General features: G+C 70.3%; 85 protein-coding genes, 1 tRNA gene and 1 pseudogene (1 of these 87 running past the window's edge). 40 read left to right on the top strand and 47 right to left on the bottom strand.

The features are described from left to right. Window positions 1-157 precede the first annotated feature (157 nt). From AC5L35_RS30205 to gcl, 3 genes are all read left to right on the top strand, one after another. Window positions 158-1,024: a hydroxypyruvate isomerase family protein gene (locus tag AC5L35_RS30205; RefSeq protein ID WP_495063110.1), complete on the top strand. Its 867-nt coding sequence runs from the start codon at window positions 158-160 to the stop codon at window positions 1,022-1,024. After that, window positions 1,021-1,917: a 2-hydroxy-3-oxopropionate reductase gene (locus tag AC5L35_RS30200; protein ID WP_495063109.1), complete on the top strand. Its 897-nt coding sequence runs from the start codon at window positions 1,021-1,023 to the stop codon at window positions 1,915-1,917. The genes AC5L35_RS30205 and AC5L35_RS30200 overlap by 4 nt, the downstream gene beginning before the upstream one ends. A 101-nt stretch (window positions 1,918-2,018) precedes the next feature. Beyond that, entirely contained in the window at window positions 2,019-3,716 is a 1,698-nt protein-coding gene (gene gcl, locus AC5L35_RS30195) for a glyoxylate carboligase (RefSeq protein WP_495063108.1), read from the top strand. 239 nt (window positions 3,717-3,955) lie between these two features. On the opposite strand, the gene AC5L35_RS30190 is transcribed toward gcl, so the two are convergent. Then, window positions 3,956-4,963, bottom strand: a complete 1,008-nt coding sequence (locus AC5L35_RS30190) for a 2-dehydropantoate 2-reductase (protein WP_495063107.1) — start codon at window positions 4,961-4,963, stop codon at window positions 3,956-3,958. A 182-nt stretch (window positions 4,964-5,145) separates the two neighbouring features. Here AC5L35_RS30190 and AC5L35_RS30185 point away from each other — a divergent pair, with 182 nt between their 5' ends. The 6 genes from AC5L35_RS30185 (at window position 5,146) to AC5L35_RS30160 (ending at window position 13,796) form a co-directional block, all read left to right on the top strand. Continuing rightward, window positions 5,146-6,873, top strand: coding sequence for a thiamine pyrophosphate-binding protein (locus AC5L35_RS30185; RefSeq protein WP_495063106.1), 1,728 nt, complete (start codon window positions 5,146-5,148; stop codon window positions 6,871-6,873). A 102-nt stretch (window positions 6,874-6,975) separates the two neighbouring features. Next, window positions 6,976-8,202: a formyl-CoA transferase gene (frc, locus tag AC5L35_RS30180; protein ID WP_495063105.1), complete on the top strand. Its 1,227-nt coding sequence runs from the start codon at window positions 6,976-6,978 to the stop codon at window positions 8,200-8,202. A 2-nt stretch (window positions 8,203-8,204) separates the two neighbouring features. Next, on the top strand, window positions 8,205-10,349 hold the full coding sequence (locus tag AC5L35_RS30175; protein WP_495063104.1) for an acetate--CoA ligase family protein: 2,145 nt from the start codon (window positions 8,205-8,207) through the stop codon (window positions 10,347-10,349). Window positions 10,350-10,669: 320 nt separating this feature from the next. Continuing rightward, window positions 10,670-12,076, top strand: coding sequence for an Nramp family divalent metal transporter (locus AC5L35_RS30170; protein WP_169393967.1), 1,407 nt, complete (start codon window positions 10,670-10,672; stop codon window positions 12,074-12,076). A gap of 1 nt (window position 12,077) precedes the next feature. Then, complete coding sequence (locus AC5L35_RS30165; RefSeq protein ID WP_495063103.1) at window positions 12,078-12,668, top strand: hypothetical protein; 591 nt, start codon at window positions 12,078-12,080, stop codon at window positions 12,666-12,668. Window positions 12,669-12,755: 87 nt separating this feature from the next. Then, the gene (locus AC5L35_RS30160; protein ID WP_495063102.1) at window positions 12,756-13,796 is read left to right on the top strand and encodes a TerC family protein; all 1,041 of its coding nucleotides are present in this window, start codon (window positions 12,756-12,758) and stop codon (window positions 13,794-13,796) included. Between the two features lie 82 nt (window positions 13,797-13,878). Here the strand turns inward: AC5L35_RS30160 and AC5L35_RS30155 are convergent, their stop codons facing one another. The 3 genes from AC5L35_RS30155 to acs all read right to left on the bottom strand — a co-directional run bounded on the left by AC5L35_RS30155 (window position 13,879) and on the right by acs (window position 18,964). Continuing rightward, window positions 13,879-14,424, bottom strand: a complete 546-nt coding sequence (locus AC5L35_RS30155; protein ID WP_495063101.1) for a beta-class carbonic anhydrase — start codon at window positions 14,422-14,424, stop codon at window positions 13,879-13,881. 174 nt (window positions 14,425-14,598) lie between these two features. Beyond that, window positions 14,599-15,864: an OFA family MFS transporter gene (locus AC5L35_RS30150; RefSeq protein WP_495063100.1), complete on the bottom strand. Its 1,266-nt coding sequence runs from the start codon at window positions 15,862-15,864 to the stop codon at window positions 14,599-14,601. Window positions 15,865-16,978: 1,114 nt separating this feature from the next. Continuing rightward, on the bottom strand, window positions 16,979-18,964 hold the full coding sequence (gene acs / locus AC5L35_RS30145; protein WP_495063099.1) for an acetate--CoA ligase: 1,986 nt from the start codon (window positions 18,962-18,964) through the stop codon (window positions 16,979-16,981). Window positions 18,965-19,175: 211 nt separating this feature from the next. On the opposite strand from acs, the gene AC5L35_RS30140 reads away from it, so the two are divergent. After that, a complete protein-coding gene (locus tag AC5L35_RS30140) occupies window positions 19,176-19,919 on the top strand; it encodes an oxidoreductase (RefSeq protein ID WP_495063098.1) in 744 nt (247 codons plus the stop codon). A gap of 331 nt (window positions 19,920-20,250) precedes the next feature. On the opposite strand, the gene AC5L35_RS30135 is transcribed toward AC5L35_RS30140, so the two are convergent. After that, on the bottom strand, window positions 20,251-21,069 hold the full coding sequence (locus tag AC5L35_RS30135) for an HAD family hydrolase (RefSeq protein ID WP_495063122.1): 819 nt from the start codon (window positions 21,067-21,069) through the stop codon (window positions 20,251-20,253). A gap of 427 nt (window positions 21,070-21,496) precedes the next feature. On the opposite strand from AC5L35_RS30135, the gene ssd reads away from it, so the two are divergent. The 6 genes and pseudogenes from ssd (at window position 21,497) to AC5L35_RS30105 (ending at window position 26,979) form a co-directional block, all read left to right on the top strand. Next, window positions 21,497-22,606 carry a septum site-determining protein Ssd gene (ssd, locus tag AC5L35_RS30130; RefSeq protein ID WP_495063097.1) on the top strand — a complete coding sequence of 370 codons (1,110 nt, stop codon included), beginning with the start codon at window positions 21,497-21,499 and terminating at the stop codon, window positions 22,604-22,606. Window positions 22,607-22,659: 53 nt separating this feature from the next. After that, window positions 22,660-23,777: pseudogene (locus tag AC5L35_RS30125) on the top strand (TadA family conjugal transfer-associated ATPase). Beyond that, a complete protein-coding gene (locus tag AC5L35_RS30120; RefSeq protein ID WP_495063096.1) occupies window positions 23,771-24,571 on the top strand; it encodes a type II secretion system F family protein in 801 nt (266 codons plus the stop codon). The pseudogene AC5L35_RS30125 and the gene AC5L35_RS30120 overlap by 7 nt, the downstream one beginning before the upstream one ends. After that, window positions 24,571-25,347, top strand: coding sequence for a type II secretion system F family protein (locus AC5L35_RS30115; RefSeq protein WP_495063095.1), 777 nt, complete (start codon window positions 24,571-24,573; stop codon window positions 25,345-25,347). The genes AC5L35_RS30120 and AC5L35_RS30115 overlap by 1 nt, the downstream gene beginning before the upstream one ends. 28 nt (window positions 25,348-25,375) lie before the next feature. Continuing rightward, window positions 25,376-25,681 carry a DUF4244 domain-containing protein gene (locus AC5L35_RS30110; RefSeq protein ID WP_495063094.1) on the top strand — a complete coding sequence of 102 codons (306 nt, stop codon included), beginning with the start codon at window positions 25,376-25,378 and terminating at the stop codon, window positions 25,679-25,681. Then, window positions 25,579-26,979, top strand: coding sequence for a recombinase family protein (locus AC5L35_RS30105; RefSeq protein ID WP_495063093.1), 1,401 nt, complete (start codon window positions 25,579-25,581; stop codon window positions 26,977-26,979). The genes AC5L35_RS30110 and AC5L35_RS30105 overlap by 103 nt, the downstream gene beginning before the upstream one ends. A gap of 290 nt (window positions 26,980-27,269) precedes the next feature. On the opposite strand, the gene AC5L35_RS30100 is transcribed toward AC5L35_RS30105, so the two are convergent. Then, a complete protein-coding gene (locus AC5L35_RS30100) occupies window positions 27,270-27,689 on the bottom strand; it encodes a hypothetical protein (RefSeq protein ID WP_495063092.1) in 420 nt (139 codons plus the stop codon). Window positions 27,690-27,833: 144 nt separating this feature from the next. Between AC5L35_RS30100 and AC5L35_RS30095 the strand changes: the two genes are divergently transcribed. Next, window positions 27,834-28,043, top strand: a complete 210-nt coding sequence (locus tag AC5L35_RS30095; RefSeq protein WP_495063091.1) for a hypothetical protein — start codon at window positions 27,834-27,836, stop codon at window positions 28,041-28,043. Between the two features lie 16 nt (window positions 28,044-28,059). Here the strand turns inward: AC5L35_RS30095 and AC5L35_RS30090 are convergent, their stop codons facing one another. Both AC5L35_RS30090 and AC5L35_RS30085 read right to left on the bottom strand, forming a co-directional pair. After that, window positions 28,060-28,314 carry a hypothetical protein gene (locus AC5L35_RS30090; RefSeq protein ID WP_495063090.1) on the bottom strand — a complete coding sequence of 85 codons (255 nt, stop codon included), beginning with the start codon at window positions 28,312-28,314 and terminating at the stop codon, window positions 28,060-28,062. A 95-nt stretch (window positions 28,315-28,409) separates the two neighbouring features. Then, complete coding sequence (locus AC5L35_RS30085) at window positions 28,410-28,589, bottom strand: hypothetical protein (protein ID WP_495063089.1); 180 nt, start codon at window positions 28,587-28,589, stop codon at window positions 28,410-28,412. Between the two features lie 601 nt (window positions 28,590-29,190). Between AC5L35_RS30085 and AC5L35_RS30080 the strand changes: the two genes are divergently transcribed. Continuing rightward, complete coding sequence (locus tag AC5L35_RS30080; protein ID WP_495063088.1) at window positions 29,191-29,355, top strand: helix-turn-helix domain-containing protein; 165 nt, start codon at window positions 29,191-29,193, stop codon at window positions 29,353-29,355. Window positions 29,356-29,513: 158 nt separating this feature from the next. Here AC5L35_RS30080 and AC5L35_RS30075 read toward each other — a convergent pair whose 3' ends face one another. From AC5L35_RS30075 to AC5L35_RS30050, 6 genes are all read right to left on the bottom strand, one after another. Beyond that, window positions 29,514-30,176, bottom strand: a complete 663-nt coding sequence (locus AC5L35_RS30075) for a hypothetical protein (protein WP_495063087.1) — start codon at window positions 30,174-30,176, stop codon at window positions 29,514-29,516. A gap of 225 nt (window positions 30,177-30,401) precedes the next feature. Beyond that, the gene (locus AC5L35_RS30070; RefSeq protein ID WP_495063086.1) at window positions 30,402-31,040 is read right to left on the bottom strand and encodes a hypothetical protein; all 639 of its coding nucleotides are present in this window, start codon (window positions 31,038-31,040) and stop codon (window positions 30,402-30,404) included. Continuing rightward, entirely contained in the window at window positions 31,040-34,702 is a 3,663-nt protein-coding gene (locus tag AC5L35_RS30065; protein WP_495063085.1) for a phage tail protein, read from the bottom strand. The genes AC5L35_RS30070 and AC5L35_RS30065 overlap by 1 nt, the downstream gene beginning before the upstream one ends. A gap of 81 nt (window positions 34,703-34,783) precedes the next feature. Then, window positions 34,784-35,188, bottom strand: coding sequence for a hypothetical protein (locus tag AC5L35_RS30060; RefSeq protein ID WP_495063084.1), 405 nt, complete (start codon window positions 35,186-35,188; stop codon window positions 34,784-34,786). Next, on the bottom strand, window positions 35,185-35,541 hold the full coding sequence (locus AC5L35_RS30055) for a hypothetical protein (RefSeq protein ID WP_495063083.1): 357 nt from the start codon (window positions 35,539-35,541) through the stop codon (window positions 35,185-35,187). Before AC5L35_RS30055 ends, AC5L35_RS30060 begins: the two co-directional genes overlap by 4 nt. After that, window positions 35,538-35,729, bottom strand: a complete 192-nt coding sequence (locus tag AC5L35_RS30050; protein WP_495063082.1) for a helix-turn-helix domain-containing protein — start codon at window positions 35,727-35,729, stop codon at window positions 35,538-35,540. Before AC5L35_RS30050 ends, AC5L35_RS30055 begins: the two co-directional genes overlap by 4 nt. Before the next feature lie 172 nt (window positions 35,730-35,901). Here AC5L35_RS30050 and AC5L35_RS30045 point away from each other — a divergent pair, with 172 nt between their 5' ends. Continuing rightward, complete coding sequence (locus AC5L35_RS30045; protein WP_495063081.1) at window positions 35,902-36,855, top strand: ATP-dependent DNA ligase; 954 nt, start codon at window positions 35,902-35,904, stop codon at window positions 36,853-36,855. Window positions 36,856-36,913: 58 nt separating this feature from the next. Here the strand turns inward: AC5L35_RS30045 and AC5L35_RS30040 are convergent, their stop codons facing one another. Further along, on the bottom strand, window positions 36,914-37,456 hold the full coding sequence (locus tag AC5L35_RS30040; RefSeq protein WP_495063080.1) for a uridine kinase family protein: 543 nt from the start codon (window positions 37,454-37,456) through the stop codon (window positions 36,914-36,916). Window positions 37,457-37,719: 263 nt separating this feature from the next. Here AC5L35_RS30040 and AC5L35_RS30035 point away from each other — a divergent pair, with 263 nt between their 5' ends. Beyond that, window positions 37,720-37,941, top strand: a complete 222-nt coding sequence (locus AC5L35_RS30035; protein ID WP_495063079.1) for a hypothetical protein — start codon at window positions 37,720-37,722, stop codon at window positions 37,939-37,941. Between the two features lie 276 nt (window positions 37,942-38,217). Here AC5L35_RS30035 and AC5L35_RS30030 read toward each other — a convergent pair whose 3' ends face one another. Together AC5L35_RS30030 and AC5L35_RS30025 are read right to left on the bottom strand one after the other, a co-directional pair. Further along, on the bottom strand, window positions 38,218-38,838 hold the full coding sequence (locus tag AC5L35_RS30030; protein WP_495063078.1) for a hypothetical protein: 621 nt from the start codon (window positions 38,836-38,838) through the stop codon (window positions 38,218-38,220). After that, a complete protein-coding gene (locus AC5L35_RS30025; protein ID WP_495063077.1) occupies window positions 38,835-39,035 on the bottom strand; it encodes a type II toxin-antitoxin system HicA family toxin in 201 nt (66 codons plus the stop codon). Before AC5L35_RS30025 ends, AC5L35_RS30030 begins: the two co-directional genes overlap by 4 nt. Before the next feature lie 176 nt (window positions 39,036-39,211). On the opposite strand from AC5L35_RS30025, the gene AC5L35_RS30020 reads away from it, so the two are divergent. After that, on the top strand, window positions 39,212-39,655 hold the full coding sequence (locus AC5L35_RS30020) for a hypothetical protein (protein WP_495063076.1): 444 nt from the start codon (window positions 39,212-39,214) through the stop codon (window positions 39,653-39,655). 14 nt (window positions 39,656-39,669) lie between these two features. Here the strand turns inward: AC5L35_RS30020 and AC5L35_RS30015 are convergent, their stop codons facing one another. Next, a complete protein-coding gene (locus AC5L35_RS30015) occupies window positions 39,670-40,221 on the bottom strand; it encodes a recombinase family protein (RefSeq protein ID WP_495063075.1) in 552 nt (183 codons plus the stop codon). 417 nt (window positions 40,222-40,638) lie between these two features. Here AC5L35_RS30015 and AC5L35_RS30010 point away from each other — a divergent pair, with 417 nt between their 5' ends. Then, window positions 40,639-41,568, top strand: coding sequence for a helix-turn-helix domain-containing protein (locus tag AC5L35_RS30010; protein ID WP_495063074.1), 930 nt, complete (start codon window positions 40,639-40,641; stop codon window positions 41,566-41,568). A gap of 197 nt (window positions 41,569-41,765) precedes the next feature. Here the strand turns inward: AC5L35_RS30010 and AC5L35_RS30005 are convergent, their stop codons facing one another. The 3 genes from AC5L35_RS30005 to AC5L35_RS29995 are packed head-to-tail and all read right to left on the bottom strand — an operon-like array spanning window position 41,766 to window position 42,963. After that, the gene (locus AC5L35_RS30005; protein WP_495063073.1) at window positions 41,766-42,002 is read right to left on the bottom strand and encodes a hypothetical protein; all 237 of its coding nucleotides are present in this window, start codon (window positions 42,000-42,002) and stop codon (window positions 41,766-41,768) included. A 14-nt stretch (window positions 42,003-42,016) separates the two neighbouring features. Further along, on the bottom strand, window positions 42,017-42,520 hold the full coding sequence (locus tag AC5L35_RS30000; protein ID WP_495063072.1) for a UBA domain-containing protein: 504 nt from the start codon (window positions 42,518-42,520) through the stop codon (window positions 42,017-42,019). Further along, window positions 42,517-42,963 carry a Panacea domain-containing protein gene (locus tag AC5L35_RS29995; protein WP_495063121.1) on the bottom strand — a complete coding sequence of 149 codons (447 nt, stop codon included), beginning with the start codon at window positions 42,961-42,963 and terminating at the stop codon, window positions 42,517-42,519. The genes AC5L35_RS30000 and AC5L35_RS29995 overlap by 4 nt, the downstream gene beginning before the upstream one ends. A 644-nt stretch (window positions 42,964-43,607) precedes the next feature. On the opposite strand from AC5L35_RS29995, the gene AC5L35_RS29990 reads away from it, so the two are divergent. After that, window positions 43,608-44,009 (top strand): hypothetical protein, encoded by a 402-nt coding sequence (locus tag AC5L35_RS29990; protein ID WP_495063071.1) that lies wholly within the window; start codon window positions 43,608-43,610, stop codon window positions 44,007-44,009. Between the two features lie 69 nt (window positions 44,010-44,078). Here AC5L35_RS29990 and AC5L35_RS29985 read toward each other — a convergent pair whose 3' ends face one another. Then, on the bottom strand, window positions 44,079-44,456 hold the full coding sequence (locus AC5L35_RS29985; RefSeq protein WP_495063070.1) for a hypothetical protein: 378 nt from the start codon (window positions 44,454-44,456) through the stop codon (window positions 44,079-44,081). A gap of 432 nt (window positions 44,457-44,888) precedes the next feature. Between AC5L35_RS29985 and AC5L35_RS29980 the strand changes: the two genes are divergently transcribed. After that, window positions 44,889-45,431 (top strand): hypothetical protein, encoded by a 543-nt coding sequence (locus tag AC5L35_RS29980; protein ID WP_495063069.1) that lies wholly within the window; start codon window positions 44,889-44,891, stop codon window positions 45,429-45,431. A 158-nt stretch (window positions 45,432-45,589) separates the two neighbouring features. On the opposite strand, the gene AC5L35_RS29975 is transcribed toward AC5L35_RS29980, so the two are convergent. The 11 genes from AC5L35_RS29975 to AC5L35_RS29925 all read right to left on the bottom strand — a co-directional run bounded on the left by AC5L35_RS29975 (window position 45,590) and on the right by AC5L35_RS29925 (window position 51,650). Further along, entirely contained in the window at window positions 45,590-46,141 is a 552-nt protein-coding gene (locus AC5L35_RS29975) for a hypothetical protein (protein ID WP_495063068.1), read from the bottom strand. Then, a complete protein-coding gene (locus tag AC5L35_RS29970) occupies window positions 46,138-46,530 on the bottom strand; it encodes a hypothetical protein (protein WP_495063067.1) in 393 nt (130 codons plus the stop codon). The genes AC5L35_RS29975 and AC5L35_RS29970 overlap by 4 nt, the downstream gene beginning before the upstream one ends. Then, window positions 46,527-47,009, bottom strand: a complete 483-nt coding sequence (locus AC5L35_RS29965) for a hypothetical protein (protein WP_495063066.1) — start codon at window positions 47,007-47,009, stop codon at window positions 46,527-46,529. The genes AC5L35_RS29970 and AC5L35_RS29965 overlap by 4 nt, the downstream gene beginning before the upstream one ends. Beyond that, complete coding sequence (locus tag AC5L35_RS29960) at window positions 47,006-47,677, bottom strand: hypothetical protein (protein ID WP_495063065.1); 672 nt, start codon at window positions 47,675-47,677, stop codon at window positions 47,006-47,008. The genes AC5L35_RS29965 and AC5L35_RS29960 overlap by 4 nt, the downstream gene beginning before the upstream one ends. Beyond that, the gene (locus tag AC5L35_RS29955; protein WP_495063064.1) at window positions 47,674-47,880 is read right to left on the bottom strand and encodes a hypothetical protein; all 207 of its coding nucleotides are present in this window, start codon (window positions 47,878-47,880) and stop codon (window positions 47,674-47,676) included. The genes AC5L35_RS29960 and AC5L35_RS29955 overlap by 4 nt, the downstream gene beginning before the upstream one ends. A gap of 34 nt (window positions 47,881-47,914) precedes the next feature. Continuing rightward, window positions 47,915-48,361 carry a hypothetical protein gene (locus AC5L35_RS29950; RefSeq protein ID WP_495063063.1) on the bottom strand — a complete coding sequence of 149 codons (447 nt, stop codon included), beginning with the start codon at window positions 48,359-48,361 and terminating at the stop codon, window positions 47,915-47,917. 248 nt (window positions 48,362-48,609) lie between these two features. Further along, window positions 48,610-49,986: an AAA family ATPase gene (locus AC5L35_RS29945; protein WP_495063062.1), complete on the bottom strand. Its 1,377-nt coding sequence runs from the start codon at window positions 49,984-49,986 to the stop codon at window positions 48,610-48,612. After that, window positions 49,983-50,399: a hypothetical protein gene (locus AC5L35_RS29940; RefSeq protein ID WP_495063061.1), complete on the bottom strand. Its 417-nt coding sequence runs from the start codon at window positions 50,397-50,399 to the stop codon at window positions 49,983-49,985. Before AC5L35_RS29940 ends, AC5L35_RS29945 begins: the two co-directional genes overlap by 4 nt. Then, complete coding sequence (locus AC5L35_RS29935) at window positions 50,396-50,638, bottom strand: hypothetical protein (RefSeq protein WP_495063060.1); 243 nt, start codon at window positions 50,636-50,638, stop codon at window positions 50,396-50,398. The genes AC5L35_RS29940 and AC5L35_RS29935 overlap by 4 nt, the downstream gene beginning before the upstream one ends. Window positions 50,639-51,279: 641 nt before the next feature. Further along, window positions 51,280-51,432: a hypothetical protein gene (locus tag AC5L35_RS29930; RefSeq protein ID WP_495063059.1), complete on the bottom strand. Its 153-nt coding sequence runs from the start codon at window positions 51,430-51,432 to the stop codon at window positions 51,280-51,282. After that, a complete protein-coding gene (locus AC5L35_RS29925; RefSeq protein ID WP_495063058.1) occupies window positions 51,429-51,650 on the bottom strand; it encodes a helix-turn-helix transcriptional regulator in 222 nt (73 codons plus the stop codon). Before AC5L35_RS29925 ends, AC5L35_RS29930 begins: the two co-directional genes overlap by 4 nt. A gap of 180 nt (window positions 51,651-51,830) precedes the next feature. Here AC5L35_RS29925 and AC5L35_RS29920 point away from each other — a divergent pair, with 180 nt between their 5' ends. Then, on the top strand, window positions 51,831-52,391 hold the full coding sequence (locus tag AC5L35_RS29920; protein WP_495063057.1) for a helix-turn-helix transcriptional regulator: 561 nt from the start codon (window positions 51,831-51,833) through the stop codon (window positions 52,389-52,391). Between the two features lie 387 nt (window positions 52,392-52,778). Here AC5L35_RS29920 and AC5L35_RS29915 read toward each other — a convergent pair whose 3' ends face one another. The 4 genes from AC5L35_RS29915 to AC5L35_RS29900 form a co-directional block, all read right to left on the bottom strand. Next, window positions 52,779-53,558, bottom strand: coding sequence for a hypothetical protein (locus AC5L35_RS29915; protein WP_495063056.1), 780 nt, complete (start codon window positions 53,556-53,558; stop codon window positions 52,779-52,781). A gap of 133 nt (window positions 53,559-53,691) precedes the next feature. Beyond that, complete coding sequence (locus AC5L35_RS29910) at window positions 53,692-54,849, bottom strand: DUF2637 domain-containing protein (RefSeq protein ID WP_495063055.1); 1,158 nt, start codon at window positions 54,847-54,849, stop codon at window positions 53,692-53,694. Window positions 54,850-54,873: 24 nt separating this feature from the next. Continuing rightward, on the bottom strand, window positions 54,874-55,254 hold the full coding sequence (locus tag AC5L35_RS29905) for a DUF6907 domain-containing protein (protein WP_495063054.1): 381 nt from the start codon (window positions 55,252-55,254) through the stop codon (window positions 54,874-54,876). 250 nt (window positions 55,255-55,504) lie between these two features. Then, window positions 55,505-55,969 carry a hypothetical protein gene (locus AC5L35_RS29900; RefSeq protein ID WP_495063123.1) on the bottom strand — a complete coding sequence of 155 codons (465 nt, stop codon included), beginning with the start codon at window positions 55,967-55,969 and terminating at the stop codon, window positions 55,505-55,507. Between AC5L35_RS29900 and AC5L35_RS29895 the strand changes: the two genes are divergently transcribed. Both AC5L35_RS29895 and AC5L35_RS29890 read left to right on the top strand, forming a co-directional pair. Then, on the top strand, window positions 55,959-56,666 hold the full coding sequence (locus tag AC5L35_RS29895; protein ID WP_495063120.1) for a TadE family type IV pilus minor pilin: 708 nt from the start codon (window positions 55,959-55,961) through the stop codon (window positions 56,664-56,666). The genes AC5L35_RS29900 and AC5L35_RS29895 overlap by 11 nt on opposite strands. Further along, the gene (locus AC5L35_RS29890; RefSeq protein WP_495063053.1) at window positions 56,663-57,136 is read left to right on the top strand and encodes an Rv3654c family TadE-like protein; all 474 of its coding nucleotides are present in this window, start codon (window positions 56,663-56,665) and stop codon (window positions 57,134-57,136) included. Before AC5L35_RS29895 ends, AC5L35_RS29890 begins: the two co-directional genes overlap by 4 nt. 435 nt (window positions 57,137-57,571) lie before the next feature. Here AC5L35_RS29890 and AC5L35_RS29885 read toward each other — a convergent pair whose 3' ends face one another. Together AC5L35_RS29885 and AC5L35_RS29880 are read right to left on the bottom strand one after the other, a co-directional pair. Next, window positions 57,572-59,923 carry a DEAD/DEAH box helicase gene (locus AC5L35_RS29885; RefSeq protein WP_495063119.1) on the bottom strand — a complete coding sequence of 784 codons (2,352 nt, stop codon included), beginning with the start codon at window positions 59,921-59,923 and terminating at the stop codon, window positions 57,572-57,574. Between the two features lie 211 nt (window positions 59,924-60,134). Next, the gene (locus AC5L35_RS29880) at window positions 60,135-61,070 is read right to left on the bottom strand and encodes a serine hydrolase (RefSeq protein WP_495063052.1); all 936 of its coding nucleotides are present in this window, start codon (window positions 61,068-61,070) and stop codon (window positions 60,135-60,137) included. A 258-nt stretch (window positions 61,071-61,328) separates the two neighbouring features. Between AC5L35_RS29880 and AC5L35_RS29875 the strand changes: the two genes are divergently transcribed. The 6 genes from AC5L35_RS29875 (at window position 61,329) to topA (ending at window position 69,446) form a co-directional block, all read left to right on the top strand. Continuing rightward, window positions 61,329-63,641, top strand: coding sequence for a sodium-translocating pyrophosphatase (locus tag AC5L35_RS29875; RefSeq protein WP_495063051.1), 2,313 nt, complete (start codon window positions 61,329-61,331; stop codon window positions 63,639-63,641). Window positions 63,642-63,774: 133 nt separating this feature from the next. Then, complete coding sequence (locus tag AC5L35_RS29870) at window positions 63,775-64,329, top strand: hypothetical protein (protein ID WP_495063050.1); 555 nt, start codon at window positions 63,775-63,777, stop codon at window positions 64,327-64,329. Between the two features lie 74 nt (window positions 64,330-64,403). After that, on the top strand, window positions 64,404-64,997 hold the full coding sequence (locus AC5L35_RS29865; protein WP_495063049.1) for a hypothetical protein: 594 nt from the start codon (window positions 64,404-64,406) through the stop codon (window positions 64,995-64,997). A 92-nt stretch (window positions 64,998-65,089) separates the two neighbouring features. After that, window positions 65,090-65,707 (top strand): hypothetical protein, encoded by a 618-nt coding sequence (locus AC5L35_RS29860; protein WP_169393951.1) that lies wholly within the window; start codon window positions 65,090-65,092, stop codon window positions 65,705-65,707. 68 nt (window positions 65,708-65,775) lie between these two features. Next, window positions 65,776-66,369, top strand: coding sequence for a hypothetical protein (locus AC5L35_RS29855; protein WP_495063048.1), 594 nt, complete (start codon window positions 65,776-65,778; stop codon window positions 66,367-66,369). Window positions 66,370-66,740: 371 nt separating this feature from the next. Further along, window positions 66,741-69,446: a type I DNA topoisomerase gene (topA, locus tag AC5L35_RS29850; RefSeq protein WP_495063118.1), complete on the top strand. Its 2,706-nt coding sequence runs from the start codon at window positions 66,741-66,743 to the stop codon at window positions 69,444-69,446. Window positions 69,447-69,492: 46 nt separating this feature from the next. Here topA and AC5L35_RS29845 read toward each other — a convergent pair whose 3' ends face one another. Continuing rightward, window positions 69,493-69,963, bottom strand: coding sequence for a GatB/YqeY domain-containing protein (locus AC5L35_RS29845; RefSeq protein WP_495063047.1), 471 nt, complete (start codon window positions 69,961-69,963; stop codon window positions 69,493-69,495). Between the two features lie 109 nt (window positions 69,964-70,072). Between AC5L35_RS29845 and AC5L35_RS29840 the strand changes: the two genes are divergently transcribed. The 3 genes from AC5L35_RS29840 (at window position 70,073) to AC5L35_RS29830 (ending at window position 72,190) form a co-directional block, all read left to right on the top strand. Continuing rightward, complete coding sequence (locus AC5L35_RS29840) at window positions 70,073-71,014, top strand: metallophosphoesterase (RefSeq protein WP_495063046.1); 942 nt, start codon at window positions 70,073-70,075, stop codon at window positions 71,012-71,014. 24 nt (window positions 71,015-71,038) lie between these two features. Further along, a tRNA-Pro gene (locus tag AC5L35_RS29835) sits at window positions 71,039-71,112 on the top strand. A gap of 442 nt (window positions 71,113-71,554) precedes the next feature. Continuing rightward, on the top strand, window positions 71,555-72,190 hold the full coding sequence (locus AC5L35_RS29830) for a pyridoxamine 5'-phosphate oxidase family protein (RefSeq protein ID WP_495063045.1): 636 nt from the start codon (window positions 71,555-71,557) through the stop codon (window positions 72,188-72,190). A gap of 29 nt (window positions 72,191-72,219) precedes the next feature. On the opposite strand, the gene map is transcribed toward AC5L35_RS29830, so the two are convergent. Next, on the bottom strand, window positions 72,220-72,999 hold the full coding sequence (gene map, locus AC5L35_RS29825) for a type I methionyl aminopeptidase (RefSeq protein WP_495063044.1): 780 nt from the start codon (window positions 72,997-72,999) through the stop codon (window positions 72,220-72,222). Window positions 73,000-73,256: 257 nt separating this feature from the next. Between map and AC5L35_RS29820 the strand changes: the two genes are divergently transcribed. Both AC5L35_RS29820 and AC5L35_RS29815 read left to right on the top strand, forming a co-directional pair. Continuing rightward, a complete protein-coding gene (locus AC5L35_RS29820) occupies window positions 73,257-73,742 on the top strand; it encodes a YkgB family protein (protein ID WP_495063043.1) in 486 nt (161 codons plus the stop codon). A 156-nt stretch (window positions 73,743-73,898) separates the two neighbouring features. Further along, complete coding sequence (locus AC5L35_RS29815; protein WP_495063042.1) at window positions 73,899-74,873, top strand: COX15/CtaA family protein; 975 nt, start codon at window positions 73,899-73,901, stop codon at window positions 74,871-74,873. Window positions 74,874-74,921: 48 nt separating this feature from the next. Here the strand turns inward: AC5L35_RS29815 and AC5L35_RS29810 are convergent, their stop codons facing one another. Beyond that, window positions 74,922-75,251, bottom strand: coding sequence for an amidase family protein (locus AC5L35_RS29810; protein WP_495063041.1), 330 nt, complete (start codon window positions 75,249-75,251; stop codon window positions 74,922-74,924). 287 nt (window positions 75,252-75,538) lie between these two features. Then, window positions 75,539-75,958 (bottom strand): DUF1707 SHOCT-like domain-containing protein, encoded by a 420-nt coding sequence (locus tag AC5L35_RS29805; protein ID WP_495063040.1) that lies wholly within the window; start codon window positions 75,956-75,958, stop codon window positions 75,539-75,541. Window positions 75,959-76,053: 95 nt separating this feature from the next. Here AC5L35_RS29805 and AC5L35_RS29800 point away from each other — a divergent pair, with 95 nt between their 5' ends. Beyond that, a complete protein-coding gene (locus AC5L35_RS29800; protein ID WP_495063039.1) occupies window positions 76,054-76,977 on the top strand; it encodes a cation diffusion facilitator family transporter in 924 nt (307 codons plus the stop codon). A 9-nt stretch (window positions 76,978-76,986) separates the two neighbouring features. Here the strand turns inward: AC5L35_RS29800 and AC5L35_RS29795 are convergent, their stop codons facing one another. The 4 genes from AC5L35_RS29795 to AC5L35_RS29780 form a co-directional block, all read right to left on the bottom strand. Next, on the bottom strand, window positions 76,987-77,316 hold the full coding sequence (locus tag AC5L35_RS29795; RefSeq protein WP_169393942.1) for a YnfA family protein: 330 nt from the start codon (window positions 77,314-77,316) through the stop codon (window positions 76,987-76,989). 4 nt (window positions 77,317-77,320) lie between these two features. Then, the gene (locus tag AC5L35_RS29790) at window positions 77,321-78,544 is read right to left on the bottom strand and encodes a hypothetical protein (protein ID WP_495063038.1); all 1,224 of its coding nucleotides are present in this window, start codon (window positions 78,542-78,544) and stop codon (window positions 77,321-77,323) included. Continuing rightward, a complete protein-coding gene (locus AC5L35_RS29785; RefSeq protein ID WP_495063037.1) occupies window positions 78,545-79,450 on the bottom strand; it encodes a hypothetical protein in 906 nt (301 codons plus the stop codon). A gap of 168 nt (window positions 79,451-79,618) precedes the next feature. Next, entirely contained in the window at window positions 79,619-80,032 is a 414-nt protein-coding gene (locus AC5L35_RS29780) for a hypothetical protein (RefSeq protein ID WP_495063036.1), read from the bottom strand. 77 nt (window positions 80,033-80,109) lie between these two features. Here AC5L35_RS29780 and AC5L35_RS29775 point away from each other — a divergent pair, with 77 nt between their 5' ends. Continuing rightward, window positions 80,110-81,824 carry the 5' portion of a S9 family peptidase gene (locus AC5L35_RS29775; protein ID WP_495063035.1) on the top strand. It continues 145 nt past the right edge of the window, so only the first 1,715 of its 1,860 coding nucleotides appear in the window; its start codon is at window positions 80,110-80,112; its stop codon lies off the right edge, out of view.

Below are 81,824 nucleotides of genomic sequence, written 5' to 3'. Positions count from 1 at the left end.
AGGAAGCCCTCGAGGCCGCCGGGGTCAAGGTCGGCAAGACCCCCAGCGAGACCGCCGCCCTGATGCGCGAGCTCATCGCACGTTAGGCGCCACCTCCAGGAACAGCGACGACCTGCTAGCCGTCGTCGCCACGTCCGTCGACTCCGGGAGGAGCCGTATGTCCGACGCCGCCCACGTGCCCGAGCCGGCACTGCGCTACGACGTCAACCTGTCCATCCTGTTCACCGAGCTGCCCTTGCTGCAGCGACCCGCCGCTGCGGCGGCCGCGGGCTTCGACGCCGTCGAGCTGTGGTGGCCGTTCGCGGAGCCGGTCCCGTCCAACCGGGAGCTCGACGGGCTCCGCGACGCACTGCTCGATGCGGGCACCCGGCTGGTGGGGCTCAACTTCGACGCCGGGAACATGGCGGCCGGCGACCGGGGGCTGCTGTCCCGGCCCGCCGACAGCGAGCGCTTCCGGGCGAACATCGACGTGGCCGTCGGCTTCGCCGCGTCGCTCGGCTGCACCACGCTGAACGCCCTCTACGGGAACCGGGACCCCGAGTCGAGCGTGCCCGAGCAGCGGGAGCTCGCCACGGAGAACCTCGTGCTCGCCGCGCGGGCCGCGGAACGGGCCGGGGCGACCGTGGTGATCGAGGCTCTCAACAGCATCGAGAGTCCCGACTACCCGATCACGTCGTCGCACGAGGCGCTCGACCTGATCGACTACCTCCGGGTCATCCACGACGTGCCCAACATCGCGTTCCTCGCCGACCTCTATCACCTCGCCCGCATGGGCGAGCCGATCGAGCAGCTCATCGAGCGGCGGGTCGACCGGTTCGGGCACGTCCAGATCGCGGACATACCCGGCCGTGGCCAGCCCGGCACGGGCGACATCGACTGGCCCGTCCTGCTCGACCGCCTGGCCACGAGCGGCTACCGCGGCCATGTCGGTCTCGAGTACAAGCCGGTGGGGCCGAGCGCCGACAGCTTCGCCTGGCTCCCCCGGCACCTCCGTTCCACCGCGACCGTCGAGGAGTCCGTGTGACAGCAACAACCAGCACGATCGGGATCGTCGGCCTGGGGATCATGGGCGGTCCGATGGCCGCCAACCTGCTCAAGGCAGGCCACACCGTGATCGGCTACGACGCGCAGCCCGCAGCTCTCGAGAAACTCGGCGGGGCCGGAGGGAAGGCCGCCGACTCGGTGGCGGCCGTCACGGCCGACGCCGACGTCGTCATCACGATGCTGCCGGACTCGCCGCACGTCGAGGAGGTGATCCTCGGGGCCGGCGGGGTCCTCGAGAACGCCAACCCCGGCCTGCTGCTGATCGACATGAGCACGATCCGGCCCGACACGTCGATCAGGGTTGCCGAGGAGGCCACCGCCCGCGGTGTCCGCGCCCTCGACGCTCCTGTCAGTGGCGGGGAGAAGGGCGCGATCGACGGCGTCCTGTCGATCATGGTCGGGGGCGATGAGGACGTCTTCACCGCCGCGCTGCCGATCCTCGAGGTGCTGGGCAAGACCATCGTCCACGTCGGCCCCAGCGGGGCCGGTCAGACGGTCAAGGCCGCCAACCAGCTCGTGGTGGGCGGCACGTACGCGCTGGTGGCCGAGGCGATCGTCCTGCTGGAGGCCTCCGGAGTCGACGCGGGCCGTGGCCTGGACGTGCTCGCCGGTGGGCTCGCCGGGAGCCGGATCCTCGAGCTCAAGCGCGAGTCGATGGTGGCCAGGCAGTTCGCGCCCGGCTTCCGCATCGACCTGCACCACAAGGACATGGGTATCGCGCTCGCTGCGGCGCGGGAGGCCGGCGTGGCGCTGCCGGTCACCGGGCTCATCGCCCAGCTCATCGCTGCGGCCAAGGCACAGGGCTACGGATCGCTCGACCACTCGGTGCTGCTGAAGGTGCTGGAGAACGTGTCGGGCAGGACGTCGGCGTGACCGCCGGCCACACGAACGGCGACCACAAGAACGGCGATTCCAGGAACGGCGACTCGGAGGGCAGGGCGATGGGAAGCACCGGCGCAAGCAGGATCCCGTGTATGGAGGCCGTTGCGGCGGTCATGGAGTCGGAGGGCGTCGACACGGTCTTCGGCATCCCCGGCGCCGCGATCCTGCCGCTGTACGCAGCACTGCGGAAGAGCGGCATCAAGCACCTCACGGTGCGGCACGAGGAAGGCGGCACGCACGCCGCCGACGGGTGGTCCCGGGCCACCGGCAAGGTCGGGGTGACGATCGGGACCTCCGGCCCGGCCGGCACGAACATGATCACGGGCCTCTACACGGCTCTGGCCGACTCCATCCCGATGATCTGCATCACCGGGCAGGCGGAGCGCGCCAAGCTGCACCAGGAGGCCTTCCAGGCCGTCGACATCGTCGAGATCGCCAAGCCGGTCACGAAGTGGGCGGTGCAGCTCAAGGAGCCCGCCCAGGCGGCCTGGGTGTTCCGTGAGGCGTTCCGGATCGCCCGCTCGGGCCGTCCGGGCCCGGTGCTCATCGACCTGCCGATCGACGTGCAGCGCGGTACCTGCCTGTACGACGCCTCGGCCGACGCACCGCTCCCGGTCGACGTGCCCGCGCCGCGCACGCAGCCGGTCAACGCGGCCGTGCAGATGCTGCTCGAGGCCGAGCGGCCGATCATCCTCGCAGGCGGCGGGGTCATCGGCGGGGAGGCCTCCGACGAGCTGCGTCAGCTCGCCGAGTACCTGCAGATCCCCGTCCAGGTCACGCTGATGGGCAAGGGCGCGTTCCCGGAGGACCACCCGCTGTTCGCCGGCATGGCCGGGCTGCAGACGCAGACCCGCTGGGGCAACGCGGCGTTCCTGGAGAGCGACCTCGTCCTCGCCGTCGGCGCCCGGTTCGGCGATCGCCACACCGGCGATCTGGAGACCTACCGGCAGGGCCGCAAGTTCATCCACGTCGACATCGAGCCGACGCAGATCGGCAAGGTCTTCGAGCCGGACCTCGGCATCGTCGGGCACGCCAAGCCCACCCTGGCCGCCCTGTGCGACAGCGCCAGGCGGTCCGCACCGCAGCACTCGGCCGGCCAGTGGGTGGAGCGGGTGGCCCACCTGCGCGGCACCCTGCTGCGCCGCGACGACTTCGACGACGTGCCGATCAAGCCGCCGCGCGTGTTCCGGGAGATCAACCAGACGTTCGGCCCGGACACCACGTTCGTCACGGCGATCGGGCTCTACCAGATCTGGTCGGGCCAGTTCCAGCAGACGTTCAAGCCACGCCACTACATGGTCTGCGGCCAGGCCGGCCCGCTCGGGTGGGAGATCCCCGCCGCGATCGGCGTCAAGAGCGCGTTCCCTGAGAAGCAGGTGGTCGTCGTGGTGGGCGACTACTCCTTCCAGTTCCTCATGGAGGAGATCGCGGTCGCGGCCCAGTACAAGATCCCGTTCGTCATCGTGATGGTCAACAACGAGTACCTGGGCCTGATCCGGCAGGCCGAGCTCGGCTACGACATGAACTACGCCGTCGACCTGCACTACGGCGAGGGCGGGATCGACCACGTCAAGCTCATGGAGGCGTTCGGCTGCCCGGCCCGGCGGGTGGAGCAGCCCGGTGACATCGCCGACGCGCTGAGCTGGGCCACGCTCGAGTCGGAGGCCCAGCAGCTGCCGGTCCTCGTCGAGGTCATGGTGGAGCGGGAGGCCAACGCCGCGATGGGGCCGTCGCTGAACAACATCAACGAGTTCGAGCCCGCGCCCGACCTGGTGCCGCTGGCCGACTGACCGCCCCCAGCGGGGCAGTGAACAGAACGGCCCCCTCGTCCGGCGCATCGGACGAGGGGGCCGTTCGCATGCGTGGCCGTCCCTCACGGGCACGCACCTGCGGGCCCATCACCCCGAACACAGGACCGGCACTCCCGTCCGATCGGATCGGTCGGGAGTGCCGGTCGGGAACAGGCCCGGGAAACAGGTCGGCCGCCGGCGGGCTGTTCACCCGCCGACGGCCTCTGGGCGCGGACCTGTCAGGACGCTGTGGCCACCTGCTGGTTGAGCAGGTCGGCGACAGCGGTGATCGCCCGGAGGGTGGGCACCTCGACGCCCGTGAGCTCGGCGAGCTCCACCACCGCGGTCAGGAGCACGTCGAGCTCCATCGGGCGCCCACGCTCCAGGTCCTGGAGCGTGGAGGTCTTGTGCTCGCCGGTGCGCTCGGCACCTGCGAGGCGCTTCTCCACGGAGATCTCGGGGTGGCAGCCCACCCCGTGGGCGACCGCGAGGGTCTCCTCCATCATCGTGGCCACGAGCGCACGGGTGCCCTGGTGGCGGCAGATGCCGGCCATGGTCGCCCTGGTGAGCGCACTGAGCGGGTTGAAGGCGATGTTGCCCATCAACTTGATCCAGATGTCGCAGCGCAGATCACGCTCGACGGGGCACTTCAGACCACCGGCCACCATGGCGTCGGCGAACTCGGTGCAGCGCGCCGAGATGCTGCCGTCGGGCTCACCGATCGAGAACCGCGTGCCCTCCAGGTGCCGGACCACTCCCGGCGCCTCGATCTCGGTGGCTGCGTAGACCACACAGCCGACCGCCCGGTCCAGGTCGAGCGCGGCGGTGACCGCACCACCGGGGTCGACGCTCTCGATGCGATGACCTTCGAACGGCCCCGGCAGCTTGTGGAAGTACCACCACGGGATGCCGTTCTGCGCGGCGATGATCGTGGTGTCGTCGTGCAGCAGAGGCTTGATCATCGCGCCGGCCGCGGCGTACGCGTTGGCCTTGAACCCTAGAAATATGTGGTCGACAGGCCCGATCTCGCCGGGGTCGTCCGTTGCGTGTGGGTGAGCAGAGAAGTCACCCCTGGGGCTGAGTACCTGAACGCCATTCGCTCGGAGCGCAGCGAGCTGCGGGCCGCGCGCGACCAGATGCACATCAGCACCCGCCCGACTGAGGCTCGCCCCCACATACGCCCCGATGGCACCGGCCCCTAGCACAGCGACCTTCACGTCGAGCTCCCGTCCTCGGCGACTGTGCATTCAGTATGCAGTATGGAGCGGCGTCGTCAAGACGGCACAGGACGGACATACGGGGGTCACACGGGCCGAGAAAAAACCAGCCCTGGACATCCGCCGAACCGAGGAGTACCAAAGCACCCATACCGTATGCAGTATGGAAGCAGCCGCCGCTACGGTGTGGTGACGACAAGGAGATGCACCCGATGACGCAGACGATCCCCGGAAGCGCCGCGCGCTCCGGGGTGAGCGACGCGCCGAACACGCCCGAGACCATCTCCGGCGGCCACTTGGTCGCGAAGGCGCTCAAGGCAGAGGGCGTCGACACGATCTTCACCCTCTGCGGCGGCCACATTATCGACATTTACGACGGTTGTGTGGATGAGGGCATCGCTGTCATCGACGTGCGTCACGAGCAGGTGGCCGCTCACGCGGCCGACGGGTACGCGCGCATCACCGGCAGGCCGGGCTGCGCGGTGGTCACCGCCGGCCCCGGCACCAGCGACGCCATCACCGGCGTCGCCAACGCGTACCGCGCCGAGAGCCCCATGCTGCTCATCGGCGGCCAGGGCGCCGTCGACCAGCACAAGATGGGCTCGCTGCAGGACCTCCCGCACGTCGACATGCTGACCCCGATCACCAAGTTCGCAGCCACCGTCCCGCACACGGCCCGCACCGCCGACATGGTGTCGATGGCCTTCCGGGAGTGTTTCAACGGCGCGCCCGGGCCGTCCTTCCTCGAGATCCCGCGTGACGTCCTCGACGCCCACGTGCCGTACGAGCAGGCCCGCCTACCCAAGCCGGGGTCCTACCGCGCCTCCACGAGGTCGGCGGGCGACCCCGCGGCCGTCGAGCAGCTGGCCGACCTCATCGCGCACTCCGAGCGGCCGTGCGTCCTGCTCGGCAACCAGGTCTGGACCTGCCGGGCCACCGACGCGGCGATCGAGTTCGTCCGCACGCTCACCATCCCGGCGTTCATGAACGGCGCCGGCCGCGGCACCCTGGGGCCCGGCGACCCGCTGCACTTCCAGCTGGCCCGCCGCCACGCCTTCATCGACGCCGACCTCATCATCATCGTCGGCACCCCGTTCGACTTCCGGATGGGCTACGGGCGCAGGCTGTCCCCCACCGCCAAGGTCGTGCAGATCGACCTCGACTACCGCACGGTCGGGAAGAACCGCGACATCGACCTCGGCATCGTCGGCGACGTGGGCGCGATCCTGTCCGCCACCACCGCGGCGTCCTCCGGCCGGATCAGCCACAGCGGCGCAGGCCGCAGGGCCTGGATCGACGAGCTGCGGGCCTTCGAGACCGCCGCCTACGAGAAGCGGCTGCCCCGGCAGCGCTCCGACGCCGCGCCGATCGACCCGTACCGGCTCGTGCACGAGATCAACGAGTTCCTCACGGAGGACTCGATCTACATCGGGGACGGCGGTGACATCGTCACCTTCTCCGGCCAGGTCGTGCAGCCCAAGTCCCCAGGCCACTGGATGGACCCGGGCCCCCTGGGCACCCTCGGCGTCGGCATCCCGTTCGTGATGGCCGCCAAGCACGCCCGTCCCGACAAGGAGGTCGTCGCGCTCTTCGGCGACGGCGCCTTCAGCCTCACCGGCTGGGACTTCGAGACCCTCGTCCGCTTCAACCTCCCGTTCGTGGGGATCGTCGGCAACAACTCGTCGATGAACCAGATCCGCTACGGACAGATCCAGAAGTACGGCGAGGGCCGCGGCCGGGTGGGCAACACGCTCGGCCGCGTCAAGTACGACCAGTTCGCCAAGATGTTGGGTGGTTACGGCGAGGAGGTCAGTGATCCGGCCGACATCGCTCCCGCTCTCCAGCGTGCCCGCGAGTCGGGACTGCCGTCCCTCATCAACGTCTGGGTCGACCCGGATGTCTACGCGCCGGGAACCATGAACCAGACCATGTACAAGTGATCACAGCCGATCCGTGGGGAGCAGACGGATGACCGAGTTTGCGAGCGAGCCAACGACACACTGCCTGCGCGAAGCTTCCGCCTCGCGCAGCGAGGGGGAGCGATGAGTGCACTTGACGGGATCCGCGTCCTCGACATGACCCACGTCCAGTCCGGGCCGTCTGCGACGCAGATCCTCGCCTGGCTGGGCGCCGATGTGGTCAAGCTCGAGGCGCCGACCGGTGACATCACCCGCCAGCAGCTGCGGGACGTGCCGGGCGTCGACAGCCTGTACTTCACGATGCTGAACTGCAACAAGCGCAGCATCACGCTGAACATGAAGAGCGAAGAAGGCAAGAAGCTCTTCATCGAGATGGTGCAGAAGGCCGACGTCCTGGTCGAGAACTTCGGCCCCGGCGCCGTCGACCGGATGGGGTTCACCTGGGACCGGCTCCAGGAGCTCAACCCCCGGCTGGTCTACGCCTCGATCAAGGGCTTCGGAGAAGGCCCGTACACGCACTACAAGGCGTACGAGGTGGTCGCCCAGGCCATGGGCGGCTCGATGAGCACCACAGGGTTCGAGGACGGGCCGCCGCTGGCCACCGGCGCCCAGATCGGTGACTCCGGCACCGGCATGCACGCCGTCGCCGGCATCCTCGCCGCGCTGGTGCAGCGTAACTCCACCGGCCGCGGCCAGCGCGTCACCGTGGCGATGCAGCACGCCGTGCTCAACCTCTGCCGCGTGAAGCTGCGCGACCAGCAGCGCCTCGAGCACGGCCCCCTCGCCGAGTACCCGAACGAGCAGTTCACCGACGAGGTGCCGCGCTCCGGCAACGCCTCCGGTGGAGGCCAGCCCGGCTGGGCCGTGAAGTGCAGCCCCGGCGGTCCGAACGACTGGATCTACGTGATCGTGCAGCCCCCCGGATGGGCCCCGATCGCCAACCTGATCGGCCGGCCCGAGCTCGCCGAGGACCCCGAGTGGGCCACCCCGGCGGCGCGGCTGCACAAGCTCGACAAGATGTTCCAGCTCATCGAGGAGTGGTCGTCCCGCCTCACCAAGTGGGACGCGCTCGCCGAGCTGAACGCCTTGAACGTGCCGTGCGGCCCGATCCTGTCGACGAAGGAGATCATCGAGGACGCCTCGCTCGCCGACAACAACATGGTGGTCACGGTCGACCACCCGGAGCGGGGATCGTTCAAGACGGTCGGCTGCCCGATCAAGCTGTCCGACTCGCCGGTGAAGGTGGAGACCTCGCCGCTGCTCGGAGAGCACAACGAAGACGTGTACGTGCGCGAACTGGGTCTCGACCTGGAGCGCTTCGCAGAGCTCAAGACGCAAGGAGTGATCTGACCATGGCTCAGGAGAGCGTGGCCTACGACAAAGACGCGGTACGCGAGGTACTGGACAAGGCTCGCGCCGAGGGCCGTGACTCGCTCACCGCTCCCGAGGGACGCCTGGTGTGCGAGGCCTACGGGATCCCGACGCCGGGCGAGGGCCTGGCGGGCTCGGCCGACGAGGCGGTGCGGCTGGCAGGCGAGCTCGGCGGCCGGGTCGTGATGAAGATCGTGTCCCCGGAGATCCTGCACAAGACCGAGGCGGGCGGCGTCAAGGTCGGCGTCTCGGGTGACGACGCGGTGCGCAGCGCCTACGACGAGATCATCGCCAACGCCAAGGCCTACAACGCCGACGCCACCATCGACGGCATCCAGGTGCAGCAGATGCTGAGCGGCGGCCACGAGGTGATCATCGGAGCCACCACCGACCCCACCTTCGGCAAGGTGATCGTCTTCGGCCTCGGCGGCGTGCTCGTCGAGGTCCTGAAGGACGTCACCTTCCGGCTCGCCCCGGTCGACACCGAGACCGCGCACTCCATGCTCGACGGAATCGCTGCCGCCGAGGTCCTGAAGGGCGCCCGCGGCGCCGAGCCGGCCGACGCCGACGCGCTGGCCGACATCATCAAGCGCCTGTCCGACCTGGTCACCGACTTCCCGCAGATCAGCGAGTTCGACCTCAACCCCGTGTTCGCCCGGCCCGACGGCGCGTCCGCCGCCGACGTCCGGATCGTGCTGGAGACCGGGGAGCACGTCGAGCCGGTCAAGTACACCCAGGACGAGATCCTGGCCACGATGAACCGGATGATGCGGCCGAACGCCGTCGCGGTCATCGGGGCGTCCGCCGAGAACGGCAAGATCGGCAACTCGGTGATGAAGAACCTCATCAACGGGGGCTACGCAGGCGAGATCTACCCGATCAACCCCAAGGCCGACGAGATCCTGGGGCGCAAGGCCTACAAGAACATCCTCGACGTGCCCGGCGAGATCGACGTCGCGGTGTTCGCGGTGCCGGCGAAGTTCGTGCCGCAGGCGCTGCGCGAGGTGGGCGAGAAGAACATTCCCGCCGCCGTGCTGATCCCCTCCGGCTTCGCGGAGACGGGCAACCACGAGCTGCAGGACGAGATCGTCAAGATCGCCCGTGAGGGTGGCGTCCGCATGCTCGGCCCGAACATCTACGGCTACTACTACACGCCGCAGAACCTCTGTGCGACGTTCTGTACCCCGTACGACGTGAAGGGCGGCACCGCCCTCACCTCGCAGTCCGGCGGTATCGGGATGGCGATCCTCGGGTTCAGCCGCACCACCAAGATGGGTGTCTCGGCGATCGTCGGCCTGGGCAACAAGTCCGACCTGGACGAGGATGACCTGCTCACCTACTTCGAGCAGGACCCCGACACCAACATCGTCGCGATGCACCTCGAGGACCTGAAGGACGGCCGGTCCTTCGTCGAGGCCGCACAGCGGATCACCAAGAAGAAGCCGGTGGTCGTGCTGAAGGCCGGCCGCACCGCGCTGGGCGCCAAGGCGGCCAGCTCGCACACCGGCGCCCTCGCGGGCGACGACAAGGTCTACGACGACATCCTGCGCCAGTCGGGCGTCGTGCGGGCCTACTCGCTCAACGACATGCTCGAGTTCGCCCGGGGCATCCCGGTGCTGCCCACCCCGAAGGGCGAGAACGTCGTCATCATCACCGGGGCCGGCGGCTCGGGTGTGCTGCTCTCCGACGCGGTCGTCGAGAACGGCCTCAACCTGATGGAGATGCCGAAGGACCTCGACGAGGCCTTCAAGGCGTTCATCCCGCCGTTCGGAGCGTCCGGCAACCCCATCGACATCACCGGTGGGGAGCCGCCCTCGACGTACGAGGCCACGATCCGCCTCGGCCTCGAGGACGACCGGATCCACGCCCTGATCCTGGGTTACTGGCACACGATCGTCACCCCGCCGATGGTCTTCGCCGAGCTCACCGCTCGCGTGGTGGCCGAGGCGCGGGAGAAGGGCATCGAGAAGCCCGTCGTGGCGTCCCTCGCCGGTGACACCGAGGTCGAGGAAGCCAGTGACTACCTCTACCAGCACGGAGTCGTCGCGTACCCCTACACCACCGAGAAGCCGGTTGCGGTCCTCGGAGCCAAGTACCGCTGGGCTCGGGGTGCCGGACTGATCTGAGAAATCTTCGAGCCGGCCCGCGCGGCGGGCCGGCTCGAACCGGTTCGACGGGACCTAGCCGCCGAACCGGGTACGGGACGGTCGGCCCGACCGGCGTCCCCTGGGGGATTTCGCCCACCCTCCAGGGACAGCCGGTCGGGTCGGCCGTCGCCGCATCGTCACGACAAGGAGGTCATGGGCGAGGGGCGAACGGCCGTACGAAGCACCAAATCGGAAGGTCCACCACTGTGACTACATCGAAACAGCCTGACGCCGGAGTACCCGGGGACACGACTGCCGCAAGCCCCGAAAGGGTGTGGCACGCGGGTGGCCTCGAACCGATGCCCATCCGCAAGCTGCCCGAGGCTCCGCCCTCCGTCCACCTTCTCGGCCCGACGGTCTTCCTCGTCGCGCTCGGGGTGGGCATGGGCGAGTCCTACATGTGGCCTCGGCTTGTTCTGTTGTTCGGGCCCGAGATCCGCTGGCTCTTCCTGATCGGGGTGACCCTCCAGGCAATTGTACTCCTGGAGATGTCCCGGTACGCGATGGCAACGGGTGAGAGCATTTTCACTGGCGCCGCCCGCGTGTTCAAACCGATCATGTGGTTCTTCTTTACCATCGCAATACTCATCTACATCTGGCCAGGTCACCTCTCGGCGGGCGCTCTCGCGTTCGAGTCCGTGACGGGTATTTCCTGGCAGATCGCGGCGATCGTCGGCATGGTCCTGGTCGGCCTGGTCTTCACGCTCGCGAAGGTGATCTACAACCTGCTGGAGACAGTGCTCTCCATCCTGATCGGCACGCTGGTCGTCGGTACGGCGATCATCGCGTCGCTGGTGGGCACCTGGGGCGACCTGGCCAGCACGCTCACCGGCATGTTCGCCTTCGGGTACCTGCCGGAGGAGGCCCTGACGGCCGCCTGGTTCCCGGTGATCGTCGGCTCGATCGCCTTCGCGGGCCCGTCCGGCATGCAGCAGATGTGGTACACGCTGCACCTTCGGGACAAGGGCGCCGGCATGGGCGCGCACATCCCGCAGCTGCGTGGTCTGCGCTCCGCGGGCGAGGAAGAGGTCATGCCGTCGCGTGGCTTCATGTTCGACACGGACGACCCGGAGGAGATGGCCAAGTGGCGCGGCTGGCGGCGCTGGGTCACCTTCGACGCGCTGCTGCTCTTCTGGGGCATCACGATGCTCGTCACGATCTCGTTCACCGTGCTCGCACAGGCGGCGGCGAGGAACAGCCCGAACGTCGTCAACCTGCTCCGTGACGGCGAGCGCGAAGCGGCTCTCAACGCGATGTCGGACTCGTTCGCATCGGTGGGCATCCCGGCTCTCGGCGGGGTGTTCATGAGCTTCATCGCCCTGATCGGTCTGAACGCCACGCTCGGTCTGTTCGACTCGTTCTCCCGCGGGCAGTCGGACATGGCCTACCACTTCATCCCGGGTGCCAAGCGGTTCCGCATGGCGCATCTCTACGCCGGGTTCCTGTGGGGCGTGATCATCTTCGGGATCTGCATCCTGCTGTGGGGTCCGGCCGACGGTCCCGCTGCGATCCTGGACGTCCTCGCGTTCCTCTCCACGTTCGCCATGGGCGCGTACTGCGTCGTGCTTCTCCTGGTGAACAACCGGCTGTTGCCCAAGCCGATCCGTCCGAAGCTGTGGTCCAATCTGATCATCGGCTTCGGTGCCGTGTTCTACCTGGGCATGCTGTTCTACAGCCTGATCCGCTTCGGCGTGGTGTTGGACTGACATGACCAGGCCAAGAGCACTTGACCTTGCCGAGGTCGGGCTTCCGGGCGCGGCGATCGGGGCCGTCTCGGGTGTCGTGGTGGGTCTGCTGGCCCTCGTCGTCGGCCAGCCGGTCGGCTGGGCTGCGGTCGGGGCGCTGACCCTCGGCCTGCCGCTCGCACTGTTCGGGGTCGGCTACGGGATGCTCGTCGCCCGTGGCTGGTTCCGGCCGGGGGTCTTCGCACCCGTGGCGTTCTACTGGATGGTGGGTTTCCCCGTCTCGCGCCTGCTCCACGAGACGGTGACGCCAGTGCTGCTCGGTGGCAATCCCACGCCACCGAGCGACGTGCTGACGTTCTTCGCCTTCCAGGCACTGGTCAGCATGGGTTTCGCGATCGGCTTCATCTGGCTCTACGAGCGGATCGCACCGTACTGGCTCATGCGGATCCAGGACCACAACGCCGACGCCCGCCGCGTGTTCGGTGTCTACGCGGAGCACGCGCAGACGATGTGGGAGGCCCGGGAGCGCAAGCGCGCCCGGCGTCAGGCCGGCCGCGTACCGGCGGCAGCGCCGGCCGGGAGCGCCCGAGTGAAGTCCCGACGGTCCTCGTGACCGTGGTGTCGCGGCGGGGCCGGGTCGTTCCGGCCACGGCTCCGCCGCGACACCTCGACAGCCGACCGCCGATCTCCGAGGAGAGAGATGAGTGTTCCGTTCTGGGTCTGGGCCGCGACGATAGGCGCGTTCCTCGCCGTGCTCGCCTTCGACTTCTACCTGGTGGCCCGTAACCCCCGCGATCCGTCGATGCGGGAGTCGACGATCTGGGTCTCCTGCTACGTCGCTCTCGCCGTTCTTTTCGGGCTCGGCGTGCTGGCCTTCGCCGGGCCGCAGTACGGCGGCGAGTTCTTCGCCGGGTGGATCACCGAGTACTCGCTGTCGGTGGACAACCTGTTCATCTTCGTGCTGATCATGAGCCGGTTCGCCGTGCCGCGGGAGTACCGCCAGAAGGTGCTGCTCATCGGGATCGTGCTGGCGCTGATCCTGCGCGGTGTGTTCATCGCGCTGGGCGCCGAGGCGATCGCCCGGTTCGACTGGATGTTCTACCTCTTCGGCGCCTTCCTCATCTACACCGCCTGGAAGCTCATCCGGCACTCGGACGAGGACGAGGAGTTCAACGAGAACCGGGTTCTGCGCACGGTCCGGCGGCTCGTTCCGTCGACGAAGGAGTACCACGGGGCCGCGCTCACGGTCCGGGTGGACGGGCGCAAGCTCGTCACCCCGATGCTCATCGTGATGGTGGCGATCGGCACCACCGACCTGCTGTTCGCCGTCGACTCCATCCCGGCGATCTTCGGGCTCACCCAGGAGCCCTACCTGGTGTTCACCGCCAACGCGTTCGCGCTGATGGGGTTGCGGCAGCTGTTCTTCCTCATCGGTGGCCTGCTCGACCGCCTGGTGTACCTGAGCAAGGGTCTCGCGATCATCCTGGCGTTCATCGGCTTCAAGCTGATCTTCGAGGCGCTGCACCACCACGGCGTCGCGTGGGCTCCCGAGATCCCGATCCTGGCGTCCCTGGGTGTCATCATCGGCACGCTCGCCATCACCACGGTGGCCAGCCTCGCCAAGTCGCGCAAGGACGACGCGGCCGCCGCGGCCGCGGCCTCCACCCCGTCCACCACCACGGAGGACAGCGCCGACCCGGCCGAGGAGGTGCCCGAGACCAGCGGCAAGTCCGCCGGCTGAGCCCGGCTCCGTCCGCCCCTGCTGCCCGCCCCGTACGGGGCGGGCAGTTCGGCGTTCGGGGGCGGCCGGTCCGGGCTTCATCTCAGGCCGACTCCCTGACCTTGTCGACGCCGCGGAGCGCCGGCTCGTCGTCGGTGACCTCGCTGAGGGTGAAGCTCTCGATGTCGAGCACGAAGCCGCGGACGACCGTCTCGGGCAGCAGGAACGGGTCGTGCCGCAAGCGCGCAAGGCCGCGCCGCACGTTCACCGCCGGATCAGCGAACGCGTGAGTTCGCCACGGCGGGCGCATCCCGGCCTCGAGCGCGAGTTCCTCGGAGAACTCCTCGTCGGTGAACGTGGCCAGCCCGCAACCGCTGTGCTGCACCACCAGCACGTCCCGCGTCCCCAGCTTCCGCTGGCTGATCGTCAGGGACCGCACCACGTCGTCGGTGACCACGCCTCCCGCGTTGCGCAGGACGTGCACCTCGCCCAGTTCCAGGCCGAACAGGGCGAAGACGTCGATCCTCGAATCCATGCACGTCAGCACCACGGTGTGCAGCGCGGGGGCCACAGCGGCGCCGTCGGCGTTCGACGCCGCGAGCCGGCCACCGCCCGCCTCGTACCGCCGCAGCAGTTCCTCGTTGCTCATGTCGCACCCACCGGTGAGAGGAGGGACTCGCCGGTACGTACGTGCTGTGTCCTGCACCTCGAAGGGTTCACGAGCGATCTCCATCTCGCATCGAAGGAGCCGGCATCGGCCGGCCAGGTGGACCACCGACCGGACCGGGCGAACGGCCCGGTCCGGTCGGTCAGCACGTGAGTATCAGGCCCGGCCCCCGTCCGCCACCGCATGGCTCGTGGAGCCCACGCCGCGGCTGGAGACGGAGGCTCGCTCGCCCCGGCCGGGCTGCCGCAGGAACAACGAGATGATCGCGGACAGGAACGCGATGGCACCGGCGATCGTGTAGGCCCCGTTGTAACCCCACGTCGTGACCACCCAGGACGCCACCCCCAGCCCGAAGAGCCCGCTGACGAGCTTGGAGCTGTAGACGAGGCCGTAGTTGGTCGCGTTGTTGTTCTCCCCGAAGTAGTCGGGGGTGAGCGCGGCGAACATCGGGAAGAAGGCACCGCCACCGAGGCCCGCCAGGAAGGCGAAGAAGATGAACAGCGCCTCGTTGTGGGTGTCCCCACCCCAGAGCAGGCCGAACTGCGCCACTCCCTCGACCACCAGCACGATGATCAGCGACTCCTTGCGGCCGATCTGGTCGGAGAGCCAGCCGACGAAGCCGCGGCCGAAGCCGTTGACGAGCGAGAGCACGCCCGCCGAGGACGCCGCGATGAACGGACCGAAGCCCACTTCCTTCGCGAAGTCGACCTGGTAACCGATCCCGAACAGCGACACGCCACCGATGATCGCCAGCGCGAACCACATGAGCGGCAGCTGACCGGTCTTGATCGCTTCCATCGGGCCGTACTGCTTCACCGCGGGCGGGTTCTTGGCCAGGCTGCGGGCGGACTTGGGGCTGGCCGCCCACTCGAGCGGGTCGACGTCGTGCGGCCACCAGTTCTTGGGCGGGTCCTTGAACAGGAAGCCACTCACGCCGACGACCGCCAGCATGTACAGCGCGATGAGGGTGAGGACGAGCGTGAAGTTGCTCTCGTTGAACATGTAGCTGAAGACGAAGATGAACGGCACGGCTCCGTAGGCGAAGGCGCCGTTGACGAAACCGGTCTTCCCGCCGCGCTTCTCGGGGAACCACTTGCCGACCATGTTGATCGAGGTGGCGTACACGAGACCGGCGCCGGTACCGCCGATGACCGAGTAGAAGAGGAAGTTCAGTACGAGGTTGCTGGTCAGGCCGAGCACCAGGAATGCGGCGAACACCATCACCGCACCGGTGAGCATGGCCGCCCTGGCCGAGACGATGCCCTTCTCCCGGAGCCGTCCGGCCGGGAAGGCCACGCCGGCCTGGAACACCGTCCAGATGCTGACGAGCCAGAAGGCCTGCCCGAGCGACCAGCCGTGGACGTCCTCCAGCGTGCTCTCCGCAGCGCCGTAGCCGTACTCGAAGACGCTGACGCCGAACATCGACGCCCAGGGCAACCACATCATCCACTTGCGTGAACGGCCGAGTATCTGCTCGGCCGGTATTCCGACGCGATAGACGCGCCCGTTGGAGTCAGTTATCTCGCGATCCGTGACAGTCACGTCGTCTCCTTTGACGAGAGGGAGGGTGGAGCGACCTCTTGTCGTGCCTTCCAGATGAATTCGGGGTCGACTGAGGGCGCGCCCGCAATGCGGACACGCTCAGCGAGCACGCATTACGGCATATTCGCCGCACTACTGCTCCGGATATTCGGTATGGGCTCCGGATCGTCCGGTCTCTCTCAGCCCGGACGGGCCCGGTCCTGCCGGCCGGAGCGTCCACCAGCAGGAACACCGGCGAACCGGCCGCCAGGCGCAGTACTCAGGGAACTGGCAAGGCACCCACTCGAGGTGTACGAGTGGTTCCGGACGTCCGCAGGACTCTCATGGGGACCAGCTGAGACATGGAACGCATCTCCTTGTGTCGCCGCTGCGGTGCTGGTTCACATACTGCATACGGTATGGCTAGTTGTCCAGAAATAGTTCTTGCCACCCGGCGCTCGATCACCATTCTTTACCGACGCGCAGGAAGATCTTTTAGACTTCTTTACCGTAGCTAACTGTCTGGATCGGGGGCTTTTCTCCCGATTCGTTCCGTCTGTGCGATCGGGAGCGGCGGCGAGGACCGCGGGCACGCCGGTGGCAGACCTGACAGGTCTGAGCAGGGCGAGCAGCCGGGGCACCGGGGCGCGCGAACGCGGCAGGAGCCCGAGCAGGGAGGCGCGGATCGTGGCGCGCGGCGGAAAGCGGCTGTCCGTCCGGCCTCGTGGCCGCCCCGGGTGCCGGGAGCGGCGCCTCAGAGCCGCCGACCACGGCGCAGGGTCATCACCAGGTGCCGACGCACCCCAGAGGCGCCCACGGCGCCGCTGAGGGCTCCGCTCGGTGCAAAGGGCACGGGTGCGTCCCGCACAGCGGCACGCATGCGCATACGACTATCGGCAAGCGGGACCGTGGCCGTAGGACAACGGTCACGGCCGGAGGGAAGAGGGCGGCGCCGACGCGGTCGGCACCGCCGGTCGCTCCCGGCCCGGCGGACGCACCGGGCCGGGAGGAGCGGTCAGTCCTCCGACTTGCCGCCGTCCTTGAGACCGTCGGAGATGAGGTCCATGACCGAGGAGTCGGCGAGCGTGGTGACGTCCCCGACCTCGCGGTTCTCCGCGACATCGCGCAGCAGCCTGCGCATGATCTTGCCCGACCGGGTCTTGGGCAGCTCGTCCACGACCATGATCTGACGCGGCTTCGCGATCGGGCCGATCTCCTTGGACACGTGGTCACGCAGCGCCTTGATGGCGTCGGCGCCCTTCCCCTCGTCCTGTGCGACGTTGCCCCGCAGGATGACGAACGCGACGATCCCCTGCCCGGTGGTCGGGTCGGAGGCACCGACCACGGCCGCCTCGGCCACCGTCGGGTGGCTGACCAGCGCCGACTCCACCTCCGTCGTGGAGATGCGGTGGCCCGACACGTTCATCACGTCGTCGACGCGGCCGAGCAGCCAGACCGCGCCGTCGTCGTCGTACTTCGCGCCGTCACCCGCGAAGTAGTAGCCCTGCTCGGCGAAGCGTGACCAGTAGGTCTCGCGGTAGCGCTCCTCGTCGCCCCAGATGCCACGCAGCATCGCCGGCCATGGCTTGTCGAGCACGAGGTACCCGCCGCCGCCGGGACCCACCGGGGTGCCGGACTCGTCCACGACGTTCGAGGCGATCCCCGGCAGCGCACGCATCGCCGAACCGGGCTTCGTCGCCGTGACGCCGGGCAGCGGCGCGATCATGATCGCGCCGGTCTCGGTCTGCCACCAGGTGTCGACGATCGGGCACTTGTCGTGGCCGATGTTCTCCCGGTACCACATCCAGGCCTCGGGGTTGATCGGCTCGCCGACCGTGCCGAGCACCTTGAGCGAGGAGAGGTCGAACTTGTCCGGGATCTCCTTGCCCCACTTCATGAACGTGCGGATCAGCGTGGGCGCGGTGTAGTAGATGGAGACGCCGTACTTCTGGATGATCTCCCAGTGGCGCCCCTCGTGGGGCGTGTTGGGCGTGCCCTCGTACATCACCGACGTGGCGCGGTTGGCCAGCGGCCCGTAGACGATGTAGGTGTGCCCGGTGACCCAGCCGATGTCGGCGGTGCACCAGTACACGCTCTCGCCAGGCTTGTGGTCGAACACCACGTTGTGCGTGTAGGCGGCCTGCGTGAGATAGCCACCGGAGGTGTGCAGGATGCCCTTCGGCTTCCCGGTGGTACCGGAGGTGTAGAGGATGTACAGCGGGTGCTCGGAGTCGAACGGCTGCGCCTCGTGCTCGTCGGACTGCCGGCCGACGATGTCGTGCCACCAGACGTCACGACCCTCGGTCCAGGGCACCTCGGTCTCGGTGCGCTTGACCACCAGCACGTGCTCGATGGACGGCGTGTCCTTGACCGCCTCGTCGGTGTTCTCCTTCATCGGCGCGGGCTTCCCGCGCCGGTACTGCCCGTCGGAGGTGATCAGGAGCTTCGCCTCGGCGTCCTCGATCCGCGACCGCAGCGCGCCGGGCGAGAACCCGCCGAACACGACGCTGTGGGCCGCCCCCAGCCGGGCGCAGGCCAGCATCGCGACCACTGCCTCCGGGATCATCGGGAGCTGGATCGCCACCCGGTCACCGGTCTGCACGCCCAGTTCGGTGAGGGCGTTGGCCGCCTTGCAGACCTCGCTCTTCAGTTCCGCGTAGGTGATGGTGCGGGTGTCACCGGGCTCGCCCTCCCAGTGGAACGCGACCTGCTCGCCGTGGCCGTCCTCGACGTGCCGGTCGACGCAGTTGTAGGCGACGTTCAGCTTGCCGCCCACGAACCACTGGGCGAACGGGGCGTCCCATTCCAGGACCTTGTCCCACTTCTGGTGCCAGTGCAGGCGGTCCGCCTGCTCGGCCCAGAAGGTCTCGCGGTCGGAGTCGGCTCGGTCGTACCACTCTTCCGTGGCGTTGGCCTGGGCAGCGAACTCGTCACTCGGAGGAAAACTCCGACTCTCGGTCGCCAGATTGCTCAGCGTGGCGTTCGTCGATTCCTCGGCCATCAATGCCCTCCAGATCCTGGGCGCATACACCGGGCGGTCCTTGCCCGGCTCCCGTGCGAGGGACGACGCTAGCGGCCCCTCCCTCGCAGCGCACCGCCAGTCCGGGCAGGTAGGGCCCCGATCGTAGGACCGCAGGCCGGGGTCGCGAGCGGCCGGGATCCGCGATCGCCCGAGCCCGGGGACGGTCGCCCGTGGATGGCACCATGCCGGGGTGCCCGCGACCACCGATCCACTCGCCCCCCTGCTGGGGCTGCCCGGCGTCTCCGACGCCGTGACCAGTGCCCGGGACGCCGTCGTGGCGGTGCACAACCACCCGGTGAACCGGCGCGGCTGGCCGGCGAGCGCAGCCGAGGCGAGCCTGCGCGCCGCGCGGGCGTCCGCCGCCCTCGACGGAGCGGCGATCGGGACCGACGACACCGTGCGCAGCCCGGTACTGGCCGGGGCCGTGCGCGTGGCCGAGGAGTCCGGTCGGCTGCTCGGGGTCTGGCGCACCTCGCCGCTGCAGGCGCTGGCCCGCCTGCACCTCGTGGCCGCCGCCGATCTCGTGCCCCCGCAGCGCCACGACGCCGAGCTCGGCAGACCGCGCGCGGACGCCGAGGTGTCGGCCCGGCTCGGGCTGCTCGCCCGGCTGCTCACCGGCGGGACGTCCGTGCCCGCCCCCGTGCTCGTCGCCGTGGTGCACGGAGAACTGCTGGCTCTCACCCCCTTCCCTTCCGCCAACGGGGTGGTGGCGCGGGCCGCGGCCCGGCTGACGGCCGTGACCGCCGGGCTCGACCCGAAGGGGCTGGCCGTCCCCGAGGTGGGCCACCTGCGCCGCGCACCCGAGTACCGCAGCGCGGCAGGCGCCTTCGCCGCAGGCACACCCGAAGGAATCACGACATGGCTGCTGCACTGCTGCGCGCAGTGGGAGGCCGGGGCACGGGAGGGAATCTCCATCGCCGACGCCCGGACCTGAGCCCCCGTACTACTGCGGGAAAAGAGACGGGCGGCATCCCCTGAGGAACGCCGCCCATCTGCGCGTGAGCATCGAGATCCAGGCGTGCACTACGTGTCGTGTTGATGGCCTCGGCGTCCAGCGTCCCGGTACGCAGGCCCACGACGACATGCCTCCCGCGGCGTGCTGCGCGTGGAGCGCCCGACACTCACGCACGGAGACCCGCTCGAGGTGGACGGGTGCTTCTCTGCCGCACCGCCCCTGGCCGAACAGGAGTCCGTAACTCCTTTGTAGTACGTGACGGGAAGCACAGCAAGGGTCGGACGGCAGTGCACCGGTTCAGAAATCGCGGTCACCGGCGGGCCCACCGCCTGTGGCCGTACCAGGACGCACCCACGAGCGCTGCCGCGCCCAGTCCGGCCGCGGCGATGGTGGCGCTCCGCTCCGGGGGCCGGAAACGGCGCAGCGCCACGGGGTCGGCGAACGTCAGGATCGGCCAGCCGCGCTGGATCGCCTCACGGCGCAGGCCCTTGTCCGGGTTGACGACCGTGGGATGCCCGACGGCCTCCAGCAGCGGCAGGTCCGTGATCGAGTCGGAGTAGGCCCGGCAGTCCTCCAGCCGGTAGCCGCGCTCGGCCGCGATCTTCCGCGCCGCCTCGGCCTTCTCCTCGCCGTAGCAGTAGTAATCGATCACACCCGTGTAGCGGCCGTCCTCGACGCTCATCCGCGTGGCCAGGCAACGGTCGGCTCCCACGAGCGCCGCGATGGGTTCCACGACCTCCAGGCCCGATGCGGACAGCACGATGACCTCGTCACCGTTCGCCCGATGCTCGGCGATCAGCTCGGCGGCCTCCGCGTACACGAGGGGCTCGACGATGTCGTGCAGGGTCTCGGTGACGATCGCCCGGATCTGCGCAACCTCCCACCCCGTGCAGAGCGCGGTGATCCGCCTGCGCAGCAGGTCCATCGTGTCCGCGTCTGCCCCCGCGAGCACGAGCAGTAACTGGGCGTACCCGCTGCGCAGAGCCGCTCGCCTGCTGATCAAGCCCTGGCGGCGGAACGGTCGGCTGAACGCGAGGGCACTCGAGCCCGCGATGATCGTCTTGTCAAGATCGAAGAAGGCAGCGGCTCCAGAGGCCGCTGGAGGCGGATTCGGGGGTAGCGTCGGCAACGGACCAGGCACGTGGAGCGAGCTTGCCAGAACCCGACAGGGAGTGGCGGACCCCACGGCGCACCGTGGACGCTGCACAGATGCTCCGTCCAGGGGCGCGCGTTGAAGCCTTTCAAGGGCTACAGTTGGTGGTGCCCGGACGTGTCCGGGCGCGGTTCAGCTCGACCCCCCGGAGCTGAACCACCGACGGCCCCCGCCAATCCCCCCTGGCGGGGGCCGTCCCATATCCAGGAGAGCCCGGAGGGGCCCCCGAATCAACTCTTGCCGCGCGCCCCGACAAAACCCGACACGGGGCGCCCGATCGGGCCCGGTTGTCCACATCGGCTACTGGCTGTCCACAGGTTGACGATCCGTCCTCCGACGTCGCCACCCGCACCGCACTCTGGTCTCGCCGCTCCCCCCGAGCGGCACGACGAGGGAGGTCGCGGTGCATCAGGGCTCAGGCGAACGTCGCGGGTTGGTGATGGTGTCCGACCCCGAACTGCTCGACACCGTCCTGCGGTTGGCCGCGGCAGCGGGCTGCGAGCTCCACCGCACGGTCGACGCGGCGCAGGCCCGGCCGCACTGGCCCGGCGCCCCTCTCGTGCTGCTCGACGCATCGGCGGCGCAACAGTGCGCGCAGGCCGGGCTGCCCCGGCGGGGAGAGGTGATCGTCGCCGTCCGGGGCGAACCCGCGCCTCCCGTGTGGCAGCACGCCGTCGCGGTCGGGGCGGAGCACGTCATCTCCCTGCCCGACGCCGAGTCGTGGCTGGTGGCCGCATTCACAGAGGCCGCTGAGGGTCCCGGCCATGACGGCGCCGTGCTCGCCGTCGTCGGCGGCCGGGGTGGCGCCGGAGCTTCCGTACTCGCCGCCGCCGTCGCGGTCACCGCCGTGCGTGCGGGCTCGCGGGTACTGCTCGTCGACTGCGACCCACTCGGCGGCGGCCTCGACCTCGTGCTCGGCGCGGAGGAGCTCGGCGGCCTGCGGTGGCCCGACATCGGGGTCGAGGGCGGTCGCGTACCGGCAACCGCGCTGCACGCCGCCCTCCTTGCACCCGCGGTCGCCCGCCGGGGCGCGGGCGAGCTGGCGGTGCTGTCCTGCGACCGGTCCGCGCACGGGCCGTCCCCGGCCGCGGTCCGTTCGGTCATCCAGGCCGGACGGCGAGCAGGGGAGACAGTCGTCTGTGATCTTCCGCGCTACCCCACCGAGGCGGCGATCGCCGCGCTGGCCACGGCCGACCTCACGGTGCTCGTCGTTCCGGCCGACGTGCGGTCGTGCGCGGCGGGGGCCAGGGTCGCCGCGGTTCTGGGCGAGCACGGCGGGCCGGTCCGTCTCGTCGTCCGGGGTCCTGCGCCCGGAGGTGTCGACGCGTCCGAGGTCGCGCGTGCACTGGGCCTGCCGCTGCTGACCGCCATGCGGCCCGAGGCGGGTCTCGCCCGGGCGTTGGAGCGTGGCACCGCACCGGGTCGTCCTCGGGGCCCGCTCGCCGCGGCCGCGGAAGAAATACTCACCGCACTGCACGCCACCGCGGCGCGGGCATCAGGGACACGGCTGTGAGCGGGCCGGGCCGCGGTGTGGCCACCACCCTCCCCGGCCGTCCGCCGATCGAGCTGCGCGGGCAGGGCGCCTCCGCCCTGGTCGACCGCGTGCGCTCCCGGCTCGCCGCGGCGGGAGGCGAGATCACCCAGGCCGCGGTGGCCGCGGCCGTCCGAGCGGAGGCCGGCGGCGTGGCGTCCGATCTCGACGTGCTCGCGGCGTTGCGGGTCCTGCGCCAGGAGTTCGTGGGCGCAGGCCCGCTCGACGAACTGCTGCGCGACCCCCGCACCACCGACGTCCTCGTCTGCGGCCCCGGCTCGGTGTGGGTCGACCGCGGGTCGGGCCTCGAAGCCACCGACGTCCGGTTCACCGACGAGGCCGCCGTACGCAGGCTGGCGCAGCGCCTGGCCATCGCCGCGGGCCGTCGCCTCGACGACGCCAGCCCGTACGTCGACGGCTGGATCGCCGACGTCGGGGTCCGGCTGCACGCCGTCCTGCCGCCGATCGCCGCCGACGGCACCTGCCTGTCCCTGCGCGTACTGCGTCCCGCGGCACACGACCTCGCGGCCCTCCGCGCGCTCGGCACCGTCGACACCACCGGCGAAGCCCTGCTGCGGGCGGTGCTCGCCGCGCGGCTCGCGTTCCTCGTGTCCGGCGGCACCGGCACCGGCAAGACCACGATCCTCGCCGCGATGCTCAGCGCCGTCGACCCCCGGGAGCGGATCGTCTGCGTGGAGGACGCGGAGGAACTGCGGCCCCGCCACCCGCATGTGGTGCGGCTCGTCGCCCGGCCGGCCAACATCGAGGGCGCCGGTGGGGTCGTGCTGCGCGACCTGGTGCGCCAGGGGTCTGCGATCTCCTGGCCGCCCTCAACACCGGCCACGACGGCGGCTCCGGCACCGTGCACGCCAACTCTGCGCGTGAGGTTCCGGCCCGGATGGAGGCACTGGCGGCCACCGGGGGCCTGCCGCGGGCCGCCCTGCACAGCCAACTCGCCGCGGCAGTGCAGGTGGTGCTGCACATGCGCAGGCTGGCGTCCGGCGGCCGGGTGCTCGACGTCGTGGGGGTGCTGTCGCGCTCGGCGGAGGGGGTCACGGTCGACCCCGCGTGGAGTCGCACGCGGGGATGGGCCGGTGGCCGCGACGACCTCGGGCGGCTACTCACCGATCGCGGGGTGCCCACGCCGTGGTGAACGCAATGGCGTGCGCCGCGCTGGCTGCGGCGATCGGATGCCTGCCCGCACCAGCAGGCGTGGGAAGGTTCGCGGCACTCTGGCCGGTCCGCTCGCGCCGGCGGGGCAGGCAGATGTGGGCTGCGGGCCCCGTCCTGCTCGGCGGCTGCGCCGGGCTTCTGGCCGCGGGGCCGGGCGGAGCACTGGCCGGGGCCCTCGTCGCGTTCACGGTGCGCCGGCGGAGGGCGCGCCACCAGGTGAGCGTCATCGCAGCCACCACGTCCGGGCAGCTGGCCGATGCCGTCTCCCGGATCACGGAGGAGCTCCGGGCGGGCAGCCACCCGGCTGCCGCGCTCGGCGGTGTGCGCGCCGACGGCCCGCTCGCGCGACACATCCTGGCGCCTGCGGCAGCGGCCGCGCGCCTCGGCGACAGCGTGTCCGCCGCGCTGCGCCGAGGCAGCGCCCACCGGCCGGAGATCGGTCCTGACGTCGAACGGATCGCCGTGGCATGGTCACTGGCGGAACGGCACGGCATCCCGCTCGCCGAACTGCTCGCCCGCGCCCACCACGACATCCGCTGGCGAGTGCGGTTCGGGGCCACGGTGCGAGCCCAGCTCGCCGGGCCGAGGGCCACCGCACACGTGCTCACCGCCCTGCCGCTGCTCGGGATCGCACTCGGCCAGCTCGTCGGCGCCGACCCGATCGCGGTGCTGCGCGGTGGCGTCCTCGGTCAGGTCATGCTGGTCGCCGGCGTCGCGCTGGTGGCCGCCGGAGTGGCGTGGTCGGAGCACATTCTTCGTTCGGCGGTGCCGTGATGACCGCCGTCCCCCTCACAGCGGCCCCTCCCGCCGCCGTGCCCGGCACCGCCGCCGCGGCGCTCGTGGTGCTGGCACTCGCCCTCCTCGTTCCCGGCGGGCGACACGGCGCCGGACGGCTGCTGGCGCTGCGCAGCACGGCGCCGGGACCGGCCGACGCCGTCGCGCCCCCTGCGCTCCGCGGCTCGTGGCTGATCGTCGGCGCCGTCGCGGCCGGCGTTCTCGGATGGACGGTCGCGGGTGCCGCCGCAGGCGTGGTGCTGGGAGTCGCGGCGGGCGGAGCCGGAGCGGTGACCGCCCGCCGGGCCGCGGCGCGCTCCGCACCGGCCACCGAACAGGACGGTGACATCGCCGGCGGGTGGGAGCTCCTCGCCGTGTGCCTGGAGGCGGGGCTTCCCGTCTCGATCGCAGTTGCTGCAGCGGCCGAGCCCCTCCACGGTTCCACCGGCACCGACTTGCGCAGGGTCGCCGGTCTGCTCGAGCTCGGCGCCGATCCGGTCGACGCATGGCTCGCGGCCGAGGACGTGCCCGTGCTCGCGACGTTCGCCCGGGCGGCGGGCCGATCCGCCGGCACCGGAGCCGCCCTGGCCCAGGTCGCCAGGGCCGAGGGCGCGCGGCTCCGCGCCGACCTCCTGGACTCCGCGCAGGCCAGGGCGCAGCGCGCCGCGGTGCACATCACCGGCCCACTCGGACTCTGCTTCCTGCCCGCGTTCCTGGTCCTCGGTATCGCCCCGGTCGTCATCGGCCTGGCGGGCGAGGCACTCGCGCAGTGGTGACCACCGCGCCTACCCCAAGGAGATCTCCATGTCCCTGCACACCTCACCCCTCCCACAGACCGCCGCCACCCGGCTGCGTGCGCTCCGCGACGACGACGCGGGCATGAGCACGGTCGAATATGCAATCGGCACTATTGCCGCCGCCGCATTCGCCGCCGTCCTCTACGCCGTCATGACAAGTGATGAATATAGACTGTTGCTATGTCGTCCGCCAGTACCCCCCGACGCGTCGTGCTCTACGCCCGCACCAGTCAGGACACGAGCGACGGGCGGTCGGTCGATGACCAGCTCGCTGAACTGCGAAAATGGGCAGATCGGACCGGGCGCAACGTAGTCGCCTCGCTCCGAGATGACGGCATCTCCGCCAGCCGTTACGCCCGGCGAACCACCAGCCGACCGGCCTGGGCTGAGGCCATGGACCTCATCACCACTCAGCAGGTCGACGAACTCGCCGTCTGGGAGATCTCCCGCTCCACCCGTGAGCGCGCCGTCTGGTCAGCCCTCATCGCCGCGTGCATCGAGAACGACGTCGATCTCGCCGTCGACGGGAAGGTCCACGACCCCGCCGACCCTGACGACGGCTTCATGCTCGACCTCGGCGCCGCCCTCGCCGTCCGCGAATCCGCGGTCATCTCCAAACGCACCCGCAGAGCCGTGAACTCCCGCGCCGCGGCCGGGCGCCCCCACGGGAGCCTCCCCTACGGCTACCGGCGAGTCCTTGACCCGGTCACGGGCAAGGCTGTTGCACGGGAGCTCCATCCCGATCAGGCCCCGATCGTCACCGAGATCGCTCAGCGGCTCCTCAACCTCGAACCTGCCAACGCGATCGCCGCGGACCTGAACCGGCGCGGCGTCCCCACCGCGACGGGCAAGCAGTGGCGCCCCGGGAACATGACGTTGCTCGCACTGCGCCCCGCCTACGCTGGACTGCGGGTCCACCACGGCCAGGTACTCGCTGACGTGAAAGCGACATGGCCGCCGATCATCTCCGAGCTCGACCACTACCGCCTGCTCGCCATGCACCGAGACGCCGCCAGGGACAAGTTCCGCCACCCCACCTACGCGAAGCACCTCGGCAGCGGAATCTACCGCTGTGGCCGCGAGGGCTGCGACGGCCGGATGCGAGTCGTCGTTCAGAGCGGCGGACGCCCGAACCGCTACGACTGCCGGGCATGCCACAAGGTGTCACGCCACCAGGATCCGGTCGACGAGCTCGTCAACGAGACGGTGTGGCGGTGGCTGGTGGGCCCGGCGCAGAACACGATGGCTCGCGTCGGCGATGACTCGATGAAAAGGGCAGCTGACGAGGCAGCTCGGCTGCGACTCAAGCTCCGCGAGGCGCGCGCACTCGTCGCCGCGGACCGGCTGTCGCTGGAGTCGCTTGTCGACATCGAGGCAAAGACGCTGCCGAAGATCCGAGTAGCCGAGGAGCAAGCCCGGCCACGACACGCCCCGCCTCGCCTGCACGAAGTGGCCGCGGCCGGCGATGCCGCCCGGGACGTGTGGTTCGGCCTACCCATCCGCGACCGGCGCTCGATCGTCGCGTGGTCCGTTGACGTGTTAATCCTCCCGGCGGGCCGGGGGAAGTGGAAGTTCGACCGGAACGATGTGGTAATCACGCCTCGGGGCTGACTGATGCTGGTTTGGGCGGGTACGCGCTGAGTGCGTACCCGCTGGTCGCGGCGGGTTGCCGGGCCGGGCAAAGCGTGTCGCTGTGCAGGCGTACCCAGATCTGAGTACCCCTGCTGTAAGGGGCTAGGGCTTCAGCCAGCGTGCGCCGGCAACCCGACGGAAATTTCCCGGGCACAGCTGGCAAAAACCCCTCTTCATCCGCTACGCGCGCGCGTGCGGGCGCGATGACCGTCCGACTGGGGCCCTCCGGCCGGACGTTGGAAATTTCCGAGGACCGGTCCCGTCCACTGTCAGGTCACGGTGTCATCGCTCTTGCCCTCGCGCTGGCGGTCCCGCCGCATCAGCCACATGGCCACGCACGCAATCCATGCGACAGCCGGAAACACGGCGCCGACCACCACCCGGAACGGAAGCGCCGCCCACGTCGCTTCCGCAGCCTGCAAGGCGGGGCCTGCGAAGCTGGCGACTAGGACCACGGCAGCGGGCCACACCATCCAGTGAGCGAGGCGCCTCTCCCGCCCCCGCGCTCCAGTGATCAGGCTTTCGAATCCGATGAGCACCAGCCCAGCCACAACCAGAGACAGGAGCGCCGCCTCCCATGTGGCGGCGCCGGCCCACCGTTGAAGGTCGAACTGCAGGTAGGCGGGAATCAGCAGCCCGAGCCCGAGGGCGGGCACCGTCCACGGTATGCGCTCTACGCTCTGGTTCATGCACGAAGGGTGACAGCCCGCGATGCGCTAACTGATGAGCCAGGCGGGTGATCCACAGCTTCGGTGCGCCCTGCGGGCCCCTAGATCGGCGTTGAGCGCGGGCTAGCCTGATGCGCAAACTGGGGGGAAGGGATGGTGGAGGCGATGAGCCGCTACACCGCACACGTCACCCGAGACGGCCGTTTCTGGCTGATCCACGTCCCCGAGATCGACTGCCACACCCAGGCCCGGAATCTGCGTGAGGTCGACACCATGGCCCGTGACCTCGTCGCCATCATGACCGGCGAGGCTCCCGAGTCCATCGAACTCGACGTGAAGGTCGAACCGGAGAGCGCCGCCGGCACACGTTCCTGACACCCCGGGAGCGTGGCTACGGCTGCACCTCTCGGCGTAGAGCGTCGGCCAGCCCTCGCACGGCGCGGCGCACCCCGACGGGCAGGGGCCTGCCGTTGCCGAGCTCGATGGCCGCGGCGTTCAGGACGCCGGCCATCTGGCTGGCCACCGCCCGGGACGTGATCCCGGGCCAGCCGTGGACGATCTCGGCGACAAGGTGGAGGGCGCGGGCTTCCGCGGCCTCACGTTCGCCCACCGGCCGGACCCGGTCGTAACGGCTGTCAGAACCCATGGCGGAACCCCCGCGTCGTCGTGATCGATGTCAGCCGCGGGGGAAGCGCAGCAGACCCGAAGTCTACGAGCCCGGAATCCCGCGCAGGGGTGATGTCACCCGGCGACGAGCACGACCCGCGCAGGGGGAGGCGCAGCCCGGTAGGGATCCGTCACCGGCTGGCCGTCCACCTCGATCCGGCCGGCCCGCAGGTGCTGCTCCGCCCGCTCGAGGCTCAGCCCGGCGGCCAGGAGACGGTCCATCACAGTCACGGTGTCGGTGGTGTCGTCGGGCATGAGGTCATCCTCCGCCGCCAGGAGCCGCCTGGTCGTCGAACCGTGGCGTCGCCCCCGATCGTGTGAGCGCATCGACGACTTTCCTAAGATGTCCCGTCTTTTCCACTAGGACCCGTCAAGTTGTCCCTTCGTTTCTTATTGAGAACCGCGAGTGTCCTTCCTGAACCAGCCTCGCTGTAGGCGCCCTCCGCGATTGACCACACAGCGTTTACGCTGGTCATGCATCACCACCCAATACGCCTATAGGCAACACTGCACGGCACGTTATTAGGTGATGCATGCCCGTTTGGTTGACCACCGCCCAAGTTGCAGCGAACGTGCACCGCCACCCGGTCACGATCCGGTTAGCCGCGGAGGCTGGCGTCCTGCATGGCCATCAACCCTGCCAGGGAGGGCGTTGGTCCTTCGAAGCGGCGGCTGTGGATGCGTTTATGCAAGGCGGAGATGAGCGGGCCCAACGTGAGGCGTGCGGCTGCGCATGGCTGCGGCACCAGCAAAGGCGGACGAGGTCGTGACCACCTCGACGACACCGCGCAGCCCGCGGTGTCGGCACGGACACCGACCCACACCCGGAGGTCTGACCACGGCGGTCATCGACCGCGTGTGGCTGACCGTGGACGAGGCCCGTCAACGGACGGGTGTGTCGAAGACCGAGATCTACACGGCCCTGCAGACCGGGGACCTGGTCGGCACTCAGCGCGGGAAGAACCACAAGTGGCGCATCCACGTCGAAGACCTCGACGCGTGGATGCGCGGCACTAACTGAGCCACACACAGCTCCGCGTCCGTTCGCGCCAGCGTTTCGGGTCGGCTGATCTACGAGAGCCCACCTATCGTGCTCGACCCGGAGTCACCCCCGCCGACTGGCTGAGAACGACGAAGCCCGCGACCCCATCACGGGCCGCGGGCTCCAGAGCTGAGCGGTCAGCCGATGTTGCCGTTGAAGAACACCGGCTCGTTGAACGTGTCGGTCACCGCGATCTGCAGTGGCCCGCGGGCACCGTCGGCGGTCTTGAACCGGAACGGCAGGGCCAACGACTGGCCGGGCGCGATGTCCTGGGTGGCGAGGGTGCCGTCCCCGAACAGTTCCGGGGCGGGCTGCCCGTTCAGGGTGGCGTTCTTGGTGATGAGGGCGGCGCCGACGGGCTTATCGGTGCCGTTGGTGATGGTGACCGTTGTTTCGTAGGCGACCTCGTCGCGCTGGAGCTCGAACTGGTTGTCGGGCCGGTAGGGCTGCGGGATGGCGACGGTGAGCGCCATGCCGGACTGATAGGTGAACGTTTCCCCGAGGGTGACGGTCCCGCCCTTGCGGGCCTCATCCACCGCGGCGACGCCGCCGGCGAGGAGCGCGGTGCAGCCGACGAACCCGATGATGGGGACCATGACGATGCCGAGGAGTACCCACGGCCACACACGCCGCCGCTTCGGGGCAGGAGCCGGCGGTGGCGGCGGGTAGGCCTGCTGCTGGTACGGCTGCTGCTGCCCGTACTGCTGCTGGGGGGCGTACTGCTGCTGGGTGTACTGCCGCTGCTGCGGGTCCTGCTGGTAGCCGGGCTGCTGGTGTGGTGGGTACGGCGGCTGCGACAAGGGGAGCGCTCCGGTGGCGGGGTTTCGGGTGTTCAGACACTCAACATTCGCAATCGGTACAAACACCGTTACGACGTCCCGAGCCCTCCAGAAGGAGCTGAGGGCGTCGGGCGGTCAGACGCCCAGCTCGACACGATCAGGCCGGGGCAACCATCGGCGAGAGGCGGGGCAGGTCGCAGCTACCGTGACTCCGCGACTCCCACGTCCAGCTGGACGAAGTGGCCCCTACTGCTGATCAGCCGCCTGTTCCCCGACCAACCGACCACGCTGCTCCACGCGTTCCAACCACTTCCGCAGCTGCCCCGGTGACTCCCGCTCCCGCGACGTCCGCCGCTCCGCGGCCCGCTTCGCCCGTTCCCCCACGACCCTGCGCCGCACCTGCGTGTACGCCTCCTGCTTCACCGCGATGTGCGGCGTCGACAGCGGCATCCTCCGGCGCAGCACCTCGAGCGGGTCGTCCTCCCCAGAGTCCTCGACGACCAAGTGCCGCATCTGCGGGCCGACCGCACCGATCTCGGACTGACCGCGCTTCCCCTTGATCCGGCCGGCGCCCTTCCGTAGCCGGACCTGCTGCAGGAGGTGTTCCCGCGCCTCAGAAGGCTCCGCGACGAGGTGTGGCGCCTTCGGGTGGTCGTGGGTGATCGGATCGGCCACGAATGGCAGGTACAGCGCCGCTTCGAGGACGGTGTCGAAGTCGGTGGGGTCGAGGTCGTACTCGACGACCATGTTCTCCAGCGTCTCCTCGGGGAGGACGTGCAGGATCCGCAGCGTCTCGCCGTTGTCGTCGACGATCAAGCCGAGCATCCACACGCGCTGGCCAGGGCCCATCTCAACGAGGTCGGCGTGGTCGATTGTGATGTCCATCAGAGGGTCGTCCCATACGAGCAGTAGTGGACCCATCCGGCCGGATAGGTCCCGCCATCGGGATGCTCACGAAGAACGGTGAACCCGGTGGCGCTAACGGCATCCAGCCAGGTGTGGGCCCGTGAGCCCTGCCAGGAGTGGAGGATGACCCGCTGGTCGGCCATGGTCGTCCCGTAGCTGATGTTCACCCCCGAGAACCCCGACCCCAACGACGAGAACCCGACGAACATGGAGGCTTGTCCGGCCAGCGTGCTGTTCGCCGCGAACGGGCCCTTCAGACTCAGGGCGCCGTTGGAGCCGATGTTGATGAAGGAGTCGGTGGAGGCGTCCTGGTAGCCGATGAAGGCGCCGGACCCCTCGGGGCTTGTTGCCGAGTACAGAAGCAGACGCCCGCCCTGCACGACACCTGCTGTGGTCTTGAAGCTGCGCCACACCCCGTCCGGCCACTCCTGCGTGAACGGGCCCGCTGTCTGACCGCTGGTGTTGAGGGTTTGCCGGGTGTACCCGGCAACGCTCCCGCCGGTGACGGGGTTGGCGAAGCTGCTCGCCTGCTGGCGGATCCGGGTCGTGGTCGCGATCGGGTACATGTCGATTGCTGGCACTGCGGGATCGACCACGACGGTGGAGCCCACACCGACGCCAGCCCCTGAAGTGAGTTTCCCGACGATCGACAGCGCGGCGGTGGGGATGTCGAAGTTGAGAACTGCGACCGTCCCGAGGTAGCACTTGAACCCGCCGGTGGTGAGCTCCACCCGGGACCCCGACGCTGCGGTGCGGATGATCCCGGACACCGTCATCAGCGCCGACATGATCCCGGCGCGGAGCTTCCCGATGTTCACTTCCTCGATGGACCCGTCGGGGATCTGCTCGCGCACCACCGACCCGGTCGCGGACGCTGCGGAGGCGTTGTTGCTGCGGTCCACGGCAACCCAGGCCGAATACCAGGTGACGTCGTAGTCGCCGCCCACGTCGACGGGCAGCTCACCCGGCCCGGTGAGCCGGTCCCGGTAGGTCGTTGACGCCGCGGTGTCGATCCGGCCGTCGGCGTCCCGGGGCAGGTCGGGGGTGAATCCCGCCGAGAGGGACATGTGCAGCTGCGCTTCGAGGAAGTCGCTGGGCATGGGCTCGCCCGCGGCGCCCAGTCCGTTCCACGGGAACACGAGGATCCCGACATAGGAACGCCCGTTGGGGGCTGGCAGCACCGGTGGTGGGGTGGTGTCGGACTGGGTGAGGTGCGGCTCCTCGACAGACCAGTCCCCGGCGTGGTTGTAGCGGTCCACGGCGCGGACCCGCACCGAGATCTCCACGCCGGCGACGACACCGTCCCAGGCGGCGAACTCGTCGCCGGTGACTGCAGGGACCGACACCCAGTCTGTGGGCAGCCCCTCGTCGCCGCCGGAGTAGCGGTACTGGACCTGGTAGGACCCCAGGTCGTTCATCGGTGAGCCATCGAAGTTGGTGGTAACCGGCAGCCACGTAACCGCGACCGCCGCCACGGTGCGGTCCTGGTCCGGGTACGGCGCCGAGTCGACCGCCACCCCGACAACCTGCGCGGGGGCCTTGCCGTCGTCGGAGTCCGGGCTCGGGGTGGAGGTTCCGGTGACGATCTGTCCGCCGGCGAGGCCGTCGAGCTGCCGTTGCACGCGAACGTCACGGGAGGCGATCAGGTCGCCGAGGGTGATCCCGCCGGAGTAGGTGTCTTCGCCGGCGCGCTGCGAAATGGTGACCTGGGCGATTTGCAGCGGTGCGCTCAGACCCTGCCCTGTGTCGTCGTACACCCAGTCCAGCGGCATCAGCTCGCGCAACGGGACGGGCTGGTCCTGGGAGAACGTGAGGGCCCGGGTCCGCTCGTCCACACCGTGGGTGCTGCGGGCGAGCTCCAACGCCCCGTAGGCCTGCGCCGCGCCAGCGGTGGTGAGGTTCCCCTCGGAGACGTACCGGCCGATCTTGCGGCCGCGTTCGGCCACGGCGGTCGGGTCGTCGACCTCGACGTACACGCCCTCATCGCCCGCGATCAGGAGCGAGGTGACCGCCTCGGCCACGTCCGCCTTGTGCGGCGCCTCGAGCAGATCCCGGCCGGCGCGGAACACGACAGGTGGGTCGGACAGGGTGTGGTCGGTGCCGACCGTGCCGGGCTCGTAGGCGCGGACCTCGTGGTCGGTGGTGACCTCGAACTCGACCATCCCCCACTGGCGGAGCTGCTGCGCGATCTGCAGCACCGTCCGGCCGGGAGGGAACTGTGGGCTCGTCTGCAGCGACCACGGGACGCCATTGGAGTCGTGGGTGTCGGTGAACGTCCACGTCGACGACAGCAGATAGCCGTCGCCCTGCACCGTGTTGAGAACATCGGCCAGGATGCTGCCCGCAGTGCCGTCCGGGTAGGCCCACTCCCCCTTCTCGTCGGAGGGGTTGTGCGGGATCGGGGCCTCGTCGAGGAGCGCGGTGAGGAACCGCCCGTAGAAGGTGACCGTCCCACCTTCGGTGACCTCGTTGCCGTCGCGGGCGTGGAGGACCGCGCCAAGGCTGTTGTCGTGTGTGCCGTCGGTGCGGATACGGATCTGCAGGTCACGGCGGGCGGTGACCCGCTCGTTGAGGACGTCGAACTGGTCGCCGTCCCGCGGGTACTCGAGGGTGACGGCGCCGTTCTCGCCGGGGATGAGGCTGATGTCCCAGCTGAGGACGTGCGGGAGTGGGCACAGCAGGGAACCGTCGTCGTCGACAGCCCAGAAGTCGACACGCAGCGGCGGGCGGATCGCCTGGACGAGCTCCGGCGCGAACGGAGGCAGCGGAGGAGGGATCGGGTCGAGCCGGATGATGTGCACCAGCTGCGGCGAGAACGGCGCCGGAGGCGCCGGGATCGGGTCCAGGACGACGTCCACCGGCCCCGGGACCACGGTCGGCTCATACGGTGGTGGGGGCGCGGGGATCGGCTCTGGGGTGATCTGGGGCGTCTGGTCGAGCGTGGGTGCGTACACCACGGCGGCGGACGGGATCGCCGGCAACGTGACGGTCTGCGCAGGCGGGGCGGCCGATCGCAGCGCGATCAGCGACGCGGACTGGTAGTCCTGGTCCGGGTCGGGGCTGGTGACGACACCCTGGACGTTGCCCGAGCTGCCCTGCGTGTCGAGCGTGCGGGTGCCGATGCCGATCGCGTCGCCGTCATCGACCCGCTCCGTGAACCCTGTGATGGGGGCCCAGCTGCCGCCCCAGAAGTTCGCGCGGACGGACAGAAGCAGCCGCTCAGGGCCTGTGGTGGAGAGGGAGAGGATGGGCCCGTCAGTGTCCGGAACGGTGGTGACACCGGTGTCGAAGACGTCGACCGGGTCGGTTGGGTCCGCCCCGGTGACGCGGATCGCGACAGCCGATCGCCACGGCGCAACGAGCCCGGTGAAGTTGTAGGTCGTGGGCTCGCTCGCGCCGGCCACCCTCCAGAAGGCGCGCAGCGTGTGCGCCCCGTCCTCACCATCGGGGATCTGCGGGGGCGGGATGATCTGGTTGAACGGGAAGGCAGCCGGAGGGGTCGGCTCGTCCTCCGATTCCATGTACAGGAACACGAAGACGTGGTTGCCAGCTGCGGTCCCTGTGGGGCGTGGAACGTTCGCCGTGGTCGAGCTGGCCCCGATCAGGTAGGTGCCCCGGTCCCCGTATGCGGGTGCGGCCACGTCAGACCCCGCTCACGTCGAAGCTCGGGGCGTCAGCGCACCGGAGGGCGGCGGTCGTTCGCACGGGGATAGGCCTCAATCTCAGAGGGTCGCGATGCCGGAGGCGTTGAACCGAACGTCGACGTCGCCGCCGTTGGGCACCAGAGGCAATCCGCTCGTGGCGGTGTCGATGTAGATCAGGAGCCGGGACGTAGCGGGACTGCCGGTGTTCTGCACCATCAGCAGCGCCTCGAACTGGTTGCCCGTCACCCCAGGCAGGGTCGCGTCGGCCGCGTCCAGCACCCCGTCGTCGGCGGTCTTCCCCGCGAGGTTGACACTCGCGACCTGCGCGGCCTCGTCGATCTCCGACAGGAACTGCATCGACGCCGTGTTGATCGCGGGGCTCTGCGCGTTCGTGTCGATCGCGTACAGGGTGACCGCGTCGCCGACCCAGTCGACGTCACCGACAGCCCACGCCTGGCGAGCCTTGGCAAAGATGGCGTTCAAGAGGGGCTCCCCCCGGTCACGGTCGGCGTGCTGACGACCTTGTTCAGATAGACGACGGACACGCTGATCCAGTGGTCGATCAGGTTCCGGGTGTCGCGTGCCTTCGCCAGCCGTTCCGGCGGGATCCGCCCGGCGGCGACCTCGAGCCAACGGTCGTTCGCGGCGACCAGCCGGTCGATCAGCGGGATCTCGACCTCGAGCGCCGCCACGAGCTCGTCGCGATGCCGAGCAGTCGGGAGTTGCTCCCACCGCTGCCCCAACCGCCGCACCCGATGAACCGCAGGCATGGCGACCCGCTCCGCGGCCTCGTACTCCAGCGCGGCGTCGTTCAACGGGTCCGTTCCGGCTCTCATGCGGGCGTCCCCCCGCGGAGCCGGGCGAACTCGTCTTCGGAGATTCGCCACTGGTGGCCGACCTGGAACGCCCGGATCTTCCCGGTCCGGCACAGCCGCAGGACCGTCGCGGTGCTGACGCGGCAGTGGGCCGCTACCTCATCGGGCCGGCGCGCTGGCGCGTCCGCGACGGTCCCCGTGTCTGACATGACCGGAACGGTCGCGGCTGTCGCTGCTGCGCGTCGCTCAGTCGCGTGTCAGCACTGCTGGCCAACAACGGGAACGAAGAACACCCGCTGGCCGACCGGACACCAACCCCCAATGCCCGATGCGGAGAGCCCGCCGCAGGTCAGCGCTCTGTGACCGGCATACCGTCCCCAGGTGCTCCGCCCGCCCGTGCAGCCGATGGTCGCCCGACCAGCACCGGACCTGCCCACCGCAGGGCCATGGGCGTTCGAGCCCAAGTTCGACGGGTTCCGGGCGATCGCGACCGCGGACCAGCGGCAGGTTCGGCTGCACTCCCGCCAGCACCGGCCCCTCACCCACTACTTCCCCGACATCGTCGACGCGATCGCCGACCAGTTCGCCGGCCACGTCGTCCTCGACGGCGAACTCGTCGTCTGTCGGGCCGGCGGGCTGGACTTCATGGCGCTGCAGCACCGCCTCACCGCCGCACGGCACGCTGTCACCGAAGCACCCGCGACGTTCGTGGTGTTCGACGTGCTCGCCGCAGGGGACACCGACCTACGCGGCCACCCGTACCGGATCCGCCGAGCACTACTCCTCCAACTGCTCGACGGCGCCGGCCCATCTCTCGCAGTCGTCCCTATGACCACCGACGGCGAGGCTGCCCACGCATGGCTCACCGGGCACCTCGACGCCGGCATCGAGGGCGTCGTCGCGAAGCGCCTCGACCACGGCTACCTCCCAGCGCGGCGCGCCTGGCGGAAGGTCAAGACCAGAACCAGCGCGGAGGCCGTCGTCGGCGGCGTCCTGGGCCCGTTGAACTCCCCAGTGGCGCTGGTCCTCGGCCGCCGTGACGACGCCGGTCGACTGCGGGTAGCCGGGCGCACCGGGCTGCTCCCACGCGACGCCCGGCCTGCTCTCGGCGCCCTGCTCCACGCCGCCGATCAGCGGCACCCCTGGCCACCGGTGCTGCCCCCAGCGAGGTTCGGAGACGCAGCCCCCGTCGAGTACACGCGGGTGGACCCGACAGTGATCGTGGAGCTCGCCGTCGACGCAGCAGTGGACCTGGTGCGCGGCCGGCCCGTGTGGCGGCATCCGGCCACGTTCCAGCGGGTGCGACACGACCTACGAATCGACGACCTCAGGTAGCCGGAGGCGAGGGTTGACCGCAAGGTCTTCGGTCGGGCCTGGTTTCCAATCGAGTCGCTCAGACGGCGTCAAACGGTGAAGCGATCACGACCTCACATACGGAGTCGTGATCGATCAGGGGTGTGCCTGCGACGACAACGTTCGCCCGCTCCCATGGGCGGTCAGCGGCCAGGAAGGGCAGCTCCTCGCTCTGCCACGCGTGCCAGCCGCTGACCGCTTCCACGTCACCGCCGTCGCGAGCGAGCCCGCGTCGCTCAGCCTCCGCCCAATCGGACTGGACCCAGACGGCAGCGTCGATCAGATTGGCAAGCTCGAGACGGGAGGCACCAACGCCCTCAATGATCACCAGCGGGGCCGACGCTGAGGCCTCTACACAGCCGTCCCGTCCGTGCGACCTCCACGCGGATGGCTGGTAATGCACCGACTGGCCCTGGTGCAGCGGCTCCAGGACCCCAGTAAGCATGAGATCGTCCCAGCCGAACCGGGAGTGCGCCCATGCGATGTCATCGGTGTGTAAGACCTGCGCGCCTGGCACCCCCAGGCGCAGCCGCTCAGCGAGCGTCGTCTTTCCGCTCCCGCCGCGCCCGTCCACTGCGATCACCCGCGGGCGTCCCGCTACAACACTGGGGGTCTGCAACAGCAGGTCAACGAGCCATTCCAGGGGCTCAACGCGCCAAGGCCCGGCCGGGGGCTCCTCCTGCCGCAACCTCAAACCCATGCGTTCAACCGTAAGGGGGCGGAGCTGAGGCGGGTCACTGACTGCCTGCGACATCCGGCCACAGATCACCTCTCGGGACGGATGATTACGGCGAAGCTGCGGGGGTCCGCGCCGGCGTGGCGTGGGCAGGCAACGATGGAGCAACTGTGAGCGACGAACCGGACATGGAGAAGATCGGCGGCCTCCTGGGTGAAGACCAGCAGGGTGTGCCGTTGACCGGGCAGGCGCTGGCCGACTACTGGGCGAAGGAGGAGGCCCGGCTCGGGCACCCGCCGCAGATCGGACCGACCCCCGCCCAGAAGCGCCGTTTCGAGGCCGACATCGAGAAGGCGAAGAAGGCCGCGGCGAAGAAGGCCGCCGGGCTCTGACGCGCACGCGTTGACGCCTACACGCGACTGACCGCCCGCTCGGCAGCCCCGAATCACCCTGATTCCCCGCGGATTAGGGATCAGCGGGCAGAGGTGTTCTCGCAGCTCAGAGGAGGGCTGGTCACGGGGTGGTCACCGGTAGCAGCGGGAGCGACAGCCCCGGGCGACTTCTCCACCCGGGGCTGCCACCACCCTCGCTCGGCTCGCCGACAGCGGAGCCGGGACCATGCTCACGGCCAAGCCCTACGGCGGTGGGCGCCGAGACGCGAGTACCGCCTAGCCTGCAGCTCCGACCAGGGACCGCCCTGTTGCCGTGGCGTTTGCCCGCATGAACTCGACGACAGTCGACTCCGCGGACAGACCCGCAGCCGCAAGGCTTTCCTTAGGGCGTCCGCCCGGGACGATGGCCTCCGGTCCGGCGATGTATGACCACCACGCCGACTGGAGCTTGCCAACGATGGGGCCCAACGCGCAGACAGCGACGGCGTCGTAGTCGTTCATCTGCTCAAATATCCAGCCGAGCCGATCAGTAGGGACGCACGCGATAACCACGCCATCACCTGTCGCGGTGAGCGGCATCCGCGCCTGGAAGTCCTCGCCCTGACCGTGGAACGTCAGTGATGCCTTCATGATCTTCGCCGTCTCGTCACGGTCGAGCATCCGACGGTCCACGGCGACACGGATGTAGGCGCCCGGAACGAGCGGTCGCTCGAGGTGCTCGACAACTGTGAGCTCGTCGAGGTCTCCCAAAGCGAACTTGGCTGCCTCGCGGAACTCGGCCCGGACCTCAGCGACCGAGGACCCGGCAGCGTAGATGCTGTGTGGATAGGAGTAGGCCGACCACTCCTCACCCGAGCCGTCGTCGTCGAGGCGGTAGATCACATGCAGAGTGTTCACCGCGCCTCCCGCCGTGCTTCCTCGACCGTCAGACCCACGTCAGCTACCAGGATACGGCGAACCATGTGGCCACGGATCTCACGATTGTCGTGACAGGCGAAGGTGAACGGCGCGCCTGTCGTGGGGCTACGGAAGGTGCAGTGCGATCCCTCCTGCCTAACCGGCTCCCCGCAGAGGCGCTCCAGGATGGCCCGCATTCGCCGGCCTCGGAGGCTCGGCCACTGTTCACCCATCGCGGGGGAGGCTAGCGGGCGCAGACCCCCAGAACGGGCAGCGGGGCGTAGCTGCCGACCTTGCTGTTCCTCACGCCTAACGGGACGATCACGACGTCGCGGCCACGGCAGCAACCCTGGAGGACGTCTTGCTGGCAAACATGATCGTGATCCCCGTCGAGTACGACAGAGAGCGGATCCGAATCCTCCCCGACGCTGACGAGCAGTCCTTCCCCGAGGTGCTGAAGCGAGAGATCGGCGCTCAGCACGTCGAACACAGCAGCTTCCGTACACCATGGGGCCCACTCCAAGTCTGGGTTGGCGCAAGCAGCCTCCTCGACGACTCCCTCGGCCACAACCTGCGAGCGATCGCGCTGTGCCGCGACTGCGGATACGACGTCCCCGACGTCCGTGGAGTCGCCGTCATCACCAGCTACAACCCGGCCACCGGTGAAGCCGTGGCCCCACCCGACGTACTGATTGAGTACCTCGACGGTTGGAGCCCCGGTGACGGTGAGCTCGCCCGAGCGGTGGTGGGGCGGCCGACAAGTCCAGAAGCGGTAGAGGATTTCATGGAGCGGCTCCTGCACGACAGATACGCGTAGCCCGCGGCGGAGCTCTACGCAGACTCCAGCGCCCGGTACAGCGTCGGGCGGGACACCTTGAAGAACTTCGCGACCTCGGTGACTTGCTTGCCGTCGTCGAGCATGCGGCGGGCCTCGGTGACGTGCTCGGGCGACAGCTTCGCGGGCCGGCCGCCCTTCCGGCCGCGAGCCCGGGCGGCTGCGAGCCCCTCGAGCGTGTTCTCAGAGATGACGTCGGCGGTGAACTCGTCGACGGCGGCCAAAATATGGAACGTCAACCGGCCGGCTGGGGTGCGGGTGTCGATGTTCTGGCGCAGCACCAGCAGGTTGATTCCGCGGTCGTCCAGCTGCGCCGCGACCTCGGTGAGGTTGCGGACAGAGCGGGCGATGCGGGAGAGCCGGGTGACGACGAGGGTGTCGCCTTCGCGCAGGTGGTCCAGGCAGCGGTCCCACTGCGGGCGCCGGGCGAGCTTGCCGGAGGCCTTGTCGGTGAAGATCCGCTCGCACCCGGCCTCGCTGAGGAGGTCGTGCTGCGACTCGTCGTGCTGCTCGGTGGTTGAGACCCTGCTGTAGCCGATTAACGCCATGCCGAAGTGTAACGTAAACGGTCTCATCCAGAAACGCGTGACATAGATTTCGTACGCGAGTTTTGTTACGGACCTGACCGGACTCCGCTGTCCCGCGCCGAGGTGGCACGTCAACGATCGTTTACGGGACACCCCGCGCAGGTGTACTACCCACCCTCGGCGGCCTGCCGTCCGCGGCCGAGCCCGCCAGATGCGATCATCGGCGCGATCATGAAGGCCACTAAGGGCCAGACCGACGTCGAGCGGTGCGGGAGCTGATCATCGAGCGCGTCGGCGCGTAGCACCTTCGACGTGGCGGGGCGGCTGCTCGCCTGTGGCCCGGCCCTGTTTGCCACGACAACAGCCGTCCATGTGATATAGCGCTCCGAGGTCTTGTAGTTCCTGCCTGGGCGGATGAGCCGGAGTTAGCCTCGGGCCGTGCAGATCTTTGAGTACTCCGGTGAGGAGCTGGGAGACGTCGCCAGTGAGTTCTTCATGCCCGTGATCGCCCAGACGCGTCCCGACTTCGGGGGGAGCGTCGCGCTTCAGGAGCTGGGCGAGGCTCTCACACTCTCTCGGACGCATTGGGGGCCGATGTCGCTGCTCCGGACGGACCGGATGGCCGCGAAAGCGTCGGCAGACGACGTGATGCTCTTCTGCGTATACACGGCCGGGCGGTGCCGCTTCCGCCAGCACGACCGCCTCGTCGAGCCGGCAGCCGGTATGGGAATGCTGGCCGAGGCCCGTAGCCGCTACGAGCGGGTCACGCCGACCGAGACCCGGTGCATGAACCTGTCTTTCTCCCGCGAGCTGCTGCCGCTCCGCACCACCGAGATCACAGACTGCTGTGCACGCAGCATGGACACCGCAGCCCCGGCCATGCAGTTGCTGTCCAGCTACCTGAATCGGCTGTTCGAGATCGCCGACGACCTCACCGCGCCGCAACGGCAGGACGCCGGGCGGGCCGCGGTCGATCTGCTCGCCATGGCGCTGCGGGACGTCACGCCCTCCGTACCAGGCGCGGACGGCTCCGCGGGCGTGTTGCTCGACGTGATGCGGACGCACGTCCGCGAACACCTGGGCGACCCGGACCTGCGGGTCGAGGAGCTGGCACGGCGGCACCACATGTCGGTCCGCCACGCCTACACCCTGTTCGAACGGATCGGAACCACACCGGGGGCCTACCTTCGCGAGCAGCGGCTGCTCACGGCACAGGCCATGCTGTCCGACCCGAGGTACGACCGTCGCACGATATCGAGCATCGCGGCTGCCGTCGGGTTCCGCGACCTCAGTACGTTCGAACGGGCGTTCCGGCGGCAGTACGGGACAACGCCGGCCGGCTGGCGGCGTGAGCACCGCCGCTCCTGATCCGTCATCTAGCCCGGGCCCGGGAGCGGGAGCGCCCAGACCGCGAAGATCGCAACGCCCCCGGGGACGAATCCCCGGGGCTGCCCGCTCGGCCAACTCAACCGACACCGCAAGCCGCGGCGCATCGCCATCCTCGTGCGCCGGCCCAGTTGGTGGGCGTGGAGACGCGACTACCGGTCCGGCGGGTGCGGCACGACCTACGGGCCGACGACCTCAGCTGAGCGACGAACGTGAACTGTCAGTTCGGGGTTGATCGTGACGTCGAGGCTGCCGGGGTCCGCGCCGGTGAGGACGGCGACATAGTCGCGGACCATGAGATCGGCGTCGTCGAGGGTGACGGACTGAGTCACGCCCACCTCATTGCCGTCGGCGTCGTGGATGTAGAGCTCCCAGCTGTGCGCCCAGCGCTTCGCGGAGACGGAGTATGCAGTCATTCAGCCAGCACACCTCACTTGTCGGTCGGCCAGACGGTGTGCTCCGGGTCCCACCAGATTGCGTAGAAGTGGTTTCGCTTCAGCAGCCCGTGAAGGCGGTACTTCTTCGTGACCCTGAGCCGACTCACCCGAGTCTCGTCCCCGAACCCCATGTCGATGAGACGCTGCTCCGCGGCCGGATTGGGGATCTCTTCGACCTCATAGTGGGCGCCGGTGTTGCTGCCGCTGTTGAAGACCTCGTGAGCGGTCTGCTTCTCGATGTCGCGCAACCGAGTAAGCAGCGTTTTATGGGCCTCGGCTGTGATCTTGGTCAGGCACCATGGCCCGTCCAAGTCGACGTAGTTGAATCGGACGACCAGTTGATGATCGTCGAGCCGCGGCTCCTCCAGCACTGACGGCCGCTTCTCGCTGCGGATGCCGCTGCCGGCTGGGGCACGCGGCCCCCGGCTCTTCGGTGGTGGATCCGCGACGGCTGGCTGCTTCGCCTTCTTCGACTTCTTTAGCTCCCGGCGGGTCACCCGGCAGCGGAGTTGGTCAGACCGTCGTAGTACTCGTGCATCGCCGCGTGCTCGATCACAGCGGTGCCACGCTCCTGATCTGCGAGACCTGCAGCGGCACGGGCGTCCAGCCATGGCCGCTCGCGGTGGGTCAGCTCGCTCAGCCAGTGGGCGGACTTGTCGGCGTAGAACTCCAGGACGGCGTCCACTGTCTCCCGCTCGTCCTTGTCCAGAGCGTCGGCGTCGCCGTGCACCTCAGTCCCGTCGCTCACGCGGAACCTCCCGCGGTGCAGCCGGTACAGGTCTGGCACGACCGGCCCGTTCGCCCAGGCCTGGATGGGCTCCTCGAAGAGCGGCCGCTCTTCCCACACCAGGTGCCACGCCTGGCTGTAGTAGCAGAGCTTCTGCAGCTTCATGGCGGTCATCGGGCCCTGCTTCTGCAGGATGTACGCCGCTACGTCCATCACCGTCACCACGGTGCACACCTCCCCCACGTGCGTCGAGCACTGCCCACAACAGCGGTTGTGCACAGCTCTGTCCACATAATCGCGCCAGTACACGCCGCGTTGCGGCCACTCGGCGATGACACCCGTTTGGACGTAACGGCGGTCGGCAACCGCTGGCGGCACGAGCCGCGCCACATACCGTTGACCAGCCCTGTCAGGGCCTAGGGGCGCTCAGGCCAGGGACCAGTGAGCTCTGCCACCCACCAGCGGCCAACCAGCGGCAGTCGATCACCACCGGCGTTCTGCAATCACGGTCGCTGACACCGGCTTGGGCTCCAACGCCCAGTACAGCGGCGGGCGGGACTCCTGAAGAACGCAGGGACGGCGGTGACTTGCTGGCCTTCGTCGAGCATGCGGCGGGCGGCGACGCCGTGCTCGGCCGGAGTCGATGGTCTCCTCGAGCACGCCGCTCATTCTTCGACTTGTCCACCAACGGCCCTTTGCGCCTTCTATCGCCTACGCAACGCTCGCGGAGCTTGTTGATGACTGTCCGCACGGACGGCGCCGATCCCTCGAAACGGAGACCGCAGCACGTGAGCCATCCCGCTCCTATCCCTGCAGCACACTTCAGCCCCGCCCCGCCTGGCTGGTGGGCCTGGTACGTGGACGACGACCCCAACAACCCTGACGCACCGCTGTGGGCAGAGCCCGTGGCCGGGTGGATCACTGACTCCTCTGGGACGACGAAGGCGGCTGTGTGCCACCCAGAAGGCCAGGTGGAGCCACTACCAGATGGGCGGAACTTCATCGCGGTCACCGGGCCCCGTCTTCAAAACGCCCTTGCGGTCGTCAGGAGCATGCTGCCGGAGCATCTGGCCAAGCACGGGCAGCTGCCGCTATCGGACTGGCGGCTGCGTGACCTGGTGCGCAAGGTCTACACCACCGACGTCGAGGACGCGGCGGACGACATCACCAGCGCAATCAAGAACAGCCTTGGAGACTTCGCCGCGACCATCGAAGTGGCCGTGAACAGCGTCAAGACCGCGATCGACAACCACGGCTGAGCACAAGCGCGGACAGCACTACGCCCGGGAGCCACACGCCGATGGGGCTCCCGGGCCGTGCGCAGGCCCTCACCGCCGGCGCCCGTACCGCCGATCGTGCCGGAGCTTCGGAGCAGCCGAACACGGCTCCGGCCGACCATGCTCGAAGCGGCACAACACCATGTCGACCCAGCCGACTTCCTCTACCGGCTTGCCGAGCAGCGTGGCGGTCTCAACGATCCGCCCGATCTGCCACCGCAGCAGCTCCTTCTGCCATCGCTGCCAGTCCCGATCGAAGCCGCGGCGCAACCGCTGCTCCTCGAACCGGATCGACGCCTCTTGACGGACCCGCCGGACTGAGCCGCCATGCACCCGGCACGTGAACCCGCCCACGATCGCATAGGCCCGACACGGCTTCTTATCGCTGCGCCGAGCACGACACCGGCGCGCCTGCCTCACCCGGGCCACGCGGCCACCTCCAGAGCTGTTGGGGACGGTTTGATGGGTCAAGGAGATGCCGGGCAGGGAGGTGGAGCGCGGGCACGAGGTCTTCGGCCTCGTCGCCATCGGGACCATGCCCCGGGTCGAGCGTCAGGAGTTGGTCTCTTATATTCGTGATAAGGACTCATATTCGCTTTCCGTCATCACAAAAGTAATCTCGGCTCACTGCGACATGCGCCAGATTGAGGGTCTAGAGCCGAGCGCCTGCTGAGTCGCGTGTGGACGCGTGCTCGCGGTAGTCAATCGTCCACAAAGGGTTGCCAAAGGATTCCTGGGCGACTACCTTTCGGGGCCCGCGGGGTTCGCGTGAAGACGACCTGGAGCGCGGTGCTCGCGGAGTCTGATCTCATCGGCCGCTGTTCCAAAGCTCACGCAGCGACGCTGAACAGTGGAGTACCCATGAACATCAGCACCGTGTTCCGCACCGTCGCTCGCATAGCAACAGCCAATTCGATCAGCGGCACCGTCCCACCCGTTGCGGTGGGCAGCGCGGCCGCCACCGCGCACGAACCTTCCGCCAAGAAGCCCCGACGACTGGCCCGATGCCTCGCCGTGGCCGCCGCGACAGTCGGTTTGCTGGCCGCCGGGGCTACCCCGGCGAAGGCGGATATAACAGATCCCTGGGGCGGGACGATCAAAACCACCGTCTATTGCGATCTGTCGACTGACACAGTCACCCTGAAGTCGTCGATCAATACGACAGCCACCGTCACACTGCACCTGCACGACCCGTGGACCGGAAGACTGCTAATTGAAGCGCCAAACCTGGCGCCCACGCCGGATCCCCATCAGGGCGCCTGGTACAGCTTCACTACCCCAACCCCGTTCCGCGCCGGAGTCTCGGTCTACTACGCGTATTCCTGGCCGAGCGGTACCGCCGGCGAGTTCGCCGGCAACTATGCCTACCCCTCGGGAGCACCGAGCGGAGGTTGTGATCTGTGACTCGTTGGTCGGTACTCCCGGCCCAGCCGCGCCAGCCGTCCGACAAGCCTGATCGATGGGGAGCTCGCCGTCGAAGATTCACAGAATCCTGCACCCGCCTCCGGCAGGACGGTTAGCTTTGCGCTCCAGGTGTCACCATAGTCCGGGGGCTGTGGTGGTCATGGGGTCTCCTCCAGTTCGCCGCGCACGTCGCGTTCGACTTGGCGGCGGAGTTCGTGTTCGAGCTCGGCGAGTGCTGCGTTGAGGTCGGCGGCACCGGCGCCGGTGGCGTGGACGGCGTGCCGGCTGGGTGCGTCGAGGCCGAGCAGCTTCGCCCGCCGTTCCTGGATTCTCAGCAGCCGGTCGATCGCCTGGAGGACGGGCATGTCGTCCCGCAGTGGCTGCCCGTCGGGTCCGAGGACCAGCCGGCCAGCGGAGGCGACGTGGTGCTGGCGCTCGAGCACGGCCAGTACCTCGACCGTCATCGCGTCGAGCTGCTCGAGCTGCAGCTGCACCAACTCCTGCGCAGGCTCAGCCACGACCTCGGCGAGTGCCCGCTGTACGGCGCGGCGGGCGTTGGAGCGGTCAGCGAACTCCAGCTCGTCCGCGATCTGCTGGTAGGAAGCGCCCCGGCTGCGGAGCCGGCAGGCCGCGGCGTCCCGTTCGGCGGTGTCCAAGGCGCGGGTGAACTTGCCGTTGTGACCTCGGCCCGGTGTGGCCTTGGTGGTCATCGGCGTGCCGTCTGCGCGAGGCGACGCTGCCGTGCCTTCTGCTGGCCGAGGGCGTAGGCCCTGCGGATCCGTGCTTGCTGCTCCGCCCGCTGTGCCGGTGTGGAGGGCTTGCCCGGTGCGATGAACGTGCCCGGGCAGGTGGCTGCGGTCAGTGCGCCGGCTGCGGTGAGGTCTTCCACCAGGAGGTGCCCGACGACGGCGGCGAGCCGGTCGTGGTCGAGCTTCGCGGCGGCCGCGGTGACGGCGGCGGCGTCGGCGGCCTTTTCGGCGGCGAGCTCCTGGAGCGCGGCGGCGTCGTGTTTGGCGACGGCTTCCGCGTTGGCGCGGCGGGCGATCGCGAAGGGCTGCGACCGGTACTTCCACTGGCGGGTGTGCATGTCGGTGGTCATGCGGTTCTCCTGAGGGTGGTGCCGCGGCCGGGGTGATCGCGGACGATCTGGCGGACGTCATCAGCGGTGAGCCGGCCGTGGACGTGGAGCGCGGCGGCGGTGGAGCCGATCGCGTCGGGGTGCTGGTCGACGAGCTTGTGGGCGCGGCAGAGGAGCGCGGCCGCGGCGGCGGGGTGGAGCGTGGAGCCGATCTCGTCGACCTGGTCGAAGTCGAGGCGTCCGCAGTCGTCGGCGATGTCGGCGAGTGGGCGGCCGGTGAACCGGTGTTCGGCGACGGAGCCGGCGAGGAGCGCAACCAGGTGAGCCAGCCCGGTGGGTCGGCCGGCGGGGTCACCGAGGACGGCACCGGCGAGCGCGGAGTGGTCGTCACCGAGGACGACAGCCCGGAACGGCAGGTTGAGCACCGCGAACGCGACGGCGTGACCGGCTTCGTGGCAGGCCACCGCGTGGTCGTGGTGGACAAGCAGCGCGGGTGTCACTGGTCGACCCGGTGGAGCCCGTAGCGGTAGCCAGATGGGAGCTGGTCAACCTCGGGGGCCGGCACCCAGTTCGCGCCGTCGAGGTGGACGGCGAGGGCCTGGAACCAGCTGTCCCGGTGGCGGATGAAGTCGTTGAACTCCCGGAGGATCAGCTGCCGTGCGTACTCGTCGTCGTCGGGAAGCACGGCGATCAGCTCGGCGAGCGACTCCCACCAGCCGGTGAGTGCCTTCGGTGCGCCGGAGACCTTCCTCTGACCGGGGAACGTGCGGGTGGCCACGAGCGGGGCGAGCTTCCCCCGCGGCTCGGCGACGTCGGCGGTGTAGCGGCGCACGGCGTCCATCAGGGCGCTCTCGAACGTCAAGGACCCGAGCTCGAGCAACTGCCGATGCTTCTGCTCCAGCTCCACGGCCCGGTCCTGGCGGGCAGTTTCGCGCCGGCGCCACGACTGGACGTCAGCGGCGAGGGAGAGCGGGTCGGCGGCGGACTCGGTGGCGATCTCGTCGAGCTGTCGGCGGAGCTCGAGGAGCTGCTCGTCGACGGCGGTTGGGGTGCTGGTGGGCATGGAGGTCTCCGGGGTGTCGGTGGTGTGGATGTTGGGGCGGGGTTCGGGTGCTGGGGTGGGAGTCGCGAGGAGCCAGTCGATCCACCGGGACAGGCGGCTGGTCATGCGTCGACCTCGCAGCCCGCGGCCGGGTTGGCTGTGCGCCATTCGGCTTGGACTGCGGCGATGCGCTCCGGTGTCCACTCGGCCTTGCGGCGGTCCCGCTCTGCGACCGCAGCGGCGGCCTGTGCCTCGCGGCGGGTGGCGGCCTCGGCGGCCCAGCGGGCGGCGCGCTTGGGGATCTCCAGCTTGAGGGCCTCGGTGTCCATCAGGCACTCACCTCCGAGTTGGCGGTCGTGGCGGTCATCGGGGGTTCCAGCAGGAGCTGCAGGCGCCGGCCAGCAGCACGGCGGGCGGGACGGAGGCGAGGGCACCGTCGAGGGTGCGGGCGATGACGGGTGCGACAGCGACGGCGACGGGACGCAGCTCGGCGAGCTGCCCGCAGAGGTCGCATCCGGCGAGGTCACCGGGGCGCCGCATCCACGCCTGCAGGCACGCTGCGCACCTGACGACGGTGGGGGCGTCGGCTGTCCACCATCCGGGTCGGGGCGCCCCTGGCTGGATGTGGGGGCAGCCGTCGAGGCCGCGGTGGACGAGCTGGTCGACGTAGATCTCGGCGACGGCTTGGGACGCCCGCCGCGGGTAGCGGGTTGAGAGGGCTTTGAGGAGGTCTGCGGCGACAGCGAGGTTCTCGGTGCGGGCTGCGCCTAGCTGGTCGCGGAGCGCGGTTTCGGCGGCGGTGATGGTCACTGCTGGGACTCCTGGTCTGAGGGGTCGTTTCGAGGGTCGTCTGGGCCGTGGTTCCGACTTGTCTGACTTGCTCCTGACCTGCTGAAACGCCGCGTCGGACTTGCTTCCGAGTTGCTGCCGAGTTGGCTACTCGGATCGGGCTTGTTCCGACTTGGTTTTCTCTCTTCCGACTTGCAAGTAGGAAGGCAAGTCGGAAGCAAGTAAGAAGTTGTGTTTGTGCAGGTCAGAGGCAAGTCAGACAAGTCGGATCACGTGGCTTCCTGCGCGTGCGCGCGAGCGGCGAGCTCGGCACCGGCGTCGGTGAGCGACCACACCCATCGCGGCTCTCGCGAGCCGGGGTTGCGGTCGTCGTAGGAGCACATGAGCCCGGACTTCTTCGCGGCCTTGGTGATGGTTGCCCAGACGAGGCCGTTCTCCTCTGCTTGGCCGGCGAGGGTGCGGGTGGCCACGCCGTAGGGGTGGGCGCGGTCGAGGAGGTCGAACATCCACTGGAGCCGCTCGGGGACGCTGGTGGCGGCGGCTGGGCCGTTCCCGTTGGTGTCGCGGTTGAGGAGCTCGGAGAGGGTCGCGTCGGTGGAGCCGGTGATCCGGAACGCCGGGTGCGACATCAGCTGCCCCTCGACGCGGACGTCGATCGACGCCATGTCGTAGGTGAGGCGGGGGACGTCGTCGCCGGACAGGCCGAGGTTGTTCTTGTCCTGGCCGAGGACTCGGACTCCGTCCTCACCTTCGGCGAAGATCAGGACAGCGCGGACGGCGTCACGGAGGCCATGGGCACCGGAGATCATGTCGGCGACCGGCCCACCTCGGGACTTGTTCATGTGCGCGATGCCGTGCACGGCGCATCCGGTTTTGTGGGCCAACGCGATGACGGGGCGGAGGGCTTCTCGCCAGTCGTCGGTCGAGTTGCTGTTCGCCCCGGACTTCCGGATGTCGAGGAGCGGGTCGATCGACAAGAACTTCGCGCCGACCTCGTCGATGGCCTCCTCGAGGAGTTCGATGTCGCGCTGCCAGTTCAGCGGCAGGTCGGGGAACTCGTCGGTTTCGGTGCCTTCGAGGAGGTGGATGCGGTCGAGGTCGGCACCGGCGGCTTCGAGGCGGGGGCGGGTGGTGTGGGCGTGGGAGTCCTCAGAGGCGTAGAGGATCACGTCGACGGGTTTGCCGTGGTACTCGCCGGGGAGTTCACCTCGGCTGAGCTGGGCGGCGAGCCACAGCACGAACGGGGATTTGCCGACGTTCCCGCGGCCGGCGGAGATGCTGACCTCGCCCGCAGGGATGCGGCCGACGTCGGGTTGCCACAGCCACGCTGCGCGGCGGGCTTTGACGGCGCTGGCGCGGACGAGGCGGAGCCTGCGCCGCGGGGGCTCATCCTGCTGCTGCTCACCGCCGGACGGGAGGACGATCCCGTTGGTGTCTCCCTTGCGGAGCGCCAGGAACGCGTTGGCCCGTTGGGTGCTGGTGCCCTCCGGGGTGACGATCCCGCCGTTCCCCTTCTTCAGCGCGAGGATGGCGTTGACGCGCTCGGCGCTGGTCCCGCCACCGAGACCACCGTTGCGGCGGGGGCGGACTGAGGCGGACCCGAGCGTCTCGTAGGCCTCACCGTCGTGGCTACGTTCCTTGCTCACGCTGCACGTCTCGCTTCTTGCTGGGCGGCACAGCTGGGGCAGCGCACCGTGTCGAGCGGGGGCAGTGGGTGCTCGAGGTGCAGGACGGCGGCCTTCCCGTCGCCTCGTGCGGAGCAGTCGGGGGCCTGGCAGTACACCGGCGTCAGCGGCACGTTGCGCCGGGCGAGGACGGCGTCGCGTCGCTCCCGATTGCCGAGGACCCGCCACTGCTCGGCGGTGCCACCGGAGTGGACGGCGTAGGCAACGGCGCGGAGATCCTGGAGTCGGGTCCGCTCGTGGTCGGCGAGTGCCAGGCCGAGTGCGACGGCTTCCCTGTGCGGGTCGTCGACGTGGAGCACGCTGATCGCTGCGGCGAGGTCGGTGGGGTCGATGCCGCGGAGCAGCTCGATGACGGGGTCAAGGGCGCCGGTCACCGGGCCACGACCTCGACGTCGTAGCCGGCGTCGGTGAGCGCGGCGAGGACCTTCTCGACGCGGGAGCCGAACACGAGTAGCTCGTCGGGGCGGTCGCCTCGTTCACAGCCTGCGGAGCCTGCGGCGCGGCGGGCGACACGCAACGCTCGTTTGTCGCCTCTGAGGCGGTCGGAGAACGTGCCGGGGACGCGCTGGACGATGTTCTGCTGGTTGCGCTGGCCGTGATCGTGGGAAGTCACTCGGCACCGCCCGTGCTTGCTCCGACCCACAACCGGACGAGGCTCCGCGCTGTCTTGGGTCGCGTGGACGGGACGGCACCGACGCATACGACGACACCCTGACGGCGGGCGATGCTCATCGCCGGGCCTACGGCGTTTGGCGTCGGCGGATCCGGCAGCTGATGCTTGGCTCGGACGTCTGCGGCGGTGAACGGCCTCCCAGTTTTCGCCTCGACACCGACCGCTGCGAGGAAGGCAGACCGCCATTCCTCGCGGGCGGTGGCCACGGTGGGGTGCTTGACGCGCTCGATGTCACCAACGTGCGAGAGTCCCCCGGTCCTCTGGGCTGGCGGATCGGCGTCGGCCTGGTTTCCGCCGCGGTCTTGGTCCTCGACTCGGGTGAGCCCGGCGCTGTTGAGGAGCCGGCCGAACGTCGGCGACGGGGTCGCTGCGGGGCTGGGCGTCCTGTCGCCGGCCGAGTCAGGTGGGGGCGCCTGACGCGTGGGGCTGAGGCCGCTAGAGTGGCGGCTGAGCATCACTTCTGGATCTCCTGGTGCTCCGGCCCCCGGCGGGTGGTGACCGCGCGGGGGTGTAGTGCGTTCAGGCAGCCTTTTCGGTTGGCCTGGTCTTTCGGGTGTTCTTGCTGCTGACCGGTGGGACGGTCATGCGGCGTCTGGCGTCGCGGCTGGTGTGAGGTCGGCGTCGCGGAGAGCGCGTGCGAACGCGTCGACGGCTTGCTGGGGTGGCGGGGGCCAGTTGGCGATGAGCTCGCAGGCCCACGCGGCGACTTCGGCGTCGAGCTCCGGGGCGCTCACGCGGTGTCCAGGTATCGGCTGGCGAGCCATGCGCGGACGTCCGCTGCTCGGTAGCGGATGTGCTTGCCGCCGATGCGGAGCCGGCGGGGCCCCGTTCCGTCGGCGGCCCACTGGCGGAGCGTGCGGTCGGAGATGCCCCCGAGCAGCTCACCCAGCTCGGATGGTGCGAGCAGGCGATCGGGATCGTCGCCTAGGACCGGTACGAGAGACTGAGTCATGCGCCCTCCGTATCGGGAAGATAGCGGCATTTTCGGGAAGATCCCGACCTGCGGGCCACCGTATCGGGAAGATAGCGGATCGCCAACTTCTCGGATTTGGTTCACTCATATGGGCTAGTTGATCGGGAAAATCCCGACCCAATGGCGGATGTCTGCGGCCGCAGGTGGCACGATGGCGGCATGAACGCCCCCCAGGACGACGAGCAGCAGTCGGTAGCCATGCGTGCGCGCCTGGGTCGCGAAGTCGCTGCGCGTCGGAAACGGATGAAGCTCACGCAGGAGGAGCTCGTGGGCCGGGGGGGCCCCTCCGCGCAGACCATCCGCGCCATTGAGGCGGGGATTGACGCGAAGTACCGGCCTTCGACCTACTCCAAGCTCGACCGTGCGTTGGAGTGGCACGACGGCACCGCTGAGAAGATCTTGCAGGGCACCGCCACGCGCGAGGAGATCGACGCCCACATGGTCCGCATTGAGGTCCACGACTCGGCGGTCGCTACCGATTCGGTCTCGGCGGTGATGCGCTCATCTCCATCAGACGCGGAGCTGGCGGAGCCGTGGTCGCGGTGGGGGGCGATTCCGATCGGCCGCGTCGTCGGCCAGGCGGAGACGTTGATCGGGATGCTGGCGAACGTGAAGGACCCCGACACGCCCAGGGCTGTCGAAGCCCGGCGGTTGTTCCGTGAGGGGTTGAACCTTCTGTTCGAGGAGGAGAAGGAGTGGGCCGCCCGGCAGGAGAGGTGATCTTCCTAGCTCCGGGAAATTTCCGAGGAGCTGGCCGAGGGCCCCAGTCGGACGGTCATCGCGCCCGCACGCGCGCGCGTAGCGGATGAAGAGGGGTTTTTGCCAGCTGTGCCCGGGAAATTTCCGTCGGGTTGCCGGCGCACGCTGGGCTGCTGGACCCGGGCGGCCGGCTCCCTGACGGAGGCCGGGAGAAATTTCGCGCGCACCGGTCGCTCGGAAGCGTCTGATCTACGTATGCGCCCGCGCGCGTATACGACGCCGGGCGAGAATTTTCCAGCCGGATCGGGTCGAGTCGGCAATCTTGCTCAGTTTTTCCGCCCATCGGGGGCCCCCACAGCAAAGAGGCCCGGCCCCACCAGGGGACCGGGCCTCTCGTTCATGCCGGGGTCACGCCACCTCGCGGGCGTCCTGTCCGATCAGCACAGAGGCCCGGGCGACCGCCTCAGTCAGACGGACGGCCTGCTCACCACTGACGCCGACCTCGCTGACCTCGACATACAGCCGGGCGGCTGAACGGGACGCCGGGCCGCCGTCAGCGGGGATCGATTCGGAGCACCTCACCTGCACCTCCACCGGGCGTTCGTCCGGGCCGTCGTCGAGCAGGATCGCGGCGTGGAACACGGTGACGGCGCCGCCGCGCTCCGCCCATGCGCTGCACGAGGCGGGCCGGCACCAGGTCGGGTGCCCTGCCGGGAAGGCGTAGTCGGTCAGTCGACCGGCGCGAAGCGAACCGGCCATGAGCGCGGCCTGCCAGGCGTCGCCGAGGGTTGCGGCGCGGGTGACCCCGCCGACGACGGCGGCTGCGCCGCGGAGGTCGTTGCCTTCTGGGATGGGGGCAGGTCCGCCGGCCGCGTGCAGCAGCTCCCGCAGGCGGTCGCCCTCCTCCTCGGTCTGCCGGCCTTCGAGCTCCTGAATGTCGGACCAACCGATCACGTGATCGACGACCCATTTGGGTTCCTCGCCGCAGGCGTCGGACACCTCGGCGAGGGTCGCGCCGAGCTCCAGCGCGTCCACCACGTTCTGCCACATCTGCAGGAGCAGCCGGTCGGTGTTGTCCTCGATGATGCAGAGGGCTTCGACGATCGGGTGGGGTCGGGTCGTGGGGTCGGGCCGGTGGACGAAGTCGGCGGCGGCCGGGGCGGTGCGGTGGTCGAGCGTTGCGGTCATTTTGCGCTCCCGAGTGAAGGGTTTTGCGGGGCGGTTCGGGTGGGCGGTCCTGCCCGGTGTTGTGCGAAGGGGTCCGGGGTGGTCAGGGCGGGGTCTGCAGGGGTCCGACTGGCGCGGACCCCCGCCGGACCCCCTAGCCGTCGGTGCCTGACTCGTCGCCGTCGACCGGCGAGCCCATAGACAGATTGCGGACCCGGTCTGCCCGCTTGCTGCCGATGCCGTACCGGATCCGGACCCTCTCCCGGGAGGGCACGGACCCCTCCTCAGCGATCCAGACCCGGATGCCCTCCACAAGATCGTCATCGCTGATCGAGGCCGGAACCCCGTTCGTTGCGTCGACAGGGAGCGGCTCGTCATGCACTGACAGGGGTCCGACCCGGTCTGCAGGGTCGAGCATCACGGGAGACCAGGTGTCGACCGTGGACCCGGGATGTGCGTTGTACTTCGGGTTCTCGGTGGCGATCGCCTCCTGCTCGACAGCAAGCGCCTCGGCCCGGGTCTTGTAAGTGGTCACCTGAATCCGGACCACTTCGGACCACCACGGCTGGCGTCGGCGGTGGGTCCGGACCCTGTTGTACGGGACGTCTGCGATACCGACGTAGAGCAGCTGATCCGCCTCGCCTAGCAGCCGGTAGACCCCGCAGGACCCATCGACCCGACCCACCCGGACCGGGACCCCGACCGCCTCCTCCAGACTGGCCCGCTCCGACTCCGGCATCTCCTCGGGAGCATCGGCGGCCCGGGCGGTTTCGGCGGTCTTGGGTCGGGTCCGGTAGGCGACGAGCGCCACCAGTTCCAACGCGATGCCGAGGGCCAGCGGCGGGAACAGGGCGACGACGTAGGACGTCACCGTGGGCGCCGGGTAGACGGGCGCCGGGATCTGGATCGGGCCGAACTGCAGGACCGGGCGCAGCGACACGGCGGCGAGGTTCGCCGCGACCGTGACGACCATCCCGAACACGAACGCAGCCCACGGGCCTTTGCCCACGGCGTCGCCCCGGTGCCGGCGAACCCACACCACGACGAGCGCGGCCAACAACATTCCGTCGACGCTCAACGGCAGCCACGGGGCCATGACGGGATCCCCGACGCTCTCGACGACGTGGCGGGCGTGGCGGTACGACGCGACCGCAGCGGGGGTGCCGACCATGCCGACGACGACCACGGCGAGCAGCGCGGGCCACACCCTGCCCCACAACGTCACGTCCACGGCCACGTCCCGGTTCCCCGGTGCCGCCGGTGTCGGCCCTTCCTGAACAGTCGGCGCCACCAGTACCTGATCACGGTTCATGACATCCCTCCTGGTGTGCGGCGCTCATCGGGCCTGGAGGGAGACGCTGAAGAGAGCGGAGGCCACCTCGGCGGCCGCGGCCGCGGTCAGGCAGACGCTGCCCACGTCGCCGTCGATGACGACGGCGGTGACGAAGTCTCCGGTGGGGTTCCCGTCCGCGTCCCAGGAGTCCACGCGGACCATGGCCACGATGGCGGTCTCGGCGCCGTCCGGGGTGGCCATCGTGATCTCGAAGGCGTTGCGGTGGTGCGCGATCTCGCGGACGCCACCGCGCATGACCTTCAGCTCGCACATGCCGTTGCACCACGCGGGGTGTTCGACGGTGACGGGGCCCAGGCCTACGCCTGAGAGATCGGGGTATGCCGGGCTGGTACCCGGCTGAGTCGCTACGGCAGGCTGCACCATGGTCGGTTACCTCTCCTTGGGGGCTGGTCAGGGCCGGCGGCGGGGTCCAGTCCCGCCGCCGGCTGTCTTGCTCTACTGGGAGGGGTGCGAGCACCTGCCGCAGCAGGGGTCACCGCACGCGAGGTCGTCCGGTGCGTCGACGCCGCACTCGCACATGACGGGCATGTCCTGGTCCTTCCGCCGGGGGTCGCTGATCGGCCCCTCATCCGCCGGCCGGGCCGGGTGGGTCCGGCCGACGGGGTGAGGTCGATCAGCCGCGGTTGCCAGCGACGAACTCGGTGGTGTGACGGCCCATGCCGGCCACCTCGTGCGCCTTGCGGGCCTCCGGCACGTGCACCTCGCGGTGGTGCGCACCACACTCAGCGCGGCGTGCGCGGGCGGCGTAGGCGAGGAGCTGTAGTCCGACCTCCTCGGCGTCGCGCACCGACAGGTGGACATCGCCGCGGATCAATGAGCCGTCGACGTTGAGCGACTGGGTGTTCTCCACGGTGAGGTGGACTCCGTGGTTGCGGCTGACGAGCCGGCCGTCACGGTCGAGCTCGTCATCGCAGGTCTGCGTGATCATGACGATCGCGTCGTCCTGCGAGGCCTCGACCACCTGGGGCTCGGAGGAGTGCCGCACATCGGACGGGACGCTGGCATCGCAGACCAGCGGCGAGCACCAGCGCGGGTGGCTCGAGGTGACTGAAGTCTGGGCGTGCGTGATGATGCTCATGGATCCGGCCTCCAGAGGGTCGGGTCAAGGGCCGGTAGCCGGGGCGCAATCCCAGCTGTCGGCCCGCTTAGCGCTGCAGCGACAGTGCCGAAGCGTTAGTGGTGATCAGCGGCGAGTCCATCGTCACGGCGCTCACCGACCTCGTACAGCGCGCGCTGTCGGTGTCGTTCTGATGCCCGCCCGCACGCCGGTGGCGCGAGTGGTGCATCGGATTCCCGGCCGGTGCGCCCTGCGGCGCCGGCGTGCGGGCGCCCAGCAGTGTGCGCGGGGATCCGCGCCAGGGCAGACATCGGCACGAGCGCGGTGGCCGCCGGAGCCGCTCACCGGAGCACGGCGGAGGGAGGTCCGCTGGGCAGGCGCGAGGGCCGACCGCGGCGCCGTCACCGTGGAGGCGGCGCTGGCCCTGTGCAGCCTCGCGGTGTTCCTGGCAGTGGCTGTCGGATCGGTCGTTGCGGTCGCGGCGGCGATCCGCTGCATCGACGCCGCGCGTGAGCTCGCCCGACTCGCCGCCCGGGGCGAACCCGACCGCGGCCGCGCTGTGGCCGCCGCCCTCGCGCCCGACGGCGCGCGTCTCGAGTTGGTGCACCAGGACGACCTCGTGGTCGCGGAGGTCTCGGGTGAGCTGCTGCACCCGCTCCCCCTGCGGGTGAGCGGGCGCGCCGTGGCCGCACTCGAACCCGGCGCCGCCTCCCCATGAGGCAGCGGCGAGTGCGGCAGCCGAGCGACGACGGCATCGCCACCGTCTGGGCCGCGGTAGCCGTAGCCGTGATCATGGCGGCGCTGCTGCTCGGTCTCCATCTCGGTGCAGCTGTCGCGGCGCGCCACCGGGCGGAGTCCGCCGCCGATCTGGCTGCCCTCGCGGCCGCAGGGCACGCCGTCCACGGCACCGGGGCCGCGTGCCGGCGGGCCGAGGTGATCGCCGAGAGGATGGGGGCCGCGGTTGCCCGTTGCGTGCTGGCGGAGTGGGACGCGCTGGTCGAAGTCCACGTCGCGGTACCGCTCGCGCTTCCCGGCACCGCCGATGCAGTGGGCAGGGCGCGCGCGGGGCCGGCAGAACCGGACCCCCCCCGGGCACCCCGTCGACCACCCTCAGCGCCAACCGGAGCCCGGCGGCACCGACACGGCGGGGGCGGCCGACATCGAAATTCGTCAGTTCCTACCGTCTGACCCGGATCATGAACCCGAGCCGCCGTCCGATAGGTTTTGCGTGACGATCAGCGATCCGCTGCCACCATGCGGAAATCGTCGCGGCGAGCGGTCGACTCGACTCGACGGGTGGGCGGCAGCCCTCCAAACGGCCGGATTCGTCACCTTGGGACTGCCGTCCGACGACTCGGCGCAGCACCGTAACGCTCGTCGTGGCTGCAGAACCGATGGGCGACGGCCACTGGCGACACCCGGGGCAGGAGCGCCTACTTGATGTGGTTGCAGGCGGTTTCGGCCACCCGCACCACGAGCTCGCTCCCCAGGCTGCGGTGGGGCCGGCGCGTCCCCCCCGACGCCCACCCCGATAACCGGTTCCACCGCGCTCCGGCCGTCGCCGGCCGGCCCGGCCCCCGATGTGGCCGGCCGGCGGCGGCTATCTCATCAGCGGCCGTCTCATCAGCGGCCGTGCAGAGCGGATGACGTCGTTCTCTCCGCCTCCGCCTCCCCCGACAGCGCATCCAGCACCACACCCAGCACGATGACGGCGCCGACCTTGTCGAGCGGCACGTTGCCGTTTCCGCACTTGGGAGACTGCACGCAGGACGGGCAGCCGGCACGGCATTCGCAGTCGCGGATCGCGTCTCGCGTGGCCGTCAACCAGGCCGCGAGAACGGCGTGCCCCCGTTCGGCGAACCCGGCACCACCGGGATGGCCGTCGTGCACGAACACCGTCGGCCTGCCCGTCTGCGGGTGCAGGGCCGTGGACATGCCACCGATGTCCCATCGGTCGCAGATCGCGAACAGCGGGAGCAGGCCGATCGCGGCGTGCTCCGCGGCGTGCAGGGCTCCGGGGATCCGGACGGGCGGCACCCCGGCCGCGATCAGCGCCCCCTCGTCGATGTCGTACCAGACGCCGCGGGTGTGCAGGGTCTGCTCGGGAAGGTCGAGCGGCACGGTCTCCAGGACGGTGCCGTCGGGAGCGCGCCGCTGGTAGGCCACCACCTGCGAGGTGACCGTGGTCTCGCCGAACGACACCCGCACGGCACCGAGGTCGCGGTGAGCGAGGACCCGCGCCACCTCCACGTCGGCGGTGGAACGGGCGTCCGTGCGCCAGTCCGGGTCGGCAGAACACACCAGGGCCACACCGGCGTCGAGGTCCAGATCCTCCACCAGGTAGCTCTCACCGCGGTGCAGGTACACCGCGCCGGGGTGCACGGTGGCCGCGGCCGAGGCGCCGTCCACCGTGCCGAGCATCCGGCCGGTCTCCCCCTCCACCAACGCCACCTGCCCCAGGCCCGAACCCCGGATGTCCACCGACCCTGCCGGGCGCTCCCGCGTGGACGGCCAGAACCAGCCGGTGGGCCTGCGCCGCAGCACACCGTCGGCGACGAGCTCGTCCAGCACGGCCGCGGCAGGCGCGCCGCCGAACACCTCGGCCACGTCGTGCTCGGTGAGTGGGAGCTCCGCCGCGGCACACACGAGCTGCGGCGCGAGGACGTAGGGGTTGTGCGGGTCCAGGACGCAGCCCTCCACCGGAGCTCCGAGCAGCGCCTCCGGGTGGTGCACGAGGTAGGTGTCCATGGGGTCGTCGCGGGCGACGAGCACGACCAGCGCCTCGTCGCGAGCTCTCCCGGCACGGCCGGACTGCTGCCAGAAGGACGCCCTGGTGCCCGGGAAGCCTGCCACCACCACCGCGTCGAGACCGGCGATGTCGACGCCCAGCTCGAGCGCGTTGGTGGTGGCCACGCCGAGCAGCTCGCCACCCGCCAGCGCCACCTCCAGAGCACGGCGCTCCTCGGGCAGGTAACCGCCCCGGTACGCGGCCACGCGCTCGGCCAGCGCCGGGTCGACGTCGGCGAGCAGCCGCTGCGCGCCCAGCGCGGTGACCTCGGCGCCCCGCCGGGACCGCACGAAGGCGAGAGTGCGCGCGCCCTCCACCACGAGGTCCGCCAGCATCCGGGCAGCCTCGGCGCCGGCGGCCCGGCGCACGGGCGCCCCGTTCTCCCCCACCAGCTCGGGCAGCAACGGCGGCTCCCACAACGCGACGGTGCGACCTGCTCCCGGTGAACCGTCGTCGGTGACCGCGACGACGTCGCGACCGGTGAGCCGGGACGCGAAGGCCGCAGGCTCCGCCACGGTGGCCGACGCCAGCACGAGCGTGGGATGCGACCCGTAGCGCGCGCAGATCCGCAGCAGCCTGCGCAGCAGCAGCGCGACGTGCGAGCCGAACACCCCGCGGTAGGTGTGGCACTCGTCCACGACGACGAACTGCAACCTGCGCAGGAACGCGGCCCACCGCGCGTGCCGCGGCAGTACGGAGCGGTGCAGCATGTCGGGGTTGCTGAACAGCCACCGCCCGTGCTGCTGCGCCCAGTCGCGGGCGTCCATGGGGGTGTCACCGTCGAGCGCGGCCGGGCGCACGTCGGGCAGGCCGAGCGCGTCGAGCGCGCGCAGCTGGTCGGCCGCGAGGGCCTTCGTCGGGGACAGGTAGAGAGCGGTGGCCCGGGGCTGTTCGGCGAAACGCGCGAGCACGGGCAGCTGGTAGGCGAGCGACTTGCCCGACGCCGTGCCCGTGGCCACCACGACGTCCCGGCCTGCGTGGGCCAGTGCCGCTGCGGCCGCCTGATGACTCCACGGACTCCGCATCCCGGTACGACCCAGCGCCTCCCGCACGTGCGCGGGCACCCACTCCGGCCACTCGACGGGGTGGCCAGGGCGCGGGGGCAGCCGCACGGCGTGCCGCAACGGTCCGGCCGCGTCATCGGGAGCGTCATGGGGGACGTCGTCCGTCCACCACTCCGGAGTCATGGTGCGACCCGGGGACGTCTCGTCCTCGATCGCCGCCCCGTCGATCACCGTCCAGTGCGGTGCGGGCTCTGCTCCCGATCCCGCGAGCACCCGGCGCAGCAGGAACTCGCCACGCCCCGGGCGGGTCTCGATCCCCGCGCCCGCCGCGCCACCGGCTCGTCCGTTCCCACCACACCCCACGGTGTCCGAGGTTGGCACACCCCGCCGACAGTCAGGCCATGGCCTGAGTGGCCGCGGTGGCGATTCGGGTGAGCTCCTGGCGCGAGACCTCCCAGCCCGGCGCCCGCGGCACCCTGGTCAGCAGCGCCACCACGAAGCGGCGATCGGGACCGACCGCACCCGTGCTGTGCATGTAGTACTTGCCCGAGAAGCAGCACATCCACCCCTGTTTGGCCACCGCTCCCGGGGCACCGGGCCCGTCGACGGCCGGAGCGAGCAGCCCGTACGCCTGGTTGAACCCGTCCGCGGCCCGTGGCGGAGCCGCGTCCATGGCGGAGACGAGCAGGTCGCGGTCGGCGGGTGGCATCTCCTCGAGGATGTGTTGCCAGATCCGCACCGTGTCACCCGCAGGCACCGACACCTCACCCCACTGCGACGGGTCGCGCGGTGCGGTGGTGCCGCTGAGACCCAACCGGCTGCTCACCCGGCCGACGGCGCCGACGCCGTCGAACCGGCTCCACAGCGTGTTCATCGCGCCGTCGTCGCTGGGGCCCAGGGCCCGGTGCAGCAGCGCGATGTCGGGGTCGGCGACGGCCAGGCCCTCGAGCCGCCTGCGGTCGAGGATGTCCACGGCCGCGACGACCTTCGAGAGCGAGGCCGTGTAGTAGGGCTCGGCACCGCGAGCCCCGAGCGCCAGCTCGCCGGTCTCGCGGTCCAGCACGGCCACCGCGAGCTCGGTGGTACCCGCCGCTGCGCCCTCGGCTGCCGCGACCACGGCGCGGGCGAGCTCTCGGCGGGGCGAGGCAGGCGCCGGTGCGGACTGGGAGCCGCGGCCGGGTTCGGCGGCGGCTTGGCCGGCCGGCGCCACGCCGATCGGCGCGGCGAGCCGCTGCTGGGCTCCGGCGGTGGCACGGGCATGGCCGAGTCCGCTCGCCGCGACGATCGGCACCGCGAAGAGGAGCGCGAGCGCGCAGCCGATCACTATCACGCGGGCGCGACGGGGAGCGCGGGGCGTCACATCAACATCACGATCGTCACCATTCGCCAGTCCGCAATCCCAACCGCAATCGACGGACTCGTGATCAGATCGTTAAGCTTAGCGTTTCGCTGCCCCTGCTTCGCGAGGGGCCCACAACACCCCCATACACTGCCGGTGCCTGCACCGCGTTCACCTGCGGCGACGGGTTAGACGCCAGGGGTGCCGTCTGAGTTCCCTGGCCCGGTATTCACTGAACCAGGAGGACGGATGCACGTGTCCACCCTCGCCCAGGGCCTCGAGCTCGGGGCGAATGACCGCATCCTCGTCGGTGTGGTCGCGGTGGTCGCCCTCGCTGCCCTGGCCATCGGCTTCGTCCTGCGCCGGGAGGTCCTCGCCGCCGGCGAGGGCACCCCCAAGATGCAGGAGATAGGCCGAGCAGTCCAGGAAGGCGCCACGGCGTACCTCAACCGCCAGTTCCGCACGCTCGGCGTGTTCGTCGTCATCGTGTTCGTCCTGCTCTTCGCACTACCGGCGGACGACCTCGGCGAACGCATCGGGCGATCGATCTTCTTCCTCGTCGGTGCGGCGTTCTCCGCCACCATCGGCAACCTGGGGATGCGGCTGGCCACCTTCGCCAACATCCGCGTCGCCGCGGCAGCGCGCGAGGAGGGTGGCCGGGAGAAGGCCACCCGCATCGCGTTCCGCACCGGTGGCGTGGTCGGCATGTTCACCGTCGGTCTCGGCCTGTTCGGCGCGGCCGTGGTCGTGATGGTCTACGCGGGCCAGGCACCGAAGGTGCTCGAGGGCTTCGGATTCGGCGCCGCGCTGCTCGCCATGTTCATGCGTGTCGGCGGCGGCATCTTCACGAAGGCCGCCGACGTGGGCGCCGACCTGGTCGGCAAGGTCGAGCAGGGCATCCCCGAGGACGACCCGCGCAACGCCGCCACGATCGCCGACAACGTGGGCGACAACGTCGGTGACTGCGCCGGCATGGCCGCCGACCTGTTCGAGTCCTACGCCGTGACGCTCGTGGCCGCGCTGATCCTCGGCACCGCCGCCTTCGGCCTGCAGGGCCTGCTGTTCCCGCTGATCGTGCCGGCCATCGGCGTGATCACCGCGGTGATCGGTGTCTACATCACCCGTACCCGCGAGGGCGAGAGCAGCCTGACGTCGATCAACCGCAGCTTCTACATCTCCGCCGTCATCTCGGCGGTGCTGTGCGTGATCGCCGCCTACGTCTACCTCCCCGGTAGCTTCGGCGCCCTCACGGGGCCGACGGACACCACGGTCGTCGCCGACATGGCCGGCAGCGACCCGCGGCTGATCGCCTCGGCCGCCGTGATCATCGGCATCGTGCTGGCCGGCGTGATCCTCTGGCTGACCGGCTACTTCACCGGCACCGAGGACAAGCCCGTCAAGACCGTCGGCGAGTCGTCGCTCACCGGTCCCGCCACGGTGATCCTGGCCGGTATCTCGATCGGGTTCGAGTCGGCCGTCTACACCGCGCTGGTCATCAGCGCGGCGGTGTTCGGTGCGTTCGCACTGGCCACCGGGTCGATCACGGTGGCGCTGTTCGCGGTGGCGCTGGCCGGTACCGGCCTCCTCACCACGGTCGGCGTGATCGTCGCGATGGACACCTTCGGTCCGGTCTCCGACAACGCCCAGGGCATCGCGGAGATGTCCGGCGACGTCGAGGGCGCCGGGGTCGGCATCCTCACCGAGCTGGACGCGGTGGGCAACACCACCAAGGCCATCACCAAGGGCATCGCGATCGCGACCGCCGTGCTCGCCGCGACGGCGCTGTTCGGCTCCTACCGCGACGCCATCGGCCAGTCACTGCTCGATGCGGGCGTCACCCTGCAGGACGCCGGCACGGCCTTCGCGTTCGAGGTCTTCGCCCCGAACACGCTCGTCGGCGTGATCATCGGCGCCTCGGTGGTCTTCATGTTCTCCGGGCTCGCGATCAACGCGGTCACCCGGGCGGCCGGCGCGATCGTGTTCGAGGTGCGCCGCCAGTTCCGGGAGAACCCCGGAATCATGGAGGGCACCGTTCGCCCGGAGTACGGCCGCGTGGTGGACATCTGCACCCGCGACTCGCTGCGCGAGCTGGCGACGCCCGGCCTGCTGGCGATCTTCGCCCCGATCGCCGTCGGCTTCGGCCTCGGTGTCGGCCCGCTGGCCGGCTACCTCGCCGGTGCCATCGCCTCGGGCACGCTGATGGCCGTCTTCCTGGCCAACTCCGGCGGCGCGTGGGACAACGCCAAGAAGCTGGTGGAGGACGGCAACCACGGTGGCAAGGGCTCGCCCGCCCACGAGGCCACCATCATCGGTGACACGGTGGGTGACCCCTTCAAGGACACCGCAGGCCCGTCGATCAACCCGCTGCTCAAGGTGATGAACCTGGTCTCGGTGCTGATCGCCCCGGCAGTGGTGACGTTCTCGGTGGGCCCCTCCGCATCGGCCCCGCTCCGTATCGCGATCGCGCTGGTGGCGGTGGCGATCATCGTCGGGGCCGTGGTCGTGTCGAAGCGGCGCTCCACGTCGATCGCGGACACCCCGGCGGCGAGTTCGGTCAGCTGACCGCTCGACCCCTCCCGGATGCCGCTCACCCGCTCGGGTGGGCGGCCTCCGGTGTTACTGAGGGCTACCAGTACTTTGCCCGCGGATCGACGCGCGCCGCGCGTCCTGACAGCGCAACGTCGCGGAGGACCGCATGAGTACTCGCAGGCTCACCGGCACGCTCGCCTCGGCGTTGGTGCTCCTCGTCGCCACCGGATGCGGCAGCGGAGTCGACACCGAGTCCGACGCGGTGGCGTGGACCGACCAGGTCTGTGGAGCGCTCTCCGGTTTCGCCAGGGCCGCCACGACGCAGCCGCAGGTGAACGGGACCGACCCGGTCGCCACGGTGCGCGGGCTCGGCGACTACTTCGGCGCCACCGCCACCGCCGTGGACGGGTCGATCACCGCCCTCGACGCGGTCGGACCGTCACCGGTGGCCGGCGGCGACGAGTACGTCGCACGGCTCAAGGGCGCGCTGGCGCAGATCCGCACGAGCTTCGACGCGGCCAAGGGGCAGCTCGCGGGCGTCGACACGTCGAGCCAGCAGGCGATGGCCGTCGCCCTGCCGGCTGCGATGGCCCCGCTGCAGGAGCTGCGGAACCTGGCCGACCCCACGGCGGGTCTGCAGGCCACCGATGAGCTCAAGACCGCCGCCGACAAGTCGTCGAGCTGCCAGCAGGTGCGCTCGACCACGTCGCCTGCGCGCTGACCGGGTCTGGAGTCATGGGTCGCCCGCGCCGCCGTGCACACTGGCCGGCCACGTCCCCTCGAGTCGGGAGCAACATGCCGGCGACCTCGCGCCCTGCACTGATCGTCCTGGTCCTCGCCACCCTGCTGGTGGGCGTGACGGGCTGCACCACGACCGTCCAGGGCATGGCCAACCCGGCCGGTTCGATGCCGGCCACCACGGCTGATCCCGTGAAGTGGGTCGACGGGGTGTGCGGCGCGCTGCTGCCCTTCGTCCGGACCGCGGGCACTCCCCCGCAGCTCAGCTCCGCCGCCGACCCCGCGGGGCTGGCCAGGGGCATCAGCGACTACCTCGGGCAGAGCGCCGGGGCGGCCGACTCGGCGATCGGCGGGATGACGCGGGTCGGCCCCTCGCCGGTCGCGGGCGGCGACGACGTGGTCACCCGGCTCGCTCAGACGCTCACCACGTTCAAGACCTCGTTCCAGACCGTCAAGGCCCAGGTCGACGCGGTCGACACCAAGGACCGTAAGGCGGTGGTCACCGAGCTGCCCAAGGCGGTCGCGCCGCTGCAGGATCTCGCGAATCTGCCGGACCCGACGGTCGATCTGAAGGCCAGTCCCGAACTGGACCAGGCGAGCGAGCATGCACCGAACTGCCGGCTGGTCCGGCGCCAGACCAGCGGCCGGTAACACCGGCGACGCCGTTGCCGGGCCTCGGTGATCACTGCCCGAGGCCTCCCGGGCAGACTGGCGCCCTCCCTCCCCCGATCCGGAGCCGGCGCATGACTCGAACGACCCGCCCCGCCCTCACGGTTGTCGTGCCCACGGTTGCCGCCGCACTCGCCGTCGCCGTCCTCGCCGGTTGCACCACCACGCTGCCCGGCAGCGCAGCCGCCGATCCCGCTCCGACCCCGACCGAGGGCCCGGGGAGCGACCCGGTGGCCTGGGCCGATCGCCTCTGCGGTGCGGTCATGAGCTTCGCCGTGCCGGCCACGACACCTCCTGCGCTCGCGCCGTCGGCCGACCTGCCCACCGTGCAGCGCACCGTCAGCGACTACCTCGGCACCGTCCTCCACGGCGTGCAGCAGGGTCGCGACCAGCTCACCGCCATCGGCCGCTCGCCCGTACAGGGTGGCAACGAAGCCGTGGGCAGGGCGCAGAGCGCGCTGGAGTTCCTCGAGCAGGACTTCACGGGAGCCAAGACCACCGTGGACGCCGCCGACCCCGGCAATCCCGAGTCGGTGATGGCCGCACTGACCCAGGCCCAGTCGACCTTCGACGCGATCACCCCGCCGAACCCGCTGGCCGATCTGAGCGCCACACCCCGTCTGCAGCGCGCCGCCGAGCGGGCGACCCAGTGCCAGCAGCTGTCCGCTCTGTCGGCCACCGCGCCACGTTAGGAGGCCGCGGCCACGATCATCGGCGCGCCCTGGTGTTCACGCTCGAACGCGTGTTCTACTGTGCGCTCGTGTCGCAGCTGTCGCTGTTCTCCGCCGACGCCCGCCCACCGAGGGTGAGCGACCTCGCCGGACTGCTGTGCGGCCCGGGACAGATAGTCCGCTTCGGAGCAGGCGACCAGGCGCGGCTGTCGATCGTGCTGCCCGATCCCGCGAGGGCACCCGCACTGGCGGCGGCCTGCGCGGGCATCGGCATCGCCATGGGCGCCGTGCAGACCGAGAGCGGCGCCACCGCGTTGCGCTCGGCATTCCGCTGCGACCTGGTCGAGTTGGCCAGGGCGTGGACGAACGGGGCGGTGAAGATGGTGCCGCCGGGATGGCAATTGGACGGGCCGGCGTTACGACTGTGGGCGTTGGCGGCAGGCAGGCCGGACGACCGGGGCGGGTACCTGCTGGCGCTGGACCCACACGCCCCGGACATGCACCTCGCCCTGGTCGCCGCGGCGACCCGGGCAGGCATCCCACCCGCACGGGTGGGACGCGGAACGGCATTACGGATCAGTGGGACACGGCGGGTCCAACGGCTCGTCGAGCTCGTCGGTCCGGTACCGCCCAGAGCCGATGGGGCCGACTGGCCCAGGTACTGGGGCCGCACGGCGTCTTGACGAGCTGGTTAGGCTCTCGCGGCGCAGGCTCGCACAGTGTCGAGCGCGCTACGCCGCGTGGTGTGCGGTGTGACGAGGGCGACACGGTAGGCGGGTGGGTGAACATGAGGTTCCGGTACGTGCCGGAACCGGAGACCCGCATACTCGGTGTCCGGGCACCCCGCGCATCCGGCGCGGTGGCCCTGCAGAACGGCCGGTGCGCGGCGCCGACGCGGCCGTAGACGATGGAGTAGGACCAGGTGGCAACCGGAACGACGAGTGCGAAGCCCGCAGCCCAGAAGGGAACGGGCAGCCGGAAGGCGGCCGTGAAGGCCGACCCGGGTCGACCCAACGGCACAGCTGCGGTCGCCAACGGGCGGCCACGGCGCCGGTTGGTCATCGTCGAGTCCGGGACGAAGGCGAAGAAGATCCAGCAGTACCTCGGCAGCGACTACATCGTCGAGGCGTCCGTCGGGCACATCCGCGACCTGCCGCGCGGCGCCGCCGACGTGCCCGCCAAGTACAAGGGCGAGTCGTGGGCGCGCCTCGGGGTCGACGTCGACAACCAGTTCGCGCCCCTCTACATCATCACGCCGGAGAAGAAGAGCAAGGTCGCAGAGCTCAAGGACGCCCTGAAGTCCGTCGACGAGCTGCTGCTCGCCACGGACCACGACCGCGAGGGCGAGGCGATCGCCTGGCACCTGCTCGAGACGCTCAAGCCCAAGGTCCCGGTCCGGCGGATGGTCTTCCACGAGATCACCGAGTCGGCCATCCGTGCGGCCGTGGAGAACCTGCGCGACCTCGACCACGATCTGGTCGACGCGCAGGAGACCAGGCGCATCCTCGACCGGCTCTACGGCTACGAGGTCTCCCCCGTGCTGTGGAAGAAGGTCATGCCGAAGCTCTCGGCCGGCCGGGTGCAGTCGGTGGCCACGCGGATCATCGTGCAGCGCGAGCGCGAGCGCATGGCGTTCGTGTCGGCGTCGTACTGGGACATCGCCGCGCAGCTCGACGCCGGGGCCGACGCGAGCCCGAGGCAGTTCCCCGCCCGTCTCGTGGCCATCGACGGCACGCGGGTGGCCACGGGCCGCGACTTCGGCCCCGACGGCAGGCTCAAGGGCGCTGATGAGGACAAGGCGACGGCCCGTCCCCTCGACGAGGCGAGCGCGCGCCGGCTGGCCGATGCGCTGCAGGGCCGCGACCTGGCTGTCGAGTCGGTCGAGTCGAAGCCCTACACCCGCAAGCCGTACCCGCCGTTCATGACGTCCACGCTGCAGCAGGAGGCCGGCCGGAAGCTGCGCTTCTCCGCCGACCGCACGATGCGCAGCGCGCAGCGGCTCTACGAGAACGGCTACATCACCTACCTGCGCACCGACTCCACCACGCTGTCCGAGTCGGCGATCCAGGCCGCTCGCTCGCAGGCCCGTGAGCTCTACGGCGACGCCTACGTCCCGGCGCAGCCGCGGCAGTACACGCGCAAGGTCAAGAACGCGCAGGAGGCCCACGAGGCGATCCGGCCGGCGGGAGACACCTTCCGCACCCCGGGCGAGATCGCCCGCGAGGTCGACGGCGACGACTTCCGGCTCTACGAGCTGATCTGGCAGCGCACCGTGGCATCGCAGATGGCCGACGCACGGGGCACCACCGTCAGCGTGCGCATCGGCGGCACCGCGGCCACGGGCGAGGCGGTCACGTTCGCCGCGTCGGGACGCACGATCACCTTCCCCGGGTTCCTCAAGGCCTACGTCGAGACCGTCGACGACCAGGCCGGTGGCGAGGCCGACGACGCCGAGTCGCGGCTTCCCGAGCTCACGCAGGGGCAGGCGCTGACCGCGGCCCGGCTCACCCCGGAGGGCCACTCGACCAACCCGCCGTCGCGGTTCACCGAGCCCAGCCTCATCAAGACGCTGGAAGACCTCGGGATCGGCCGCCCGTCCACCTACGCGTCGATCATCAAGACGATCCAGGACCGCGGGTACGTCTGGAAGAAGGGTCAGGCGCTCGTCCCGTCGTGGATCGCGTTCGCCGTGGTCGGGTTGCTCGAGCACCACTTCGGCCGGCTGGTCGACTACGACTTCACCGCCGCGATGGAGGACGAGCTCGACTCGATCGCCGCAGGCACCCAGGGCCGCACCGACTGGCTCTCCGGCTTCTACTTCGGGGCCGACCAGGGGAGCGCGGGGTCGGTGGCGCGGTCCGGCGGGCTCAAGAAGCTCGTGGGCGTCAACCTCGAGGAGATCGACGCGCGGGAGATCAACTCCGTCCCGGTGTTCGACGACGTCGTGGTGCGCGTCGGCCGCTACGGCCCGTACCTGGAGCGCATCCGCGACGGGCAGTCGCAGCGCGCCAACCTGCCCGACGACCTCCCGCCCGACGAGCTCACCCCGGATGTCGCCGAGCAGCTGTTCTCGGTGCCGCAGGAGGGCCGCTCGCTGGGTGTCGACCCGATGACGGGCCATGAGATCGTCGCGAAGGAGGGCCGCTACGGGCCCTACGTCACGGAGATCCTCCCGGAGCCGGCCGAGCCGGAGGCGCCCACGAACGGTGCGAAGAAGAAGGCGGCGGCCAAGCCGAAGCCGCGCACCGGGTCGCTCTTCAAGGGCATGTCCACCGAGAGCGTCACGCTCGAGGAGGCGCTGCGCCTGCTCTCGCTGCCGCGGCTGGTCGGCACCGACCCGGAGAGCGGCGAGGAGATCACCGCGCAGAACGGGCGCTACGGCCCGTACCTGAAGAAGGGCACCGACTCGCGGTCGCTCTCCGACGAGGAGCAGCTGTTCACCGTCACCCTCGACGAGGCGCTGGAGATCTACAAGCAGCCCAAGCAGCGCGGGCGGCGCACGGCGGCAGCCACTCCGCCGCTGCGTGAGCTGGGTGCCGACGCGGCCACCGGCAAGCCGATGGTGATCAAGGACGGGCGGTTCGGCCCGTACGTCACCGACGGCGAGACCAACGCGTCGCTGCGCAAGGGCGACACCGTCGAGCAGATCAGCGACGAGCGCGCCTCGGAGCTGCTGGCCGAACGCCGGGCCCGCGGGCCGGCACCGAAGAAGGCTCCGGCGAAGCGGACCACCACGCGGAAGAAGGCTCCCGCCAAGTGACGGCCGCGGGCACCCCGGCGGGGCCCGCGTCCGTTCACGTGGCCTCTCAGCCGACGAGCAGGGCCTTCACGGCGGCGGCCACCCGGCCGCCGTCGGCTCGGCCGGCGGTCGCCGCGGTGGCCTTCTTCATGACCTGCCCCATCTGACGCGGGCCGGGCTGCTCTCCCAGCTCGGCGGTGGTCTCGTCCACCGCGGTGCGCGCGATCACGGCGAGCTCGTCGTCGGAGAGCTGCGCCGGGAGGTACCGGGCCAGCACCTCACCCTCGGCACGCTCCTGGGCGGCCAGCTCCTCGCGGCCTGCGGCGGCGAACGCCTCTGCCGACTCGGCCCGCTTCTTGGCCTCCTTGGTGATCACCTTGACGACCTCGGCGTCGTCGAGCTCGCGGGCCTGCGTGCCGGCGACCTCGGCGTTGCCGATGGCCGTCAGCGTCATCCGCAGGGTGGCTTTCACCAGCTCGTCGCGAGCCTTCATGGCGGCGGTCAGATCGGTCCGCAGCTGCTCCTTCAAGGTGCTCACGGCAGTGACGCTAATGCATGTCCGCGCCGCGGCGCCGCGACGCGGCACGGCGCGGAGGCCGGCACGGTGGGGATACCGGATACACGGGCTCTCGCCGTACCCTGACCGGGTGAACAGCTGGGGCCGGCTCGCGCTCGGCGCGACCACGACGGGGGCGGCCGCCGTCGCCTACGCGGCGGGTATCGAGCGCCGGAGGTGGACTCTCCGGGAGGCGACGCTGCCGGTGCTGGCCGAGGGCTCACGCCCGTTGCGCGTCCTGCACGTGTCCGACCTGCACCTCACGCCGCGCCAGCGGAGCAAGCAGCGTTGGGTGGCCGCGCTGGCTGCTCTCGAGCCCGACCTCGTCGTGAACACCGGCGACAACCTGGCCCATCCCCGAGCCGTCCCCTCCGTGGTCGCCGCCCTCGGTCCGCTGCTGCAGTATCCCGGGCTGTTCGTCTTCGGCAGCAACGACTACTTCGGGCCCACGCCGAAGAACCCGGCCCGCTACCTGGTGAAGAGCAAGCGCCGCTCGCACGGCGACCCGCTGCCGTGGCGCGACCTCCGCGCCGCGATGCTGGAGCACGGCTGGTCCGATGCCACCCACACGCAGGTCACCCTCACGGTCTCCGGCGTCACCATCGCCGTGGCCGGCGTCGACGACCCCCACCTCGGCCTGGACCGCTACGAGCGCGTCGCGGGACGCCGCCCCCGCCATGTGGCACTGCGGCTGGGTCTGACCCACTCCCCGGAGCCCCGGGTCCTCGACCGGTTCGCCGCCGACGGGTACGACCTGGTGCTCGCCGGCCACACCCACGGCGGCCAGCTGCGGGTACCGGGTGTCGGCGCACTCGTCACCAACTGTGGCCTGGATCGCTCCCGCGCCCGCGGCGCCTCCCGCTGGGGCGCCCACACCTGGCTGCACGTCTCCGCGGGCCTGGGCACCTCGCCGTTCGCCCCCGTGCGATTCGCCTGCCCGCCGGAGGCCAGCCTCCTCACGCTCGTGCCCCGCGCGTCGGTGGTCCCGACCGCACCGGCAACCCGCGCGTCGGCCGCCGTTGACGTCAGCTAGAGTTGGTCACGGCTCACGGGCCATCGGGGTGTGGCGCAGCTTGGTAGCGCGCTTCGTTCGGGACGAAGAGGTCGCAGGTTCAAATCCTGTCACCCCGACAACAGAACGGCCCTGGTCGGAGGCTCTCTCGGAGCTTCCGACCAGGGCCGTTTTTCCTGTTCAAGGCCACCTACCGCCACGAGGAGTCTCTAGGGGGATCGCGGTCGCGAACCCCGAGGAGATCGGCGCGATCCGGCTCAACTGGCGCACGGCCGACCCCGCGCACCTGGAGTTGCGCGCGCCCAACCTGGTCCTCACAGACCCCACAGGCTCTGCGTGGACCACACCCGGCGCGCGGAACACGCGGTCAGTCGAGGACAAATCCGCTGACGCCCAGACCTGTTGGAGAGGCACCCACGGCTGAGCCGATCGGTCCGCACGAACTTTCCCGCACCCTCGCTGCGTGCCGATCCCGACAATGGTGACGTCGAGCAGGGATTCGCAGCGGAGCCTTTCCCAGATCGGCGGGAGTCGGCGGTTCCGGCGCGTACGGTCGCTGGGGTGAGGGTTGACGACGACACCATCGTCCGCACGGTCGAGCAGCTCGACGCCCTGTACGGCGAGCCGATCGCCGCCGCGGTCACCATGGAGCTCGACCACATTTCGGAGCACTACCAGGCTTTCGTAGAGGCCTCACCATTCGTCGTGCTGGCGACGGCGGGGCCCGAGGGGCTCGACTGTTCGCCCCGGGGCGACCCCCCTGGCTTCGTCCGGGTAGCGGACCCGAAGACCCTGCTCATTCCGGACCGCCGGGGCAACAACCGGGTCGACTCGCTGCGCAACATCGTGCGCGACCCGCGCATCGCGCTGGTATTTCTCATTCCGGGAATCGGCACGTTGCTGCGGGTCAACGGTCATGCCGTGCTGAGCACCGATGCCGCCCTGCGGGAGAGCTTCGCCATGGGCGAGCGGGGTGACAAGGTCCCGGCCTCCGTGATCGTCGTGACGGTCGACGCTGCCTACATCCAATGCCCCAAGGCCCTGATGCGCTCCAAGCTCTGGAACAGCGACACCCGGATCCCGGGCTCGGCCGTCCCCTCGATCGGCACGATGCTCGAAGCGATCACCAACGGCTCCGTCGATTGCCGGGCCTTCGACGAGGCCGCCCCCCAGCGCCTCGAGGAGACGATGTACTGACCCCGCCGAGCTCGACTGCCGGCCCCGGGCTACGGGTGCTCCGGTTCGCGCCGGGTGAGCACCAGCGGGGTGTCCTCGGTGACGGCCACCGTGTGCTCGGAGTGGGCCGTACGCGAGCCGTCGGCCGACCGGATCGTCCAGCCGTCGGCGTCGTAGACGATCCGGTCGGTGGTACGGGCGAACCAGGGTTCGAGCGCGAGGGTCACGCCCGGCCGGAGCGTGAAGCCACGCCCTGCCCGGCCCTTGTTCGGCACGTGGGGATCCTCGTGCATGGTGCGACCGATGCCGTGACCGCCGAACTCGCTGTTGACCGGATAGCCGTGGTCGCGGGCAACCGTCCAGATCGCCGCCGAGATGTCACCCAGGCGGTTGCCCGGACGCGCCACCTCGATCGCCGCCTCCAACGCCTCCTCGGTGGCGCGGATGATCCGCAGGTCCTCCTCGGCGGCGGTCCCGACGACGACCGTGCGCGCCGAGTCGGCCACCCAGCCGTCGACGCCGACCGCAAGGTCCGCGCTGAGCACGTCCCCGTCCCGCAGCGCATAGTCGTGAGGCAGGCCGTGCAGGACGGCGTCGTTCACCGACAGGCAGATGACGTTGCGGAACGGGCCCTTCCCGAAGGACGGCGCGTAGTCCCAGTAGCACGACTCAGCCCCACGCCGCTTGATCATGCCGCGGGCGTGCTGCTCCAGGTCCAGAAGGTTGACGCCCACGTCGGCGAGCCGGCCGACCTCGGAGAGCACCTCGGCGACGAAGCGCCCGGCCACGTGCATGCGTTCGATCTCCGCAGGCGTCTTCAGTTCGATCACGAGCACCTCACCTCACCCGGTTCCGGTATAGTTATACCGGAACGTAGCACGCGCTGGTATAGAAATACCAGCCCGTCCGGTCGCGCCGGCCCGGCGGCGCCACGCGGCGCGCACGAGGCCCAGCCGTTGGCGCAGCGGCCATTTTCCGGTCGAAGTCCCGTCGGCGTCAGATTCCGGTAAGGAATTCGAGAAATTAGCCGGACGTGGGCTCAGCCGAGCGTTTCGAGATGCTCGACGGGCCCGCGAAAGGAATCGACATGACCACCACGCTCCCCGCCCCGGCCACCGACCAGCGCATTACCGTTATCGGATCCGCGATCCTCCGCTACGGGCTTGCCATCATGATTGCCAGGATCGGCGCCCTCAAGTTCGCGAACTACGAGGCCATGGCGATCATGCCACTGATCGCGAACAGCCCGTATCAGAGCTGGCTCTACGACATCTTCAGCGTTCAGACGCTCGCCGGGTTGATCGGTACCGTCGAGATCGTGGCAGCGGTGCTGATCGCACTGCGGCCTCGGCTGCCACGGGCGGCCGCCTTGGGAAGCGCAGTGGCGGTGGTGCTGTTCCTCAGCACCTTGAGCTACCTGTTCACCACTCCAGGAATCGGCGAGGCCGCCGGCGGCGGTTTTCCGACACTCTCCATGACCGGCCAGTTCCTCATCAAGGACCTGGTACTGCTCGGCGCTTCGGTGTGGACTCCGGGCGAGGCTCTTGCGACCCACCACCGCACCGCCCGATAAACGTTCGCATCAAATTCAACCAGTACGGCACTGCATTACTCGTGTCCCTCCAGCAGGGCCGGATCAGGCTGTCGAGCCCACTTCCGACCGCCCCGCCCGAGTCCGGTTAGCTCTACGTGTTGTAGTAACAGCCCGTAGACGAGCCGGGAGGGCATCGTGACCAGCGCCGACGCAGGGGTGCCGACAGGCGCGGAGGCAGCGCTGCGGCGACTCGCGGTCGCCAACGTGATTGCGCATGTGGTGATCACGGCGACCGGGGCATTCGTCCGCGTGACGGGTTCCGGTCTCGGCTGCCCGACGTGGCCGCAGTGCGACCCGGGGAGCCTGGTGCCGACGCAGCGGGACGACATCGCGCCGGTCATCCAGTGGATCGAGTTCGGCAACCGGCTGCTCGGCACGGTCGTGCTGCTGATCTCGGTCGGTTGCCTCGTCGCGGCGTGGCGGCTCCGGCCGCGTCCCCGGCGGGTGGTGACCCTCGCCGCGATCATGCCGGCCGGGGCGGTGCTGCAGGGCGTCATCGGCGGGTTCACCGTCCTCAACCAGCTGGCCTGGTGGAACGTGATGCTGCATTTCCTGCCGTCGATGCTGCTGATCTGGTTCGCCGTCCAGCTCGTCGTTGCGGTCTTCGACCCGGACGACCCCCAGCGGGCCGCGCTGTCACCGACCGGACGCGCGGTGGCCACGGCGGGGGTCGTGACACTGGGGCTACTCCTGACAGCAGGCACGCTGGTGACCGCAGCAGGCCCGCACGCGGGAGACCCGGCCACCCCGCGGCTGGACGTCCCGGTCGAGGCACTGGCCGGCGTGCACAGTGTTCTCCTGGTGCTCTACCTCGTCCTCCTGGCCGCGCTCGGCGTGACGCTTCGACTCAGCGCCGCCCCGCCCCGTGCGCGCAGGCGTTTCGTCCTGCTGGTCGCCGTCGTGGCAGCCCAGGGGGTGCTCGGGAGCGTCCAGTACGCCGTCGGGGTGCCGGAGGTGCTCGTCCTGCTGCACGTGCTCGGTGCCGCGGCGGTGGTCGCGGCGGCATCGCTGCTGTGGGCGTCGATCGCCGTACCGGTCGGCCAGGACGCCGGTCGGACCGACAGCGGGACCTCGGCGACGTGGTCCGTCCGCGGGGCGGATGAGAGCTGAGTCGCGCTTCACTTACCGGAATGCATGTGGCCACGTCATCGACATGGATCATCTCGGATTGATCGGCGTGCGCATGCCGGAGCGAGCTTCGATGGCCTCGGCGGCTTCCCGGCAGAGATCTTCGCGGTAGCGACCGGCGATGAGCTGCACGCCGACCGGCAGCCCGTCGGCCACGCCCGTGGGCACGGTGATCGATGGGAGGCCGGGTACCGGCACAGCGAGCTGGGTCGACTGCGCGCGCATCTCGTCCTGAAAGGTCGGTACGTCGACCATGTGATCGAGGCGGAACGCCAGTTCGGCGCAGCTGTGGGTGAGGATCAGCGGCCAATCGTCGAGGCAGAGCTGCCGGAGTCTGAGCAACCGCTCGCGCTCCGTCATCGCCTCGACCATGTCCTCCGGCCCGCAGCCCGGAAAGACCTTCAGGAGCCGGCGATGTCGCTGCCCTGGCCGATCGCGCCGATCCCGGCCACGGTCGCAGCGGCGGCCCCGCGTGACCACCTTCGACGGGCTGGGCCATTCCAATTTTCTTGATCGAATCTTCGCCGACGACGTTACTGACGCGGCGACGTTGACTCGCGCCACCCATGTCGATCGATCACCGAAGATCCGTCAATGCGTTCGGCTCACGATCATGACGCGCTTCAACAATTGCGAAGCAATGACGTTCAGCTGCGCCTCGGGCGCCCGATGCCCGACAGGTACAGCACCAGGAGCACGAGACCGGGCGGCAGCACCAGCCACAGCAACCACAGCGAACTGCCGGTGTTCAGTGCGACGAGCCCCCAGATCGACAGGCTGACCGCGGTGAGGCTGGACCAGATGATCGTCAGCACTCGCATGGCGATGCCGCCACCGGTGTCAGAGAAGACGGTGCGACGTCCCGGCTCGGGCGGCAGCGCAGGCAGGTCGGCAGTGACGCGCTCGAGCTCACCCCGGGTGCGGGCGGCCCAGACAGAGCGCACGCGCTCGTCGAACTCGCCGAGGTCCAGCTGGCCGATGTCGTGTGCGCGGCGCAACGAATCTTGCACGTTGCCGCGCTCGACGTCCGATACGCGCATGTCCTCCGGTAGGACGGGCTCCGTCACGCGCGGATGATCGCACGACCTTCCGACAGCGGCGATCACCGATCGGCGGGTGGCCCAGATTGCACTCATGCACACTTCCGCATATGTTGGCGCCCATGGGGGCTGGTCACGGTCACGGTCACGGTGTCGACGCCGGTCAGAGCGCGTCAGGCCGCTATTCACGGCGGTTGGCGATCTCGGTTGTCGTACTCACGGCGTCGCTCGTCCTACAGGTGATTGTCGGGCTTGCCACGTCGTCGCTCGCGCTGCTCTCCGACGCAGGGCACAACTTCACCGATGTGCTCGGCATCGTGATGGCGCTCGCCGCGATCACTGCGGCCCGCGCCTCCCAACGCAACGACCGTCGCACCTTCGGGCTCTACCGCGCCGAGGTGCTCGCCGCACTCGCCAACGCGGTGCTGCTGTTCGGGGTGGCCGCTTGGGTGGTCGTGGAGGCCGTCCACCGGTTCACCGACCCACACGACGTGCCCGGGCTCCCGCTGATGCTCACCGCGCTCGCCGGCCTCGCCGCCAACCTCGTCGTGTTCGGCCTGCTGCGCCAGGGAGCCAAGGAGAGCATCAACCTCCGCGGCGCGTACCTCGAGGTCATCTCCGACACCCTCGGATCCGTCGGTGTGCTCATCGCCGGTCTGGTCATGCTGGTGTGGGGCTGGCCCTACGCCGACCCGATCATCGCGATCGCGATCGGGTTGTTCATCCTGCCGCGTACGTGGTCGCTCGGCCGCCAAGCGGTGCGGATCCTCGTGCAGGCCGCGCCGGCCGACGTCGATGTCGCAGCCATCCGGTCCGAACTCGCCGCCCTCGGCGGCGTGCAGGACGTCCACGACGTCCACGTCTGGACGCTCACATCGGGCATGGAGGTCGGCTCCGCTCACCTCACCGTCGACGCGGAATGTGATCCGGCAGTGGTGCTCACCCAGGCGCAGACACTGCTCGCCGAACGCCACCACATGGAGCACTTCACCCTGCAGGTGGAGCCGCCCGGAGCCCGCACGGGCTGCGCTGAGCTCGCCTGGTGATGCGGCCCGTCAGCGGGGCACGTACATGATCACTGCCACCCCGACGAGGCACAGCGCAGCACCGATGTAGTCGAGGCGGTCCGGGCGGAAGCCGTCCACGAGCATCCCCCACGCCAACGAGCCCGCCACGAAGATCCCGCCGTAGGCGGCGAGGATCCGTCCGAAGTGCGGATCCGGCTGCAGCGTGGCGACGAACCCGTAGGCCCCCAGCGCCAGGACACCGGCCCCGATCCACAGCAGGCCGCGGTGTTCGCGCACCCCTTGCCACACCAGCCACGCGCCGCCGATCTCGGCCACGGCCGCCAGCACGAACAGCAGGATCGACCGCACCACCGTCATCGGGTCAGGAGAGCACGAGCAGGAACAGCCCGGCCATCGTGTAGGCCACCATCAGCAGCACCAACGGCACCTGGTCGGCGAGCCGCCGGTGTTCGGGCAGCAGGGCCACACTGCGGTCGTGCGCCGCGACGACGGCCACGACGTGCCCGATGAGCACCGCGGCGATCTGCACACCCGCCACGACCCCCGGCGCGGGCACGGCGGTGACGGCCCCGAGCTGCGCGCCGCCCAGCTGCGCGAGCCCACGCGGCCCCTCCACCAGCAACAACGTCACGTAGTGGGCGATCGTGTAGCCCGCCGCAATCGGCACGAGGGTGGTCACCAGCGGGCCGGCCAGTGGCCCCGTCGCGGCCCGGTAGAGCCCGGCGACCATCAGTACCAACCCGACGAGCACGAGCGTGTCGAGCACCGGCGGCAGGTCCAGAGCCTGCCACCCCACCCAGCCGCTCAGGCCGTCGAACACGGTGGAGCCCCACCACACCGCGACGAACCCGACGAGCCCCGGCGCCACGGGCACGGCCGCCAGACCACGGAACGGGTTGCGCAGCCCGATCCGGCCGTCGTCCAGCCTGCCGATCGGCGCCAGTGCGCCGGTCAGGGCCGAGTACGTCTCGAACGCGTCGGCCCGGTCGAACCAGCGCTCACCGAACCGCAGGGCAGCCAGCGTGTGCAGGACGGCGTAGCCCAACACGAACGTCGCCACGACGTCCGGCCGGTCCCGGTCGGGCGCCACCAGCTCCAGCCACACGAACACCAGCAGCCCGAGCGCAGCGGGCCAGTAGCCGAGCCGGCCGGGCAACGGCGCGGTCCCGTTCGCGGGGCGGCGCAGGGCCGCCGCGGCGAGGCGGTGCAGCAGCCGCAGCGGGTTCAGCACCCTCCAGACCGGCCCGAACACCAGCGACGCCGGAACGAGCCCCACCCACAGCAGCACGTAGAGGGCACGCGGAGCCGGGTTGGCGTCCGGATCCTGCGGGCCGGCGAACCCGTAGGCGACGATCGCGGTCGCAGCCACCAACGTTGCCGCCTGGAGCACGCGCCGCAGCCAGGACGAGTCCAGTGCGGCGGGCAGCGGCCGTCCGGTCACCGGGCCGGTGAACCGCGGGCGCTTCCACAGCAACGCCACCGCCAGGAACGACACCAGCACGACGACGCCGCCGGTCTGCAGCACGACCTCGCCGTCGAGCGGCAGTCCCTCCACTCCCCCGATGCCGTGCGCGAGCACCACCATCTACGCCGCCGGGACGGGCCCGCGCCGCAGCAGCGCCATCCCCGCGACGACGACGCCCAGCCCGCCGCCGAGAGTCAGCGCCACGAGCGCGCGGTCGAGATCCGCGCCCCAGTCGAACGGCACCACGGCGTCGACGAGGGTGAAGGCGTCCACCGGCGTGATGACGATCGCGAACAGGCCGCCCGCGGCGACGCACAAGAGCGGGCCGGCGCTGTGGCCACGCATCGTCAGCCACGCCCCCACGGCGCCGAGCGGCCAGCCGAGCAGCGCGTAACCGGCGGCGCTGAGCAGCATCAACGGGTACGGCTGGTCCTCGGGAACCCCGGCGGAACCGAACACGTGCAGCAGGTGGGCACCGATCACCACCACCGTCCCCCCGGCGAGCACGATCCGGCTCCACCGCCGTCCCGCCCCGAGGATCCCCGCCACGGCGGGGACGGCCAGCGCGACAACGGCGAGCCCGATCCACAGCGCGGTCGCCGGAGGCGGAGGCCAGAACTGCTCACCGCGTACCGCCACCGTGGTGCCGCCCACCCGCAGCGGAACGGTCCAGGCCGACCGGTCGCCATCCGCCCGCCCGCCGGCCGCGGCGGTGGTGACCCGGGGATCGCTCCAGTAGGCCACCCCGCCCGGGGCGACGACCGGCAGCGCGGCAGGCGGGGAACCGGGCAGCGGGTCGACGACGACCACGTCGCCCGTGCCGTTCTCCACCCGCAGCCGGGCGCCGAACTCCACGGCGCGCACCTGAAGCCCCGGGACCGGCGGTTCGATCGCGACCACCCGGGCCTCACTGGTGGCCGACGACAGGCCCCCCGCATGCGCATGGGCAGGCGTCGCGCCTCCGGGCAGCAGGAGAGCCGTCATCGTGACGAGAAGGAGCAACCGCATGATCCAGACCCCCGCCACGCATTCACCCTACGAGCCCGCGCTTCCCGGCCCGCGGGTCCCCAGGACCGCCGCGCACCGGGTTCGGGAGGGCCGCCGGTCCGGGCGACTCGCGCACACGGTTCGGGCGACTCGCGGGCACGGTTCGGGCGACTCGCGGGACGGGGGCGGGGGCGGGGGCGGGGGGTGTCAGGAGACCTGGAGCTGCGTCAGGGGGAGGCTGCGCTGCTCCAGTTCCACGTCGAACACGCCCGGCAGGTCGGCCACGAAGCGGAGGGTGGCGGTGGCGCCCGCCGTGACGTAGGTCTTCCGGTCGTATCCGTGCAGGTGCACCTCGTCGGCCACGTCACTGGCCACCACGACCTCGACGGTGGACCCGAGTGGCACCGCGAACCGCTGCACGCCGCCGGTGACCGTTCCGCCGGCGACGGCCACCTCCACCCGCTGCACGCCGTCGGCCGTGACGGCGGGGGCGGCCGGGCCGGCCCCCGCGCTCCCACATCCCCCGATGGCGAGTGCGGCCGCCACGAGCGTCGCGGCCAGGGCCAGGCCGGAACGCCGGCTGCCGGTGGTGGAGGTCGCGGTCGCCGCCAGGGTGCGCACGCTCGGATTGAACCCGTGTTCCCCGAAGCCGCTGCCGGCACCCCGGCGACCGGCCTCCGTGCGGCAGGATCGGCGTCGTGACCGAGCACCCTTCCGCCCCCGTCCCCGACCGGCTCTTCGACGACGAGCGTGAGCAGCGGTGGAGGGCCCGGTTCACCGCGACCCGGATGTCGCGGCCTGCCTGGGCGCGGGACGCGCCCGACCGGTCGGTGTACACGTCGAACTCGAGTGGGACCACGGAGGTCTACGTCTGGGACCGCTCGACGGACACGCACCGGCAGGTGACCGACCGGCGCAGCGGCACCCACTCGGCGACCCTCCCGCCGGACGGCGCGGTCGTGTGGTGGTTCGCCGACACCGACGGCGACGAGTTCGGGCACTGGGTCACCGAGCCGTTCGCCGGGCTCCCCGACGGCGATGCCGCCCAACCGGCGCTGCCCGGCGTCGAGGACGGCTACCCCGCCGGCCTGGAGATCGGCCGGGCCGTGGTGGCCGTCGGCACCTCCACCGACCACGGCACGAAGATCTGGCTGCGCCGCGGCGACGAACCCTCCGAGGTGGTCTACACCCACGCGGAGGACGCCGGCGTGGGTGCCCTGTCCGAGGACGAGACGCTGCTCGCGATCAGCCACTCCGAGCACGGCGACTCCCGCCACCCCGCCGTGCGGGTCGTCCGGGTGTCCGACGGCACCGCGGTGGCCGAGAAGTCCGACGGCGAGGGCAAGGGCCTCACCCCGCTGGTGTTCGCCCCGCTGCCCGGCGACGGGCGGCTGCTCCTGCTGCACGAGCGGCACGGCCGCGAGGAGCTGCTGGTCTGGGACGTGCTCGCCGGCACCGAGAAGGAGCTGTCGCTCGGCCTGCCCGGCGAGCTGGACGCCGACTTCCACCCCGACGGTCGCCACCTGCTGGTCTGGCACACGTACGCGGCCCGCACCCGGCTGCACCGCTACGACCTGGACACCGGCGAGCTGACGGAGCTGCCCGTGGCGCCGGGATGTGTGGGCTCGGCCGAGTTCCGCCCGGACGGCACGGTGGAGTACACCTGCTCGTCGGCGGCGGAACCGGCCACGGTGCGCGCCCTGCACCCCGACGGCACCGACCGGGTGCTCCTCACTCCCCCGGGCGAGCCTGCACCGGGGTCGGTGCCCGTCGAGGACCTCTGGGTGGACGGTCCCGGCGGCCGGGTGCACGCGCTGCTCGCGCGCCCGGCCGGGGTGGACGGTCCGGCGCCCACGGTGGTGAGCCTGCACGGCGGCCCCCATGCGGCCGACGAGGACCGGTTCAGCGCGGCCCGTGCGGCGTGGGTGGACGCCGGGTTCCTCGTGGTGGAGGTGAACTACCGCGGCTCGACGGGGTACGGCTCGGCCTGGCGCGACGCGATCGAGGGCAGGCCGGGACTGACGGAGCTGGAGGACGTGGCCGCGGTGCTCGACCACTGCGTCGCCGCCGGGCTCGCCGACGAGAAGCGCTGCGTGGTGGAGGGCTGGTCGTGGGGCGGCTACCTCGCGCTGCTGGCGGCAGGCACCCAGCCGGAGCGCTGGGCGGCGGCGATCGCGGGGGTGCCCGTGGCCGACTACCTCACCGCGTACGCCGACGAGATGGAACAGCTGCGCGCGTTCGACCGGGCCCTGTTCGGCGGGTCGCCGCAGGAGCGGCCGGAGACCTACCGGGCCTCGTCACCGCTGACCTACGTGGACGAGGTGCGGGCGCCCGTGCTCGTGCTGGCGGGGGAGAACGACCCGCGGTGCCCGATCCAGCAGGTGGACAACTACCTGGACGCGCTCGCCGCGCG

This window comes from Pseudonocardia sp. OZ21 (assembly GCF_059359135.1).
The sequence above is the reverse complement of the archived record's forward strand: the minus strand, read 5'-3'. Positions and strand labels throughout refer to the sequence as shown.

What these genes read in the sequence shown, in the direction of transcription:
- AC5L35_RS30205 (WP_495063110.1), top strand. Translation starts at nt 158, where the DNA reads ATGTCCGACGCCGCCCACGTGCCCGAGCCGGCACTGCGCTACGACGTC.
- gcl (WP_495063108.1), top strand. Translation starts at nt 2,019, where the DNA reads ATGGAGGCCGTTGCGGCGGTCATGGAGTCGGAGGGCGTCGACACGGTC.
- AC5L35_RS30190 (WP_495063107.1), bottom strand. Translation starts at nt 4,963, where the DNA reads ATGCACAGTCGCCGAGGACGGGAGCTCGACGTGAAGGTCGCTGTGCTA.
- AC5L35_RS30185 (WP_495063106.1), top strand. Translation starts at nt 5,146, where the DNA reads ATGACGCAGACGATCCCCGGAAGCGCCGCGCGCTCCGGGGTGAGCGAC.
- frc (WP_495063105.1), top strand. Translation starts at nt 6,976, where the DNA reads ATGAGTGCACTTGACGGGATCCGCGTCCTCGACATGACCCACGTCCAG.
- AC5L35_RS30175 (WP_495063104.1), top strand. Translation starts at nt 8,205, where the DNA reads ATGGCTCAGGAGAGCGTGGCCTACGACAAAGACGCGGTACGCGAGGTA.
- AC5L35_RS30170 (WP_169393967.1), top strand. Translation starts at nt 10,670, where the DNA reads ATGCCCATCCGCAAGCTGCCCGAGGCTCCGCCCTCCGTCCACCTTCTC.
- AC5L35_RS30165 (WP_495063103.1), top strand. Translation starts at nt 12,078, where the DNA reads ATGACCAGGCCAAGAGCACTTGACCTTGCCGAGGTCGGGCTTCCGGGC.
- AC5L35_RS30160 (WP_495063102.1), top strand. Translation starts at nt 12,756, where the DNA reads ATGAGTGTTCCGTTCTGGGTCTGGGCCGCGACGATAGGCGCGTTCCTC.
- AC5L35_RS30155 (WP_495063101.1), bottom strand. Translation starts at nt 14,424, where the DNA reads ATGAGCAACGAGGAACTGCTGCGGCGGTACGAGGCGGGCGGTGGCCGG.
- AC5L35_RS30150 (WP_495063100.1), bottom strand. Translation starts at nt 15,864, where the DNA reads ATGTTCGGCGTCAGCGTCTTCGAGTACGGCTACGGCGCTGCGGAGAGC.
- acs (WP_495063099.1), bottom strand. Translation starts at nt 18,964, where the DNA reads ATGGCCGAGGAATCGACGAACGCCACGCTGAGCAATCTGGCGACCGAG.
- AC5L35_RS30115 (WP_495063095.1), top strand. Translation starts at nt 24,571, where the DNA reads ATGACCGCCGTCCCCCTCACAGCGGCCCCTCCCGCCGCCGTGCCCGGC.
- AC5L35_RS30110 (WP_495063094.1), top strand. Translation starts at nt 25,376, where the DNA reads ATGTCCCTGCACACCTCACCCCTCCCACAGACCGCCGCCACCCGGCTG.
- AC5L35_RS30100 (WP_495063092.1), bottom strand. Translation starts at nt 27,689, where the DNA reads ATGAACCAGAGCGTAGAGCGCATACCGTGGACGGTGCCCGCCCTCGGG.
- AC5L35_RS30095 (WP_495063091.1), top strand. Translation starts at nt 27,834, where the DNA reads ATGAGCCGCTACACCGCACACGTCACCCGAGACGGCCGTTTCTGGCTG.
- AC5L35_RS30090 (WP_495063090.1), bottom strand. Translation starts at nt 28,314, where the DNA reads ATGGGTTCTGACAGCCGTTACGACCGGGTCCGGCCGGTGGGCGAACGT.
- AC5L35_RS30085 (WP_495063089.1), bottom strand. Translation starts at nt 28,589, where the DNA reads ATGCCCGACGACACCACCGACACCGTGACTGTGATGGACCGTCTCCTG.
- AC5L35_RS30070 (WP_495063086.1), bottom strand. Translation starts at nt 31,040, where the DNA reads ATGGACATCACAATCGACCACGCCGACCTCGTTGAGATGGGCCCTGGC.
- AC5L35_RS30055 (WP_495063083.1), bottom strand. Translation starts at nt 35,541, where the DNA reads ATGAGAGCCGGAACGGACCCGTTGAACGACGCCGCGCTGGAGTACGAG.
- AC5L35_RS30050 (WP_495063082.1), bottom strand. Translation starts at nt 35,729, where the DNA reads ATGTCAGACACGGGGACCGTCGCGGACGCGCCAGCGCGCCGGCCCGAT.
- AC5L35_RS30025 (WP_495063077.1), bottom strand. Translation starts at nt 39,035, where the DNA reads ATGCGGGCCATCCTGGAGCGCCTCTGCGGGGAGCCGGTTAGGCAGGAG.
- AC5L35_RS30020 (WP_495063076.1), top strand. Translation starts at nt 39,212, where the DNA reads ATGATCGTGATCCCCGTCGAGTACGACAGAGAGCGGATCCGAATCCTC.
- AC5L35_RS30015 (WP_495063075.1), bottom strand. Translation starts at nt 40,221, where the DNA reads ATGGCGTTAATCGGCTACAGCAGGGTCTCAACCACCGAGCAGCACGAC.
- AC5L35_RS30005 (WP_495063073.1), bottom strand. Translation starts at nt 42,002, where the DNA reads ATGACTGCATACTCCGTCTCCGCGAAGCGCTGGGCGCACAGCTGGGAG.
- AC5L35_RS29995 (WP_495063121.1), bottom strand. Translation starts at nt 42,963, where the DNA reads ATGGACGTAGCGGCGTACATCCTGCAGAAGCAGGGCCCGATGACCGCC.
- AC5L35_RS29980 (WP_495063069.1), top strand. Translation starts at nt 44,889, where the DNA reads ATGAACATCAGCACCGTGTTCCGCACCGTCGCTCGCATAGCAACAGCC.
- AC5L35_RS29975 (WP_495063068.1), bottom strand. Translation starts at nt 46,141, where the DNA reads ATGACCACCAAGGCCACACCGGGCCGAGGTCACAACGGCAAGTTCACC.
- AC5L35_RS29970 (WP_495063067.1), bottom strand. Translation starts at nt 46,530, where the DNA reads ATGACCACCGACATGCACACCCGCCAGTGGAAGTACCGGTCGCAGCCC.
- AC5L35_RS29960 (WP_495063065.1), bottom strand. Translation starts at nt 47,677, where the DNA reads ATGACCAGCCGCCTGTCCCGGTGGATCGACTGGCTCCTCGCGACTCCC.
- AC5L35_RS29955 (WP_495063064.1), bottom strand. Translation starts at nt 47,880, where the DNA reads ATGGACACCGAGGCCCTCAAGCTGGAGATCCCCAAGCGCGCCGCCCGC.
- AC5L35_RS29925 (WP_495063058.1), bottom strand. Translation starts at nt 51,650, where the DNA reads ATGACTCAGTCTCTCGTACCGGTCCTAGGCGACGATCCCGATCGCCTG.
- AC5L35_RS29920 (WP_495063057.1), top strand. Translation starts at nt 51,831, where the DNA reads ATGAACGCCCCCCAGGACGACGAGCAGCAGTCGGTAGCCATGCGTGCG.
- AC5L35_RS29915 (WP_495063056.1), bottom strand. Translation starts at nt 53,558, where the DNA reads ATGACCGCAACGCTCGACCACCGCACCGCCCCGGCCGCCGCCGACTTC.
- AC5L35_RS29910 (WP_495063055.1), bottom strand. Translation starts at nt 54,849, where the DNA reads ATGAACCGTGATCAGGTACTGGTGGCGCCGACTGTTCAGGAAGGGCCG.
- AC5L35_RS29905 (WP_495063054.1), bottom strand. Translation starts at nt 55,254, where the DNA reads ATGGTGCAGCCTGCCGTAGCGACTCAGCCGGGTACCAGCCCGGCATAC.
- AC5L35_RS29895 (WP_495063120.1), top strand. Translation starts at nt 55,959, where the DNA reads ATGATGCTCATGGATCCGGCCTCCAGAGGGTCGGGTCAAGGGCCGGTA.
- AC5L35_RS29900 (WP_495063123.1), bottom strand. Translation starts at nt 55,969, where the DNA reads ATGAGCATCATCACGCACGCCCAGACTTCAGTCACCTCGAGCCACCCG.
- AC5L35_RS29890 (WP_495063053.1), top strand. Translation starts at nt 56,663, where the DNA reads ATGAGGCAGCGGCGAGTGCGGCAGCCGAGCGACGACGGCATCGCCACC.
- AC5L35_RS29885 (WP_495063119.1), bottom strand. Translation starts at nt 59,923, where the DNA reads ATGACTCCGGAGTGGTGGACGGACGACGTCCCCCATGACGCTCCCGAT.
- AC5L35_RS29875 (WP_495063051.1), top strand. Translation starts at nt 61,329, where the DNA reads ATGCACGTGTCCACCCTCGCCCAGGGCCTCGAGCTCGGGGCGAATGAC.
- AC5L35_RS29870 (WP_495063050.1), top strand. Translation starts at nt 63,775, where the DNA reads ATGAGTACTCGCAGGCTCACCGGCACGCTCGCCTCGGCGTTGGTGCTC.
- AC5L35_RS29865 (WP_495063049.1), top strand. Translation starts at nt 64,404, where the DNA reads ATGCCGGCGACCTCGCGCCCTGCACTGATCGTCCTGGTCCTCGCCACC.
- AC5L35_RS29860 (WP_169393951.1), top strand. Translation starts at nt 65,090, where the DNA reads ATGACTCGAACGACCCGCCCCGCCCTCACGGTTGTCGTGCCCACGGTT.
- AC5L35_RS29820 (WP_495063043.1), top strand. Translation starts at nt 73,257, where the DNA reads ATGACCACCACGCTCCCCGCCCCGGCCACCGACCAGCGCATTACCGTT.
- AC5L35_RS29810 (WP_495063041.1), bottom strand. Translation starts at nt 75,251, where the DNA reads ATGACGGAGCGCGAGCGGTTGCTCAGACTCCGGCAGCTCTGCCTCGAC.
- AC5L35_RS29800 (WP_495063039.1), top strand. Translation starts at nt 76,054, where the DNA reads ATGGGGGCTGGTCACGGTCACGGTCACGGTGTCGACGCCGGTCAGAGC.
- AC5L35_RS29795 (WP_169393942.1), bottom strand. Translation starts at nt 77,316, where the DNA reads ATGACGGTGGTGCGGTCGATCCTGCTGTTCGTGCTGGCGGCCGTGGCC.
- AC5L35_RS29790 (WP_495063038.1), bottom strand. Translation starts at nt 78,544, where the DNA reads ATGGTGGTGCTCGCGCACGGCATCGGGGGAGTGGAGGGACTGCCGCTC.